Origin of the sequence: Pseudomonas flexibilis (assembly GCF_000806415.1) — a bacterium.
In the GTDB taxonomy this organism is placed as follows: Bacteria; Pseudomonadota; Gammaproteobacteria; order Pseudomonadales; family Pseudomonadaceae; genus Serpens; species Serpens flexibilis.
The window spans coordinates 57,035-167,875 of sequence record NZ_JTAK01000003.1 but is presented as its reverse complement, the minus strand read 5'-3'; the positions used below and the strand labels follow the sequence as shown (position 1 = coordinate 167,875).

Here is a 110,841-nt window from a genome sequence, read left to right as displayed (position 1 = left end):
GAGGACGGCCTGCGGTATGAGGACGAATTCGTCAAGCACAAGATCCTGGATGCCATTGGTGACCTGTACCTGCTGGGCTACAGCCTGATCGGCGAGTTCCATGGCTACAAGTCCGGACACGCGTTGAACAACCGCCTGTTGCGCAGTCTGCTGGCACAGCAGGATGCCTGGGAAATGGTGACCTTCGACGACATCAAGAACGCTCCCATCTCCTACATGCGCCCGGCAGCAGCCGGCTAAGCCTTTTTCGCTCTCCCTCTCATGAAACAGCCACCTTCGGGTGGCTTTTTCATGCCTGCGAATTGTCGCCGGGCGGCAATCGCTTGCCGCTCGAGCCCTGCTTCAGTGCTCCCGATGCGTGATGCCCGCGCCGGTAATGGCTACTTGCCTGTATGGCTCTCTTCTTGCATGATCGCATTGAGCCATTATTCCGGGTTGTGTTTCTTGACGCGGCTGGCCAGGCGCAGGAGTGCTGCGCGCAGGGTTGGGTCGCTGATCGTGTCCGCCGTCTCGCACAAATGGGACGCGGCGGTTTGCGAAAGCTGCAAAGCGTGACCTGGGTCACGTTGCTGGGTGGCGGGAGGTTGCACCTTGAAGAGGATTCTCGATAGGTTCGCGAACTCCTCCAGTCCCCGCAATTGACGCAGCAGGCGGGGTTGCTGATAGCGCAAGCGGGTGGCCCAGTGGCCATCGGTGATGATCAGCAGCAGACAGCCTTCGCGCCATGAGGCGATATGGCAATGCGGGCGGGCGGCGGGTTGCAACTGGCTTTCCAGAAGCGCCTGCAGCCGGGCAAGCCGCTGGGCTTCGCCGAACAGCGCCTTGAGAGGTTTGGCATCGCGCAGCAGCGCGGTGGGAGTCCGGGCCGGCAAGGGACGAAAAGTCATGGCAGGAAAGCCTGTAGTTGGCGGGGTCGCATGGTAGCAAATATGCCCAGCGGTCGCGGCGTTACCCAAGGGGGAGTTATGCAAATCATTCTGCTCGGTCAGCGTAATGGTGCGGCGCGTTCGCTCAGTATCGACGTGCGGCTGTTGTCCATCGGCGCCGGTGTGCTGGCAATGCTGACGCTTGCGGGCGGCATCGCTCTTGGCGGTGCGCTGTACCCGTTCTTCAGCGACGCAGAGGGGCGCATGGCCGCCCACATGGAAGAGCAGCGCGCCAAGTTGGCCGACGCTCGCCTGACGGCACAGCGGCAGCTGGACGCCTTCGGTGTGCACATCGCGGAAATGCAGGCACGCCTGACCCGCCTGGATGCGCTGGGCGAGCGTCTGACCGAGCTGGCCAGGCTGGATACCCGCGAATTCGATTTCTCCCTCAGTGTGGGGCAGGGCGGTCCTGAGGAGCTGCTGGAAAACGCCTTCTTCGCGCCTCCCCCTTTCCTGCAGACGCTCGATGAGCTGATGGAGCGTCTGGACAGCCGGGAGCAGCAGTTGGAAGTGCTGGAGGAAGTGCTTGCCGAGCGCCGTCTGAGCGAGGCTGGCAACGTGTCCGGTCGGCCGGTGACCCAGGGTTACCTGTCCTCGCCGTTCGGCCGCCGCAACGATCCGTTTACTGGCCAGCAGCGCATGCACAAGGGCGTGGACTTTGCCGCCCGCGAGGGCAGCGACGTGGTGGCGGTGGCTGCTGGCGTAGTGACCTGGTCCGGTCGCAAGAGCGGTTACGGCACCATGGTCGAGATCAATCATGGCGATGGCCACGTCACCCTGTACGCCCACAACAAGGAAAACATGGTAAGGGTCGGCGAGCTGGTGCAACGGGGCCAGGTGATCGCCAAGGTCGGTAGCTCGGGGCGCTCGACCGGGCCGCATGTTCACTTCGAGGTGATTAAGGATGGTCGCCAGGTAAACCCCTACAGCTTCATCGCGCGCGCCAAGGCTCAGAACTGAGCAGGCCGCCTGCTGACAACCCGCCTCGGCCGGTTGTCAGCCTGTTATCTGCGTTTGTGTCGGAATTTCACCCGCTTCTCCCGTGATCGCCGGCCTGGCGAACAAGCTGGACAAGGTCGCTTTCCTGATTCCCGATTCCGAGTAGAATGCCCTCTTCGTGCGCAGCCGCAGGTTGCGCGGGCGGCTGCCTGGTCGCCCTCCATTCAAATGCGTGGAAGAACCAGTCGATATGTTTGCGCCTCTCCTGAAAAAACTCTTTGGCAGCAAGAACGAGCGGGAAGTCAAACGCATGCTCAAGACGGTGAAAGCCGTCAATGCGCTCGAAGAGCAGATGCTGGCGCTTACCGACGAGCAGCTGCGCGCCAAGACCGCGGAGTTCCGCGAGCGCCTGGCCAAGGGCGAGACCCTCGATCAGTTGCTGCCTGAAGCCTTTGCCGTGGCCCGCGAGGCCGGCAAGCGCGTCATGGGCATGCGCCATTTTGATGTCCAGCTGATCGGCGGCATGACCCTGCACGAAGGCAAGATCGCCGAAATGCGCACCGGTGAGGGCAAGACCCTGGTGGCGACCCTGGCCGTGTACCTCAATGCGCTGGAAGGCAAGGGCGTGCACGTGGTCACCGTCAACGACTACCTGGCCCGCCGCGACGCCAACTGGATGCGCCCGCTGTACGAATTCCTCGGCCTGAGCGTCGGCGTGGTCACGCCGTTCCAGCCGCCGGAGGAGAAGCGCGCCGCCTACGCCGCCGATATCACCTACGGCACCAACAACGAATTCGGCTTCGACTACCTGCGCGACAACATGGCCTTCAGCCTGGAGGACAAGTTCCAGCGCGAGCTGAATTTCGCGGTCATCGACGAAGTCGACTCCATCCTCATCGACGAGGCGCGCACGCCGCTGATCATCTCCGGCCAGGCCGAGGACAGCTCGCGCCTTTACCAGCAGATCAACCAGCTGATCCCACGCCTCAAGCGCCACATCGAGGAAGAGGAAGGCGTGGTCACCCAGCAGGGCCACTACCGCATCGACGAGAAGACCCGTCAGGTCGAGCTGAACGAGGAAGGCCATCAGTTCGTCGAGGACATGCTCACCGGCGCCGGCCTTCTGGCCGAAGGCGAAAGCCTCTACTCGGCGCACAACCTGTCGCTGCTCACCCACGTGTATGCCGGCCTGCGCGCCCACACGCTGTTCAACCGCAACGTCGAATACATCGTGCAAAACGGCCAGGTGCTGCTGATCGACGAGCACACCGGCCGTACCATGCCCGGCCGCCGCCTCTCCGAGGGTCTGCACCAGGCCATCGAGGCGAAGGAAGGGCTGCAGATTCAGGCCGAAAGCCAGACCCTGGCGTCGACCACCTTCCAGAACTACTTCCGCCTGTACAAGAAGCTGTCCGGCATGACCGGCACTGCGGACACCGAGGCGTTCGAGTTCCAGCAGATCTACGGCCTGTCCGTGGTGGTCATCCCCACCAACAAGGACGTCGCGCGGATCGATTACAACGACCTGGTCTACCTGACCCAGGAAGAGAAGTACCAGGCGATCATCACCGACATCCAGGACTGCCAGGCCAAGGGCCGCCCGGTGCTGGTCGGCACCGCCTCGATCGAAAGCTCCGAGTATGTCTCCCAGCTGCTGAACAAGGCCGGCATTGCCCACAACGTGCTGAACGCCAAGTACCACGACAAGGAAGCCGAGATCATCGCCCAGGCCGGTCGCCCCGGGGCGGTGACCATTGCCACCAACATGGCGGGTCGGGGTACCGACATCCTGCTGGGCGGCAACTGGGAAGTGGAGGTCGCGGCGCTGGAGAACCCCACCGAGGCGCAGATCGCGCAGATCAAGAGCGACTGGCAGAAGCGTCACCAGCAGGTGATCGAGGCCGGCGGCCTGCATGTGATCGCCTCCGAGCGTCACGAGTCCCGCCGCATCGACAACCAGCTGCGCGGCCGCGCCGGTCGCCAGGGCGACCCGGGCTCCAGCCGCTTCTACCTGTCGCTGGAAGACGGTCTGATGCGCATCTTCGCCTCCGACCGGGTGAAGAACTTCATGAAGGCGCTGGGCATGCAGTCCGGCGAGGCCATCGAGCACCGCATGGTCACCAACGCCATCGAAAAGGCACAGCGCAAGGTGGAGGGTCGCAACTTCGACATCCGCAAGCAGCTGCTGGAATTCGACGACGTGGCCAACGAGCAGCGCAAGGTGATCTATCACATGCGCAACAGCCTGCTGGCCGCCCAGGACGTGGGCGAAACCATCGCCGAGTTCCGCGACGAAGTGCTGGCCAACGCCATCAACCAGCACCTGCCGCCGCAGTCGCTGCCCGAACAGTGGGACATCAAGGGCCTGGAGGCTACCCTGCGCAGCGACTTCGGGCTGGACCTGCCGCTGCAGCAGTGGCTTGACGAAGACGATCACCTGCACGAGGAAAGCCTGCGCGAGAAGATCCGCGACGCCCTGCTGGCCGCCTACGCCGAGAAGGAGGCGCTGGCCGGCGCCGAGGCGCTGCGCACTTTCGAGAAGCAGATCCTGCTGCGCGTGCTGGACGACCTGTGGAAGGACCACCTGTCCACCATGGATCACCTGCGCCACGGCATCCACCTGCGCGGCTACGCCCAGAAGAACCCCAAGCAGGAATACAAGCGCGAGTCCTTCAACCTGTTCCAGGAGCTGCTCGAGAGCATCCGTCGCGACACCATTCGCGTGCTGTCCCATGTACAGGTGCGTCGCGAGGATCCGGCAGAGGAAGAGGCGCGTCTGCGTCGCGAGGCCGAGGAAATGGCCAAGCGCATGCAGTTCCAGCATGCCGCCGCACCGGCGCTGGAGCCGGATGCTCCGCAACCCCAAGGCGAAACGGCTGGCGCGACCGCAGCCACAGCGGTGCGCACCGAGCCGAAGATCGGCCGCAACGAGCCGTGCCCCTGCGGTTCCGGCAAGAAATACAAGCATTGCCATGGGCAGGTCCAATAGGGACTGCCCCCGGTCTTGCCAGCGCCGCGACGGGTTCTCCCGCTCGCGGCGTTTTTCCTTACACTGCAACGCCTCAACGGCGTATTTCACTCTGAATCAGGAGCGCTTCCATGGCTGTCGGTCTTGGCCCTCTGCCCACCCTGCACCCGGTCCCCGGTTTCGAACTCGGCATCGCCTCTGCTGGCATCAAGCGCGTCGGGCGCAAGGATGTGGTGGTCATGCGCTGCGCCGAGGGTTCTCGCGTGGCGGGTGTCACCACCACCAATGCCTTCTGTGCCGCGCCGGTGCTGATCACCCGTGAGCGCATGTCGGGTGATGTCCGTTATCTGCTGACCAATACCGGCAACGCCAACGCCGGCACCGGTGCCGATGGCCTGGCGAATGCTCGTCGTACCTGCGCCGCGCTGGCCGCGCTGACCGGCGTGCCGGAAAGCGCCGTGCTGCCGTTCTCCACCGGGGTGATCGGCGAGCCGCTGCCCGTGGCCAAGATCGAGGGCGCCTTGCAGGCTGCCCTGGATGACCTGTCCGAGAACCACTGGGCCGAGGCCGCCACTGGCATCATGACCACCGACACCCTGCCCAAGGGTGCCAGCCGCCAGTTCCAGCACGATGGCGTGACCGTCACCGTGACCGGCATCTCCAAGGGCGCCGGCATGATCCGCCCGAACATGGCCACCATGCTCGGCTACATCGCCACGGATGCCAAGGTGGCGCGGGATGTGCTGCAGGACCTGGTGCGCGACGCGGCGAACATGTCGTTCAACCGCATCACCATCGACGGCGACACCTCCACCAACGACTGCTGCATGCTGATCGCCACCGGTCAGGCCAAGCTGCCTGAGATCACCGCGGCCTCCGGCGAGCTGTTCGCCAAGCTCAAGCAGGCGGTGTGCGAAGTGTTCATGGAAGTCGCCCAGGCCATCGTGCGCGACGGTGAGGGCGCCACCAAGTTTGTCACCGTGCAGGTCAACGGCGGCGCCAACCACCAGGAGTGCCTGGACGTGGCCTACGCCGTGGCCCATTCGCCGCTGATCAAGACTGCGCTGTTCGCCTCGGACCCGAACTGGGGGCGCATCCTCGCCGCCGTCGGTTATGCCGGCGTGCCAAACCTCGACGTAAGCAAGATCGACGTGTTCCTCGGCGAGGTCTGCATCGCCAGCCAGGGCTGCCGCGCGGCGACCTATACCGAGGCCCAGGGCGCGGCGGTGATGGCCCGCGAGGAGATCACCATCCGTATCGAGCTGGGTCGTGGCGCCTGCAGCGAGACCATCTGGACCACCGACCTGTCCCACGAGTACGTGAAGATCAACGCGGAATACCGCACCTGATCTGCACATGAGCAGGGTGGTGAGAGTCACCCTGGCTCGGCCTGAGTCAGTCCGTGCCCATCCAGCGCCGGGATGGGGCGAGCAACCCTCCCGGCGACTGAGAGGTGCTTCATGTCCCTGACCCTGGTGATCGGCAACAAGAACTACTCGTCCTGGTCGCTGCGTGCCGCGCTGGCCCTGGAACTGACCGGCGAGCCCTACGAGGAGCGGCGCATTGCCCTGCGCCAGCCGGATACCGCGCAGCGCATTGGCGAGCACTCGCCCAGTGGCCGGGTGCCGGTGCTGCTCACCGATTTCGGGCCGGTCTGGGATTCGCTGGCCATTGGTGAATACCTGGCCGAGCGCTTCCCGGAAGCCTACCTGTGGCCGCGGGGGGAATATGCCCGGGCAGTGGCCCGCTCCGTGTGCGCCGAGATGCACAGCAGTTTTGCCGCCCTGCGCGCGCATCTGCCCATGGACCTCAAGCGCGAGGCCCGCCTGGAGCACATTCCCGAGGAGGCGCAGGCCGACATCCGCCGCGTCTGCGCGCTCTGGCAGCATTGCCGGCAGCAGTTCGGCGCGGACGGTTCCTTCCTGTTCGGCCATGCCAGTCTCGCCGATGCCTTCTACGCGCCGGTAGCGGCGCGCTTTCACAGTTATCAGGTGGACCTGCCCGCCGAGGCGGCCACCTATGTCGCCACCGTCTATCAGTGGCCGGCCTTCCAGCGCTGGTACCGGGCGGCGCTGCAGGAAACGGAGACGATCTGAACGTGACGCGTATTGAAGTGGCCGCCGCGGTGATCCGTGGCGGCGATGGCCGGGTGCTGATCGCCCGGCGCCCGCTCGACAAGCACCAGGGCGGGTTGTGGGAGTTCCCCGGCGGCAAGATCGAGCCCGGCGAGACGGCCGAGGCCGCGCTCGGCCGAGAGCTGCAGGAGGAGCTGGGCATCCAGGTTCGCGCCGCCCGGCCGCTGATCCGCATCCACCACGATTACCCCGACAAGCAGGTGCTGCTGGATGTCTGGGAAGTGACCGCTTTCGACGGCGAACCCCACGGAGCCGAAGGCCAGCCCCTGGCCTGGGTGCGTCCGCAGGATCTGCCTGAGTACGAATTTCCTGCCGCCAATCGGCCGATCGTGGCGGCGGCCCGTCTGCCCGACCGCTACCTGATCACGCCCGACGGGCTTGCGCCCGACGAGCTGCTGCGCGGGCTGCGCCTGGCGGTGGAGCAGGGCGTACGTCTGGTTCAACTGCGCGCGCCGTCGATGTTCGATCCCGCCTACCGCGATCTGGCCCTGGATGCCCTGGGGCTGTGCGCCGGGCGTGCCCAGCTGATCCTCAAGGGGCCACTTGAGTGGCTGGGCGACTTTCCGGCGGCGGGCTGGCATCTGACCGCGGAGCAGTTGCGCCGCTACGCCCCCAACGGCCGGCCGTTTCCCCGCGAACGCTGGCTGGCCGCCTCCTGCCACAGCGTCGAGGAGTTGGCGCTGGCGGCGCGCATGGGTGTGGATTTTGTCACTTTGTCCCCGATTCTGCCCACGCTCAGCCACCCCGACGCCGAGCCGCTGGGCTGGGGCATGGCAAGTGAACTGACCGAGCGCTGCACCTGCCCGGTGTTCGTATTGGGCGGGCTGTCCCACGAACATCGGGCACAGGCGCGGAACATCGGAGCGCAGGGCGTCGCCGGCATCCGCGGATTCTGGCCGCTGGCCTGATTCTTGTATCCGGCGCAGCGGATGCCCGGTGCCGCCAAGATTCTGCCAAGCCGCCGACCGTTGCGCGTCGCTTCGGTCTGGCCGGTGTGCGTCGAGGCGAGCAGTAGTCTCGATCTATGGACGTGTCATGAACCCACACACTTTCAAAAGACTTGCCCTGACCCTGGGTGGCCTGGGCCTGGCGGCGGTATTCGCCTTCGCCTGGCAGAGCAAGCCGCAACCGCAACTGGCCGGCTTTGCGTTGCCCCAGACGCAGGTTGTTCCTCTGGCAGGAGATCAGCAGCCGGTGTTCGAGTCGCGCTTCGCGTCTTCGAACCTGCAGAATTTTGCGCACGCCTCGGCGATCACTGCGCTGCCCAACGGTGACCTGTTGTCGGTCTGGTTCGCCGGATCGCGCGAAGGCGCCGCCGATGTACAGATCCGCGGTGCACGTTTCGATGTCCGCAGCGGTACCTGGGGTGAGGAAATGATCCTGGCTACCCGGGAATCCACCCAGCGCGGATTGCAGAAGCACATCCGCAAGCTGGGCAACCCGGTGGTGGTGGTCACTCCGGATGAGCGCCTGTGGATGTTCTATGTATCGGTTTCCATCGGTGGCTGGGCTGCCAGCTCGATCAATGCCATGTTCTCCGATGACCTCGGCAACACCTGGTCCACTCCACGGCAATTGGTTACCTCGCCGTTCCTGAATATCAGCACGCTGGTACGTGGCGCGCCGGTCGTCCATGCCGATGGCTCGATTGGTCTGCCGGTCTATCACGAGTTTCTGGGCAAGTTCGCCGAGTACCTGTACCTGGACCGTAACGGCGAAGTGGTGGACAAGTTTCGCATCAGTCATGGCAATCATTCCCTGCAGCCGACCGTTGTGCCGCTGGACGGGCAGCGTGCGGTGGCGATGCTGCGTTACGCCGGTGATGAACTGCATCGCGTACTGGCCAGCCGTACCGAGGACGGTGGCCAGACCTGGAGCGCGCCGGTGCCACTGGCGCCGAACAACCCCAACTCGTCGCTGGCGGCGATCGTCACCCCCCGCCACGGTCTGCTGGTGGCGCTCAACGACCTGACCGAGGGCCGCTTCCGTCTCAGTCTGTACGGGGCCGATGCCGAGCTGCAGCAATGGACGCCGCTGATGGATCTGGACGAGTCCCCCGATCCGGAAGGCGACCCTGTGGACGAGGCGACCTACCAGAGCCTGCTGCGTGCCGAGTACCGACAGGCTCGCGCAGACCTCGGTGATGCTGATCTGGATGCCTTGCTTGAGCGCCACGATCGGCGCGTCTGCAAGCGCGGGCGTTGCAACCTGGAGTACGACTATCCCTACGTGATTCGCGGGGCCGACGGCCGTTACCACCTCGTGTATTCCTGGAACCACTCGTTCATCAAGCACGTGAGCTTCAATGACGCCTGGCTGGAGCAGCAACTGTGACCCTCGACTTCTGGCATATCCACCTCTGCTTCGCCCTGTTGGCGTTTCTGCTGCTGCCGCTGCGCGGCCGCCCCTGGCCACTGCAACTGGCGGTGCTGGCTGGGCTCCTCGTGCTTGGTTTCGTGCCGGTGGGTGAGCTGCCGCTGGCGCTCTACGTGCGTACGCTGATCCCCGAGCCCTCCGTTGTCGGCCTGCTGGCGCTGGTCTGGGCGGCGCTGGTTCGCCTGGAGCTGGTTGCGCCGCTGGCGGCTCGTCAGCGCTTTACGCTGTTGATAGTGTTCGGTGCGCTTGGATTGATCCTCTATCCTGCTGCCCTGGGCATCGGCCCCTTCGATCCCTACCGGTTGGGATTCAGCCCCCAGCCCATGATCCTCGCCGTTGGCGTGCTGGCGTTGGCGCTGCTGGTGAGTGGCAATCTCTTGGGCACCCTGTTGCTGAGCCTGGCCACCCTGGCCTTCGGCCTCGACCTGCTGGCTTCGGAGAACTACTGGGATTACCTGCTCGACCCCTTTGTTGCCCTGTATTGCTGGTTCGCCCTGCTGGGTCATGGGGTGCGGCGATTCAGGCGTGCCGGCCCGCGAGAACTGGCTCGCTGAACGATACCGGCCCCGCCTGCGCGGGGCTTTCGCATGTTTACCGCCGGCTGCTTTGGTCGGCGTTGGTTGGTCTTGAGGTGAAATGATGGATTGGCTGCAGTCCCGCCGCTTGCACTACTGCTTCGGCGTCGTGGCAATACTCTTCCTGTGGTTCGCCGTCCTGCGGATGGTGTTCTTCTTCGGCTTCTCCGGCCTGGACAGCAGTGCGCTGACCGATAACGGCGCGGTGCCCGAAACCCTGGGCATCGGCCTGCGCTTTGACCTGCGTCTGGCCATCCTGCTGACCTTGCCGCTGGCCGTACTGGCCTGGCTGCCGCGCTGGAACCTGACCAGCCTGCCCTGGCTGCGCTGGTTGCCGCGCCTGTACCTGGCGCTGGCACTGGCCGTGCTGATGCTGGTGTACATCATCGATTTCGGCCACTACGCCTATCTGGGCGTGCGGATCAATGCCACGGTGTTCCGCTTCCTGGGTGATATGCAGATCTCCCGCGACATGCTGTGGCAGACCTACCCGGTAGTGTGGATCAGCCTCGGCTGGGTGGTTTCGGTGGTGCTGCTGACCTTCGCCCTGGTACGCCTGGAGCGCGTGACCCTGGCCCGTCCGGCGCGTCCGCTCAAGCGCTGGTCGCGGGTATGGGGCAGCGCCCTGGTGGTCGTGCTGGTGTTCTTCGGCCTGCTGGGCCGGTTTGAGAACCTCAACCTGGAGAACCCGGTACCGCTGCGCTGGAGCGACGCGTTCTTCTCCGGTGACAACCAGGTCGCCTCCCTGGGCCTGAACCCGGTGCTGTTCCTCTATGACACTTCGAGTGTCAGCCTCCAGCCCTACGATAGCGAGGCGGTGCGCGAGCGCTACGAACTGCTGGTGAACTATTTCGGTATCCAGGAGCCGGACGCGGCGGCACTCAATCTTCGTCGCAGCCAGGACGTGCAGCCGCATGCGCTGGCGCTGGGCGAGCGCAAGCCGAACGTGGTGTTCGTGATGCTGGAGTCGCTGGGTGCCAGTGCGGTGGGCCATCACGGCAACCCGCTCAACCCCACGCCGAACATCGACCGCCTGGCCGAGGAAAGCTGGACCTTCAAGCACTTCTACGTGCCGGCGGTGGGCACCGCCAAGACCGTGTGGGCCAGCATCACCGGCATTCCGGATGTGTCCCGCGGGGAGACCTCAACGCGCAATCCGCTCATCGTCAACCAGCGGGTCCTGGTCAATGCGCTGGAGGGCTACGAGAAGTTCTACATGATCGGCGGCAACGCCGGCTGGGCGAACATGAACGCGCTGGTGCGCCAGAGCATCGATGGCGTGCGTCTGTACGAGGAAAGCTACTGGAAGTCGCCGCAGGTGGACGTCTGGGGGATCTCCGACCTGAGCCTGTTCAAGGAAGGTGACGAACTGCTGCGCGCGGTGCCGAAGGACAAACCCTTCTTTGCCTACATCCAGACCGCCGGCAACCATCGTCCCTTCACCATTCCGAAGGACAATGACGGCTTCCAGATCAGCGAGCTCACCGAAGAGCAGGTGCGTGAATACGGCTCGGTGACCAAGGCCCAGTACGAGGCGGTGCGTCTGCTGGACTTCAACATCGGCAGGCTGATGGAAATCGCCAAGGCCGGGGGCTGGTACGAGGACACCATCTTCGTGATGTTCGGTGACCACAACACCCGCATCACCCAGTTGCCGCACATGCCGCCGGCCTTCGAGAAGCTGGGCATCGAAAGCAACCACGTGCCGATGCTCATCCATGCGCCCAAGTACCTGTCTGCGCGTGTGTTCGAGGAAGCGACCGGGCTTTCGGATCTGTGGCCGACGCTGATGGGCCTGCTGGGTATCCCGTATGAAACCGGCACCATGGGCCGCGACATCCTGCAACCGACCCCTGAAGGGGAGCGCGTGGTTCCGCTGATGCTGCACGAAGGCACGTTCCCCGTGTTTGGCGGCATCACCAAGGACTTCCTGCTGCGCATGAACCACGACGGCAGCAATCCGACCCTGCACGATCTGGCGTCCCAGCAGCCGCTGGAAGACGTAGCGCAGGAGCATCCGGACGAGTTCGAGCGCCTGCGCGAGCTGACTCGCGGGCTGTACGAGGCGGCACGACTGATGCTGTATCAGAACGTGCGCGACTGATCGAACGGTGCAAACGAAAAGGCCGACAGCATGTCGGCCTTTCTCGTTTCAGGGCGTTGTCGGCAACGGCGTCATACGCCCGGCTTGGCGGCCGCCTGCCAGAGGATCTCCGCCACGTGCTGGCGCCGGGCGATTAGCCGCGCAGCGACGAACAAGAGGTCGGACAGGCGGTTCAGGTAGGCCAGCAGCTCGTTGCGCAGCGGCTCCTCGCCGTTCAGGGTCTGGCAGCGCCGCTCGGCCGCCCGCGCGGCGCTGCGGCACAGATGGGCCTGGGCAATCAGCCGCGAGCCGCCAGGCAGGATGAAGTTTTCCAGCGGACCGACTTCCTCGTTCCAGCGGTCGATGGCGTCTTCCAGGCGGGCAATTTCGCCAGCATCCAGCGCCTGGTACTCGGGCATCGCCAGCTCGCCGCCCAGGTCGAACAGCCGATGCTGGCACGGCGCGAGCACCTCGCTCAGCTCACCGAGACCGGGATGACGCTCCTGCGCTTCGTCCAGTTCGGCCAGCAGGACACCCAGGAGGCTGTTGAGGCTGTCTACCTCGCCCATCGCCTCGATGCGCGGATGGTCCTTGGGCACCCGGCGACCATCGGCCAGGCCGGTCTCGCCGGCATCGCCGGTGCGGGTGTAGATCTTGGACAAGCGGTATCCCATATGAAATCAAAGTCCCGAGCTGGTGGGCGGTTCGGCCAGCGGCAGGCGCAGGGTGAACTGCGTGCCCTGGCCGGGCATGGAGGCGACCTCCATCTGGCCCTTGTGGTTGTTGGTGATGATGAAGTAGGAAACGGACAGGCCGAGCCCGGTGCCGTCACCTACTTCCTTGGTGGTGAAGAAGGGCTCGAAGATACGCTTGCGCACCGCCTCGGGCATACCCATGCCGTTATCCTCGACCTGGATTTCCGCCCAGGGGGGGCTCAGGCGGGTGCGTATCAGGATGCGGCCGTCGTCGCGCGGGTGAATGGCCTGGGCGGCATTCTTCAGCAGGTTGAGCAGCACCTGCTCCAGTTCGTTGGCAATGCAAGGCACCTTGCCCAGTTCGGGGTCGAAATCGCGCTCGATGCGCAGGCCCTTGAAGTCGAAACCTTCGCTGAGGTCGAAATCGTTGCCGGCGATCTCCACAGCCTGGTCGATCAACTGCGGCAACGAGGCCAGCGCCATTTCGCGATTGCTGCGCCGGCTGAAGCTGAGCATGTGGCTGACGATGCGCGAGGCGCGGGTGCCGGCCCCCTGGATGCCATCCAGCAGTCGAGGGATTTCCCGCGCATCCAGGTAACGGGTGACCGCGTCCAGATCGACCCCGCAGGCCTCCGCTTGCTGACGGTTGCGCTCCAGGTCGGCAGACAGCCGTCGGCGGATGTTCTGCACGTTGTGCAGGATCGCCCCCAGCGGGTTGTTGATCTCGTGCGCCATGCCGGCCGCCAGGCCACCGACCGACAGCATCTTCTCCGATTGCACCATCGCTTCTTCCAGCGCCAGGCGCTGGGTGATGTCGTCGATGCGGATCACCACGCCCCGACCGGCGCCGCCGGCCAGCGGATAGACCGTCAGGGTGTAGTGGCGCAGCTCGTCGCCCAATGGCCAGGCGACCCGCTCGATGCGTGCCACCCGGTGCTGCTCGACCGCTTCCTGCAGTTGTGCCAGGTAGGGCTTGAGCTGCGGGAAGGCCATCAGTACCGGCTGGTTGAGGGCCTGTTCGAGGCTGGTGCCGGAGAGACGCGCGGCTTCCTTGTTCCACTGGGTGACGAACAGGTCCTGGTCCAGGGCGATCAGCGCCGAGGGCATGGAGTCGATGATGCTGTTCAGGTAGTTCTGGAAGCCGGTCAGCTGGCGCTCGATCTTGCCGCGTACCTGCACTTCCAGTTCCAGTTGGCGGTTGGAGTGGCGGGTTTCCTCGGCCAGCGAGTGGGCGCGATCGAACGCCTCGCGAGCCTCGTCGCGCGTACGCTTGAGCTGCTGTTCGCGGGCCTGCATGCGCGACAGCATGGTGTTGAAGGCTTCCGCCAGGCTGCCCAGCTCATCGCGGTTGCCGGGTGCGGCGCGCAGCGCATAGTTCTCCTGCCGGGTCACCTGGCGCGCCAGCTCTTCCAGGTTGCGCAGCGGGCGAGTCACCAGGCGGCGTACCTGGCGGTCGATGAGCAGCCAGAACAGCAGGCTGAGCGCCAGGATCGCCGCGCTGGCGCTTAGTGTGCCGGTCCAGAAGGCGCCGGGAATCTCGCTGGAGGCCACCAGCAGCAAATGGCCGGAAGGTCCCTGGGGTTGCGGCAGCGCGGTCAACTGATGGGTGTGGAACTGGCCGTTGCGCCAGGCCTGCAGCTGGGACAGGTGGGCGGGCAACTGCAGGGCGTCGTCCTCGCCGAACTGCGCCAGCCGGCGCCCCTGGCCGTCGAACAGTGCGGCAGCACGCAATGGACGGTAGCTGTGCAGCTGCCCCAGCAACTCGGCGGCGGCCTGCGGCGAGGCGAGCGCCTGCTGGCTCAAGGCGGGCGTGGCGGCCAACTGGCCGAGCGTATGCATGGCCTGGGGCGTGACGCTCTGCTGGGAAATCCAGTAGGCGGCGCTGATGAAGGTCAGGTTGGCTACCAGCAGCACGGTAGCCAGCAGCACCAGCAGGGCCGCGAGCAGTTTCCGGCCGACCGGCAGGTTGTCCAGGCGCCGTTGCAGGCTCATGGTGATTTCGCGACAGGTTGCGGTTCGGGCAGGGTAGCGGGGCTTCAGGTATCGGGCAATCCGCGCGCGCGCAGATGGGCCTGCAGGCTCTGCAACAGTGCGGTCAGCCGCGGCAGGGGCACGCCCTGCCTGAGGCCCTCGGCGCAGGCATGGCCGAGCAGGTAGCTGATCTCGGTCCGTCGTCCGGCGCCGACATCCTGGCGCATCGAGGAGCTGTTGGCGGCAGTGGCCTGGATGACCCGCTGCACCTCCTCGAACAGCCCCGCGGCTGCCTCGTCCTGGCCGCAGGCGTGCAGCAGGCCGCCCAGCTCCGTGCAGAGCCCGGCGACCTCGTCCTGGTGGGCGTCCAGCTCGCCGTTGCGACAATCGTGCAGCACCGTCAGCGGATTGATCGCGCAATTGATGGCCAGCTTGCGCCACAGACGGCTCTGGATCTGGTCGCTCCACGCGTGGGGGATGCCGGCCTGGGTCAGCTCGGCAAGCCAGGCGGGCGGGGCCGGATGATACGGGTCGCCCAGCCAGGTGGTGCCGCGCCCGGCGAACACCACCCGGAACGGGCCGTCGCGGTAGGCGCCCTCGGTGCTGGAGGCCAGGATGCAGCGCGCGCCCGGCAGCCGCTCGGTCACCTGCTGCTGACTGCCCAGGCCGTTTTGCAGCAGGATCAGTTCGGCATCCGCGGTCAGTCGGTGGGCGATGGCGTCCACGGCGGCCAGCGCGTCATAGGCCTTGCAGGCCAGCAGCAGGCGCCGGATGGGGTCAGAGGCATCGACAGTCTGGGCGGAAATCGCCAGGCGCTGTTCCCTGCCGTTCTCGACCAGGGTCAGGCCGCCCGCGTCATGGTAGGCGGCCAGCCGTTCGGCATCGCGCAGCAACAGCGTCACCGGCAGGCCGACGCGCGCCAGGCGCGTGGCCCAGAGACTGCCGAGGCTGCCGGCGCCGAGAATATGCCAGGTCATGGGAAAAGGGCCTGTGGCGGAAAAGCCCGGACGATAGCCAAATGCAGCCCGTGTGTCAGCCCAGCTGGCGGATGCGCATCTCGCCTTCCGGACTGTTCTGCGCCAGCAGTTCGCTGGCCTGGGCCAGCAACTGGTCGGGCGTTTGTGGCAGGGCGCGGCTGTCCACGCCCAGCAGGGCGATGTCCGCGTGCAGCTCGAAGGCGCCGTCGCGGGTCCGGAAGGCCTGGCGGTTGAGGTTGTCGGCCAGGCGCCGGAAGCTGTTCACCGCGCCTTCCTCCAGACGGTCGAGCAGGGCGATCAGGGCGAAATGGCCATCATCCAGGCGGGCGAGCACATCCAGCGGGCGGACCAGCTGTTGCAGGCGCCGGGCGATACCGGTCAGCAGTTCGCGATACAGCGCCTCGCCATGTCGGTCGCGCAGCCCTGGCAGCTGCGGCACGCCGATCAGCAGGAAACAGAAGGCCCCGCCACGGCTTTCCAGCTCGCGTAGGCAGTCGGCGAGCTTGAGCTGCAGGCAGCGGGTGTTGCCCAGGCCGGTGAGCGGGTCCACCTGATTGCGCTGCTCGAGGTTGGTGAAGCTCTGGGTCAACTGGTGGTTTTCCTGCAGCAGGCGCTGCAGGGTATTGCACAGCCGGTCGCCGGCCAGCACGCGCGGGATCAGTTGTTCATGGATCTTGGCCTTGCTGATGAAATCATCCACACCGCGTGCGAAGGCCTCGCCCAGATCGCTTTCGCCTTCGCGGCCGGTGAGCAGCATGATGTAGGTGTAGTGATCGGACATCTCGTCCTGCTGGCGGACCCGGGCGGTCAGCTCCAGGCCATCGATTTCCGGCATCAGCCAGTCGGCGAGCAGGATGCCCGCCGGGCGTTCCTCCAGCTGGCGCAGGGCTTCACCGGCACTGCTGGCGAAGCGGACGTCGCGGTAGCCGGCCTGGGTCAGGGCGCGGCCGATCAGGGCGCTGGAGAACTTGGTGTCGTCCACCACCAGAATGCTGACTTGAGGATTGGGCATCGGCAGGCTCGTTGGCGGTACGGCACGGGGGCCGGTTTGTGCGGCTATAATGACCGGCCCTTTTCAACCGTCAAGCCAGCCGCGTTTCGTTCCGTGAAGCCGGTCGCGACAACCTTTTGGAGGATTCCCATGCCCTCGTTCGACGTGGTTTCCGAACTGGACAAGCATGAACTGACCAATGCCGTGGACAACGCCGTGAAGGAGATCGACCGACGCTTCGACCTGCGCGGCAAATGCAGCATCGAGAGCAAGGACAAGGAGCTGACGATCACCGCCGAGGCCGAGTTCATGCTCGAGCAGGTGCTGGAGATCGTGCGGAGCAGCCTGGTCAAGCGCAAGATCGACGTGCAGTGCCTGGAAGTGAAGGATGCCTATGCGTCCGGCAAGGTGATGAAGCAGGACGTGGTGTTCCGCGAGGGCATCGACAAGGAGCTGGCCAAGAAGATCGTCGCCCACATCAAGGACGCCAAGCTCAAGGTCCAGGCGGCCATCCAGGGCGAGCAGGTGCGGGTCACCGGCAAGAAGCGCGACGATCTGCAGGAGGTCATCGCCTCGCTGCGCGGGCAGAGCTTCGACATGCCGCTGCAGTTCACCAACTTCCGTGATTGAAGAAAAAGGGCCGGTTCAACCGGCCCTTTTCGTTTATTGGCGCGCCTCGGACTCGGTCGTCGCGACCGCCTGCGCATGGCGCCGGTCCCGGCCCCATTGCAGGCCGATGAGGATCAGCGTGGGAATGCCCAGCAGGGCGGTGATGACGAAGAAGTCCTGGTAGCCGTGGCGCTCGACCAGCGCGCCCGAATAGCCACCCACCAGCCGCGGCAGCAGCAGCATGATGGAGCTCAGCAGGGCGTACTGGGTGGCGGAGAACTTGAGATTGGTCAGGCTCGACAGATAGGCCACGAAGGCTGCGGTGGCCAGGCCGCCGCTGAAGTTGTCGCAACTGATGGTGACCATCAGCATCTTCAGGTCAGGGCCGATGCTGCTGAGCAGGGCGAACATCAGGTTGGTGGCCGCCGACGCCACGCCCCCGACGAACAGGATCGGCAGGATACCGAAACGCACGATCAGCAGGCCGCCAGCCCCGGCGCCGAGCAGGGTCATCACCAGCCCGAACAGCTTGCTGATGCTGGCGATCTGTTCCTTGCTGAAGCCCAGATCGATGTAGAACACATTGGCCATTACGCCCATCACCGTATCGGACATGCGATAGGTGGCGATCAGGCCAAGCATCAGCAGCGCCTGCCAGCGATAGCGCACCACGAAATCACTGACCGGGGTGAGTACTGGCGCCAGGCTGCGCCGTCCGACGGCGGACAGGCAGGCGGCGATCAGCAGGCCGTAGAGCAGGGCGCGCAGGAAGGCGCGATCGTCGGTGAGCAGGCCGAAGGGGTTGCTGGCCAGCAGGGAGAACTCGGTGTCGTACAGCTGGGTGAACAGCGCGGGAACCGAGACCAGCAGCACGATCAGTACCAGGACCGACAGCAGCTGGCGGTGCAGGCCGTACTGGGCCGGTGCCTGATTCTGGCTCAACGGTTGCGGCTCGCGAATGACCAGGCTGGTCAGCAGGCCGGGCAGCATCAGCGCGGCGAACAGCAGGTAGGTGCCACGCCAGGCGCCGAAATGGTATTCGCCGCCTGTGGAGCCGAACCAGCTGGCGAAGTACAGCGCGCCGGCAGTGGCCAGCAGGGCGGCCACCCGGTAGCCGGCCATGTAGCTGGCCGCCAGCGCGGCCTGGCGGCTGTCCTCGGCGACTTCCAGGCGGTAGGCATCGATGGCGATGTCCTGGGTTGCCGAGGCGAAAGCCACCAGCACCGCCAGGGCGATCAACCAGGCCAGGTGCTGCTGCGGATCGAACAACGCCATGCCGACCAGGCCGAGCATCACCAGGCACTGGGACAGCACCAGCCAGGAGCGGCGCCGGCCCAGGCGGCCGAGCAGGGGTAGGCGCCACTGGTCGAGCATCGGCGCCCACACCCATTTGAAGGCGTAGGCCAGGCCGATCAGGCTGGCGAAGCCGATGGCCTGCAGCGACACGCCGGCTTCGCGCAGCCACACCGAGAGGGTGGCGAACACCAGCATGTAGGGCAGGCCGGCGGCAAAGCCGAGCAGCAGCAGGGCCAGGGTGGCCGGGCTGGCATAGGCGGCGAGGGCGTCACGCCAGGTGCGTTTGGTCATGGAAGGGTGAGGCAGGCGTCAGGAAGGCTGCATCTAACCGCAGTTTTCCTCCGGATGCCAGCCGTGCCGACGCAAGTCCACGCGGTTCCCATCCAATAGCAGGCCTTCATCACGCAGGCGGGCACGCTGTTCGTCGCCCGCTGGGCTGCTGGCGGGCAGGCTCAGGCGTCCGCCCGCAGCCAGTACCCGGTGCCAGGGCAGGCGCGTCTCGTCCGGCAGTTGCGCCAGGGTGCGTCCGACCCAGCGCGCAGCGCGTCCCAGACCCGCCAGCTGGGCCAGTTGGCCATAGGTCACTACCTTGCCGGCCGGTACCTGGGCAAGGACGGCATAGAGCGCTTCGCGGCGGGTCTGGGGTGTATCGAATTCAGGTTCGGTCATTCGGGCCTCGTGACAGCGGGCAGGGGGACGAACGGCTACGCCCGTCGGTCGGGGGTGCGTCGTCTCGCTCAAGGCAGGATAATGCCGCGCTTGTGCAGAGATTTTGACGAAGTTTTCCGATGACGTTGTTCCGAAGTGTTGTATGCGTAGTCGCGCTGGGCTGCGCGCTGCCCGCGCTGGGCGATACCGTCTGGCTGAAGAATGGCGATCGCCTGACCGGCATTATCAAGGCGTTCGACGGTGGCAAGTTGGTTCTCCAGACGCCGTACAGTGGCGAGCTGTCGATCAGTTGGTCGAGCGTGGCGACCCTCGAAAGCGACCAGGCGGTGATGGTCAAGCAGAGCCGCTACGAGGGCGAGGTCGCCCGCTCCCTGCAAAGTGCCGAGGAGGGCCATGTGACCCTGGCCAACGGCGAGCGCCCGCGGACCGTGCCGCTGTCCAGCATCCAGCAGATCCTCAGGCCCAAGCCGCTGCTCACCGACCTGAGCTGGAAGGGCTCGGTGGATGTGGCCTTCAACTACAAGGATGGCGCGAGCCAGACGGAAGACCATAACGTCAAGCTCGCCACGTCGGCCCGCCACGGTCGCTGGCGGCACAATGCCGGGGCCGAGTACAACCGCGAGCTGAGCAATGACGTCGAGGTCGAGGACAACTACGATCTGGAGTACGCGCTCGACCATTTCGTCAGCGATCAATGGTTCTGGCAGGGTCGTTTCGACTACCAGCGCGACAACCTCGGCGACATCGAGCGCCAACGCCAGCTGGGTAGCGGCCCCGGTTACCAGTTCTGGGACAACGAGCTGGGCGCCTTCTCGCTGGCCTCGCTGATCAACCGCAGCGATTACGACTATGCCAACGGTGAGAACGACAGCTTTCTGTCGGTGGGGCTGAAATGGCAGTACAACCGCTACCTGCTGGGCAAGCGCTTCGAGTTGTACAGCAAGGGCGAGGTCGGCAAGCCGCTGGACAGCGTGGCCGACTACTCGCTGGACGCCGAGGCGGGGGTTCGCTACCGGGTCACCGACTGGGCGTGGCTGAACTTGCGCGCCGAGAAGGACATGGTCAAGGGCGGCAAGGACAATGCCAGCCTGAACGAGCAGCGCTACCTGTTCGGGGTTGGCGTCGGTTGGTGATGTGCCGGCTCCGCGGGAGCCGGCAGCGGGAGGACGGGATTACAGGCGCAGGCCGCCGTCCAGCTCCAGGATGCGACCGGTGAAGTAGTCGTTCTCCAGGATGTAGGCCACCGAGTGGGCGATTTCCTTCGGCTGGCCGAGGCGCTGCAGCGGAATGCCCGAGGTCATCTTGGCCAGGGCTTCGGGTTTCATGCTGGCGACCATCTCGGTCTCGATGAAGCCCGGCGCAACACCACCCACGCGGATGCCGTAACGCGCCAGCTCCTTGGCCCACACCACGGTATCGGCCGCCACGCCGGCCTTGGCGGCCGAGTAGTTGGCTTGGCCCATGTTGCCGGCCCGGGAGATCGAGGAAATGTTGACGATCGCCCCCTGGCACTTCAGCTCGATCATCTTGGCCGCCACCTCGCGGGTGCACAGGAACACGCCGGTCAGGTTCACGTCGATCACCGACTGCCACTGGGCCAGGCTCATCTTGCTCAGCTCGCCGTCCTTGACCTTGATGGTCAGCCCGTCGCGCAGGATGCCGGCGTTGTTCACCAGGCCGTGCAGGGCGCCAAAGTCGGCAGCCACCCGGGCGACCATGCCGGTGACCTGCTCTTCATTGGCCACGTTGCACAGGTAGGCGCGCGCTTCGCCACCGGCCTTCTGGCAGGCCGCCACGGCCTCGTCCAGCTTCTCCTGGTTGAGGTCGACCAGCGCCAGCCGGGCGCCGCGGGCCGCCAGGTACTCGCCCATGGCGCGCCCCAGGCCCTGACCGCCGCCGGTGATGATGATGACTTTGTCCTTGAGTTCCATGTTGTGCCCCTTGAAGTACTGCGGGTGGTTGCCTCGCGCGGGTGGCCAGCGGCTATGCTGGGCCTCCCCATCCGTTTCCCACGGGTTCAGCGAGGAGTCGAAATGAGTGCCAAGGCCGCGAAGCATGCCCGAGAACTGCTGCTCAAGGAATACCGTGGCATGTTGGCCACCCACTCCAAAAAGATGCCGGGCTTCCCGTTCGGTTCCGTCGTGCCCTATTGCCTGGATGCCGACGGGCGGCCGCTGCTGCTGATCAGCCGCATCGCTCAGCACACCCACAATTTGCAGGCCGATGGGCGCTGTTCGCTGCTGATCGGGGAGCGTGATGCCGAGGATATCCAGGCCGCCGGCCGGCTGACCCTGCTTGCCGAGGCTCGGCAGTTGCATGAAGAAGGGGCCATCGAGGCGGCCGCCGCGCGCTACTACCGCTATTTTCCCCAGTCGCGGGATTACCATCGCATCCATGACTTCGATTTCTGGGTGCTCGAGCCGGTGCGCTGGCGCTTTATCGGCGGCTTCGGGTCGATTCACTGGCTGGAGGCCGTTTCCCAGGCCAATCCCTTTGCTGGCGAGGTGGAGCAGGGCATGCTGGCGCACATGAACCGCGATCACGCCGCAGCGATCGACCATTACCTGTCCCTGGCGGGCATTCCGGGTGAGGCTGCGGAGATGGTCGGCATTGATGCCGAGGGTTTCCACCTGCGCGTCGGGTCGCGGCTGCACTGGCTTCCGTTCCCAACATCCTGTAACAGTCCGTTGGAGGTTCGTCAGGCCCTGGTGCAGCTGGCGCGGGCCGCGCAATGGCCGGAACGGGACGAACGCAGCGGTTGAATTCCCGGCCCCGCACCGTCATCTAATGGGCATTCGGAGCGTTGCTCCCCTTTCAGAGAAGTTGTGATGCGTGTCTTTCTGTTGCTGTTCCTGCTGTTTCCCCTGCTCGAACTGGCCGTGATGATCAAGGTTGGCGGCTCCATCGGGGTGCTGGGCGTGCTTCTGCTGATCATCGGCGCAGGCATTCTCGGCGTCATGTTGATCCGCGTGGCCGGACCGGCCATGGCCCTGCGCGCCCGCGAGCGCCTGGCGCGGGGCGAGATGCCGGAAGCTGCCATGCTCGAAGGCCTTATGCTGGCCGTCGGTGGCCTATTGCTGCTGTTCCCCGGTTTCATTAGCGACGTGCTGGCGGTGGTCTGCTTGCTGCCGATGACCCGCAACCTGCTGCTGCGCAAGCTGCGCCAGAAGGCCGAGGAGCAGGCGCGCCGTCAGCGCGCCTTCGCCGATGACCTGGCAGCGCGCCAGTCGCAGCGCACCAACGTCATCGACGGCGAGTACAAGCGCCACGACCGCTGACGTTCCTCCGGGGTGAAATTTTCTTCATCCCCGCCCTTGAAATGCGCTTGCCTGTCCCTATCTAGCTGTCACCGCAAGGTTTCTGCTTCGGCAGAGCAGTTTTCGCGGCGCGCCAGGGGCGCGCCGCTCCGGCCTCGCCGGAATCACTAACGGGTCGGTGGGTTCACCGGCTGCAAGCAACTACTTGGGAGAAATCGACAATGGCACTTCGTCCCCTGCATGACCGCGTCGTCATCCGTCGCAGCGAAGAAGAAAGCAAAACCGCTGGCGGCATCGTGCTGCCGGGCTCGGCCGCCGAGAAGCCGAACCGCGGTGAAGTCGTTGCCGTAGGCGCTGGTCGCGTTCTGGACAATGGAGACGTTCGCCCGCTGGCCGTGAAGGTCGGTGACAAGGTGGTGTTCGGCCCCTATTCCGGCAGCAACGCCATCAAGGTTGACGGCGAAGAACTGCTGGTGATGAGCGAGAACGAGATCCTCGCCGTCATCGAAGGCTGATACCCGCTTACGCATTCATCCCTGTAACGAATTCGAGGAAAGAACATGGCTGCCAAAGACGTAAAGTTCGGTGATTCCGCCCGCAAGAAGATGCTCACCGGTGTCAACACCCTGGCCGACGCGGTCAAGGCCACCCTCGGCCCGAAGGGCCGCAACGTGGTGCTCGAGCGCAGCTTCGGCGCGCCGCTGATCACCAAGGACGGCGTGTCCGTCGCCAAGGAAATCGAACTCAAGGACAAGATCGAGAACATCGGCGCCCAGTTGGTGAAGGACGTGGCCTCCCGCGCCAACGACCAGGCCGGTGACGGCACCACCACCGCCACCGTGCTGGCCCAGGCCATCGTCACCGAAGGCCTGAAGTCCGTGGCCGCCGGCCTGAACCCGATGGACCTCAAGCGCGGCATCGACAAGGCCACCGCTGCCGTAGTCGCCGAGCTGAAGAACCTGTCCAAGCCCTGCGCCGACAGCAAGGCCATCGCCCAGGTAGGCACCATCTCCGCCAACTCCGACGACTCCATCGGCAACATCATTGCCGAAGCCATGGACAAGGTTGGCAAGGAAGGCGTGATCACCGTTGAAGAAGGCTCGGGCCTGGAGAACGAACTGTCCGTGGTCGAAGGCATGCAGTTCGACCGTGGCTACCTGTCGCCCTACTTCATCAACAAGCCGGACACCATGGTGGCCGAGCTGGACAACCCGCTGCTGCTGCTGGTCGACAAGAAGGTCTCCAACATCCGCGAACTGCTGCCGGTGCTGGAAGCCGTGGCCAAGTCCGGCCGTCCGCTGCTGATCGTTGCCGAAGACGTGGAAGGCGAAGCCCTGGCCACTCTGGTGGTCAACAACATGCGCGGCATCGTCAAGGTTGCTGCCGTGAAGGCGCCGGGCTTCGGCGATCGCCGCAAGGCCATGCTGCAGGACATTGCCATCCTCACCGGCGGTACCGTGATCAGCGAAGAAGTCGGCCTGAGCCTGGAAGGCGCCACCCTGGAGCACCTGGGTAACGCCAAGCGCGTGGTCCTGTCCAAGGAAAACACCACCATCATCGACGGTGCCGGCGCGCAGGCCGACATCGAAGCTCGCGTGGCGCAGATCCGCAAGCAGATCGAAGAAACCACCTCCGACTACGACAAGGAAAAGCTGCAGGAGCGTCTGGCCAAGCTGGCGGGCGGCGTTGCGGTGATCAAGGTTGGCGCAGCCACCGAAGTCGAAATGAAGGAGAAGAAGGCTCGCGTCGAAGACGCCCTGCACGCTACCCGTGCGGCCGTCGAAGAAGGCGTGGTGCCCGGCGGCGGTGTGGCCCTGGTGCGCTGCCTGAGCGCCATCGCTGGCCTCAAGGGTGTCAACGAGGAGCAGGACGCCGGTATCAACATCCTGCGTCGCGCCATCGAAGCGCCGCTGCGCCAGATCGTCACCAACGCCGGTGACGAAGCATCCGTGGTGCTGGACAAGGTCAAGCAGGGCTCCGGCAACTTCGGCTACAACGCCGCGACCGGCGAGTACGGCGACATGATCGAGATGGGTATCCTCGATCCGGCCAAGGTGACCCGCAGCGCGCTGCAGGCTGCAGCGTCCATCGCCGGCCTGATGATCACCACCGAAGCTGTGGTGGCCGACCTGCCGGAAGACAAGCCGGCTCCGGCCATGCCCGACATGGGCGGTATGGGTGGCATGGGCGGCATGATGTAAGCCGACCGGTCCCAAGCGCTGTATTGAAAGCCCCGCCTTGTGCGGGGCTTTTCTTTTTTGCGTGGCAGGCCCGCGAGGAATCCGGGCCGGTGGACTACGTTCAGAAGCGAATGCATCGCCGCGAGCGCCCGCCATGTCCGATACCTTCTCCTTCCTGCTCGGCAGCGACCCGACCGGCCAGCCAGTCGGCCAGCCGCTGCGCCTGACCAACCGCCATGGGCTGATCGCCGGCGCCACCGGCACCGGGAAGACCGTCACCTTGCAGCGCTTGGTGGAAAACTTCAGCGATGCCGGCGTGGCGGTGTTCGCCACCGACATCAAGGGCGACCTGTGCGGCCTGGGTGTGGCCGGCCAGCCGACTGGCAAGGTCGCCGAACGCATTGCCAGCATGCCCTGGCTGGCGCACCAGCCGAAGGCCTATCCGGTAACGCTCTGGGATATCCAGGGTCGCAGCGGTCATCCGCTGCGCACCACCTTGAGCGAAATCGGCCCGTTGCTGCTCGGCAACCTGCTGGAGCTGACCGACAGCCAGCAGGCCGCGCTGTACGCGGCCTATCGGGTCGCCGACCGGGAAGGCCTGCTGCTGCTCGATCTCAAGGATCTCAAGGCCCTGCTGAACTACCTCCAGGTCAATCCGCAGGCGCTGGGCGAGGATGCGGCGCTGTTCACCCGGGCTTCCGCCCAGGCGCTGCTACGCCGCTTGGCCAGCCTGGAGCAGCAGGGCGCCGAGGCGCTGTTCGGCGAGCCGGCCCTGCAACTGGAAGACCTGTTGCGCCCGACCGCCGATGGACGCGGCATGGTTCACCTGCTGGATGCCCGGGGACTGGTGCATGACGCCCCGCGGGTCTATGCGACCTTCCTGCTCTGGCTGCTGGCCGAACTGTTCGAGCAACTACCCGAGCGTGGCGACGCCGAGCGACCGCTGCTGGCGCTGTTCTTCGACGAGGCGCACCTGCTGTTCAACGACACGCCCCGTGCCTTGCAGGAGCGCCTGGAACAGGTGGTGCGGCTGATCCGCTCGCGCGGCGTCGGGGTGTATTTCGTCACCCAGTCGCCCGGTGATCTGCCGGATACCGTGCTCGGCCAGCTGGGCCTGCGTATCCAGCACGCGCTGCGCGCCTACACGGTGCGCGAGCAGAAGGCCCTGCGGGCGGTGGCCCAGGGCTTTCGCCCCAACCCGCACATCGACACCCTGGCGACACTGACCGAGCTGGGCATCGGCGAGGCGCTGGTGGGTACGCTGGACGAGAAGGGCACGCCGGCACCGGTGCAGCGCGTGGCGATCGCGCCGCCGCAATCGCGCATCGGTCCGCTTGGCGAGAATGAACGCGCCCGGCTGCTGAGTGACTCGGCGTTGGCCGGTCGTTACGAACGAACCCTGGATCGCGAGTCGGCCTACGAACTGCTGGCGGAACGGGCAGACGATGCGGCCCGGGTGAAGGAAGCGAGCAGCGCATCCGCGTCGCCGGTGACCGATATGCTGGGTGACTTCCTGCAGCGCACGGTACAAAGTGCCGTACGGCAAACGGCCAGCCAGCTGGGGCGGCAACTGGTGCGCGGCCTGCTGGGTTCGCTGCGTGGCAGTGGCAAACGCTGAATCAGTTGCTGGTTTTGCCAGCCTGCTCCTCGGCGGCCTTGCGCAGGTCCTTTTCCATGCGCTCCAGTTCGCGCTGGAAAACCTGGTCGGAAACGGTGGATTTCTTTCGCCAGGGCTTGCGGCCCGGGTCCGGCTGGGCGGCGTAGGTGATCACTTCTCCGCCGTACACATCCTTATATCGGTTGGCCTGGCGTTCGAGTTCGGCACGCAGCTCTTCTTTGGTCACGAGTTACCTGTTTGCGATAAACATTGATTGGGATGACGGACACAGTGACAACCGGCGGAAAAGTTTCCCCGCCATGAAGTCGGTTAACGGCTGGAAAGTATATCGCTGGCAATTGTTGTTGGCAGGTTGCCGGCATAAAAAAGCCATGGTTGCGCCAGTTTTCAATGCGTGCGTTCCGCAGCATTGCAGAGTGCCGGCAGCAGGGTGTGGGAAATGGCCTGCCGCACTTCCGGGTGCAGTGTGGCGCTTCCGGCCAACAGCTGTTCCACCAGGTGGCGCAGCTCCCTCGCCCGCTGCGCATCAAGGCCCCGTACCGCCTGTTCACAGGCCTCCGCCGGGCTGGTCTGCGAAGGTATTTCGAGGCCGACGGCGTTCAGGTGCTCACGAAAGGCTTCTGCGTCAATATAGGGAGCGGCTGGCATTGTGCAGGATTCCCGGGAACGATTTCGATGCTGAAAAGATAGTTCCGTGTGTACGCCTGCGCGAATCTCCGACAGGCGTTGCGGGTGGCTGTCGGAAGACATCTGTCGAGCCCTCTTTGCCGCTGGCCACCCGCTGCGTATTTCCATTATCGTAGCGGCTCCGTTGATATGCCCCTGGAAGTCATGATGTTGGAAGAAACCCTCGAGCAAATGGAGCAACTCATTGGCGATCTGCTCGCGCAGAACCAGCAGTTGCTGGCCAGTCAGACCGAGTTGACCGAAGCCCTGGCGCAGATCAAGGAAGAAAACGACACCCTGCAGCTGCAGGTGCTGGAAATGGAAGAAAAGCAGGGTGCCGTGGTTGCGCGTCTGCAGACCATGCTGCAGCGGGCCGGCAAGCTGACCAGTGTCGGTCAGGCCACCGGCGTTGGTAGTGTCATCGCCAGCGCATGAACAGCGATAACGCAGTCTCGGTTCTGAGCTTCTTCGGCCGCGACTATGCTCTCAAGGCTCCGAGCGGGAAGCAGAAGCTTCTCGAGGAATCGGCTGCGTTGTTGCGCGCACATATTGCGGACATTCAGCAGAAGCGCCCGGCCATGCGCTCGGACGAGTTGCTGCTGCTGGCGGCGCTAAGCGTCTGCTCCGCTCATCTGGAAATGCAGGAACAGCATCGGCAGCAGCTGGAATCGGTGGAGCAGCGGCTCATGGCCACCCGAGACCGGATCCAGCTGCAACTGGATCTGGCTGCCGGCTGACCGGCGCGCGAAACTGGCAGTCGCGCGATATCGGTCGATAATCGGCTGGGCCCAGCCTTCTTCCCCATGAGGATTCTTTGATGAAGCACCCAGCTCTTGCGAGCCTGGCGATGGTCGTGGCGCTGTCCGGCTGCGCCAACTCCGGCGTGACCATGAACGACGCCGTACAGGTGGCCTCGGCCATCAATACCGCGACACCCAATGCAGGCACCTCCGCCACCCGGACCACCATCACCGAACTGCTCAATGTGTTCGCCGCCACTCCGGTTTCCGGTCAGCAGGCACTGGGCGGCACTGCCGCGCTGCTCGGTCTGGCGCAGAGTCAGCTGGGTGGCAACCAGTATGCCCAGCTTGCCCAGCAGGTGCCGGGCCTACAGCAGATCACCGGCAGTAACGCGGTCAGCCAGCTGAACGCGCTGGGCATGCTGAGCGGCAAGAGCAATCAGCAGTCGTTGCTCAGCACTGCGCTGGGCAACACCGGCAGCCCTGCAGGGGTCAACCAGGCGTTCTCCGCGCTGGGCATGGACACCAGCATGGTGGGGGTCTTTTCCCAGCTGCTGCTGCAGTATTTCGGCAGTGAGGGGGTCAGTACGCCGCTCCTGCAGAGCCTGGCCAGTGTCTGGGGCGTTCAGCGCTGAAGCGTGCGAAAACAAAAAAACCGGCCACTGGACCGGTTTTTTCATTGAAGCTGGAGCGGGCGATGGGAATCGAACCCACGTCATGAGCTTGGGAAGCTCAGGTAATGGCCATTATACGACGCCCGCAAAGGCGGCCTTTTTACCAGAAGGCCGGGCAAAAAAGAAGCCCGCCGGTGCCCGGTTTGCAACCATTCGCTGATCGGACGAGTCCACACAGTGATCTCACCACCACCGCGAGGGATCTGTCATGCGCCTGCCGATCATGCCCCTGCTGGGCTCCACTCTTGTGCTGTCCGCCTGTGCCGGCCAGCCCTCCTCAGCGACTGCGGAGCAGGCGCTCAACCGCTATGGCGCCAAGGCTCAATTCCAGCATTTCCGGCCGCTGCAGCCGGACTTTCGCGACGCGCCGGCCGGTGAATACCATCTGGTCCAGGCCCGCCGTTACGAAGGGCGCGGACAGGTGAGCCACTACCGCTGGCGGCGCGAGCCCCTGGAGTGAGCGGGACTGGCAAGCGCGCCGGTCGGTGCGGGCTATTGGCATTGTGCTGCGTCTGGCTGCCAGCCTGGGGCTGGGACGTGGCCGAGATCGGCCGGCGCGCCGAAGTCCTGTACGGCCCGCAAGCCGAGGGCAGTCAGCGCCTGGGAGCCTGGTGGCGGCTGCTGGCTGAACAGCGTGACCGTGACGTCGAGGAACAGCTGCGCGCCGTCAACGGCTTCTTCAATGACACCCTGCGTTTCGATGACGACCGTCGTATCTGGCAGCGCATCGATTACTGGGCTACGCCGGTCGAGTCGCTGTACCAGGGCGCGGCCGATTGCGAGGACTACGCCCTGGCCAAGTACGTCAGCCTGCGCCAGCTCGGCGTACCCATGGAGCGCCTGCGCCTGACCTATGTGAAAGCCTCCGGGCAGGCACACATGGTGTTGGCCTACTACGCTGAACCCGACGCAGACCCCTGGGTGCTGGACAACCGGGTCACCGCTGTCCTGCCCGCCAGCCAGCGGAGCGACCTGCAACCCGTCTACGCCTTCAACGGCGAAGGGCTGTGGTATGCGGATCGCCTGGTGGGCGATAGCCAGGGTTTGTCGCGCTGGCAGGAGGTGCTGCACCGAATGCGGCGCGAGGGGTTCCCGTCCCTGGTTCAGCGCTAGGGCTCGCATGCCGCGCTGGGCGCACAACGGAATTGGTCCAGGAGAAAGGGATGTCACTCTTCAAGCAACGACTGCTGGCCATCGGCCTGTTCCTGATCGTGGCCTATACGGGCAATTTACTGATCAGCCTGGAAAGTTCGCGCGAGCAGCAGGTGGCCCAGCTGCGTTCCCATGCCCAGAATGCTGCGACGGCGCTTGGCCTGTCGCTGGGCAACCATGTGGACGACCCGCAAATGACCGAGCTGCTGGTCAGCGCCATTTTCGACAGCGGCTACTTCGAGCACATCCGCGTGGTCGATCCCGTCGGCGAGCAGGTGCTGGCGACGCGGGAGGCGATTGGCGAGCAGGCATTGGTCCCTGCCTGGTTCGCACGTCTGATCGATCTGCCGGTAGTCCAGGCCGAGGCGCTGGTCAGCCGGGGCTGGCAACAGGCGGCGCGGGTGCAGGTCGCCAGCACACCGCGCTTCGCGCTGGCCACGCTCTGGCATGCGGCGCTGGGTAGCCTGTTCTGGCTGGCGCTGTGCGGCGTGATCAGCGCATTGCTTGGCGGCTGGCTGCTGCGCTATCAGTTGCGCCCGCTGGACGCCCTGGTCGACCAGGCCGAAGCGCTCGAGCGTCGCGAATTCGTCAGCCAGCCGAAGCTGCCGGCCAGCCCTGAGCTGCGCCGTGTGGTCAGCGCCATGAACCACATGGTCGCGCGGCTGCGTGGGCAGTTCGAAGAGCACGCCCGTAACGTCGAGGCGTTGCGTGACGAGGCCTATGTAGACCCGCTCACCGGTCTGGCCAACCGCCGCAGTTTCGAGATGCGCCTGAGGGCCCGGCTGGCCGACGAAGAGGCGGTACGCCATGGCTTTCTCGCCGTGCTGCGCATCCGCGACCTGGCCGGACTCAACCAGCGCCTTGGTGGCGAGCCGGTGGACCGTCTGATCTGTCATCTGGCCAGCCTGCTGCGCGAACGCTGCGCCGAGCTGCTCCAGCCGGCGTTGCTGGCGCGGATACGCGGTGGCGAGTTCGCCCTGTTGCTGCCGGGGCTGCTGGCCGATGAGGCCGAGACGCTGGCCGAGCGCCTACAGTCCGATCTGGACGACCTGCGTGCCACGACACGCGAAGGGCCGCTGGCGTACCTGGGCCTCGTGCCATTCGGCGCCGGAGATGACATGCAGGCCCTGATGCGCCTGGCCGACGAGGCGCTCGCGGCCATCGACGGATTGGCCAGTGCCCAGTGGCATCGGTTGCAGCGCAGCGATCTGGACGACACCCTGGAGGAGCGACACCTGTGGCAGGCACGTCTGGAGCAAGCGCTGGAACAGCGGCGTTTCCTGCTGCACTTCCAGCCAGTGGTGGAGGCCCGCGATCCGGACAATCTGCTGCATTACAAGGTGGTGGCGCGCCTGCCCGATGCCCAGGGCCGTTGCCTGCCGGCCGGGCGCTTCCTGCCGTGGCTGGAGCGCTTCGGTTGGATGGCGCGCTTCGACCGGGTGATGTTGTTGCTGGTGCTGGAGCAGATGGGCAGTCACCGCCTGCCGCTGTCGCTGAGCCTGTCGGCCGCCAGTCTGGAGTCGGCCCAGGCCCAGGCAGATCTGCTGGCGCTGTTGCGTAGGCACACTGCGCTGAGCTCGCGCCTGACCCTCGAACTGGCCGGCAACCGGCCGTTGCCGGCGGCGCAGCTGGAGTCGCTGGCCCACAGCCTGCGGCGCCTGGGCTTCGCCCTCAGCCTGCAGCATTTCGGTGGACGTTTCGGTGTGCTGGGCAGCCTCTCGCGCCTCGGGCTGGCCTGGCTGAAGGTGGATGGGGGCTACATCCAGCATATCGACCGCGAGGAAGACAAACGCCGCTTCCTCGCCGCGCTGCAGCAGACCGCCCGCAGCATCGACCTGCCGCTCATCGCCGAGTGGGTGGAAACACCGGAGGAGCTGCAGGTGCTGCGCGTGCTGGGCTTCCAGGGGGGCATGGGCCGGTTGTTCGGCGAACCGGCACCCTGGAACGCGTTGCCCACCGGCGTGCCGGTGCCCGATCAGGCGTGATCCACCCGGATTAGCGGATCGGCGCCGGCGATCAGGCTGTCCAGGTTGCGGCCTGCCACGTCCACGCCCTCCAGGCGAATCTGCAGATCAGCCTGGCCCCCGGCGTTTAACTGGCCGGTCGAGCTGACCAGCAACACGGCATCGCCGCCATCGGCGAACAGCTTCAGGTAGTTGTCGAGGTTGCCGGCATGCTCACCTTGCAGCAGGTCGCGCAGGTCCAGGCGATCCCCTTCCTGGGCGTTGAAGTCATGGATGCGGTCCCGGTCGGGCGCTCCGGCACTGCCAGCATCACCTTGGCGCCAGACGAACAGGTCCGCGCCGGTTCCACCGAACAGCTGATCGCTGCCGGCGCCGCCGCGCAGGATGTCGTTGCCACCCTGGCCATACAGCACGTCATTTCCCTCGCCGCCGTCCAGCAGATCGTGCCCGCCCCGCGTATCCCCCGCCAGATGCAGTTCGCCGTGGTGCTGCTTGATGTAGTCGTACAGTTGCGCGGCGGTGGGTGGCGTGCCCTGGCGCAGGCTGAGGAACGCCTCGAGGGCCGCCAGCCCGGAGCCATCCGGCAGGTGGTCCGGCCGCTGTGGATTGCCGTCGACGCCCCAGGGCAGGCGGTCGGTGTTGATGACATCGCCGAACAGGATGTCGTTGCCGGCACCGCCACTGATCCAATCGTTGCCGACCGCCACCGGCTCACTCACCGGCCGACCAGGTTGCAGAGCCGCCTGCAGGTCCTCGGCACGCTCGATAATCGTGGCTTCGCCCGCCGGGCCGCTGACCCAGCGGGGAATACCATCGGAATCGGCCAGCCACATGCCGCGCTCGCCGGTGGCTTGGCTGTTGTCGAAATAGGCGAGTTGCCCAGCGCTGACCCCCTGGCCCATGCCGATGGCATGCACGGTGCTGATGGCCGCCAGCGGCGCGAAGGCATCGATGGTGTGCTGCAGCGTCTCCGCGCTGACCGAGGGCCCGCCGCCCGCCAGGTTGCCGGTGTAGGGGGCGTAGTACTGGGTCGGGTTGCCGTCGGTCAACAGGTAGGTGAAGTTCTCGTGGCCCTGTGTTGGCTGCTGGGCGAACCAGGCCGTGGCAGCCTCGAACCCTGCCTGGTAGTTGGTGCCGGCACTGTAGTCGAAATGTTCGGGCCCGAGGCTTGCCAGATCTGCCAGCCACTGGTCGAGGCTGGCGTCGTCCAGTCCGGCGAGGCTGAGCTGCAGGGTGACATGGGAGGCGAAGCCGATCACTGCGAGGTTGATCACCCCGTCGTGTCCGGTGAGCTGCGGTGCCAGGTTGAACAGGGCTTCGCGGACCAGTTCGATGCGTGATGCGCCGGCGTCGCCGCTGGGGGCAGCCATGCTGCCCGAAGTATCGATGAGCAGGACGATGTTGTAGTTCTGGCCAGGTTGCAAGGTGGTCTGGGTGCCGCCGCTGTCGCCGAGCAGGATGTCGTTGCCGGCGCCGCCGGGTACCTCGTTGTCGCAGTTCGGGTTCTCGGGGATCGTCAGCGTGCCTTGCGTGAGGGTGAAGCGCTGGGTATCGGAGGTGTCGGCATCGGGCAGGCCGCCGTTGTCGCGGACGCGGAAGTCGAAGCTTGCCTGGCCGTCGGCGCCGGGCAGGTAGTGCAGCCGTCCGGCAGCGATGTCGGCGAAATCGATGGCCTGGCCGGCGCTGACCGGCTGGCCGTTCAGCAGCAGGCTGCCGCAGGCGGGCAGGCTGTCGATGATCAGTTGCAGCGGCTCGTGCTGCTGGCCATTGGCTGCGTCTCGCGCGTCGTTGAAGGGGAAATCCTCCGGACTGAACCGGTAGGCCTGGCCGAGATCCAGGCTGACCTGCACGTCGGCCGAGGCCGGCGCGTCGTTGGCGGGCAGGATGTCGATGCGCAGGCTCGATTCGACGATCTGCCCGCCGCTTTCGGCCCGGTAGTGGATCTCCGGGAGGCTGCCATTCCAGTCCGGCGCCGGGATGAAGGTGTAGTGGCCATCGGCATGCAGCACCAGACTGCCCTGGCCGGGCAGCTCGACGCGGCTGCCGGCGGCATGGATCTGGTCGCCGATGCGGAAGTCCAGCAGGCGCAGGGCGGAGCCGGCCTCGAACAGGCTGCCCTGCAGCGCGCGGTCCTCGAGACCCTGCTGGTGCGTCGGGGCCGGCGCGCCTGGCCCCTCGTCAGCGCCTGGGGCCCGGGGCTGACGACTCTCCTCGATGCCGTCCAACCGCCGCGCCAGGGTCAGGTCATCGACGGCAAAGCCACCACTGACCTCCACTTCGCCGCCCACGGTATCGAGGATCACAAAGCTGCGCCGCCCGCCGGCGGCCTTGCCGGGCTCGTCCGGCGTGGCAGGGCCGCCGGCGGGTGGCTCGAACATCAGGGTCGGATCGACGCCCGCCAGCATGGGGTAGTGGATCTCGCGCATCTGCTGCACCGCCTCGCCGACATGGTCGGGGTTGCGCGGGCCGCGCGGCTGGATCCACTGGCTGTCGCGGCCGAGGTCGAGCATCCGGCCATCCGTCAGGGCCAGGGTGATCATGTCCTCGCTGGACAGGCTGATGATCTGCTCCCCTTCGTAGACCCGGGCGCCCTTGCCGAGCAGGCGGCGCAAGCCGTCGGGCGAGCGCGCGTAAACCTGACCGATCACGGTATGGACGATGGCGTAGGTGGGGGCCATGGGAATCTCTCCTTGATTCGGTGACGGACCTGTCGGTAGCGCTACAGGCCTGGGCGTGAACTGCCGCTCCTCACTTATAGTCGAGACCGGTAGGTTGTGTGCCGCTTCCTTGACATTCCGCCGGACCCTTGTCTATGCCTTTGTGCATCTGTGCAGCGCTCTGCCTGTGGCCCGCTTGGGCGCTGGCAGCGCGTCAGGCGAACGGATCGCCGCCGCACGGCATGCAAGGCCTACTCGTGAACAAGGATGTCCCACCATGCGCAAGTCTCTTCTCGTCGTCCTCCCCTGTGCCCTGGGGCTTGCCGCGCCAGCCCAGGCGCAGAGCCTGCCGCAGGCGGTGCAGCAGGCTCTGGAGGTCCATCCGGAAGTACGCGCCGGGGTGAACGGCCGCCTGGCCGCCGACTACGAGCTCAAGGCCGCCCGCGGCGGTTACTGGCCAAGGGTCGACCTGTTCGCGGGCTATGGCCGCGAGGGAACCGACGAACCCGCCACCCGGCGGGGCGATGACGACCACTGGACCAGCCTGACCCGTAGCGAATCCAGCCTGCGCATCCAGCAGTTGCTGTTCGATGGCTTCGCGACCGCCAACGAGGTGCAGCGCCGCAAGGCCGGGGTCGACTCGCAGGCGCATGCCCTGCAGGCGACCGCCGAGCGCACCGCGCTGGAAGTGGTCGAGGCCTATCTGGACGTGCTGCGCCGCGAAGAACTGGTGCGCATCGCCAATGACAACCTGCGCGCCCACCAGCGCGTCTACGACCAGATCCGCCTGCGCAGCGAGCGAGGCGTGGGCAGTGCCTCCGACCGCGACCAGGCCGACGCGCGCCTGGCCCAGGCGCGCAACAACCTGACCACCGAGCGCACCAACCTGGCCGATGCGCAGGTGAATTTTTTCAGTCGGGTCGGCCGTCATCCGGAAGACCTGTCCCTGCCGCCGGGGCTACCCGGCCATCTGCCGGCCAGCCTGGAGCAGGCGCGTCTGCGCATGATCGACAACAACCCGCTGCTACGCGCGGCCGATGCGGACATCCGCGCCGCCGAAAGCCAGTACGAGGCGGCCCGCGCCGGCTTCTATCCACGCATGGACGTCGAGCTGTCGCACAGCGCCGACAACAACCTGGATGGCCAGCGGGGTCACGTGAACGAATGGCAGGCCATGTTGCGCATGCGCTACAACCTGCTGGCCGGTGGCAGTGACCGGGCTCAGCTGGAGGCGCGCTCCTACCAGGTCGCCCAGGCCTGGGACGTGCGCATCAACACCCTGCGTCTGTTGAGCGAGGACCTGGGCCTGGCCTGGAACGCCCTGCGCAATGCCCGCGAGCAGAAGGCCGTGGCCTTCGATTACGTGCAGTACAGCGAGCGGGTCAAGGAGGCCTACCAGAAGCAGTTCAGCCTCGGTGACCGCACGCTGCTCGATCTGCTCGACAACGAGAACGAACTGTTCGCCGCCCAGCGTCGATTGGTGGACCTCACCTATACGGAGCTGTACAGCCATTACCGCATCAAGGCGGCCGAAGGTGAACTGCTGCAGAGCCTCGGGGTGGTGCCACCCATGGAGGCTGTGGCGCTCAGCTCGCCCGCACCGCGGCGGGACGACCTGCTGCCCAGCCTGAACTGACGGCGCGGCGCCGGTGGGCATACAGGTCGCGCACGCGGGCGTAGGTGCGCCGCTGCACGAAACGGACGATCCGCTGCTCGATGGCCTGCTGCTGCTTTGCCAGCTGTGGGACCGGGCGATCAGTCGAGGCCAGCTGCTCAGCGGGTTGCCGTTGCCGGCGCAACGGTTGACCGCCGAATTGCTACCCCGTGCGGCGGCCCGCGCAGGGTTGCAGGGGCGCTGGCTGAACCGCTCGCTGGGCGGCATCTCGGACGTGGCGCTGCCGGCGCTGCTGTTGCTGGACAATGGCGGTACTGCGGTGCTGCTGGAGCTGGGTGAGTGCCGGGCGCGAATCCTGGCCAGCGAAAGCGCCGGGGGCGAGGTCAGTATCGATCGTGCCGAACTGGAGGTCCGGTACAGTGGTCGGGTGTTCTTTGCCCAGCCCCGGCACGCCTTCGACTTGCGCCCGGAATCACTGATTCCGCGCACCCATGCCTGGTTCCGCGATACCTTGCTGCACTCGCGCTGGCTATACGCCGACGCCGTGGTCGCCAGCCTGCTGATCAACCTGATCGGCCTGTTCGCGCCCCTGTTCGTGATGAATGTCTACGACCGGGTGGTGCCCAACCAGGCGCTGTCTACGCTCTGGGTGCTGGCCATCGGCATCGTCGGTGCCTATGGCTTCGAATTGCTGCTCAGGAGTCTGCGCGGCCTGAGTCTGGACCTGGCGGGCAAGAAGACCGATCTGATCGTTTCGGCCACCCTGTTCGAACGCATTCTCGGCATGCCGTTGAGCCTGCGTCCGGCGCGGGTCGGCAGTTTCGCGCAGAACATCCATGACTTTCAGGGCCTGCGCGACTTTCTCTCCTCGCTGACCCTCACCAGCCTGATCGACCTGCCGTTCTGCCTGCTGGTGCTGCTGGCCATCGCCTGGCTGGGCGGTCCGCTGGTCTGGGTGCCGCTGCTGGCCTTCCCGCTGGCACTGGGTCTGGGCTGGCTGCTGCAGGCGCCACTCAGGAAGAGCCTCGAGCGCAGCATGGCACTGGCCGCCGAGCGCCAGTCGACGCTGATCGAGACCCTTGGCGGGCTGGATGCCCTGAAGGTCAACAACGCTCAGGGCGAGCGTCAGCATCATTGGGAACAGACCATCGGCACCCTGGGGCGTCTGGAATTGCGCACCCGCCAGCTCTCCAGCCTGGTGCTGCACCTGGGGCAGGCGGTGCAGCAGTTGAGCGGCGTGGTGCTGATTGTCTGGGGCGTACACCTGATCATCGGCGGTAGCTTGAGCATGGGCAGCCTGATCGCCTGCTACATGCTCAATGGCCGTGCGCTGGCGCCGCTTGGGCAGTTGTCCGGATTGCTGACCCGCTACCAGCAGGCGCGGCTGACCAAACGCAACGTCGACCAGATGATGGCGCTGCCCCAGGAGCGCCCGGGCGGCGAGCGTGCGCTGGAGCCGCACCGGCTCAAGGGCGAGATCGAGTGTCGACAGCTGAGTTTTCGCTATCCGGGTCAGCCGGAAGCGGCGCTGCGCGATCTCAACCTGCGCATCGCCCCCGGTGAGCGCGTCGCGGTTCTCGGGCGCAGTGGATCGGGAAAGAGTTCGCTGGCCCGCCTGCTGGTCGGCCTGTATGAGGCCGAAAGCGGCGGTTTGCTGCTCGACGGCCTGGACATCCGCCAGTTGGACATCGCCGAGGTGCGCCGGCAGATCGGCTATGTGCCCCAGGATATCCAGCTGTTCAGCGGCACGCTGCGCGACAACCTGGTGGCCGGCGCCCGCCAGGTCAGCGACGAGCGCATCCTGCAGGTGGCCGAGCTGGCCGGTGTACAGGCCTTCGCCCAGTTGCACCCGCAGGGCTACGGGATGCCGGTGGGCGAGCGCGGACAGCAGCTGTCCGGCGGCCAGCGCCAGCAGGTGGCGCTGGCGCGGGCTCTGCTGCTGGACCCGGCGCTGCTGGTGCTCGACGAGCCGACCAGTGCCATGGATGCCGGCGGCGAGGAGCGCCTGATCCAGCGCCTGCGTCCGGCTTTGGTGGGCAAGACGCTGCTGCTGGTCACCCACCGGACCTCGCTGCTGGCCCTGGTGGACCGGGTGCTGGTGCTGGAACGCGGCCGTCTGCTGGCCGATGGGCCGCGCGAGGCGGTGCTCGCCGCGTTGCGCGAGGGACGCCTGTATGGCGGCTGATGCCTACGGGCTGATGCCCGACGTGCGCCAGGCGCAGGACGAGGATCTGCCTCGCATGGTGCGGCTGACCCTCTGGTCCCTGCTGGGCTTCTTCGTGTTTGCCGGGCTCTGGGCGCACTTCGCGGTGGTGGATGAGGTCACGCGCGCCGATGGCAAGGCAATTCCCTCGTCGCGCCTGCAGAAGATCCAGAACCTGGAGGGTGGCATCGTCGCCGAGCTGTTCGTGCGGGAAGGGCAACTGGTGGAGGCGGGGGCGCCCCTGGTGCGGCTCGACGACACCCGTTTTGCCTCCAGCATGGGCGAGACCGAGGCGGACCGGCATGCCCTGCTGCTGCGCATCGAGCGTCTGGAGGCGGAAGTGCAGGACCGTGAGCCGGTGTTTCCCGCCGCACTCGAACAGGCGGTGCCGATCCTGGCGCGCAGCGAACTGGCGTTGCACGCCGGGCGCCGGCGCCAACTGCGCGAGGAGATCGCGGGTCTGGAAGCCCAGCTGGAGCAGCGCCAGCAGGAACTGCGCGACTACATGGCCCGCCGCGGGCAATACAGCGCCAGCCTGGCGCTGCAGGCCGAGGAGATCCGCATGTCCGAGCCCCTGGTAGCCGAGGGGGCGATTTCGCAGGTGGAAGTCCTGCGGCTACGCCGGGCCGAACTGGAGACCCGTGGACAGCTGGAGGCCACCCGTCTGGCCATCCCGCGCGCCGAGGCGGCGATCCGCGAGGTGGAGCGCAAGGTCGACGAGACCCGGGCACGCTTTCGCAACGAGGCGCTGGGCCGCCTCAACGAGGCACGCGCCGAACTCAACAAGCTCGCCGCCACCGGCCGGGGTCTGGAAGACCGCTTGCGGCGCACGCTGGTCACCTCGCCGGTACGCGGCATCGTCAAGCGCCTGCAGGTCAACACCATCGGCGGCGTCATCCAGCCGGGCAGCGACCTGGTGGAAATCGTGCCGCTGGACGACCACCTGTTGATCGAGGCGCGCATCCGCCCGCAGGACATCGCCTTCCTGCATCCCGGCCAGGCGGCGATGGTGCGCTTTACCGCCTACGACTACACCCTGTACGGCGGACTGCCGGCGCACCTGGTGCAGATTGGCGCGGACACCGTCAGCGACGAGGAGGGCAACAGCTTCTACCTGGTGCAGCTGCGTACCGAACGCAGCCACCTGGGCAGCGAGGAGGAACCTCTGCTGATCATCCCGGGCATGATCGCCTCGGTGGATATCGTCACCGGGCGCAAGAGCATTCTCAGCTACCTGCTCAAGCCGATCATCCGTGCGCGCAGCGAGGCGTTTCGCGAGCGTTGATGAGCATTCCCGGGGCACGTCGTTCTCGGTCACCGCCGCGCCTGGACCCGCCCTCCACCGGACTCATGCCTGATCGATGAACAGCTTCTGCACCGCCGAGAAATCCTGCCCGCCCAGGCCCTGCTGCAACAGCAGGCGGTAGAGGTTCAACGCCAGGCTGCCCATGGGAATCGCGGAACCGGCCTGCAGGGCGGTTTCCTGGGCGAGGCCCAGGTCCTTGGCCATCAGGCCGGCCATGAAGCCCGGCTGGTAGCCGTGCGAGGCGGGGCTGTTGGCGTGAACGCCGGGCCAGGGGTTGTAGCGTTCCAGCACCCAGTTGCCGCCCGAGCTCTGGCGCATGATCTCCGCCAGCACGCTCGCGTCCAGGCCGCAGCGGGTGCCCAGCGCCATGGCTTCGGCGGTGCCGATCATCTGCACTGCGAGCAGCAGGTTGTTGCACAGCTTGGCCAGTTGCCCGGCACCGTCAGCGCCGGCGTGAAACAGGTGGTGGCCCATGGCTAGGAACAGCGGCCGAGCCCTTTCCAGGGTCTGCGCGGCCCCGCCGATCATGAAGGTCAGGCTGCCGGCAGCAGCCCCGGCGGTGCCGCCGGACACTGGTGCGTCGAGCATGGCCACGCCGTGGGCGGCGGCGGCCCGGTGAACGCGGCGGGCCGCCGACGGGGCAATGGTCGAACATTCCAGCACCAGGCAGTCGGCGGGCAGCGCGGCCAGCAGGCCTTCTTCGCCCAGGTACAGCTCCTCCACCTGGCGCCCGGCTGGCAGCATGCTGATCACCGCATCCACACTGCTGGCGGCATCGCGGGCCGAGGTAGCTGCCCGCGCGCCTTCGCTGGCCAGTTGAGCCACCGTTGCCTGTACCAGGTCGAATCCGCTCAGGGTGTGACCGGCCTTGAGCAGGTTGCGGGCCATGGGCAGGCCCATGTTGCCGAGTCCGATAAAGGCGATACGGGCCATGGCGGCTCCTCCGTACGGGGGCTGTTGAGGTTTCGGCACCTATAGATCGGCCAACGGATGCGCGCCCTCCCATGTCGGCTGGAAATGCGCCGCGACCACGCTGGCCGGCACCTGGTCCACCTCCGGCCAGTGCCACTGCGGATGGTTGTCGCGGTCGATCAGGCGGGCGCGCACCCCTTCGGCAAATTCGGGGTGGCGGCAGCAGTTCAGGCTCAGCGTGTATTCCAGGCGGAACACCTCGGCCAGCGACAGGTGGCGGGCACGGTGCAGCTGCTCCCAGATCAGGTGCGCGGTCAGCGGGCAGCCGCCGCTGAGGGTCTGGCCGGCGCGGCTGAGCAACGGATCGGCATCGTCGCGCAGGCTGCTCAGCGCCTGCCAGGCGGCGGGCAGGTCGGCGACGTCGAGCAGTGCATCAAGGCGCGCGCGCAACGGTAGCCATTGGGGTTCGGGCAGCCGGGGAATAGCCTCCAGCTCCAGTGCCTTGAGCAGGCTGAGCAACTGGCGCTCCGGCTGGCGTTGCCAGTTCAGCTGCATCAGGCCGGCCAGCAGGGCATCCTGCTGACTGTCCAGGAGCACACGGTCGGCCAGGCCCAGTTGCAGCGCGTCATGGGCGTTGAGCTGGGCGCCGCTGAGCGCCAGGAACAGTCCGAAGCGCCCCGGCAGCCGGGGCAGGAACCAGCCGGCGCCGACGTCCGGGTACAGGCCGATGGAAATTTCCGGCATCGACAGCCGCGAGCCGGGTGTGACGATGCGCACCGCCGCGCCTTGCAGCAGGCCCATGCCGCCACCCATCACGTAGCCGTGGCCCCAGCACAGCAATGGCTTGGGGTAGGTGTGCAGCCGATAGTCGAGGCGGTATTCGTCGGCGAAGAAGCGCGCCGCCAACGGCGGTACCTCTCCCGGGTGCTGGCGACAGGCCTCCACCAGCTGGCGCACGTCGCCGCCAGCGCAGAAGGCCTTTTCGCCCGCGCCGCGCAGCACCACGCAGGCGATCTCCGGGTCGTCGGCCCAGGTGCCCAGGCGCGCGTGCAGGACTTCGATCATCGGCAGGCTGAGCGCGTTGAGGCTCTGCTCCGCGGCGAGGGTCGCCACGCCGATACGCTGGCCGTGCAGGCCGGAGTGCTCGGCGAATTGCACGTTCATGTGTTGCGCCAGCGCGGGTCGCGCTTTTCCAGGAAGGCGTTGACGCCTTCGCGGGTGTCGTCGGCGTCGAACAGGTCGACGAAGCGTTCGCGCTCGGCACTCAGCCAGCTGTTCGGCGCCCGCTCGCGGGCGCCCTGGATCAGCGGCTTGATGGTGCGCACCGCCACCGGGCTCTGGCGCGCCACCCGTGCGGCCAGCATCAGTGCGGTGCCGCGTGCCTCGCCACTGTCCACCAGTTCCTCGATCAGGCCGATGCGCAGCGCGGTCTGCGCATCGATGCGTTCGCCGCACAGGATCATGCGCTTGGCCCAGCCTTCGCCGACCAGCCAGGGCAGCGCCTGGGTGCCCCCGGCGCAGGGCAGCAGGCCCACCGTGGCTTCCGGCAGGGCCAGCTGCGCCTGGCGCTCGGCGATGCGGATGTCGCAGGCCAGCGCGCACTCCAGGCCGCCGCCCATGGCGTAGCCGTTGATGGCGGCGATGGACACGCCGCGGAAATCGCGCAGCGCCTCGAAGGCCTCGCCGAACAGCCGGGCCATGTCCCGCGCTCGGGCCTTGTCGCCGTCGGCGAACAGCTTGAGGTCGGCGCCGGCGCTGAAGAAGCGCTCGCCCTGGCCGGTGATCACCAGCGCATAGATGTCATCGTCGCGGTTCAGGTGCTCGATCAGCAGCTTTAGGCCGATCAGCGAGTCGCGGTCCCAGGTGTTGGCGGGCGGGTGGCTGATGGTGATCAGCGCGGTGTGGCCGATCTTTTCCACGGTGAGCTTGTGGGTCAGCTCCAGGGGGATGGACTGGTAGGGTTCGACGGCGTGGGTCATGCAGGTCCTCCGGTCGGGCCGGTCTACAGCGGGTTCGAATGGCCCCTCGCAGGGCAGCCGGTGCGCCCGGCGCCCGGGGGCGTAGTCGTTGAGATAACCATAGTCGCCGTGCGGCCCGGAGAGTCGATCGGCAGCGGTTGCCCGCCAGCCGGCGGGAGCATCCCGGCGAGCTACAGGAGCTTGTCCGGCTGGCCGGCCGCGCGGCGCTCGGCCTGCCACTCGCTCAGGCTGGGCGCGCCCTGTTCGCCGTCCAGATGGTGGACGACCTCGAAGAAGTCCTGGTGCAGCGGATCCTTGAGCACCTCGGCGCGCGGTTTGACCTTGACCACATAGGTGCGTTGCACGTTCTGGTGGTCGAAGGCCCGCCATTCCTGCTCACCCTTGAGCAGCCGGTAGCGGTGGCCCTCCAGGGCCTTGATCACCGCCTCGCTCTTCAGGCTGCGGGCGCGCTCCACGGCGTCGCTCCACTGGTGGACGATGCCATAGGCGTGGGCGGCGGAGCTGGTCGGGTAGACCTGGTAGCGCTCGACATAGGCCTTCACGAAGGCGCGGCCACGCTCGCTGTCCTCCATGTCCGGTACCCGCCAGGTCCAGGGCGTGGTGCCGAGCACGCCTTCCATGATGGAGGGACCGGCCTGTTCGACCATATGCCCGGTGATGTTCGGCACCACCACCTGCATGCGCGAGGTCAGGCCTGTCTCGTGAGCGATGCGCATGGCGCGCACCAGGTCCTCGCCGAAAAGCACCAGGGCCAGTACCTGGGCATCGCTCTTGCCGGCCAGGGTCAGGGCATCGCGGTATTGGCTCAGGCGTGCGCCGGGAAAGGGTAGGCGCACGCTGGGATGGCGGGCCTGGTCTTCGCTGCCGGTCGCCGTGCGCAGCGACGCCTCGCTGGTCAGCCCCCAGGTGTAATCGGAAGTCACGTAGAAGTAGCGCTTGTTCGGCAGATGCTGGGCCAGGTACTGGCCCAGGGCACGGGCGCTCATGGTGGCGTTGTTGCTCTCCCGGAACAGGTAGCGATGGCCGTCCTTGCCGGTAGTGTCGTTGGAGTAGCCGAGGGTGCCGAAGTAGATCAGGCCGTGCTCGCGGGCGCGCTTGCCGGCGGCGATCGCCACGGCACTGGACGCCCCGCCGAACAGCATGGCGGCGCCTTCCGCGGCCAACTGGTCGACGTTACCCACGGCCTTGTCGACCTGCGAGGCGCTGTCCAGGGTGGACAGCCGCAACGGCCGGCCCAGCACGCCGCCGCGGGCATTGATCTCATCCAGGGCCAGCAGGGCGCCGCGCATCTGCGACAGACCTTCTTCCTTGTAACTGCCGCTGCGCGGGTAGTTGAGGCCAAGGGTGATGGGATCGGCGGCCTGCACGCCGGTGGCGAGACCAACCCAGAGCGCCAGCGTGGCAGTCAGGCGTTTCATGCGTAACCTCTCGATCTGTATGGAAATTGGAACGTTTGTACGCAAACCTGCCGATGGACGGCATCGGCTTTTGGTCTATAAGGGTGCGCGTTTTGTGTGACAGCTCTCACGTGTCGCGAGCAAGGTCGCGGGCTGGCGTGGCCAGAGTGGGGCCGATTGCCGCGGGTGCGCCTTGACTTGCCGGGGGGGCTTCTCTAGCGTGCCGGCCGGACGAACGAGGGGGGTATTCATGAGCGACAACCAGCGCATCAGGCTGGAGCCCGGCTGGAAGGCGGCGCTGAACGAGGAGTTCGCGCAGCCCTACATGCGCGAGCTGGGCGAGTTTCTGCGTAGCGAGAAGGCCAACGGCAAGGAGATCTACCCGCCCGGGCCGCTGATCTTCAATGCCCTGGATTCCACGCCGCTGGACCAGGTGAAGGTGGTGATCATTGGCCAGGACCCCTATCACGGCCCCGGACAGGCCCACGGGTTGTGCTTCTCGGTGCAGCCCGGGGTGCCGGCGCCGCCGTCGCTGCAGAACATCTTCAAGGAACTCAAGCGCGACCTGAACCTGCCGATTCCCGGCCACGGCTGCCTGCAGCACTGGGCCGAGCAGGGCGTGTTGCTGCTCAACACCTCGCTGACCGTCGAGCGCGGCCAGGCGGGTTCCCATGCCAACGCCGGCTGGCAGCGCTTCACCGATCGCATCATCCAGGTGGTCAGCGAGCGCCGCCCGCACCTGGTGTTCCTGCTCTGGGGCGCCCACGCGCAGAGCAAGGAACGGCTGATCGATCCGACCAAGCACCTGATCCTGCGCTCGCCGCACCCGTCGCCGCTGTCGGCCCATCGCGGCTTCATCGGCAACGGGCACTTCAGCCGCGCCAACCGCTACCTGGAACAGCATGACATGGCGCCGATCGACTGGCGGCTGCCGGAATTGGCCGAGGGGTAGGGCAGCGGGAAGCGTAGGGTGGTCAATGCCTGGCATTGGCCACCGTCCCGCCGGCACGGCGGGCAGCGACTGTCGGATACTCACGCGAGCACCGAACGCATCGCCAGGCGCGCCGTACCGGCGCGCTGGTGGCCAAGAAAACACCTTGACCACCCCACGTCTACGTCACGATTCGGCGGCGATCAGCCGCGCGCTGCGCGGATCAGCTGCTTCATCTCCTTCACCGCGTCCTTGAAGCCGACGAACAGCGCGTGGGCGACGATGGCGTGGCCGATGTTCAGTTCGTGGATGCCGTCGATGGCGGCCACCGCCTCGACGTTGTGGTAGTGCAGGCCGTGCCCGGCGTTGACGATCAGCCCCTCGGCGCGGCCCAGGCGCACGCCTTCCCGGATGCGTTCAAGCTCCCGGGCCTGGGTCGCGGCATCGGGGGCATCGGCGTAACGACCGGTGTGCAGTTCGACGGTCGGGGCACCGACGCGGCGTGCGGCGCGGATCTGACTTTCCTCGGCGTCGATGAACAGCGACACCTCGCAGCCCAGCGCGCTCAGGCGCTGTACGGCGGCGCGGATGCGTTCTTCCTGGCCGGCCACGTCCAGGCCGCCCTCGGTGGTCAGCTCCTGGCGGGTCTCCGGCACCAGGCAGACATGCTCCGGGCGCACCCGCTCGGCGAAGGCCAGCATCGCCTCGGTGACGCCCATCTCGAAGTTCATGCGCGTCTGCAGGCACTCCTTGAGCAGCAGCACGTCGCGCTCCTGGATATGCCGGCGGTCTTCGCGCAGGTGCACGGTGATGCCGTCGGCGCCGGCTTCCTCGGCATCCAGTGCGGCCTTCACCGGGTCGGGATAGCGGGTGCCGCGCGCCTGGCGCAGGGTGGCGACGTGGTCGATGTTGACGCCCAGCAGAATGGGATCAGGCACGGGGTGGCTCCTTGAGATTCATGAACAGCTCGCGGCTGACCAGGGGTCGGCCGCCCAGGTGGGGGGCCAGCGCCTGACGCATCAGGCGCTTGGCGGTGGCAAGGGTAGTGGGCTGTTCCCAGTCGGCGTCGGCCAGGGCGCGCAGATCGCGGCCCAGGAACAGCCCGGGTTGCAGGTGATCGACCGCTTCCAGGCCGGACTCGGGCAACAGGCGGTACCAGACTTCCGCCACCAGCGGCTGGCCCTGGACATCATGGTCAAGGGCGAAGCCGTAGCCCAGCTCGTCGAGCAGTCGCCATTCAAAGGTGCGCAGCAAGGGCTGCAGCGGGCGCCCGGTGGCCAGCGCCTGCAGGGTCAGCGCGTAGTGCTCGAACAGCGCCGGATGCGGGTCGTGGGCCGGCAGCAGGCGGATCAGCAGTTCGTTGAGGTACAGGCCGCTGAACAGCACGTCGCCATGCAGCAGATTCGGGATGCCGTTGGGCTCCAGGCGGGCGACGGTCTTCAGCTCGCCCTTGCCGCGCAGCTCTATCTCCAGCGGCAGGAACGGCCGGGCCTGGCTGCCGGACTTGCCGCGCGCGCTGCGCAGCACCGCGCGCAGGCGCCCCTCGGGGGTGAACAGGTCCACCAGCGCGCTGGTTTCCTTGTAGGGGCGGCTGTGCAGCACGAACGCCGACTGCGGCGCGCCGGCCTGGCTCATGGGGATCTACAGGTCGAGGTAGCCGAGCGAGCGCAGGGCGCGTTCGTCGTCGGACCAGCCGCCCTTCACCTTGACCCACAGGTTGAGCATCACCTTGGAGTCGAACAGGGTTTCCATGTCGCGGCGGGCGTCTTGGCCGATGCGCTTGATGCGCTCGCCCTTGTCGCCGATGAGGATCTTCTTCTGGCCTTCGCGCTCCACCAGGATCAGTGCGTGGATATGCAGGATGCGACCCTCCTGCTTGAACTCCTCGACCTCCACGGTGATCTGGTAGGGCAGTTCGGCACCCAGCTGGCGCATGATCTTCTCGCGCACCAGTTCGGCGGCCAGGAAGCGACTGGAGCGGTCGGTGATCTGGTCTTCCGGGAAGAAGTGCTCGTTCTCCGGCAGGCGCTCGTTGACCAGGTTTTCCAGGGTGTCGAGGTTCTGGGCATGCAGCGCGGAGATCGGCACGATCTCGGCGTTGGGCAACTGCTCGGCCAGCCACTGCAGGTGCGGCAGCAGCTCGGCCTTGTCTTCCAGCTGGTCGGCCTTGTTGACCGCGACGATCAGCGGGCACTTCACGCCGCGGATCTTCTCCAGTACCAGCTCGTCCTCGTCGGTCCAGCGGGTCCGGTCGACCACGAACACCACCACGTCGACATCGCGCAGGGCGCTGCTGGCGCTGCGGTTCATGTAGCGGTTGAGGGCCTTCTCGTTGTTCTTGTGCAGGCCGGGGGTGTCCACGTAGATGGCCTGCACCGCGCCTTCGGTCTTGATGCCCAGCATGTTGTGCCGGGTGGTCTGCGGCTTGCGCGAGGTGATGGCCAGCTTCTGGCCGAGGATATGGTTGAGCAGCGTGGACTTGCCCACGTTCGGGCGGCCGACGATGGCCACGTAGCCGCAGCGGCTGATGTCATTCATGTGTGTTCTCCACGCCCAGGGCCACCAGGGCGGCCGCGGCGGATACCTGTTCGGCGATGCGGCGGCTGGCGCCCTGGCCGCAGGTCTTTTCATTGAGCAGGCTGACCCGGCATTCCACGTAGAAGGTGCGGCAATGCGGATCGCCCTGGATGTCCACCACCTCGTACTGCGGCAGCTCGCAGCCACGGGATTGCAGGAATTCCTGCAGGCGGGTCTTGGGATCCTTGTTGGTGTCCACCAGGGTCAGGCTTTCCAGCTCGTTGGCCAGCCACGCCAGCACACGCTCGCGGGCCTGCTCCATGCCGCTGTCCAGGTAGATGGCGCCGATCAGGGCTTCCAGCGCGTCGGCAAGGATCGACTCGCGGCGGTAGCCGCCGCTCTTCAGTTCCCCCGAACCCAGGCGCAGGTAATCGCCCAGGCTGAAGCCGCGGGCCAGCACGGCCAGCGTCTCGCCCTTGACCAGGCGGGCGCGCAAACGCGACAGCTGGCCTTCGCGGGCCTGCGGGAAGCGCTCGAACAGCGCTTCGCCGGCCACGAAGTTGAGGATGGCATCGCCGAGGAATTCCAGGCGTTCGTTGTTGCGCCCGGCAAAGCTGCGATGGGTGAGGGCCAGGAGCATCAGCTCCTGGTTCTGGAAGGTGTATCCGAGCTGGCGCTCAAGGCGGTTGAGTGGGGGGTTCACTGGACTCTTACGCGGAATTCTTTATCGAAACGAACCACCAGATCGAGATTCTTGATCAGGGGTTCACGCTTTTCGTACTGCAGTCGTGCGTGGAAATACTGGTTTTCCACTTTCACCGTCAAGGCCTTGCGCAGGTCCAGGTCACGAATGCTGTTGACCTGCATGCCCTTGCCGACATGGGTGTAGAAATCGCCAACGCTGCGGATATCGGCCGCCTTGTCGGTTTCGACCGAGGCGATGATCTTCTCCAGCGACAGGTAGTCGAGGTAGTGGGGGATGACCCTGAAGGCGGTGCTGGCGAAGAAGGCCACCACCGCCAATGCCATCAGCCAGCCCAGCAACGACAGGCCTTTCTGGGTGTGCGGGAACGTCATGATCAACCTCGGATGCGGATTCAGAGGCTGCCAAGCCTATAAAAGCCGCCGCCGGCATATTGCCTGACGCCGCACAAATCAGTGGATCAGACCTACCCGGGTAAAGTTCGGCAGGTTGCTGCCCTTGGGTTCCGGCCAGCTCATCCACACCGCGAACGCCTTGCCGACGATATTGCGGTCGGCCACCATGCCGCGCAGCTCGGGATCGATCGCCGGATCGTCCCAGTAACGGCTGTCGTTCGAGTTGTCGCGGTTGTCGCCAACCATGAAGTAGTAGCCTTCCGGTACCACCCACTCGCGGCTGGGCTCGATGCGGTAGCGGCGCATCTCCTTGCGGATCAGGTGTTCCACCGCGCCGAGCTTTTCCTCATACAGTGCAGCGCTGCCCAGCGAGCCGGGCTCCTGCCGCAGGAAGGATTCCGCCACAGGCTGACCATTGATCACCAGGCGCTTGTCGCTGGTGTAGCGCACCGTGTCGCCGGGCAGGCCGACCACGCGCTTGATGTAGTTGATGTTCGGATCGCTGGGGTAGCGGAACACCATGACATCGCCGCGCTGCGGATCACCCACCTCGACGATCTTGGTATCGAGTACCGGCAGGCGAATGCCGTAGGCGAACTTGTTGACCAGGATGAAATCGCCCACTTCCAGGGTCGGCTTCATCGACCCGGAGGGGATCTGGAAGGGTTCGACCAGGAAGGAGCGCAGCACCAGCACGATGGCCAGCACCGGGAAGAAGGACTTGCCGTACTCGACGAGCAGGGGTTCCTTGTTCAGCTTCTCCAGCACCTTGTCATCGGCTGCGCCGTTAACCTGGCCCTGGTAGGCGGCAATCGCCGCCCGCCGCCGCGGGGCCAGGACCAGCAGGTCGAACAGGGCCAATGCGCCGCAGATCAGGACGGCGAGAACCAGCAACAGCGGGAAATTGATCGACATAGAACTCAGCTATCCACCTTGAGCACAGCAAGGAAGGCTTCCTGCGGGATTTCCACGCTGCCGACCTGCTTCATCCGTTTTTTACCGGCCTTCTGCTTTTCCAGCAGTTTGCGCTTGCGGCTCACGTCGCCGCCGTAGCACTTGGCAAGTACGTTCTTGCGCAGCGCCTTGACCGTGGTACGCGCCACGATCTGCCCGCCGATGGCTGCCTGGATCGCCACGTCGAACATCTGGCGCGGGATCAGTTCCTTCATCTTTTCGGTCAGCGAGCGGCCCTTCTGATGGGAGCGGTCGCGGTGAACGATCAGCGCCAGGGCATCGACCTTCTCGCCGTTGATCAGCACGTCGAGGCGCACCAGGTTGGCGGCCTGGAAGCGGTCGAAACTATAGTCCAGCGAGGCGTAGCCGCGGCTCACCGATTTCAGGCGGTCGAAGAAATCCAGCACCACTTCGTTCATCGGCAGGTCATAAACCACCTGCACCTGGCTGCTGAGGAACTGCATGTCGCGCTGCACGCCGCGCTTCTCGATGCACAGGGTGATGACGTTGCCCAGGTGTTCCTGCGGCACCAGGATGGTGGCGCGCACGATGGGCTCGCGCATTTCCTGGATGTTGGCCAGGTCCGGCAGCTTGGACGGGTTGTCCACGTAGACGGTGTCGCCGTTCTTGAGCACGACCTCGTAGACCACGGTCGGCGCGGTGGTGATCAGGTCCAGGTCGTATTCGCGCTCCAGGCGCTCCTGGATGATCTCCATGTGCAGCATGCCGAGGAAGCCGATACGGAAGCCGAAGCCCAGGGCGTCGGAGCTTTCCGGTTCGTACTGCAGGGCGGCGTCGTTCAGGGTCAGCTTCTCCAGCGCGTCGCGGAAATCCTCGAAGTCATCGGAGCTGACGGGGAACAGGCCGGCGTACACCTGCGGCTTGATGCGCTGGAAGCCCGGCAGCATCTCCACATCCGGCGTGGTGGAGAGGGTCAGGGTGTCGCCCACCGGCGCGCCCTGGATGTCCTTGATGCCGGCGATCACGAAGCCCACTTCGCCGGCCTTGAGGTCCGCGGTTTCGGTGTGCTTGGGGTTGAACACGCCGACGCTGTCCACCTGGTGCAGCTTGCCGGTGGACTTGACCAGGATCTTGTCGCCTTTCTTCACGCGGCCGTGCTTGACGCGCACCAGCGAGACCACGCCCAGGTAGTTGTCGAACCAGGAGTCGATGATCAGCGCCTGCAGCGGGGCTTCGATCTCGCCTACCGGCGGCGGCACCACGGTGATCAGGCGCTCCAGCACATCCTCCACGCCCATGCCGCTCTTGGCGCTGCAGGGCACGGCGTCGGTGGCATCGATGCCGATGATCTGCTCGATCTCTTCCTTCACCTTGTCCGGGTCGGCCTGGGGCAGGTCCATCTTGTTCAGCACCGGCATCACTTCCAGGCCCTGCTCGATGGCGGTGTAGCAGTTGGCCACGGATTGGGCTTCGACGCCCTGGCCGGCATCCACCACCAGGATGGCGCCTTCGCAGGCCGCCAGCGAGCGGCTGACTTCGTAGGTGAAGTCCACGTGGCCGGGGGTGTCGATGAAGTTCAGCTGGTAGGTTTGCCCGCTGCGTGCCTTGTAGTACAGGGTCACGCTGTGGGCCTTGATGGTGATGCCCCGCTCGCGCTCCAGGTCCATGGAGTCCAGTACCTGGGCTTCCATTTCCCGGTCGCTCAGGCCGCCACAGATCTGGATGAAGCGGTCAGCGAGGGTGGACTTGCCGTGGTCGATGTGGGCAATGATGGAGAAATTGCGGATATGGCTCAGGTCGCTCACGGGACGTTACTCGATGGGCCGCGGGAACCTCCCGCCGAAAAATAGTCGGAGATTCTACCTGAAGCCCGCAAAGGGCGTCACGTCCGCTGGGGGGGGAGAGGAAGGGCGCGGGCCCTTCCTCCCGAGGGGGTCATTCGGCCAGCTTGAAGGTAATGAAGCTGGCGCGGCCCTGGCGTAGCACACGCATCGACACCGAGCGGTTCTTCGGCAGGTCCTTGGCGACCTGCGCGAAGTGCTGGGACGACTTGATGGCCTGGTTGTTCAGGTGGGTGATGACATCGCCGGGGCGCAGGCCGATGGCCACTGCCGGGCCACCCTGCACTTCCTTGATGACCACGCCGCCCTGCAGGTCGAGGCTCTTGCGTTGTTCCTCGGTGAGCTCGATGACCGTCACGCCCAGTCGGTTGCTGCTGCGTTCCGCACCGTTGTTGCCGCGCGGCATGGCCAGGGGCTCGCCCTCTTCGGGCAGGGCGCCGATGGTCACGTTCAGGGTGCGGCGCTGACCTTCACGCATCACCTCCAGGCGCGTCTTGCTGCCGGGCTTGAGAATGCCGACCCGGTGCGGGAGGTCGCTGGACATCACGATGGGATGGCCGTCGAGGCTGAGGATCACATCGCCGACGCGCAGGCCGCCCTTGGCCGCTGGGCCATCTTCCAGCACCTGAGCTACCAGGGCACCGGCGGGACGGTCGAGTCCGAATGATTCGGCCAGGTCCTTGTTCACTTCCTGGATCACCACGCCCAGCCAGCCGCGGCTGACCTTGCCGGTTTCCTTGAGCTGGTTGGCCACGTCGAGGGCCACGGTGATCGGGATCGCGAACGACAGCCCCATGAAGCCGCCGGAGCGGGTGAAGATCTGCGAGTTGATGCCCACCACTTCGCCATCCAGGTTGAACAGCGGGCCGCCGGAGTTGCCGGGGTTGATGGCCACGTCAGTCTGGATGAACGGCACATAGCTTTCGTTGGGCAGGCTGCGGCCCTTGGCGCTGACGATGCCGGCGGTCACCGAGTAGTCGAAGCCGAACGGCGAGCCGATGGCCAGAACCCATTCACCCACCTTGAGGTTTTCGGACTTGCCGAGCTTCACGGTGGGCAGGTTCTTGCCTTCGATCTTCAGCAGCGCCACGTCGCTGCGCGGATCGGCGCCCACCAGCTTGGCTTCCAGTTCGCTGCGGTCGGACATGCGCACGAGAATCTCGTCCGCGTCGGCGACCACATGGTTGTTGGTCAGCACGTAGCCGTCGTCGGAAATGATGAAGCCTGAGCCCAGCGACTGGGCCTCGGGCTGCCTGCCGTTGCGCGGCACCTGCGGCAGGTTGCGCTCGAAGAACTCGCGAAACAGCGGCGGCAGGCCTTCCAGGTCGGGAATCATCAGTTGCGACTGGCCGCGCGCCGGCATTTTCTGACGGGTGCTGATATTGACCACGGCCGGCGACGCTTCCTCCACCAGTTCGGTGAAGTCCGGCAGTTGGGCCTGGGCCGCCAGGGCGTGACTGCCCAGTAGCACGACCAGCAGGGTGCTCACATAAGTCCGTAGATGTGCTTTCAAGATTTACTCCCCTTTGCCAAGAGCTACAAAGTCCGGCCGGTGAGTGGTCGGACAGGCGCGCAGCACGACCGGCTGCAGCGCCGGATCATCCGCCGTGCGCAGGCTGCGCCGGCGAATGTAGATCCAGGTGCCAAACAGGCCCGCCAGTCCGGAGAGGATCACCCAGGGCTCTGCAGCCCCCAGGCGATCGGCCAGCAGCGCCATGGCAAACAGCCCCAGCAGGGGCAGTAGATAAACCTGAATGGAGCCGCTGAGCAGCACTTCTTCCTGCACGCCAATGGCGACCGTGTCGCCGACGCGCAGATGAAGGTCGGTCAGTGCCCGAACATGGCCGCGCCGCTCGCCGACCCCAAGGCTGTTCATCAGGCCCTGGCCGCATCCGGCGCGCGCCGAACAGCTGGCACAGGTGCCTCGACGCAGGGTTTCCACCCAGACGGCGTCGGCTTCCACAGCGACGACGCGACCTTCCTGTTCGATCACTGCAACATGACTCCCGAGCCAGAACGAATCGACAGGGCGACCCGCTCGGCCGTGCCCAGCGGAATTTCGCCGATCACGGTGACCAGCAGATCGCCCTGGTCAGTGGCCAGGCGCCGCGATACGGCGGCGGTGGGCCCCAGCTGGCTGCGCTGGTCGATGCTCAACCCTTCGCGCCAGGGCTCGAGGAATACGGAGAAGCGCGCCAGGCCGTCACCATACACCAGCCAGGCCACCGGAGCGTCTTCGCGCACGGTGCGTTGCTCGACGATGCGCGTGAGGGAAAAACCGGCCGGCAGCCATTCCGAGCGCCAGGCCTGCTCTTCCAGCGAGCGCACCTCGCGGTTCGTGACCGGCCGGCAGGCCTGTCCGGCCTGCAGCTTCGGCTGCTCGACAGGTTCGAAAACGACGTATTGGAAACGCTCCAGCGGCTGGCCATGCTCGTTGAGCAGCAGGGACTTCAGGGGTAGGGCGGTTTCCCGGTCCAGGTACAGCTCGAAGCCATAGCGGTGCTGGTCGCGCGGTCGCAGCGACAGCACCACGGTCTCGCGGCCGGCAACCCGCGACTGGCCGGCCGTGCGGATGTCGTACCACTGGGCCAAGGTGCGCGGTTGCACGCGGCGCAGCCCATCGGCCTGGTTTTCCATGATCTGCTCGTAGCGCGGGCCGGTCATGCATTCCAGCTGACCATTGGTACGCAGACTCTCATGGAACACGCCATCCAGCTGCTGGATGTGCTCGCGCACCTGGCCCTCACGCACCTGACGGTGGATTTCATGGCTGGAGAAGCTGCCATTGCGTTCGTAGACGAAGACGCCCTGGAACTCCTGGCGCTGTTCGGCCTCCTGCAGGCGCAGCAGCCAGTTCTGGCTCTCCGCACCCTGGGCCAGCGGGCTCAGCAGCGCACCGGCCAACAAGCATGGAATAAAGCGCATGCGACTCCCTGTCAGCGATTTTCCAGACTGGCGGCCCGTGCATGGGGCAGGGTGCTTTCAGCGCCACTGCCGGCCTGGCGGGCATGCTGGCGTACATAGTCCAGCAGGCGCTGGTCTTCGGCGGTCAGCTGGGCTTCATGGTCAACCGGCACGGCGAGGGTAGCCTCCCCGGAGGGGTTGTAGCTGGCGAGTACCGCAGGTCCCTGCGCCATGGGGGCTGCACTGCTGGCCGTCGCAGCGGGCTGGGCGCTTTGCTGGGCCATCTGAGCGCCATCCAGGGCGTCCTGGTTGTAGAAGCGCACCCCGGCGAGCACGGCCACGGTGACGGAGGCGGCGATTGCCACACGACCGATGCCGCGCCACAGCGGTGCGCCCACGCCGGAGCGGGACGGCGCCGGTTCCTCGGCCAATGCGGCGCTAACGCCTGCGGCGATGTTCAGGCCGGGCGCGAAGTACTCGCCGTGCATGGCTGCCCGGGCGATCTGGTAGCGCGACCAGGTGGCCTGCAACTCCGGCTCGCCGCCTGCGGCGAGCACGCGGCGCAACTCCAGTTCGTCCGCCTCGTTATCCATCACCGCGGACAGCGTTTCCCGCAGGGATTCACGATTCATGTCTTTCCTCTCTTGGCTCATCGCCCACCGTCTCAGGTTTGCTCGTGCAACAGGGGTTGCAACGCCTTGTCTATGACCTCACGCGCCCGGAAGATGCGTGAGCGCACGGTTCCCACCGGACACTGCATGACGCTGGCAATGTCCTCATAACTCAGCCCGTCGAACTCGCGCAAGGTCAGGGCCGTGCGCAGATCCTCCGGCAACTGCTGGATGGTGCGATGCACCGTTGCCTCGATTTCGTCCCGCAACATCGCGCGTTCGGGTGACTCGATGTCCTTGAGGGCATGGTCGCCATCGTAGAACTCGGCATCCTCGGCGCTGACATCGTTGTCCGGCGGGCGCCGGCCTCTGGCGACCAGATGGTTCTTGGCCGTGTTGATGGCAATGCGGTACAGCCAGGTGTAGAAGGCGCTTTCACCCCGGAAGTTGCCCAAGGCGCGATAGGCCTTGATGAATGCTTCCTGGGCCACGTCCTGAGCTTCATGCGTGTCATGAACAAAGCGCACGATCAGCCCGAGGATCTTGTGCTGATACTTCATCACCAGAAGGTCGAAGGCCCGGCGATCTCCCCGCTGGACGCGCTCGACCAGTTGCTGGTCCTGTTCCTGGGTCAGCATGCGAATTCCTCTCCGCATCTTTCCCGCCGCACTGGCTGCCGGTCTGGCTTACCTCGATAGACCCAGGCGTTATGCAAAAAGTTCTCCCCCGTACAGGCAAGCAGAATGCCGAGGCGGTGCTTGCCATACATCAGGCGCACTGCCTGTCGTTGTTGATGTTCAGGCATCCGGTTGCAGGTGCCATGGCACGCCTTGCCTGAGCAGGGCATGCGAAGCAATCCTGCTATGGAAAACCGATCCTGAAAAAAGTTCCGCACGCTGTTCATCCTCCCCTCTCGCGGTCGCTATTGTGTCGACCGAGCCCCCGATATACTAGACGCGGTTATTTCGCGGGATTCACTTCATGAGCCAGCATTTCGGGCACGACGTACTGATCATCGGCAGCGGCGCCGCCGGCCTCACCCTGGCCCTTACCCTGCCGGGCAACCTGCGCATCGCGGTGCTCAGCAAGGGGCAGCTGGACAATGGCTCTACGCCCCATGCCCAGGGCGGCGTGGCTGCCGTGCTGGACGATACCGACACCGTGGAATCACATGTCGAGGACACCCTGATTGCCGGCGCCGGGCTGTGCCGCGCGGACGCGGTGCGCTTTACCGTCGAGCAAAGCCGGGCCGCCATCGAATGGCTGATCGCCCAGGGTGTGCCCTTCACGCGGGAAGACACCGGCGACGACGAAGGCGGCTTCGCCTACCACCTGACCCGCGAGGGTGGGCACAGCCACCGGCGTATCATCCATGCCGCCGATGCCACGGGCGCCGCCATCTTCAATACCCTGCTGGACAAGGCCCGCCAGCGGCCGAACATCGAGCTGCTGGACGAGCGTGTGGCGGTCGACCTGATCACCGAACACAAGCTGGGCCGTCCGGGCCGGCGTTGCCTGGGTGCCTACGTGCTGAACCGGGCGACCGGCGAGGTGGACACCTTCGCGGCGCGTTTCGTGGTGCTGGCCTGCGGCGGTGCCGCCAAGGTCTACCTGTACACCAGTAACCCGGACGGCAACACCGGCGATGGCATCGCCATGGCCTGGCGCGCCGGTTGCCGGGTGGGCAACCTGGAGTTCAACCAGTTCCATCCAACCTGCCTGTATCACCCGCAGGCCAAGAACTTCCTGATCACCGAGGCGCTGCGTGGCGAGGGCGCGCTGCTCAAGCTGCCCAGTGGCGAGCGCTTCATGCCGCGTTTCGATGCGCGCGCCGAGCTGGCGCCGCGCGATGTGGTTGCCCGGGCCATCGACCACGAGATGAAGCGCCTGGGCATCGATTGCGTGTACCTGGACATCAGCCATAAGCCGGCGGCGTTCATCAAGGAGCACTTCCCCACCGTCTACGAGCGCTGCCTGGACTTCGGCATCGACATTACCCGCCAGCCCATCCCGGTGGTGCCGGCGGCGCACTACACCTGCGGCGGCGTGCTGGTGGACCAGCATGGCCTGACCGACGTGCCGGACCTCTACGCCATCGGCGAGTCCAGCTTCACGGGTTTGCACGGCGCCAACCGCATGGCCAGCAACTCGCTGCTGGAGTGCTTCGTGTATGCCCGCTCGGCGGCGCAGGACATGCTTGCCAAGCTGGACGACACCGAGCTGCCGCAGGCGCTGCCCAGCTGGGACGCCAGCCAGGTCACCGACTCCGACGAGGATGTGATCATCGCCCACAACTGGGACGAGCTGCGGCGCTTCATGTGGGACTACGTGGGCATCGTGCGCACCACCAAGCGCCTGCTGCGTGCCCAGCACCGGGTCCGGCTGCTGCTCGCCGAGATCGACGAGTTCTACTCGAACTACAAGGTCACCCGCGACCTGATCGAGCTGCGCAACCTGGCGCTGGTGGCCGACCTGATGATCCGCTCGGCGCTGGAGCGCAAGGAGTCGCGCGGCCTGCACTACACGCTGGACTACCCGAACCTGCTGCCCGAGGCGGTCGATACCATCCTGACGCCCTGATGCGATTGCGCCCGGCTGGGCCGGGCGCAATCCGCCGTTGCCGGCATCTAGGGCAGCAGGATCACCTTGCGGCATTCGTCCTGATGTTTGTCGAACAGCTCGTATCCCTTGGCGGCCTCTGCCAGGGGCAGGCGGTGGCTGATGATGATCTCGGGCGATAGTCGACCCTGTTCGATATGTTCCAGCAGCTGCGGCAGCAGCGCCTGGACGTGGGTCTGTCCCATCTTGAACGTCAGCCCCTTGTCGAAGGCATCGCCGAACAGGAAGCCGTGCAGGAAGCCGGCATAGACCCCCGGCACGCTGACCACGCCACCCCGGCGTACGGCGGCGATGCACTGGCGCAGCACCTTGCCGACGCTGGTTTCCAGCTTGAGGGTGGCCAGCACGGTTTCCGTGGTGCTGCCCTTGGCCTCGAAGCCGACGGCGTCGATAGCGGCATCCACGCCGCGATGTCCGGCAGTCTGCTCGATGATGGTTGCCGCGGGGTCGTCGTCCTGGGTGAAATCGATGGGAATGACGCCATAGGCCTCCTGGGCGAACTGCAGCCGGTGGGCGAATTGGTCGACCATGAAGATCTGCTCGGCGCCGAGCAGGCGCGCGCAGGCCGCAGTCATCAGCCCCACCGGCCCGGCCCCGTAGATAGCCACGCTGGAGCCGGCCTTCAGGCCGGCGTTCACCGCCGCCTGGTAGCCGGTGGGCAGGATATCGGTGAGAAAGAGTACGCGCTCGTCGGGTAGCGAGGTGGGCACCTTGAACGGCCCTGTGTTGGCCTGGGGCACCCGCACGAACTCTGCCTGGCCGCCGGGAATACCCCCATACAGATGGCTGTAGCCGAACAGCGCCGCGCCCGGGGGGATTTGCTTTTTGTTGAGAAGCGCACCCCGCCCCGGGTTGGTGGTTTCGCAGGCGGCGAACAGGTCCTGGCGGCAGAAGAAGCAGTCGCCGCAGGCGATCACGAAGGGCACGATGACCCGGTCGCCGGGCTTGAGCGCCGTCACTCCGGTTCCGACTTCCTCGACGATGCCCATGAACTCGTGTCCAAAGATGTCGCCGTCGCGGGTCTCGGGAATCTTGCCGTGGTAGAGGTGCAGGTCGGAGCCGCAGATTGCCGTGGCCGTGACACGCAGCAGGATATCGTCGGGCTGCAGCAGCTGCGGGTCGGGAACAGTGTCGACTCTGACGTCGTGAGCGCCGTGGTAGGTCAGTGCACGCATGGGGTTCTCCGCTTCCGGGTGAAGGAAATCCCTGGTGAGAGCTTCCAGACCTTGGTGGGCAGCGGCAGGGGCTGCCGGTTCCTTCTTCGGGATCGGCGTGACTGGGAGGAGGGGGGGCGGCTAGCTCGGGTCGGCCCAGCGGTTGCGGCTGAATTTCAGCCGCACGCGCAGACGTCGGTGCTGGTCGGACGGCAGGGCGTCACGGGGAATGCACAGGCCCTGGCTGAACCCGCGGCCGGGGCGGCGGTAGCGCAGCACGATCAGCCAGGGCAGTGCCAGGCTGTCGGGCAGCAGGCGCACCGCCTGCCAGCCGTGGGCGGTGCTGAACAGATGCCAGCCGCTGGCGTCGCGACGCAGGGCGGTAACCGCGGTCGGTGAGCGCAGCAGCAGATGGCGCGGCAGGGTCCACAGGGCGTGCAGGCCGCACAGGAACACGCCGGTGAGCTGCGCCCAGGCCGGCAGCGCGGCGAGCAGCAGGGCGGCCAGGGCCAGCGCCAGGCTCAGCAGGTAGGTCGCCAGCAGCAGTCGCGAGGGCCGCCAATGGCACTCGAAGGACTCACTTGGGCTGGACACGGTCCAGGATCATCTTGACGATGCGGCGCAGGTCAGCGTCCTCGGGCTCGCCGCGCTGCATGAACCAGCCGAACATGTCCTGGTCCTCGCATTCCAGCAGTTGGCGGTAGCGCGCCTGGTCTTCCGGGTCCAGGTTCGGGTAGACCTCCTGAACGAAGGGCACCAGCAGCACGTCCAGCTCGAGCATGCCGCGACGGCTGTGCCAGAAAAGACGCTTGAGTTCGATATCGTCGGCCATGCGAGGCTCCTTAGCAGAGAGGCCGGCATTATAGGGTCTGGCCGTGTCTCGTCGCGAGCCGGGTCGCCAGGTCCGCAGGCGGCCCATGCGGCGAGAAGATGGCAACCGCTGACAAGCACCACTCAGCCCCTCTATGATCTGCCTTTTCCACACTGAGCCCAGGCATCCTCATGGCCGAATCCGCATTCTTCAGCCCCTTGACCCACGAAGGGGTGTTCGCCGTGCGCGGAACGGACGCCGGCACGTTCCTGCAGGGCCAGCTGACCTGCAATATCAAGTACCTCACCGGGCGCGCCAGTCTGGGCGCGCGCTGCACCCCCAAGGGTCGCATGCAGTCGAGCTTTCGCATCGTGCCGCAGGGCGATGGCTTCCTGCTGGCCCTGGCCGGCGAGCTGCTCGAAGCGCAACTGGCCGATCTGAAAAAGTACGCCGTGTTCTCGCGGGGCACCCGTCTGGCGGACGAGAGCGCCCAGTGGGTGCGTTTCGGCCTCTACAATGGCGATGCCGCGTTGGGTTCGCTCGGTCTTGACGTGCCCGCCGAGGCCAACGCCCTGGTCGAGTCCGATGGACTGTTGGGTATTCGCCTGTCCGCTGGGCGCCTCGAGGTGTGGGCGCCGGCCGAACGTGCGGCCGCCGTGCGGGCCAGCCTGGCGCAGCAGATGCCGGAGGCGCCGCTCAACGACTGGCTGCTGACCCAGGTACGGGCCGGCGTTGGCCAGGTATTTGGTGCCACCCGCGAGCTGTTCATTCCGCAGATGATCAATCTGCAGGCGCTGGATGGCGTCAGTTTTCGCAAGGGCTGCTACACCGGCCAGGAAATCGTCGCCCGCATGCAGTACCTGGGACGCCTGAAGCGACGCATGTACCGTCTGGCGGTGCAGGCCGAAGCCCCGCCGGTGCCTGGCGTCGAGTTGTTCTCGCCGGTGCATGGCAGCAGTGTCGGGGAAGTGGTACTGGCTGCGCGGTCCGCCGAGGAGGTCGAGTTGCTGGCCGTTCTGCAGGAGGATGCCGTGCAGGATGGTCGCCTTCACCTGGGGAATCCGCAGGGACCGAGTCTGCGGGTGCTGGACTTGCCCTATGGCCTGGACAGCGAACGGGAAATTCAACGCTGACATGGAGTAAGTAGTAGATGAGCCAGCTGGTCGATCGGATTCAGGAAGAACTTCTCCAGGCCATCGAAGATGATGCGCTGATTCTGCCCACCTTGCCGGAGGTGGCCATCCGCGTGCGCGAAGCCGCCGAGAATCCCAACATCGGCACCCATGCGTTGAGCCGGGTGATCAGCAACGATGCCGCACTGAGCGCGCGGCTGATCAAGGTGGTGAACAGCCCGCTGCTGCGCGGCAACCGGGAGATAAACGACCTGCAGTCGGCCGTTGACCGGCTGGGCATCAACTACACCTGCAGCCTGGCGATTGGTCTGGCAATGGAGCAGATGTTCCAGGCCACCCATGAGCTGGTGGATGCCAAGCTGCGGGAGGTATGGGTCAAGAGCACCGAAATCGCCGCGATCAGCCAGGTGCTGTGCCGCCACTTCACCCGCCTGCAACCGGACCAGGCCACGTTGGCCGGCCTCGTTCACCAGATCGGCGTCCTGCCGATCCTCACCTACGCCGAGGAGCATGAGCTGCTGCTGGCCGATACGGCCAGCCTCGATCATGTGATCGAGCGCATTCACCCGCAGCTGGGCGAGCGCATTCTGCGCGCCTGGGAGTTTCCCGAGGCTCTCGCCGTGGTGCCGGGACAGATGCAGGACTTCACCCGCAATTCCCCGGCGGTGGACTACGTGGACATCGTGCAGGTGGCCATCCTGCAAAGCCACCTGGGCACGCGCCATCCGCTCACCCAGCTGGACTGGGGCAGCATTCCCGCCTTCGCCAAACTGGGCCTCAACCCCAAGGCCGACATCCAGTCCGATCAGGACCTGCATGGCGCCCTGCGCTCGGCCATGAGCATGCTGCAGCAGTAATGGCCATCAGGCGTGCGGCGCAGCGGCCACGCTGTCTGTGCCCGTCGGCTCGCAGTCGAGGATGATGCAGTCGCGGCCGCTGCCCTTGGCCTGGTAGAGGCACTTATCGGCCCGCTGCAGCCAGCTGTTCCAGTGTTCGTCGGTGCGCAGCAGCGCGCCGCCGATGGAGACCGTCACCGTGCCACCCGGGCCGACCAGTTGCTGGCGGACGCGGCGTTGCAGATTCTGGGCGGCCTGCTGCAATCCCTGCTGGTCGGTGTCGGGCAGCAGCAGCAGGAATTCCTCTCCGCCGAAGCGGTAAAGCATGTCGCTACTGCGCGTGCAGCGCTTGACCAGGCTCACGAAGTCCACCAGCACCTGATCACCGGCCGGGTGGCCGAAGCGGTCGTTGATCTGCTTGAAGTGATCCAGATCCATGACCATCAGTGCCTGCGGCTGCTTCTGACGCTTCTGGCGGGCGCTGGCCAGCTGCAGGTCCTGGTTCATGGCCCGGCGATTACGCGCCCCGGTCAGCGGGTCCTGGATGGCCAGCGTCTCCAGCTGCTCGCGCTGCGTTCGGGAGCGCGACGCGAAGATGTACGTCAGGGCGCCGGCCATCAGGCTGGTCACCAGGAAGGACGCCAGCTGCCGCGGGTTCTCGAACAGCAGTCCCGGCTCCAGCAGGGAGTAGCCTGTCAGGGTCATCAGCAGGGCCAGCGTGGCGACCAGGGCGACGCGAGGTTCGGCGAGGAAGAAGTTGGCGAGGATCAGCGGGTAGATCCAGAACACCGCGTCGAGGCCGATGGTAATCGCCACCAGCAGCGCGACCAGGGTGAAGATGCACAGCAGGAAGATGCCGGCCTTGGCCGTGTCGTGGGTCACCCAGGCGTAGACAATGGCGCTGACGGTCGCCAGCACCATGAGGGTGTCGGCGATGGCGATCAGGTAATTGCCTTCCAGGGCGCGGTAGATGATGAAGGGCGAGACCCCCAGAATGCCGAACAACCCCATCAGGCTGAGGGTGGCGAACGGGAAGTCGGTGCGCAGGCGCCGCCAAAAACGCGAAAGAATCCTGTCCATGGCCGTCTTTTCTTGTCGTTGTTCTGCAGGGACATGCCGGGGCAGTATGTCCCAAATCCCGATATCAGTCTGCCATCGTTTCGGCCAAAAGGGCGACGAATCAGGTCATAAATTTCACTGCAGGGGCAGGCGGATCAGGGTTTGCGAGCCAGCAGCACGGCGCGCCGGGGCGCCGGCAGGCCTTCCACGGTGAGGGACGGGTCCTGCGGGTCGAGGAAGTCGGCCAGCGACTGGAAGCGCATCCAGTCGGTGCGGCGCTGTTCCTGGACCGAAGTCAGGCTGACATCCACGCAGCGCACGTCGCTGAAACCGGCGCGGCGCAGCCAGCGTGCCAGGGCCGGCACCGAAGGCAGGAACCAGACGTTGCGCATCTGCGCGTAGCGGTCTTCCGGGACCAGAACGGCGTTCTCATCCCCCTCGATCACCAGCGTTTCCAGCACCAGTTCCCCGCCAGGCGCCAGACAGTCCTTCAGGGCCAGCAGGTGGTCGATGGGCGAGCGGCGATGGTAGAGCACGCCCATGGAGAACACGCTGTCGAAGCCCTGCAGGCTGGGCGGCAGCTCTTCGAGGGCAAAGGGCAGATGCCAGGCGGGCCGCTCCGGCAGGTAGCGGGCCATCGCCTGGAACTGGCAGAAGAACAGCCAGTTGGGGTCAATACCGATGACGGAATCGGCACCGGCGCCCAGCATGCGCCACATGTAGTAGCCGTTGCCGCAGCCGACATCCAGTACGCGTTTGCCGCGCAGGTCCAGGTGCGGGGCGACGCGCGCCCACTTCCAGTCCGAACGCCACTCGGTGTCCAGCTCGATGCCGAACAGCGAGAAGGGACCCTTGCGCCAGGGCGACAGGCCCATCAGTGCGCCGCGCAGGTGCTCGCGTTGCTCGTCCGAACAGGGGCCGTCCAGCCGGAACTGCTCCAGCAGCTCGATGGCTTCCGCGTGCAGCGACGGCAGGGCGTACAGCGCCTGGCGCCAGCGCGCCAGGTCGCCGTGGCCGCACGCCAGCTTGTCGGCGAACTGTTGCGGCAGCGTGTCTGCCCAGGCTGCCAGCGGAGTGCCAGCCAGGCGGCGGATCAGCGGGTTGAAATCGATCATGGCAGGGCAATCAGCGAGGCGAAGTTGAGGCACTGGAACCAGGGCACCACCCGGGAAAAGCCGGCATCCAGCAAGCGTTCGCGATGCTGCTGCAAGCTGTCGGGCTTCATGACGTGTTCGATGGCGCTGCGTTTCTGGGCGATTTCCAGCTCGCTGTAGCCATTGGCGCGCTTGAAGTCCAGGTGCAGGTCGGTGAGCAGCGCCTGCTCGGCGGCATCCTCGAAGCGCAGCTTCTCGGAGAGGATCAGCGCGCCCCCCGGCAGCAGCGCGCGGCGAATGCGCGCCAGCAGTTCCGGGCGTTGTTCGGTGGCGACGAACTGCAGGGTGAAATTCATCGCCACCAGCGAGCAGGGCTGGTAGTCGAGCTGCAGGATGTCGGCTTCCACCACGTCAACCGGCAGCAGCTCCTGGAACATGGCGTCCTGGGCCTGCAGGTATTCGCGACAGCGCGCCACCATGGCCGCCGAATTGTCCACCGCGATCACCTGGCAGCGTTCGGCCTTCACATGGCGACGCAGGGCTTGCGTGACGGCACCCAGTGAGCAGCCCAGGTCGTACAGGACGCTGTCCGGCCGGGCGAAGTGGCCGGCCAGCACGCCGATGTTCTCGACAATGGTGGGGTAGCCCGGCACGGAACGCTTGATCATGTCCGGGAAGACCCGGGCCACGTCCTCGTTGAACACGAAATCGGGCACTTGGCCCAGCGGCTGGGCGAAGAGACGGTCGGCTTCCTGGGACATCGGCGCTAACGGTTTTGGCTGGAAAGGCGCGCATTTTAGGGCTTGTGCAGGCTGCTTTGCGAGACCGCCGAGCCGTCAGCCGCTGGCTTCGGAGGCGTTGCCGGCCTGTGCGGTGCCCGAGCGAGGCGCCAGCAGACGCTGGCCGAGGGCCATGCCGGGCCGTTCGATGTAGCGATGGAGCAGTGCCGACAGGGCGATCGCCACCAGTACCGCAGCGGTTGCCTGCAGCGGGTCGCGCCACGGCACGTCTGGCTGCGGCAGTAGCGGCAGGAGTTCGGCGAGCGCCATGAACAGCACCAGATGACTCAGGTAGAGGGCGAAGGCCCAGCGGCCGAGTGTGAGCGGCAGACGATGGCGCAGCAGGCGCGACAGCAGCCCGCCTTCGAAGGTGAAGATCAGCAGCAGGAGCGCAAATACCAGCGTGGCGTACAGCTCCCGATACAGGTAGCTGCTGTCCAGAATCAGCCCGAGCAGCGCGAGCACGGTGACTTCCAGAATGGTGAAGGCACGCTGGCTGAGCGGCAGCAGACGCAGGCTCTGCTGCAACGGATATAACATGGCCCCCAGGAAGAACCCGACGGCGCCCAGGAGCAGACTGGCATGCAGGTCGTCAAACCCACTCAACAGGCCCCCCAGGGCGAGAGCCGCCAGCAGAAGGAACGCAGCGCTGCGGCCTCGTGGCAGGGCCAGCAATGCCAGGCCGAAGAACAGGCTGAAATAGAAGCCAAGGCTGAGGGTCCAGGCTGCGGGGTTGAGCGACAGGTCATCGGCCGTGGGCAGCCAGGCCTGCAACAGCAGGAGGTTGGCCAGCAGCGCCGATGCGCTTTCTGCGTCCGGTCGGGTGTCACCGAGCAGCAGGATCAGGCCCAGCAAGCACAGGTGCACTGGCAGGATGCGAAAGCCCCGCGCGGTCAGGAAGCGGCCGAAGGCGGCCGGTGTACCCAGGCGCGCTCCATTGGCATGGAAGAGCACGAAGCCGCTGAGAACGAAGAAGAACTGCACATACACGGCGCTATCAACAAACTGCCCGGGTTCGCCGTCGGCCAGTAGCAGCGGCAGGTGGCAGACGACGATGGCCAGGGCCGCCAGGCCGCGAAAGCTGTCCAGGGCACTGAAACGTTGGGTGCTAGGCATCGGTAAGTCCTTTTACGTACGGGGCCCGTGATGCCTGACTGCGGAGCGGAACCGTTGGGGTTTCTGGCTCGCGCATCCAGGCGAGCCAGCACAGCCGGTAAACGGCTGAACACCTCAACAGTAGTTGCTGTGCACCAAAGTGCTAACCGTTCGACATGTGCCGTGCGTGCTGCCGCTCAGAACAGCACCCGGGCGACGTCCGCGTACTGACGGGCGAAGTGCACGGTCAGTCCCTCGCGCAGGTAATCCGGCAGTTCCTCGAATTCGCCGCGGTTGGCCTCCGGCAGGATGAGTTCGAAGATCTTCTGCCGGCGCGCGGCGATGACCTTCTCGCGCACGCCGCCGATGGCCAGCACCTGGCCGGTCAGGGTCAGTTCGCCGGTCATCGCCACGCCCTTCTTCGGCGCCTGATTGCGCGCCAGGGACAGCAGCGCGCTGGCCATGCTGATGCCGGCGCTGGGGCCGTCCTTGGGCGTCGCGCCCTCCGGTACGTGCAGGTGCACGAAGGCCTGGTCGAAGAAGGTCGGGTCGCCACCGTACTGCTTCAAATGCGAGCTGATGTAGCTGTAGGCGATTTCCGCCGACTCCTTCATCACCTCGCCCAGCTTGCCGGTGAGCTTGAAGCCGCGGTTGAGGGTATGGATGCGCGTGGCCTCGATGGGCAGCGTGGCGCCGCCCATGCTCGTCCAGGCCAGCCCGGTGATGATGCCGATGCCTTGCAGGCGCTGCTCGCGGCGGAACACCGGGGTGCCGAGCGAGTCCTCCAGATCCTTGGGGCTGATGCGGATGGTCAGCTCGGGATCCTCCAGCAGGCGCACCACCGCCTTGCGCACCAGCTTGCCCAGCTGTTTCTCCAGCTGGCGCACGCCGGCTTCGCGGGCATAACCCTCGATCACCGCGCGCAGCGCGGCATCGCTGATCGCCAGACGATGCTTGGGCACGCCGGTTTTTTCCAGCAGGCGCGGCCACAGGTGGCGCTTGGCGATGGCGAGCTTTTCCTCGGTGATGTAGCCGGACAGGCGGATGATCTCCATGCGGTCCAGCAGCGGCCCGGGGATCGAATCCAGGGTATTGGCCGTGCACACGAACAGCACCTTGGACAGGTCCAGGCGCAGGTCCAGGTAGTGATCGAGGAATTCGACGTTCTGCTCCGGATCGAGGGTTTCCAGCAGCGCCGAGGCCGGGTCGCCGTGATGGCTGGCGCCCAGCTTGTCGATCTCGTCGAGCATGATCACCGGGTTCATCACCTCGACCTCCTTGAGCGCCTGCACCAGCTTGCCGGGCAGGGCGCCGATGTAGGTGCGCCGATGGCCCTTGATCTCCGCCTCGTCGCGCATGCCGCCGACGCTGAAGCGGTAGAACGGCCGGCCGAGGGTTTCGGCGATGGACTTGCCGATGCTGGTCTTGCCCACCCCCGGCGGGCCGACCAGCAGCACGATGGAACCGGCGATCTGGCCCTTGAAGGCGCCGACGGCCAGGAATTCGATGATGCGCTGCTTGATGTCGTCCATGCCCGCATGGTGCTTGTCGAGCACCTTGCGGGCGCGCTTGAGGTCCAGCTTGTCGGTGCCGTAGACGCCCCATGGCATGCTGGTGGCCCAGTCCAGGTAGTTGCGGGTTACCGCATACTCCGGCGAGCCGGTTTCCAGGATCGACAGCTTGTTCAGTTCCTCGTCGATGCGCTTCTGTGCCGCCGGCGGCACCGTCTTGCCCTGCAGGCGCGCGCGGAAGTCGTCGGCGTCGGCGCTTTTGTCGTCCTTGGTCATGCCCAGCTCGCGCTGGATGATCTTCAGCTGTTCCTTGAGGAAGAATTCGCGCTGGCGCTCGCCGATCTGCCGGTTCACCTCGGCGGACAGCTCCTTCTGCAGGCGCGCCACCTCGACCTCCTTGCGCAGCAGCGGCAGCACCTTCTCCATGCGCTTGAGCACCGGCACGCAGTCGAGCACCTCCTGCAGCTCCTTGCCGGGGGCGGTGGTCAGTGCGGCGGCGAAATCGGTGAGCGGCGAGGGATCGTTGGGACTGAAGCGGTTCAGGTAGTTCTTCAGCTCCTCGCTGTACAGCGGATTGAGCGGCAGCAGTTCCTTGATGGCGTTGATCAGCGCCATGCCGTAGGCCTTGACCTCGTCGCGCGGGTCGCTGGCGCTCTGCGGGTATTCCACCTCGACCAGATAGGGCGGCCGCCGGCGCAGCCAGCCGCGGATGCGCACGCGGGTCAGTCCCTGGGCGACGAACTGCAGCTTGCCGCCTTCCTGGCTGGCGTGGTGCACGCGCACCACGGTGCCGTGCTCGGGCAAGTCGTTCAGGTCGAACTCGCTGCCGTCGCCTTCCCCGAAGAACAGCGCCAGACAGTGATGCTCGGTGTTGGCGACCCGTTGCAGCGTCTCGCTCCAGGGGTCTTCGTTGACGATCACCGGCAGCACCTGGGCCGGAAAGAATGGCCGTCCGTGGATGGGAATCACGTACAGCGTATCCGGCAGGTTCTGGCCGGGCAGCGCCAGCTGGCCGCTGACGGTTTCGACGTTTTCCGGGGCGTTGTCCTGATCGTTCATGGCACACCTGAGCAGCAATCTTTCACGTTAGATGGGCATCGGTGCACGCATTTCAAGCCGGCGGACGATTCGATGGGATTGCAAATGTTACGATATAACATGTTTAATTCCGCGCCTCTTCCTCGACCTGCGGGTCGAGCAATCGACGTACTGCGAGAGAAAACCAACATGCACAGCAGGCTTCATCCCTTGACCCTGGCTATCGGTCTGACCCTGGCGCCCGCCGCCTGGAGCGCGACGATCGAACTCGACAGCAGCCTGATCCGCGCCAGCGCGCTGGACACACCGGCACAGCAGATGACCACGCCGGCCGCCGTGCTCGACGGCGATGCCCTGGTGCTGCGCCGCGAGGCGACCCTGGGCGACACCCTGGACAGCCTGCCTGGCGTGCGCGCCAGCGGCTTCGGCGCCGGCGCCTCGCGGCCGCAGATTCGTGGCCTGGATGGTGCGCGGGTAAGGGTCATGAGCGATGGCGTGGATGTGCTGGATGCCTCGACCCTCAGCCAGGACCACGCCGTCAGTGTCGAACCGCTTCTCACCGAGCGCATCGAGGTGCTCAGGGGACCCGCAACGCTGCTCTACGGCGGCGGCGCGATTGGCGGGGTGGTCAACCTGATCGACAAGAAGGTCCCCACCTACGTGCCGGCCAACGGTTATGAAGGGGAGGTGGAGCTGCGCGCCAACAGCGTGGCCAACGAGGGCGCCGGCCTGCTCGGCCTGACGGTTGGCCAGGGCAACGTCGCCTTGCGCGTCGAGGGCGTCAAGCGCCAGGCGGATGATTACGAGCTGCCCGACTCCAGCGACAAGCAGCTGGGCGCCTACAACGACACCGAGAGCTACAGCCTGGGCGGCAGCTTCATTGGCGCACGTGGCTATCTGGGCCTGGCATACAGCCGTCAGGAAAACCGCTATGGCCTGCTGGCCCACGAGCATGTTGAGTGCGACCCGCATGGCGACCACTGGCACTGCGGCGACCACGGTCATGGCCATGACCATGACCATGACGATCATGAGCACGAAGACGAAGCGGTGCCCTATATCACCCTCCGCCAGAACCGCTGGGACCTGCGCGGCGAGCTGAACGATCCGCTGCCCGGCTTCGAGCTGGCGCGCCTGCGCGTCGGCCACAGCGACTACCGGCACGCGGAAATGGAAGCGGGCGAAGCCGCCGCGATCTTCGACAACCAGGCCAGCGAGGCACGCGTGGAGCTGACTCATCGTCCGCTGTTCGGCTGGCACGGCGTGCTCGGCGGGCAGACCACGCGCCGGGATTTCCAGCGCTGGACCGCGGAGAATCCGATGCCGCAGACCCTGACCCGCAACCACGCGCTGTTCCTCCTGGAGGAATACACCGCCGGTGCCTGGCGCTACGAACTGGGCAGCCGCTATGAATGGCAGGACATCGACGCCGACGCGGGCGCGCCGGACACCGAGCACAGCGGTGTGTCGCTGTCTGCCGGCGTGGTATGGACCTTCGCGCCCGAGTACTCGCTGGGTGTCTCGCTGTCGCGTTCGCAACGCCTGCCCAGTGCCGAGGAGTTGTACGCCTACGGCCCGCATGCCGCCAGCCGCACCATCGAGAAAGGCAACCCGCAGCTGGAAGAGGAAACCGCGCGCAACGCCGAAATCACCCTGCGCAAGTTCGCCGGAGCCACCACCTTCAGCCTCGGCCTGTTCCACAACCAGGTGGCTGACTTCATCTATGCCGCCGACCTGGGGCGCAATCCGGGTGGCGGCTACCGTGAGGTGGAATATCGCCAGGCGGATGCGCTGTTGACCGGCTTCGAAGGCGAGATTCGCCACCAGTTCACCGAGGCCACGGCCCTGACCCTGTTCGGCGATCGGGTGCGTGGCCGACTCAAGGACGGCGGTGATCTGCCGCGTATTCCGGCCGACCGGCTGGGGCTGCGCCTGGAGCAGGCACTGGGTAACGGTGTGAGCGGCGACCTGTCCTTCCAGCGCGTGCAGCGGCAGGATCGCCTGGCTGAATTCGAAACGGAAACTGCCGGCTACAACCTGCTGGCCGCCGGGCTGTCCTGGCAGGGCGCGCTCAGCGAGGGTGACTGGCTGGTCTACCTGAAGGCGGACAACCTGTTGGATGTGGAGGCGCGTCAGCACAGCTCGCTGATCAAGGACGAAGTGGTGCTGCCGGGACGCAACCTGACCCTGGGCACGCGTTTCACCTTCTGACCCACACCTGGGGTGTAAAAGGGCGGTTGGCGGGCGGAAGTGCTTTACCGGGAGGTCTACTCTCTGTTTGGATGGCGGCTTTTTTCGGAAAGCCGACGAACGGATGCCCCTGGTTCGCAGCTTTTCGCCCGCACAACTAAAGGAACACGCCCATGTCCTGGAACAACCCCACCTGGATAACCTTCGTGCTGTACATCCTGGCGATGGTGCTGATCGGCTTCATCGCCTACCGCGCCACGAAGAACTTCAACGACTACATCCTCGGTGGTCGCAGCCTGGGCAGTTTCGTGACTGCCCTGTCCGCCGGGGCCTCGGACATGAGCGGCTGGCTGCTGATGGGCCTGCCGGGAGCCATCTTCGTCGCCGGCCTGTCGGAAAGCTGGATCGCCATCGGCCTGATCATCGGTGCCTGGCTCAACTGGCTGTTCGTTGCCGGGCGCCTGCGGGTGCACACCGAGCACAACCACAACGCCCTGACCCTGCCGGACTACTTCACCCACCGCTTCGAGGACACCAGCCGCCTGCTGCGCATCTTCTCGGCGCTGGTCATCCTGGTGTTCTTCACCATCTACTGCGCCTCCGGCGTGGTGGCCGGTGCGCGGCTGTTCGAAACCACCTTCGGCGTGCCTTACCACTACGCCATCTGGCTCGGCGCCGCGGCCACCATCCTCTATGTGTTCGTCGGCGGCTTCCTGGCGGTGAGCTGGACCGACACCGTGCAGGCGTCGCTGATGATCCTGGCGCTGCTGATCACGCCGCTGTTCGTCATTCTCGCCCTCGGTGATCTGGGCACGGCCATGGACACCATCGCCGCCCAGGACCCGTCCAACTTCGACATGTTCCGCGGCCTGTCCTTCATTGCCATCATTTCGCTGATGGGCTGGGGGCTCGGGTATTTCGGCCAGCCGCACATCCTGGTGCGCTTCATGGCCGCCAGCTCGGTGAAGGCCATTCCCCGCGCCCGGCGCATCGGCATGACCTGGATGATCCTCTGCCTGGCCGGCGCCGTGGCGGTCGGCTTCCTTGGCATCGCCTATTTCGCCGGTCATCCCGAACAGGCCGGTCCGGTAACCGAGAACGGCGAGCGGGTGTTCATGGAGCTGGTGAAGATCCTCTTCAACCCCTGGGTGGCCGGGGTGATCCTGTCCGGCGTGCTGGCGGCGGTGATGAGTACCCTCAGCGCCCAGTTGCTGGTGTCCTCCAGTGCGCTGACCCAGGACTTCTACAAGTCCTTCCTGCGCAAGCATGCTTCGGAACGCGAGCTGGTCTGGGTCGGCCGCGGCATGGTGCTGCTGATTGCGCTCATCGCCATCGGTATCGCTTCCAACCCGGACAGCAAGGTGCTCGGCCTGGTGGCCTACGCCTGGGCTGGCTTCGGCGCTGCTTTTGGTCCGGTGGTGCTGATCTCGGTGCTGTGGAAGCGCATGACCCGTAATGGTGCGCTGGCCGGCATGATCGTGGGTGCCGTCACCGTGGTGGTGTGGAAGAACTTCATCGGCCTGGGACTGTACGAAATCATTCCGGGCTTCATCCTCGCCAGCCTGACCATCTGGGTGGTCAGCTTGATGGGCAAGGAGCCGGCAGCGGACATCCAGCGGCGCTTCGAAGTCGCCGAGAAGGAATACCAGGACGCGCATATCTGAGCGGCGCTGGCGCGGCGTGACAGGGCTGGCTGGCGCCGGCCCTTGGCCGGGGTAAACCCGGCCGTCCCAAGCCAGGCAGCGCCAGCCGCGACCCTCGTCAGTTCAGCACGTAACCCTTCGGCTGCAGGGCCTCCGGCACGGGCTCGCCCAGCACGTCCAGCACGTCCCGCTCGATGACCCGCACCAGCGCATCGAGGGGCAAGTCGTTGTCGGCGAAGCCGAACGGGTCTTCCAGTTCGTCGCCCAGCGCGTCCAGGCCGAAGAAGGTGTAGGCAATGATCGCCACCACCAGCGGGGTCATCAGCTCCAGCGAGCTGACCAGGCCGAACGGCAGCAGCAGGCAGAACAACCAGGCCGTGCGGTGCAACAGCAGGGAATAGGCGAACGGGGTCGGCGTGCTCTTGATGCGTTCGCAGCTGGCCTGCGCCGAGCTCATGCCATCCAGTCGGCGTGCCAGTGTCTGGTACAGCACATCGCTCAGCACGCCGCGCCGCAGGCAGTCAGCCAGGTCATCGGCGATGCGGTTCAGCAGCGCATCCGGAATCTGGTGATGGGCCTTGAGCAGCTCTGCTTCCCGCGGGTCGATCCAGTGCCGTATCGGCGTGAGCGGGTCCTGCCCGCGCAGCGAGGCCGCCAAGGCGTGGGCAAAGGCAATGCAGCGGCGCAGGGTGCGCTCACGCAAGGCGGCGTGGGCCTCGTCGCCGAGCAGTGCCTGAGTATCGCGGGCCAGGCCGCGGCTCTGGATGACCAGCTCGCCCCAGAGCTTGCGGGCTTCCCACCAGCGGTCGTAGCAGGTGCTGTTGCGAAAGCCGAGGAACACCGAGAGGGCCACGCCCAGCAGCGAGAAGGCCGGGGCGCTCAGGGAGCGCAGGGATTCCAGGTCGCCATGTTCGTAGAACCAGACGGTGACGCAGGCCAGCAGGCTGATGAAGAGGATCTTGGCGGCAATCTTGGGCAGGATGGAACCGCGCAGGATGAAGAACAGCTGCAACGCACCGGGGCGCGGGCGAACGATCATTCAGGGGGGATATCCAGGGGGTAAAACGGAGGAGGGGCGGGGCGCGGCATTATGCGCCGCACCCCGTAGCCCAGCCAGCACCTGACCCCGTGCCCGACCTGCGACATCTTGGCGCAGGGCTTAGACGGTGAACTGCTCGGTCAGCTGCTGCTGTTGGTTGGCCAGCCGGTCCAGTGTCTGGCTGACCCGTGCGGACTCTGCGGCCTGCGCGGCGAGCGATTCGGTGACGCTGCGGATGCCGGTCACGTTGCGGTTGAGCTCCTCGGCCACCGAACTCTGCTGCCCGGAGGCACTGGCGATCTGCAGGTTCATGTCGTTAATCACCGCCACGGCATCGCGGATGTGTTGCAGCGCCTGCACGGCGTGCTGTACCTGATCGGCACCCGCGGCGGCCTGGCCATGGCCCTGGCGCATCGAGCCGACCACTTCCTGGGTGATGCCCTGAAGGCTGGCGATCACCTCGCTGATCTCTCCCACCGACTCCTGCGTTCGTTTGGCCAGCCCGCGTACCTCATCGGCCACCACGGCGAATCCTCGCCCGGCGTCGCCGGCACGCGCCGCCTCGATGGCCGCGTTCAGGGCCAGCAGATTGGTCTGTTCGGCGATGCTGCGAATCACTTCGAGCACCATACCGATGCGTCCGCTGCTGCTGGCTAGCCCTTCGATCTGATTCCTGGCGTCGTCCAGCTCGTGGGTCAGTTGGTCGATGGTTCGGGTGGTGTCGCGGATGACCAGCAGTCCCTGCTGGGTGGCCTGCTCAGCGCGCTGTGCGGCCTGCGCCGCCTGGGCAGCGTTGTCCGCTACCGCATGGGACGTCGCGCTCATTTCCTGGGCAGCGGTAGCCACCTGGTCGATTTCGCGATACTGCTGCTGCATCCCGGCACTGGCCTGGCTGGCTATGCCTGCCGACTGCCTGGCCGTGTCGCGGGTTTCCTGCGCCGCGCGCTGGATCTCGGCGATGACCGGCTGCAGTTTGTCCAGGAAGCGGTCGAAGCCACTGGCCAGTTGCCCCAGCTCGTCGCGGCGCCGGTAGCTCAGGCGTTGGGTCAGGTCGCCGTTGCCGCTGGCAATGTTCTGCAGCGCGCCGGCCACGGTGAGAATCGGGCGGGTCACGCTGCGGGCCGTCAGCCAGATCAGCAGGCTGCCCGCCAGCATCGCCAGTACACCCAGCAGCAGGGACACCAGGCTGGAGCGTGTGCCCTGTTCATCCAGTCGCGCCTTCAGCAGCAGGGCCGGGGCCAGCAGCGAGGCTTCTGGCAGTGCCTGGATCACCGACCAGGGCTGCGCGTCGGGAATGGGCTGGAACGGATGGACCCGTTGCAGGTGGTTGCCTTCGCTCCGGCTGACCAGGCGCAGGTGCGGCTTGGCGTCGCCGGCCACGCGCAGCAGCTCGGCGGCCTGCTCGGCGAACACACCGGCCATTGGCTGACCGATCGCGCCGGCATCGGCGCTATGGGCCGCCAGCAGCCCGCTGGGGCTGACGATGCTGACCTGCCCCTGGCCGCCAGGTAGTTGCTGGCTGGCGGCCAGGCTCAGGGCCTGCAGTTTCTCCAGGGTGATATCGAGGCCCATGACCGCCACGACCTTGCCGTCCCGCAAGAGCGGATAGGCGATGGAGGTCATCAGGGTCTCGACTCCATTCGCTTTGTCCAGGTAGGGGTTCAGCAGGCAGATGGCGGCGCGGTCCCGCGGGCAGGTGTACCAGCTGTTGTAGGGCTGGCCATCCTCGCCGGGGGTGGCGTCGCGCATCACCTTCTCGCCCATGACTTCCAGGACCGGCTTGCCGGGTTCGCCCTGGCTCCAGTAGAAGGCGATTCGGCCTGTTTCATTGCTGCCCAGATCGGGTCGGTCATGGAACGCACCGTCCCGGCCGTCCAGGGTGTCGGGTTCGAACACCACGTAAAGGCCCAGCAGGTCAGGGAAGGCGACCAGTGCATCGCGCGTCAGATCGAGCAGGGTCAGGCGCAGGTGTTCGGGCGGAAGGCCGGTTGCCTGCCCGCCCAATTCGTGCAGCAGGTTGAGCTCGCGAGCGATGCCCTGGCCGTGGCGGTAAGCATCGGCGAACAGGCGCTGGACGTTCAGCACCTGGGATTCCCCCAGGGCGGACAGGGCCTGGCGGGCCGACGCGTTGAGCATCTGATTGCTGCCAACCCAGACACCTTCACTGCTGCGCTGCATCTGATAGAGCGAGGTGCCCATCAGCAAGGTGACCACGGCCAGCAGGCAGCAGCCGGCGAGCAGGGTGATTCTTCGGGTGATGGAAAGCGGAATGAACATGCGGGTTCCTTGGTCAGCAATGGTCCGCGGTGGTGCGGATGGCTCGCGGCTGGCACCGAAAGAGGGCGCTCTTCGGGGCCAGCAGGGCAGCGAGCGGTTGTGCTGCCAGGGAGGGGCAAAGTTTGTGCCGCTAAATTGACATCAATCGGTTGGCGGGGCGTCAGCGCACCCGCGTCGCCGCGCTGACGCCCTCCAGGGTGGCGAAGGAGGTGTCCTTGGCGGTGAGCAGGAAGTCGCGCATGAAGGGCGCATCCAGCATGTCGGCGCGGATCGCCGCGTACAGGGTGGCGAACAGGCCTTTTTCGCCGAGCCGCTTGGCGGTCACGTAGCCGCGCGAGCTGTATTCGTGCAGCGCCCAGTTGGGCAGGCAGCACACGCCGCGTCCGCTGGCCACCAGTTGCATCATCATCACCGTGAGTTCCGCGGTGCGCACCTGCGCAGGCTCGATGTCGGCCGGCTCCAGGAAGCGGGTGAAGATGTCCAGCCGGTCGCGCTCCACCGGGTAGGTGATCAGGGTTTCCCGCTGCAGGTCTTCCGGCACCACGTAGGGACGGCTGGCCAGCGGGTGCTGGTTGGCCACCGCCAACAGCGCCTCGTAGGTGAATAGCGGCACATAGGTGATGCCGGACAGCTCCAGCGGGTCGGAGGTCACCACCAGGTCCAGGTCGCCCCGGGCCAGCGCCGGCAGCGGTGCGAAAGAGAAGCCCGAGGCCAGGTCCAGCTCCACTTCCGGCCAGGCATCGCGGAACTGGTCGATGGTCGGCATCAGCCACTGGAAGCAGCTGTGGCATTCGATGGCCATGTGCAGGCGGCCGGCGGTGCCGCCGGCCAGGCGGGCCAGGTCGCGCTCTGTGCCGCGCAGCTGCGGGAGCACGGCGTCGGCCAGTTGCAGGATGCGCAGGCCGGCGCTGGTGAAGCGCACCGGCTTGGTCTTGCGCATGAACAGCGGCATGCCCAGGCGTTCCTCCAGCTCCTTGAACTGGTGGGACAGCGCCGACTGGGTCAGGTGCAGGCGCTCGGCCGCCTCCACCAGGCTGTCCGCCTCGCGCAGTGCATGAAGGGTTTTCAGGTGGCGTATTTCCAGCATTGCACAACTCTCCCGGAGCGACGGCACGCCCATGAGCCTTGTTCATGAATGGCGCAGAGTGTGGCGCAGAGCCTGCACCCAAGTCGAGCGCGGCCGCCGCAGACGGGTTGAACTATGCTGTTACGGCACATTCCACCGAGGGTCACCGTCATGAAAAGCCATGAAGCCCGTAAACAGGGGAAGAAAAAACCGCAGCGCACCTTGCAGGAGAAGCGCCAGGCCAAGCGGGCCAGAAAGTCCGGTGTCACGCTGCTGGGCAGTCATGCCCCAACCTGAGTTGCGTTCAGGCCCGCGCCGGCAGGCGGGCGCCGTACAGATTGACCAGCAGGCCGGCCAGCACCAACCCCACCCCGGCTCCCTGCTGGATGTCCAGGCGCTCGCCCAGCAGCAGGGCCGAGGCACTCAGCCCCACAACCGGTACCAGCAACGAGAAAGGCGCGACCTGGCTGGCCGGGTAGCGACTCAGCAACCGGCCCCATAGACCGTAACCGAGCATGGTGGCGGCAAAGGCCAGGTAGACGATGGCCAGCAGCGATTGCAGATCCAGGCCGAGCATCGCCCGTTCCAGGGTGGCCGGTCCTTCCAGCCACAAGGAGAGCGCCAGGAACGGCAGTGGAGGCACCAGCGCGCCCCAGACCACCAGTCCCAGGATGTCCACCTTGCCGATCCGGCGCGTGACGATGTTGCCCAGTGCCCACATGGACGCGGCGCACAGCGTCAGGGCGAAACCCGCCAGCGTCATGCCCGGGCCGCTGCGCAGGCCGATCAGCGTCAGCCCCGCCGTCGCGACCAGCAAGCCGAGCAACTGGCCGGCGCGCACCCGCTCGCCCAGCAGCGGCACGGCGAACAACAGGGTGAAGAAGGCCTGTGCCTGCAGCACCAGCGAGGCCAGCCCGGCCGGCATGCCGGCCGCCATGGCGTAGAACAGGAAGGCGAACTGGCCGAGCGAGATCGTCATGCCGTAGGCGAGCAGCCAGCGCCACGGGAGCCTTGGGCGAGGAATGAAGAAGATTGCCGGGAATAACACCAGCAAAAAGCGCAGCGCGCCGAGCAGCAGCGGCGGCACGCCCTGCAGCCCGATCTTGATGACCACGAAGTTCAGCCCCCAGACGGCGATCACCACCAGGGCCAGCAGCACATCCTTGAGCGGCACGCGGCACCTCCGGCCGGCGAGTCAGGAGCAGGGTGAGCGGCGCAAGGCCGCCGCAGGGCGGGGCGCGTCAGTGCTGCGGGTGCAGGCGCACGTTCAGTTCATCGACCACCACCGCCCAGTCGGCGTCCTCGAGGATTTCTTCCTTGAGCAAGGCGGCCTGGGCGGGTGTCCAGAAGGGGGCTTCGCTGATCTTCATGCCTTCCGGTAACGGCGAGTGCTGCGCGATGAACGCGTCGATGCTGGCATCGTCGGCATCAAGGCCCAACTGTTTGAACAGGCTGGCCAGGCTGTGGATCGGCTGTTCCATGGTCTTTCCCCGTACTGAACGTGCAGTAACCATAGTTCATGCGCAGCCAGCCACGGATCAGAAGCCGGCGAAGCGCAGGTAGCTGGCGGTGATCGCATCGCCCCAGAGCAGCGCGATCCAGCCGGCGATGGCCAGGTAAGGGCCGAACGGTATGGGCGAGCCTTGCGTCGCGCCGCGCGCCTTCAGAATGATCAGGCCGAGAATCGCCCCGACCAGCGAGGACAGCAGGATGGTCAGCGGCAGGATCTGCCAGCCGCCCCAGGCGCCAAGCATGGCCAGCAGCTTGAAATCGCCATAGCCCATGCCTTCCTTGCCGGTGAGCAGCTTGAACAGCCAGTACACCGACCACAGGCTCACATAGCCGGCCACCGCGCCCCACAACGCATCTTCCAGCGAGGTGAACAGGCCGAAGGCGTTGACGATCAGCCCCAGCCATAGCAGCGGTAGCACCAGCGCATCGGGCAGCAACTGATGATCGGCATCGATCAGGCTCATGGCCAGCAGGCCCCAGGTCAGCAGCAGCATGGCGGCGCAGGCCCAGCCGAAGCCGAAGTGCCAGGCCACGAATGCCGAGAGCAACCCGCAGGCCAGCTCCACCAGCGGATAGCGCGGGCTGATGGCCGCCTGGCAACTTGAGCACCGGCCGCGCAAGGCCAGCCAGCTCAGCAGTGGAATGTTCTCCCAGGGGCGAATGGCATGTCCGCAGTGGGGGCAGCGCGAGTTCGGCGTCAGCAGGTTGAAGGCCGGACCGACTGGCTCGGCGGGCAGCGCTAGGATGTCACGGGCCTGCTGCTGCCAGTCGCGCTGCAGCATCAGCGGCAGGCGATAGACCAGCACATTGAGGAAACTACCGACCAGCAGGCCCAGCAGCAGGGTGCACAAAACAAAGGCCAGCGGGTGGCTGGCCAGGTAATCGGCAAGGGACATCGTCAACCCTCTTAAAACGCCAGATGATGGCATTGCCTCCTCGAGGGAGCGAACGGGTTCGCGAGCTCTTGGGCAGAGTGCCTACAGTCGAAAAGCTCGCGGACAGGTCCGCTCCCACAGAGAAGCGCCAGCCCGCCTTACACCACCGCGCCCAGCTGGAAGATCGGCAGGTACATGGCAATGATCAGGCCGCCGACCAGCACGCCCAGCACCGCCATGATCAGCGGCTCCATCAGCGCGGTCAGGCCGTCGACCATGTTATCGACTTCGCTCTCATAGAAGGTCGCCACCTTGTCGAGCATGCCATCCAGCGAACCGGACTCCTCGCCGATGGCGGTCATCTGCAGCGCCATGGCCGGGAAAACCCCGGTGGTGCGCATGGAGAAGTTCAGCTGCATGCCGGTGGACACATCCTGCTTGACCTTCAGCACCGCGTTCTTGAACACGATGTTGCCGGTGGCGCCGGCCACCGAGTCCAGCGCATCGACCAGCGGCACACCGGCGGCGAAGGTGGTCGCCAGGGTGCGGGCGTAGCGGGCGATGGACGACTTGTAGAGGATGTCGCCGACGATCGGCAGCTTGAGCACCGAGCGGTCGACGAAGTCGCGGAATTTCTGCGAGCGCTTGTGGGCCTCCTTGAACAGGAAGCCGGCGGCGAAGAAGCCGGCCAGCAGGATCAGCCAGTACTCCTGCAACGCCTCGGACAGGCCGATGACCATCAACGTGAAGGCCGGCAGCTCGGCGCCGAAGTTGGCGAACACCGACTGGAACTGCGGCACCACCTTGATCAGCAGGATCGCCGACACGATGATCGCCACCAGCACCACCGCGATCGGGTAGTTCATCGCCTTCTTGATCTTGGCCTTGAGCGCCTCGGTCTTTTCCTTGTAGGTGGCCACCCGGTCGAGCAGGGTTTCCAGCGCGCCGGACTGCTCGCCGGCATCCACCAGGTTGCAGTACAGCTCGTCGAAGTACTGGGGGCGCTTGCGCAGCGAACTGGCCAGGCTATTGCCCGCCGCCACGTCCTGCTTCACGTCGTCCACCAGCTTGCGCATGTTGGCGTTCTCGAAGCCCTCGCCAATGATGTCGAAGGCCGACAGCAACGGTACGCCAGCCTTCATCATGGTGGCCATCTGGCGAGTGAACAGCGCGATGTCCAGCGGCTTGATCTTCTTGCCGGCGCCGAAGAGCGAAACCGCCTTCTTGCGCACCTTGGTCGGGTTGATGCCCTGCTTGCGCAACTGGGCCTTCACCAGCGCCGGGTTGATGCCGCTCAGTTCGCCTTTCAGCCGGGCGCCGCGCCGGTCGATACCTTCCCATGTGAACAGGGTGGTCTTCACTGCTTTCTCGGCCATGGTTAGTCCTTGGTCACCCGGTTGACTTCTTCGAGGCTGGTCACGCCCTGCATCACCTTCAGCAGGCCGGAGGTGCGCAGATCGTTGAAGCCTTCTTCGCGCATCTGCGCCGCGATTTCGATGGAATTGCCGTCGGCCATGATAAGGCGCTGCAGGGCAGGGGTATTTTTAACCACTTCATAAATACCGACGCGGCCCTTGTAGCCATCCTTGCAGTGTTCACAGCCGACCGGGCCGTAGAGCTTGAACTTGCCGATGCGGTTTTCCGGAAACCCCTCCTTGAGCAGGGTTTCGCGCGGCACCTCCACCGGCTTCTTGCAGCTAGGGCACAACTTGCGGGCCAGGCGCTGGGCGATGATCAGGTTCACCGAAGTGGCGATGTTGAACGCTGCCACGCCCATGTTGCGCAGTCGGGTCAGGGTTTCCGCAGCGCTGTTGGTGTGCAGGGTGGACATCACCATGTGGCCGGTCTGCGCGGCCTTGATGGCGATTTCGGCGGTCTCCAGGTCGCGGATTTCGCCGACCATGATCACGTCCGGGTCCTGACGCAGGAAGGCACGCAGCGCCTGGGCGAAGTCCATGCCCTGGCGCGGATTGACGTTCACCTGGTTGATGCCTTCCAGGTTGATTTCCACCGGGTCTTCCGCGGTGGAAATGTTGATATCCGCCGTGTTGAGAATGTTGATGCCGGTGTACAGCGACACGGTTTTACCCGAACCGGTCGGACCGGTGACCAGGATCATCCCCTGGGGCTGCTGTAGCGCCTGCAGATACAGCTCCTTCTGGCTTTCCTCGTATCCCAGGGCATCGATGCCCAGCTGTGCACTGGACGGGTCGAGGATACGCATCACGATCTTCTCGCCCCACAGCGTCGGCAGGGTGTTGACCCGGAAGTCGATGGCCTTGGTCTTGGAAATCTTCATCTTGATGCGGCCGTCCTGTGGCTTGCGCCGCTCGGAGATGTCCAGCCCGGCCATCACCTTCAGGCGCGCGGCGATGCGCGTGGCCAGCTGGATCGGCGGGCGCGCCGCCTCGTGCAACACGCCGTCGGTGCGGAAACGCACCCTGTAGGCTTTTTCGTAAGGTTCGAAGTGCAGGTCCGAGGAGCCGCCCTTGATGGCGTCTAGCAGCATCTTGTTGACGAAGCGCACCACCGGCGCGTCGTCGGCCGCTTCGCCTTCATCGCGGGCAGCCTTGTCGTCATTGCCGTTCTCGATGTCCAGGCCGTCCAGATCGACATCGTCCAGGTCGCTGAGCGACGAGGTGGCGCTCTCGTAGAACTTGTCGAGGGCCGCCCCCAGCTTGTCGTCCTCGACCAGGATGCCCTCGGTGGTCAGCCCGGTACTGAACTGCACATCGTTGATGGCCTGCTGGTTGGAAGGGTCGGAGACCGCCACGAACAGCTTGTTGCCGCGCTTCCACAGCGGTAGCAGGCGATGCTGGCGGGCCAGTTTCTCGCTGACCAGCTCCCGGGGTTGCTGCTCCTTGTCGATGGCGCCGAGGTCCAGCAGCGCCACGCCGAACTGCTCGGCGGCCAGCTCGGCCACCGCCCGGCCCTTGGCCAGCTTGTTCTGCACCACATAACTGATCAGCGACTGGCCGCCGCGCTGCGCCTGGATCTGCGCCTGCTGTGCGGTCTTTTCATCGAGCAGTCCGGCCAGCACCAATTGGCGGGCCAGACCGGAGAGGGAAATGGCGGTATTCATCGGCTCACTCCGTGGCAATGGCCGCCTTATAACGCAGCCGCACCGTGAGTTCTGAAACCTGGCGCACACAGTGACGCGGGGCGTCACTTTGTGGCTGAGCCGTGTTCGTGGCGGAGTTTTTTTTGGTCGTTTCGATGCGTATCGCTGCAAAGTGATGTCAGATGGCCATTTTTTATGGTGATCTGCGTCTCTAGGAGTTTTTATCGCGCGTCACAAAACTGACAGATCGTGGGCGGTCGTATTTGTCCGTAAAAAGCTTTTAGAACAACGGCTTGGAACGTTTCTGTGCGTATTTTGAGCGATGGATGAGTCAGGGATTGCCGGCTTTCTGGCACGCCGGCTGCTGCCTCCTGGGCAGGTCATCGGACCTTGAACAATCCCAAGGGAGATACAGCATGAAAGCTCAAATGCAGAAAGGTTTTACCCTCATCGAACTGATGATCGTTGTGGCGATCATCGGCATCCTGGCGGCAATTGCTATTCCTGCCTATCAAGATTACGTAGCTAAATCTAAAGCCACAGCTGCGCTTGCGGATATTGCGTCTGGCAAGACGCAGTATGAACTGCTCGCGACGGAAGGAACGGCCCAGACAGTTGCGCTTGTTGGACTGTCGGCCGCAACTGGCAATTGCTCAACGATTTCCGTTACGCAAACGGCTGCGGCTGGTACTGCAACGGCAGCTGCACTTCAGTGCACCATTGCAAATCCTGGCCGGCTGGGCGCAGGTGCCATCATTCAGTTTGATCGAACTGCTGATGGCTTGTATGAGTGTAAAACTACTAACTTTGCCGATGCGAAGTTTAAGCCGGCTGGCTGCGCCTAATATCTTCGAGAAAAGGGGGGGATTTCTTTCTTCCCCCCTGCTCTTCGAAGAAAGGGGGCAGATTTATTTCCGCCTCTGCTCTCCCAAAGCCCCGCCTTTTTGGCGGGGCTTTGCCGTTTAAGCTTGCCATTTCATGGGGTCCGCTGCTGTGGATGTCAGCCAGCCAGGAGCAGCCGTAGGGTGGATAACTCGCGCAGCGATTATCCACCGCAAGGGCATCCTGGTAGACAAGGCTTCGCCGTTGTCTACCCAAGGGCGAGGCGGAACCTGCCCAGCCTGTGGGAGCGAATTTATTCGCGAGCTGTTGGAGCGCCTCGGGGCGGTCAAGCCAGGCTGTAGCGAGCATTAAAAGCTCGCGGACAAGTCCGCTCCTACAGGGGGTGTGCGAACACTTGCTGCTCGGCCTTCTCCAGGCGCTTCTGCCGCGCCGTGCCGGCGATCCTCAGCAGTCCGCTGTCGCGCCGCCAGAGCACGGCCCATTCACCGGCACTTTCCAGGGCAACGTCCAGTTCGGCCTGCAGGGATTCGAACTGCGCAAACACCCCGCCCAGCAGCAGATGCGTTGCTGCCTCACGCGGATCGAGGCGAGCGACTTCGCTCCCCGCCGCCAGCACGCCGGCCAGTTTCAGGCGCAACGCCTGCGGCCACCGGCATTCCAGACCGACCCCATACAGCCAGGCGCTCAGCGCCAGCAGCACGTGAACATCCTCAAGGGTGCGAAACGGCTTGGCGTAGTCGTCCCAGCCGTCACCCGGCAATGGCTGGGCCACGGCGCCGTCGAGCAATAGGCGGGCATGGGGAATATCCGTGGCGATGGGCAGCGGCGGTAGCGCTTCCACGGTCACGCCGGAAGTGTCGCTGGCAACGCTGCACAGGGTGATACGCACCGACTCGCCCTCCGGCTCGCTGCGCGCGGCGACCAGAAACCAGTCGGCTTCGCCGCCGCCGGTGACGAAGTCCTTGCAACCGCTGAGTCGTCCTTCGTGAAAGCGGGTAGTCAGGTCCGCCGGGCGTACGCTGCGTCGCTCCGTTACGCAGAAGGCGCCTAGGCTGGCGGGTGCTTCTGGCCACAGCGCGCGCAGCGCCGCCTGGTAGCCGGCCAGGAAGGCCAGCCCCGGGGTGGCGGCCAGACGGCCGCCGAGGATGGCCAGCTGGGCGGTCGATAGCCCGTTTGCCTGGTCCTGCAGGTGGGCGTACCACGCAGGCAGGGCGCCGGTTGGCAGGCGGTCGAGGGGGCAGAGCAGGCGGTTCCAGGGCATGGTTCTTCCTTGAAAAAAGGCGTCAGGTCAGTTCGATCCGCTCATCGTGAATGTGGATCAAGCCCTGCTTGTACAGCCCGCCGATGGCCTTCTTGAAGTTGCCCTTGCTGACGCCGAAGCGCTGGGCAATCAGCTGCGGATCGCTCTTGTCGCCCAGCGGCAGGCTGCCGCCGTTGGCGCGCAGCTGGTCGAGAATCTGCTCGCCGAGGCTGTCGCGCACCTGTTCCGGCGGCGGCTGCAGGCTCAAGCTGATCTTGCCGTCCTCGCGCACCTCGCGGATGTAGCCGGTCTCGCGCATGCCGGGGCGCAGGAATTTGAACACCTCGTTCTTGTGGATCAGGCCCCAGTGGCTGTTAATGATGATGGCCTTGAAGCCCAGGTCGGTTTTCTCGGCCACGAGCAGGTCGACCGCCTGGCCACGGCTGTAACGCGGCGGCGTCTGGTCGAGGTAGCGATCCAGGCGGGCGGTGGCGGTGATACGGCGGGTGCGCGGGTCGAGGTAGACATACACCACGCAATAATCCCCCACCTGCAGCGGGCGCTTTTCTTCCGAGTGCGGCAGCAGCAGGTCCTTGGGCAGTCCCCAGTCGAGGAACAGGCCGATGCGGTTGATCTCCACCACCTTGAGGCTGGCGAAACCGCCGACTTCCACCTTGGGCTTGAGCGTGGTGGCGATGGGGCGGTCCTCGCTGTCGAGATACACGAAGACGTTCAGCCAGTCCCCTTCCTCGCTGGGCTCGTCCTTGGGGATGTAGCGCTTGGGCAGCAGGATTTCGTCGCCGGCACCGTCGTCCAGGTACAGGCCGAAGTCGGTGTGCTTGGTGACCTGCAGTGAATTGAATCGACCGATCAGTGCCATGTTGGGGTGTGCCTCGTTACGTCAGGGCGCGCATTCTACCGTTGTTCCCGGGGCTTCAGGCCGACACGCAACAGTTTGCCGTTCGGTTCGTCGGTCAGCAGGTAGAGGTAGCCATCCGGCCCCTGGCGCACGTCGCGGATGCGTTTGCCCAGTTGGCCGAGCAGGCGTTCCTCGTGGACGACGCGCTCGCCGTCCAGTTGCAGCCTGATCAGCTCGCCCTTGAGCGCGCCGATGAACAGGTTGTCGCGCCAGGCGGGGAAGCGGCTGTGGTTGTAGAAGGCCATGCCGCTGATCGCCGGGGACTTTTCCCAGACGTAATGTGGCGGCTCGGTGCCCTCGACCTGCTTGCCCTTGGCCTCCGGGATCGCTGTGAAGCTGTAGTTGATGCCGTGGGTGGCCAGCGGCCAGCCGTAGTTGCGGCCGGGGCGCGGGAGGTTGATCTCGTCGCCACCGCGCGGGCCATGCTCGTGCAGCCACAGCGTGCCGCTGCGCGGATCCAGGGCCATGCCCTGCGGATTGCGATGGCCGTAGGACCAGATTTCCGGGCGCGCGCCCGGGCGGTTCACGAAGGGGTTGTCCGCCGGCACGCGGCCATCGGCGTGCAGGCGCACCAGCTTGCCCTGCAGCTTGTCCAGGTCCTGGGCGGTGGGGCGCTGATTGTTTTCGCCCAGGGCGATGAACAGGTAGCCGTCGCGATCGAACACCAGGCGCGCGCCGAAATGAATGCCGGTGGAGAGCTTTGGCTGTTGCTGGAAGAAGCGTTGGAAGTCCTCCAGCCGCGCGCCATCGTCACTGAGGCGTCCGCGCCCGACGGCCGTGCCGGCCTTGCCATCGCCGGCCTCGGCGTAGGCGAGGTAGACCTGCCGGTCCTGTTTGAAATCCGGCGACAGCGCGACATCCAGCAGGCCGCCCTGGCCGCGCGCATACACGGCCGGCACGCCGTCGATGGGTGGCGAAAGCCTACCGCTGGCGTCCAGCCGGCGCAGGCGGCCGGGACGCTCGGTGATCAGCAGGCCCTGGTCATCAGGCAGGAAGGTCAGCGACCAGGGATGCTCCAGGCCGCCGATCATTTCATCGACCTGCAGAATGCCTTGCTCACTGGGATAGTCGGCGGCCCGCACGACCGTGCCCAGCGTGGCCAGCAGAAGGATGCCGATCCATTTGCCCATGGCGATGCTCCGTGGAATGAATGGTCGACACACTATAGGTGCTGAGCATCCTGGGCTATACCGGTGGAGAACCTGTCGGAGGATGGAACCATGCCGAGTCGCCTGAGCAGCGAAGATCAGCAGCGCGTCAACGAGTACCTCAACGCCCCGCAGCACCGGGTCGAGCGCAAGCCGTTCCGGCCCTTGTTCCTGCTGTTGATGACGGTGGGAGTAGTGGTGTTGCTGGGCGGGTTGAGCCGCTGGTTGGCGGCGCTGGTGGTGTAGCAGGCGGGCCTTTGGCGCGGAGGCTTTGGTGGACAAGGAAGACGTTGTCCACCCTGCGGTGGCGCCCGCCTTGGTAGGCGGGCAGGGCGGTCAGCGTTTTTCTGGCCGCCGTACGGTGGGTAGCCGGCCGTCCGGAGCGGGGATCTCAGCCCGGAAACTGCTGCTTGAGCTGTTCCAGCTCCGCGTCCTTCTCCTGCCACAGCTGGTTGACCCACTGCTGGAAGGCCTGGCGGTACTCGGCATCGCTGTCGTAGCTGCGGCCAAGGAACTGGGTGGGGATCTCGCGCTTGCGCACGCGCATGACCACCTGCGGCACGCGGCCGCTCAGCAGGTCCCAGAAGGTGGGCCGGCCGGCCGGGTAGTGGATGGTCACGTCGACCATCGACTCCAGCTGCTCGCCCATGGCGTCCAGCACGAAGGCGATGCCGCCGGCCTTGGGCTTGAGCAGGTGGCGGAACGGCGACTGCTGCTGGTCGTGCTTGGCCGGGGTGAAGCGGGTGCCTTCCAGGAAGTTGAACACCGACACCGGGTTGGTCTTGTAGCGCTCGCAGGCCTTGCGGGTGGTGGCCAGGTCCTGGCCCTGCTTGTGCGGATACTTGCGCAGGTATTCCTTGCTGTAGCGCTTCATGAACGGGAACTCGAGCGCCCACCAGCACAGGCCGATCACCGGCACCCAGATCAGTTCCTGCTTGAGGAAGAACTTGAGGATCGGCATGCGGCGGTTGAACTGGTACTGCAGCACCAGGATGTCCGCCCAGCTCTGGTGGTTGCTGCTCACCAGATAGGAGTGGCGCATGTCCACCAGGTCGCGGCCCTGAACATCCCAGCGGGTACGCCCCACCAGGTCCATCCAGAAGCTGTTGATGGCCATCCAGGTTTCCGCGATCCAGTGCATGCCGGAACGCAGCGCGCGCTGCACGGCCGGAATCGGCAGCAGCAGTTTGAGCAGGGACAGTGCGAACAGCGGCCAGCACCAGAACAGCGTGTTCAGCGCCAGGATCAGGCTGGCGATGATGCCGCGCAGGGTGGCAGGGAGAAAACTCAGCATTGGCCGATTCTCGTCAGGGAAAATTGGCCGCAAGGTTAACGATTGTGCACTCAACTGCAAGCGTCGAGAGTGACCGAATGGTCACGATAACCGCCGTTCAGAGCCGTTCGTGCGTCAATCGAGAAGGGCCAGGGTATCCAGCGCGATCTGCTTCTCCTCGTTGGTGGGTACCACCAGGATGCGCGGTGTCCCCGGGCGATGGATGGCGCCGGTTACGCCGCCGACGCAGAGGGCGTTGGCCTGCGGGTCGATGGCCAGGCCGAACAGCGGCAACCAGGCCACGGTGCGCGCGCGCACCAGCACTGAGTTCTCGCCTATGCCGCCAGTGAACACCAGCCCGTCCAGGCGTGGCAGGGCGCAGCTCATCGCTGCCAGCGACTTGGCGAGCCGGTAGCAGAACACCTCGATGGCCAGGGTGGCGGCGCGATGCCCCTCGCCGCGTGCCTGTTCCAGGGTGCGCATGTCGTTGGACAGCCCCGAGAGGCCAAGCAGGCCGCTCTGATGATTGAGCAGGCGCTCCACATCCTCCAGGCTCCAGCCCAGGGCGCGGGCCAGGTGGCCATGCAGGTTCGGGTCCACGTCGCCGCTGCGGGTGCCCATCACCACGCCTTCCAGGGGCGTCAGGCCCATGCTGGTGTCGCGGCTCTGGCCATCGACGACGGCACAGGTGGAGCTGCCGTTGCCCAGGTGCGCAACCAGCCAGCAACTGTCGCCGACCGCCAGGTTGCACAGTTGCGCCGCGCGGCGGCTGACATAGCGGTGACTGGTGCCATGGAAGCCATAGCGGCGCACGCCCTGTTCCCGGTACAGCTGGTCGGGCAGGGCATAGCGGAAGGCGTGCTCCGGCAGGCTCTGGTGGAAGGCGGTGTCGAATACGGCGATGTGCGGCAGGTCGGGATAGACCTGCAGGGCCGTTTCGATGCCCAGCAGGTTGGCCGGATTGTGCAGCGGCGCCAGCGGCACCGTGGCGCGAATCGCCGTGATCACCTCGGCGTCGATGCGGCAGGACTGGGTGAACTGCTCGCCGCCGTGCACCACCCGGTGGCCGACGCCGTGCAGGCGTCCGCCGCACGCCTCGTTGACCATGGGCAGCAGTTGCCGCAGCAGCGCGCCGTGGTCCGCGCCGGGCAGTGCCCGCTGCTGGCGGATGGCTTCGCCGCGCCACCAGCGCAGGCTGGCCTCGGCGCTGCCCAGCCGCTCGCCTAGCCCGCTGAGCAAAGCCCGGGAATGGGCCTCGCATTGCAGCGAGAACTTCAGCGACGAACTACCGCAGTTGATCACCAGAACGTTGCGCGCGCTCATCGGGCACCCTCTCGGCAGGGCCGGCCTGCCGGCACCAGCCGCAATCGAATGGCTGGCCGATGCGACGGGCGCGGCTGTCGGCATCCAGCACCCAGGCGCGCGACTGCCAGGGCGGCGAATGACGCAGGTGCTGGGTATGTCCACAAGACAGTAGCGCAACCCAATGGCCTTCATCGTCCTGACGGAAACCGAGCAGCGCTGGCGCGACCCGCCTGTCCGCACATGGTTCGCTTTCGACCGCCCGCGCGGGTAAACTTCCGCGTTCCAAACTCTCTACCAAAAGGTCTTCCCCATGCAGATCGCCGCCAACAAGGCTGTCTCCATCGACTATACCCTCACCAACGATGCCGGCGAGGTGATCGACAGCTCCGCTGGCGGCGCGCCGCTGGTCTACCTGCACGGCTGCGGCAACATCATTGTCGGCCTGGAGAAGGCACTGGAAGGCAAGCAGGCTGGCGATCAGCTGACCGTCACCATCGAACCGGAAGACGCCTACGGCGAATACAGCGCCGAACTGGTCGCCGTGCTGGACCGCGCCATGTTCGAAGGCGTCGACGAGCTGGAAGTCGGCATGCAGTTCCACGCCTCCGCGCCGGATGGCGGCATGCAGGTCGTGACCATCCGCGACATCGAAGGCAACGACGTGACCGTCGACGGCAACCACCCGCTGGCCGGTCAGCGCCTGAGCTTCGACGTCAAGGTCGTGCAGGTGCGTGAAGCCAGCCCCGAAGAAATCGCCCATGGCCACATCCATGGCGAAGGTGGTCACCACCACTGATTGCAGCCCGGGCTGGACTGCTCAAGAAGGCGCCCAGCGGGGCGCCTTTTTTATTTGCGTGCGAGAAAGGAGTTGTTTTTCCATGAGTGCCCTGCACGACCTTACCTTGACGAGCCTCACGGGCGAGGAGCTACCCCTCAAACCCTACGAGGGCAAGGTGCTGTTGATCGTGAACGTCGCTTCGGAGTGCGGGCTGACCCCGCAGTACGCCGGGCTGGAGAAGCTGCAGCGCAGCTACGCCACGCGCGGCTTCAGCGTGCTGGGCGTGCCCTGCAACCAGTTCGGTGCCCAGGAGCCCTGCAGCGAGGCGCAGATCGCACGCTTCTGCGAGAAGCACTATGGGGTGAGCTTTCCCATGAGCCGCAAGCTCGAAGTCAACGGGCCGGGCCGCCATCCGCTGTACCGCCTGCTGGCCGGCGAGGGCGCGGAGTTTCCCGGCGACATCACCTGGAACTTCGAGAAGTTCCTGGTGGCTCCGGACGGTCGCGTGCTGGCCCGCTTCGCGCCGCGCACCGCGCCGGATGATCCGCTGCTCGTGCAGGCCATCGAAGATGCGCTGGGCTGAGGGGCAGGGAGCGGGCGCAATGCCCGCTCCGTCTTCAACCCGCCATGCGCCGCAGGGTGTCGTCCTTCACCACGAAATGGTGAAACAGCGCCGCGGCAACGTGGCCGAGGACCAGCAACAGGAACAACCAGGCCAGCGGCGAGTGCAGGCTGCCCAGGCTGGCCAGCCAGGGAATTTCCTCGCCGCCGCGGGCCACCAGTTGCACGCCGAACACCTTCAGGCCGTAACCGTTGCCGAGCATCACGGCCAGGCCAAGCAGCGGCATCGCCAGCATGCACAGATACAGCAAGCCGTGGCCGATGCGTGCCAGCCCGCCCAGCGGCCCCGCCGGCTGCGGTCGCCGACCCCGCTGCACCACCGCCCAGGTCAGGCGCAGCAGCACCAGTACCAGCAGCAAGACACCAATGCTCACATGAGTGGGCACCAGGGTCTGGCCGATCCAGTGATCGCCTTCGTCGATGCGGTCCCCCAGCTTGAGGAATTGCAGGGTCAGCAGCAGGACCATGCCCCAGTGCAGGATGCGGCTCACGCTGCCATAGCGGTGGGCTGAGTCGTTCATGGGTTGCTCCTTGTCGAATCGGGGTGACTTGGGTTCCAGATGAACTCGGGCAAAGGTTCGGTCGCCATGCGTTGCAAATGATTGGCCACCACCGTCTCGAGTTGCCGTAGCGCGTCTTCCTCGCCTTTCAGTCGCACCCGCAGTGTGGTTCCGTGCGCCTCGAGCTGGCACAGGCCAAGGCTCAGCGATATTTCGCTGCTTCCTTCCCCGCGCGTGACGGGGAACTTGTGCGCCCAGTGATTGCTCAGGCGGGTGATCAGGCGCTGTGGATTGTCCGTGGCGATCTGGGTGTTGGATTCCGGCATTGTTAAAGACCCTCAGCCGAAGTGGAATGCGGAAAGGGTGACGTCAAGCACCTGATCGGTGAAGGCGCGCCGGCCAGGGTCTTCGTCCGCGGCACCCGCCACCACCAGCAAGGGGATCAGATGCTCCTCGGCGCGCGGCGGATGGCACAGCCGCGCGGCGGGTGCCTGCGCCCAGTCGACCAGGCGCTGGTAGCGCTCGGCGGGCTCGGCTTCCACGGTTTCCGTCAGCCAGCGGTCGAACTGTTCGGACGGCGCCCCGAAACGGGCGTCGCCATAGGCGCGCATATTGTGAAAACTCATGCCGCTGCCGATGATCAGCACGCCTTGGTCGCGCAGTGGCGTCAGCGCGCGGCCGGCGTCCAGGTGGGCCTGCGGGTCCAGGTCATGGCGCAGGGACAGCTGGATGACCGGGATGTCCGCATCCGGGAACATCAGCTTCAGCGGAATGAACATGCCATGGTCGAAGCCGCGTTGCGGATCCACCCGGGCGGGCTGGCCGCCCTGATTGAGCAGCGTGGCCACCCGTTCGGCCAGCGCCGGTTCGCCGGGCGCGGGGTAACGCAGTTCGTAGGTGTGCGGCGGAAAACCGTAATAGTCGTAGATCAGCTCGGGGCGGGGCGTACCTGTCACGCCGAACGCCGGCTCCAGCCAGTGCGCCGAGACCATGACGATGGCGCGCGGCCGCTCGGGTAGCGTGTCGCCCACGCTGCGCAGGTAGTCGGCCATGCGGTTCCATGCGGTCGGCGGGTTCCAGTCCATGAAGAAGCAGGGGCCAGCGCCATGGGGGATAAACAGCGTCGGTTGGCGAAGGGGGGCGGCGGTGGCCATGGGCGTGCTCCGGTAAATAGTTCTGTAGGCAGTATCTCTTGCTGTCGAAGAAGTGATAATCGGCCGATCTGAGGGTTCACCTTTAACCAAGGGTTGGAAATCATGCTGGATCGGGTCACTGGAATGCGGGTATTCGTGCGGGCGGTTGCCGCCGGCAGTCTGTCAGCGGCGGCGCGCCAGCTGGACATGTCCGCCGCCATGGCCACCAAGCACATCGATGCGCTGGAGTCGCGCCTGGGCGTCAAGCTGCTGCACCGCACCACGCGTCGCTTGAGCCTCACCGAAGCGGGCAGCGACTACCTGGAGGCCTGCCAGCGAATCCTGCCGGAGATCGATGAGGCCGAGGCCGTGGCCGCCTCGCAGCGCATCGAGGCGCGCGGCCTGTTGCGCCTCAACGCGCCGCTGTCGTTCGGCAGTCGTTTCATCGCGCCCTTGCTGCCGGCATTCAGTCGCCGCCATCCCGCCGTGCGCATCGAGCTGGGACTGACCGACAGCCAGGTCGACATGCTCGAAGGCGGCTGGGATCTCATCGTCCGCATCGGCCACCTGGCCGATAGCCAGATGCAAGCGCGCAAGCTGGGTGATTGTCCGATGTGCGTGTGTGCCGCTCCGGCTTATCTGGAGCAACGTGGCATCCCTCGGCGCGTGGCCGAACTCGTGCAGCACAACTGCCTGGGCTACAGCCTGTCGTCCTGGGCGGGCGGCAAGGAATGGGCGTTCGGCCACGATGGCGGCGTGCGGGTGCCGGTCACCGGCGACCTGGCCGCCAACAATGGCGACGCGCTGACGGCGGCGGCCATCGGCGGCCAGGGGCTGATCTACCAGCCGCTGTTCATCGTCACCGATGCCCTCGAGCGGGGTGAGCTGCTGGAAGTGACGCTGGACCAGCCCACCTGCACCCTGGGCGGCATCCATGTGCTGTATCCGCCGGATCGCCGCCCGCCGGCCAAGGTGCGGGTGATGATCGACTACTTGGTGGAGGCGTTTGCGCAGTCGCCGATGTTTGCGTCGGAGCGCTGAACGTCACGGAGCATGGCGGTTGCCCCGCACAGTTTCCAGCAGCGCGAACTTCTCCCGGTCGATCTCGCCCCGGGTGCGCACGCCCAAGCGGCGCAGGATCGGCAGCGGCGGACACCAGCCCTGCAGGCCATGCTGCAGCAGGAAGGGCAGCACCACGCCGGGCAGCATGAACCATCTGCGGTTCACGGTGAGCCCCAGCACCAGGCCGGTCAGCGCGAGGGTCGAGGCATTGACCTCCAGGACGCGCTCGATATCCCATTCCCGCTCCAGCGCGTCGATGCGCCGCAGGATGTCCTGGCGGTCCAGGCCGCTGAAGTGGCGAATGTTCTGCTGGGTCCGGCGATCGATCTCGTCGTTGACCGCAGGCGATGTGGCGCGTCGGACGCGATCCGCCTCGTCACCCGTCGCGCTGAGATGATGACTTGCAAGCATGACCGACCCCCCTGCTGTTAGGCCTCCCGGCGCCTGGAACGAGAACGCATCCTGCAGGGTTACGAAGCCGGTGCGAGTGGGGAGTTCCCGGGATTGGCGGGGCGGTGTTGCAGTCGACGGCTCGACGCTTCTTCGACACTTTAGGATGTGCAAAAGAAAAGCCCCTGAAATTCTCTAGGAATCAGGGGCTTAGCTTGCTTGATTTGGTGGAGCCGGGGGGATTTGAACCCCCGTCCGCCAGGACTCCGCTATCGGTTCTACATGCTTAGCCATCTCTATTGAGTTAACTCCGCGCCGCCCGAGTGGCAGGGTGCTTGGAGCGAGCTGCATAAGTTTTAGCCGTTACACCTGCAGCGAGCTTGGCGGCGATCCTGTTCTATCTGACAGACCTAATCTTCGGGTTTACAGGCATCCCCTAGGGTCTGCTGGCGCCCTTAGGCGGCCAGAGCGTAGTTGTCGTCGTTGGCAACTATGAATTGTGGCAGCGAATTTACGAGAACTGTCACCTACTCGGCATGCCCCTCAAGTTTCATTACCGGCGTCGAATCCTAATCGGCCCCAGGTGTCGCTAGAAAGGTCCGGCGCAGTGTACGTCAATTGCATCGCTGCGTCGAACCTCTTGTCGGCTTAAGGCTGGGTGCCTTCAACCGTCCTGACACCTAGATGGAGACGGTCAGGCGGCTTTCAAGGGGCAGCCGTTCAATTAGCGTTGCCTGAGCCTGAGCCTGAGCCTGCTCCTGGACCCGACCCTGAGCCGTTTCCTTGTCGATAGGATTGGTCGAGAGTCTTCAGCGCGCGTTCGCTGGCGGTCACGCAGGCGTTGGTATCGCCACGCGCCTGGGCCTCGCGCGCCTGTTCGATGAACATTTTCGCTTCATTGGCCGACGTGTGATCGGTGGGGTTGCCGGTCTCTGTCTCGAGTTTCTGCAGGTTCTCGTTGCAGCGGTCCGCGTCCGCGAAGGCGGGCGCCGCGACCAGACACGTAGCCAGTAGCAAAAGGGTCGGTTTCATGGATATCTCCGGACGGATCGGCCACGACGGCGACTCCCTGCGCCAGGCCGATCCGGGTTCATTCCTTCATGGGGGCGCTGTTGAGCATCTGCATGGCCTGGTCGACTGTGCTGAGGCATTCCGACATGCGGTCGGCATCCTTGTACTCCTCGGCCTCGTCACGCAGCTTGTCGATCTGGTCTTCCTCGGCATCGGTCAGCTCGCGCTGGTCCATGGCCTCGTCCAACTGGTCGAGGCGGGCTTCGCATTGGTTGTCGGCGGCGAAGGCGGCGGGCGCGAACAGCAGGGCGGCGGAGATGAACAGAGCGGGACTTTTCATGGAGGTTCCTCGCGTGTGGGGTCCGCAAGGGTTGACGCGTCGGACGGCCAGGGGTTCCGCCGGGAGGACAATCGCAAGGGTCGCCGCCCGGCCTTCCCTGGCCGGACGCGCTTCAGCAGGCTTTGGACCGAGTGACCCGGTCGACCAGATAGACCAGACCGTGGTAGTCGATGCCCGAATGGCTGGACAGGCCGATCTCGCAGGTGCGGCTGGTGGAGATCCCTTCCTGGCACTGCTGCACGGCGTCCTGCAGCGTACGCAGCGCGTGGGCGTTGAGTTCCGGCTGGTTGAAGCCCTTGTCGCCGGCGAAGCCGCAGCAATGGATGCCTTCCGGGATGACCACCTGCTCGGTGCAGCGCCGCACGATGTCGATCAGGCCCTGCGCCTCGCCCAGGTGCTGGGTGCTGCAGGTCACATGCACGGCCACCGGCTCGCGCTGCGGCACGAACTCCAGGCGTTCGAACAGCTGCTCGCGGATGAAACGCACCGGGTCGTGGATGTCCAGCCGGGTGTCGGCCAGGTCCTGCACCAGGCGCAGCGTGCAGGGGCTGGTGTCGCAGTAGATCGGATCGAGGCCGCCGCGACTGGCCTTGAGCAGCGCATCCAGGGTTTCCCGCTTCTTGCGCTCGCCCTGTTCGGCGTACCCCTTGGAGGCGAACGGCTGGCCACAGCACAGGTTGTCCAGCGCCTCGGGGAACACCACCTGGAAGCCGGCCTTCTCCAGCAGGGCGCGGGTGCGCTCGATCAGCGGGGTCTGCTCGGCATCGCCGAACGCCGGGCCCATGGCTCGCGACACGCAGGCCGCCAGGTACACCGCGCGTGGCCGGCTGTCGTCGCTGGCGGGCGTGATGGCGATCGGCTTGACCGGCTGCGGCATGGCCGGCGTCCACGCGGGCAGGCGATTGCCGGACAGTCGGCGCAAGCCGGCGCTGGTGCGCGCCAGCAGCGGCGCGCCGAGCAGGCGGCGCGTGCCGTTGGCGGCGGCCAGGGTCAGGCGCGTGCCCTTGAGGGCGGCGGCGAAGTGTTCGGCCAGCCAGTCGGCGGTGCCGCGATGGTCCGCCGTGGCGGCGCGCAGCTTGCGCACCAGATCGCCGGTGTTGATGCCGACCGGGCAGCGCTGCGCGCACAGCCCGGTGGCGGCGCAGGTGTCGATGCCGTGGTAGCGGTAGGCGCGCTCCAGTTCCGTGGTGTCGACGCCGGCGCGCTTCTTCGCCTGGATGTCGCGCCAGATGACGATGCGCTGGCGCGGGGTCAGGGTCAGCCCGTTGGACGGGCACACCGGTTCGCAGAAGCCGCATTCGATGCACTTGTCGACGATCTCGTCGGCGGCCGGCAGCGGCTTGAGGTGCTTCAGGTGGATCTGCGGATCCTCGCTGAGCACCACGTCGGGGTTGAGGATGCCGCGCGGGTCGAGCAGGCGCTTGATGGCCCACATCAGCTGGTAGGCGTCGCGCCCCCATTCCAGCTCGACGAACGGCGCCATGTTGCGCCCGGTGCCGTGTTCGGCCTTCAGCGCGCCGCCGAACTCTACCGCCACCAGTTGCGTCACGTCCTCCATGAAGGCCGCGTAGCGGGCCTTTTCCGCCTCGCTGTCGAAGCCCTGGGTGAACACGAAGTGCAGGTTGCCCTCCAGGGCATGGCCGAAGATGATCGCCTCGTCGTAATGGTGACGGTCGAACAGCTCGAGCAGGCGGTTGACGCCCTCGGCCAGCTGTTCGACCGGGAAGGTGACGTCCTCGATGATCACCGTGGTGCCGGTGCGGCGCACCGCGCCGACCGCCGGGAAGGTGTCCTTGCGGATCTTCCACAGCTGGTTGTAGACCGCCGGGTCCTCGCTGAAGGCGACCTGGCGCTCCACCGGGAAGCCGCCGAGGGTGGCCATGATCTGTGCGATCTGCTCGTGCAGCAGCGACTGGCTGGCGGCGCGCGATTCGATCAGCAGCGCGCAGGCGCCGGCGGACAGAGCACTGACCCAGTCCGGCATGCCGGGCTTGTCCTGCACCGAGCGCAGGCTGCGGCGGTCGAGCAGTTCCACTGCGGAAACCGGCTGTTGGCGCAGCACCGGCACGGCGCGGCAGCAGCTCTCCACGTCCGGGAAGACGATCAGCGCGCTGGCCTTGTGCGGATGTTCGGGCACGGTGTGGTAGGTCACGGCGCTGATGAAGCCCAGCGTGCCCTCCGAGCCGACCATCAGGTGGGCGAGGATGTCGAGCGGGTCGTCGTAGTCGACCAGGGCGTTGAGCGAGTAGCCGGTGGTGTTCTTCAGCCGGTACTTGTGGCGGATGCGCTCGGCCAGCGCGCTGTTGGCGCGCGTTTCCCTGCCCAGTCGGGCCAACTGTTCGAGCAGCGCCGCGTGGCTGTGCCGGAAGGCGGCGACGCTGGCCGGGTCCTCCGTGTCCAGCAGGGTGCCATCGGCCAGCACCAGGCGCAGGCCGGCGAGGGTCTTGTAGCTGTTCTGGGCGGTGCCGCAGCACATACCGCTGGAGTTGTTGGCAACGATGCCGCCAATCTTCGCCGCGTTGATGGAGGCCGGATCGGGGCCGATCTTGCGGCCCAGCGGGGCCAGCACGGCGTTGGCGCTGGCGCCGATCACGCCGGGCTGCAGGCGGATCTGCGCCCCGCCGTTGCGAATCTCGCGACCGTTCCAGCGCTCGCCCAGCACGATAAGCACCGAGTCGGAAATCGCCTGGCCGGACAGGCTGGTGCCGGCGGCGCGGAAGGTCACCGGCACCTGCTCGGCCGTGGCCAGCCTGAGCAGTTCGATCACTTCGGCTTCGGATTCGACGCGCACCACCAGCTTGGGGATCAGCCGGTAGAAGCTGGCGTCGGTGCCGAAGGCCAGGGTGGACAGCGGGTCGTCGAACAGCCGCTCGCGGGGAATCAGCGCCTCGACGGCCTGGCGAAAGGCGGCGGGCAGGCTCATGCGTCCTCCAGGATCAGCACGATCAGATCCTTCGGGCCGTGGGCGCCGTAGGCCAGCACCTGCTCGATGTCGGCGGTCTTCGAGGGGCCGGAGACCAGCAGGGCGTTGGTCGGCATGCCGCCGGCCCACTGTTGTTGCTGCTGCACCTCGTAGAAGTTGTCGTACACCTCGCTGGCCTTGAGGATGGCGAAGTGCACCGGCGGCACCAGGCTCATCAGCCGCGGTTCTTCGCGGGTCGGCCAGAGGATCAGGCTGCCGGTGGCGGCGATGGCGCCCAGGGTGCCGGTCAGGCTGGCCGGGGTGTCGTTGAACAGCTCGGCTTTCCATTCCTCGACGGGGCGGTCATAGGCTTTCAGGTGCGGCGCATCGCTGCGGCCGGCGAAGTGCTCGGCAAGCTGCGCGCCCCACGGCGTGCTCGGGGCGATCAGCAGACTGCCCAGCTGTTTTTCGGTCAGCAGCCGTTCCAGCAGCGCCGGCCAGTCGGCCAGGGTGGTCAGGTGCGTTTCGGTGTGCACCGCCTCCATCAGCTGGCGCAGGCGCGGCACGCGCTGCTCCGGCGGGTAGCGCCAGGGCTCGGACACCAGGGCCTCGTCGAAATCGTCGACCAGCGGCTGGGTGCCGGCCAGGCTGTTGCGCAGCTTGGCGAGGATGTTGGCTTTGGCAGACATGTCACTTGCCCTCCAGGTGCTGTTTCGCCAGTTCGTGCAGCGAACGGGCCGCCGGTTTCGGGGCGGCGTGGTTCTGCGCCCAGGGGCCGATGTTCGGCGTCAGGCCCCGGAAACGGGTGGCGAAGAAGCCGAACAGCCGATAGAGCAGCGGGGAGGTGTTGAGCAGGCGCCAGCCCTGCCAGATCAGGCGTTCGGTCGCCGAGTACTTGCTGCCCTGGCCACGCATGACGCGGTGCGGGTCGTCGGGCTTCTTGATGTTCTCCTCACGCAGGCGGCGCAGCAGCGCGGGGATCGGAATCTTCACCGGGCAGACCTCGCCGCAGGCGCCGCACAGCGACGACGCGGAGGGGTGGTCCGGGGTGTTTTCCAGGCCCATCAGGTGCGGCGAGATGATCTTGCCGATCGGTCCCGGATAGACAGTGCCGTACGCCTGGCCGCCGATGCGCGTGTACACCGGGCAGTGGTTCATGCAGGCGCCGCAGCGGATGCAGTTCAGCGTCTGGCGTAGCTCGCCGTCGGCGAAGGCCTGGCTGCGGCCGTTGTCCAGCAGCACCAGGTGCACTTCCCGCGGGCCGTCCAGCTCGTCGGCCTGGCGCGGTCCGGAGATCATGTTGACGTAGGTGGTGATGCCCTGGCCCAGCGCCGAGCGGGTCAGCAGCGAGAGCAGCGGCACCACGTCGCGCAGGTTTTCCACCACCTTCTCGATGCCGGTGACGGCGATGTGCACCGGCGGCACTCCGGTGGACATGCGGCCGTTGCCTTCGTTTTCCACCAGCAGCAGGGTGCCGGTCTCGGCGACCGCGAAGTTGACCCCGGACACGCCGATGTCGGCCGCGAAGAACTTCTCGCGCAGCACGCGGCGGCCGGTCTGGATCAGCGTGTCGACGTCCTCGGTGTAGTCGATGCCGAGTTTGTCGCGAAACAGCGAGCCCACCTGGCGGGCGTTCTTGTGGATCGCCGGCATGATGATGTGGGTGGGCTTTTCATGGTCGAGCTGGATGATGTACTCGCCCATGTCGGATTCCAGGGCCTCGATGCCGTGGCCTTCGAGGAAATGGTTCATCTCCATTTCCTCGCTGACCATCGACTTGCCCTTGATCACCTGCCGGGCCTGGTGGGCCTGGGCGATCGCCAGGACGATGGCGTTGGCCTCGTCCACGGTCTCGGCCCAGTGCACCTTCACGCCGTTGCGCGTCAGGTTGGCTTCCAGGCGCTCCAGTAGCTCGGGCAGCTTGGACAGCGCGCGGGCGCGCACATGGTTGCCCATCTCGCGCAGGTGCTCGCGCTCGTACTCGTCGGGCATCGAGGCCAGGCGCTTGGCCATCAGCGAGTCCATGGCCGAGCGCATGTTGCCGCGCAGCTGGGTGTCGCCCAGCGCCTGGCGGGCGTTGCGCTTCAGGTCACGGCTGCTCAGTTCGACGACGGGGATGCGTTGGCTCATGGACGGCCTCCGGTGCGCTGCCAGAGGAAACTGGCCAGGTGCTGGCCGCGCAGCGGGCTGTCCTGCAGTTCCAGCGAGCCGTTGATGTTCATCAGACAGCCGCAGTCGGCGCTGATCACCTGCGCGGCGCCGGAATCCTGCAGGGCGCGGGTCTTGTCGCGCACCATGGCGCCGGAGATGTCCGGCATGCGCACGCTGAAGGTGCCGCCGAAGCCGCAGCATTCGCTTTCGTGGTCGTGCTCGACGCGCTCGACCCGCTGCAGCTGGGCGAGCAGGGCGCGGCCGTGCAGGTGGGTGTTCATCTCGCGGCGTGCCGAGCAGGAGGTGTGCAGGGCGACCTGGACCGGTTCGCCCTGGTCCTGCAGCTCGACCTGGCAGACATGCAGGAGGAATTCGGCCAGCTCGAAGGTGCGCTCGGCCAGCGCCTTCACCTGCGCCAGGGTCTCGGGCTCGTCCTTGAACAGTTCCGGGTAGTGATGGCGCAACATGCCGGCGCAGGAGCCGGACGGCACTACCACCGGCCAGTCGTTGGCGAACAGCGCCAGTTGCGCGCGCGCCACCTTGCGCGCTTCCTCGGTGTAGCCGCTGGTGTAGGCCGGCTGGCCGCAGCAGGTCTGCTCCTGGGGGAAGTGCACACGCAGGCCTTCGCGTTCGAGCAGGCGGATGGCGTCCAGGCCGGCCTCGGGAAAGAACAGGTCGACCACGCAGGTGCCGAACAGGTACACCTGCTGAGGCTTGGCCGGATACTGGCGTGGAGTGGGCAGCGGCGGCGCCACGCGGGTGGCGTTGGGGGCTGCGTCGTAGAAGAGGTCGCTCATCGGCTTGGCCCGGTTGAGTGTTGCGGGGGACCTGTCCGCCTTGGGCGGAACAGGTCCGGTTATGCCTTACACGCCGACCAACGGGTCGGTGATGCCCAGCACGTAGATCGCGATCAGGGTCAGCAGGCCCGAGATCAGCAGGTAGTACAGGGTCGGCCAGATGGTACGGCGCAGGGTGGTGCCCTCGCGACCCAGCAGGCCCACCGTGGCGGAGGCGGCCACCACGTTGTGGATCGCCACCATGTTACCCGCGGCGGCGCCGACTGCCTGGGCGGCGACGATCATCGCACTGGAAACGCCCAGGCTGGTGGCGACGCCGAACTGGAACTGGCTGAGCATCATGTTGCTCACCGTGTTGGAGCCGGCGATGAAGGCGCCCAGCGCACCGATGGTCGGCGCCAGCAGCGGGTAGATGCCGCCCACGCTGTCGGCCACGAAGCGCGCCATGGTGATCGGCATGCTGGCCAGCTCGGCGCCGTTGACGCCGGAGTTGATCAGAATGCGCACCATCGGCACGGTGAACAGCAGCACGAAGCCGGCGCCGAGCAGCACCTTGCTGGATTCGCCCAGGGCCGCGCCCAGCTCGCGGACCTTCATGCCGTGCAGGAAGAAGGTGGCCAGCACCACCAGCACCAGGATGCCGCCGGGCAGATACAGCGGCATGAAGTCGGCGTTCACGCCGGTTTCGCCGAGTATGTTGGGGAACAGCAGCACCACGGATTTCATGAAGGCGCCGATTTCCGGCACGGTGCGGCTGAGGACCAGCAGGGCGCCGACCAGCACGTAGGGCAGCCAGGCGCGCAGGGTGCTCATCGGTTTGGCGGTCAGCTCGTCAAGCTTCATTTCCACGCTGCCGAGCCATTCGCTGGGCCACTCGCGGGCGTCGGCGAAATCCCAGGTCTTCTTCGGCACCAGGAAGCCCATGCGCGCGGCGAAGGTGACAATGGCCAGGCCGATCAGCCCGCCGAGCAGCGAGGGAAATTCCGGGCCGAGGAAAATGCCGGTGAAGGCGTAGGGCACAGTGAAGGCCAGGCCGGCGAACAGCGCGAACGGCAGCGCCTCGAAGCCGGCTTTCCAGCTTTTTTCCTTGCCGAAAAAACGTGTCAGCATCAGCACCATGATCACCGGCATCAGGGTGCCGGTCAGCGCGTGCAGGATCGCCACTTCATTGGTGATCAGCTGCAGGAAGGCGTCCCAGCTGGATTGCTGGGCGACCAGCTGGGCGCTGATGGTGGCGGTGTCCAGGCCGCCGTTGATGCCGATGATGATCGGCGTGCCGACCGCGCCGAAGGACACCGGTGTGCTCTGCACCATCATGCCGAGCATGACGGCGGCCAGCGCCGGGAAGCCGATGGCCACCAGCAGCGGAGCGGCAATCGCGGCCGGAGTGCCGAAGCCGGAGGCGCCTTCGATGAAGCAGCCGAACAGCCAGGCGATGATGATGGCCTGGATGCGGCGGTCAGGGCTGATGGTGGCGAAACCCGCGCGAATCGCGGTAATACCCCCGGAATGCTTGAGGGCGTTGAGCAACAGGATGGCGCCGAAGATGATCCACAGCACACCGGCGGTGATCACCAGGCCCTGCAGGGTAGAAGCCAGCACGCGGTTGAAGCTCATGTCCCAGACGAACAGTGCGATGCCTGCGGTGAGCAGGAACACCACTGGCATGGCGCGGCGTGCGGGCCAGCGCAGGCCGATCAGCAGGATGGCGGCGAGCAGGATGGGCGAGAAGGCGCACAGGGCGAGCAATCCGTTCGACATGGTCAGGCTCCTCGCGCGAGGTGCAGGCGCAGGGCCGCAGGCATGGAAGCGGTGTGCTGATGCATAGCAGAGTCCTCGTTGTTGTTTTTGTAAATTGGTAATACCAATTACGCGTTGCGAGTGGTCAGGCTACGCAGTGACGGTTTGCCGCGTCAATCCTGTGCAGATAGACGTAGGTCGTAGAAAGGGCCCTTGCTGGGGAGCTTTGCGAGTGGTTAGGCTTTGATCCGACGAAAAGTGGTCAGGCCAATTTTGCGGAGAGCAAGTGTGGAGCTAAACAAGGTGCGCCAGCGTCGGCTGGCGGACGACATCGTGGCCCAGCTGGAGGCGATGATCCTCGAGGGAACCTTCAAGGTCGGGGAGCGGCTACCGGCGGAGCGGGCGCTGGCGGAGCAGTTCGGCGTGTCCCGGCCTTCATTGCGCGAGGCGATCCAGAAGCTGGTCGCCAAGGGTTTGCTAACCAGTCGGCACGGCGGCGGCAACTATGTGGCGCAGACCCTGGGCAGCACCTTCAGCGACCCGCTGCTGCAGCTGCTGGAGAACAACGAGGATGCCCAGCGCGATCTGCTGGAGTTCCGCCATACCCTGGAGGGCAGCTGCGCCTATTACGCGGCTCAGCGGGCCACTGAGGTGGATCGCCAGCGGCTGACGGAGGCCTTCGAAACGCTGCAGGCGTGCTATGACCGTGATGTTGTCTGCCGTACCGAGGAGGGCGCCGCCGATGCCGGGTTCCATCTGGCAATTGCCGAAGCCAGCCACAATGCAGTGCTGCTGCACACCATGCGCGGGCTGTTCGATCTGCTCAAGCGCAACGTGGTGACCAACATCGGCGGCATGTATGCGTTGCGCGACGAGACCCGCCAGATGCTGATGAGCCAGCACCGCGAGCTTTATGAAAGGATCATGGCGCGCCAGGCCGAGCAGGCGCGCGAGGTGATTCACCGGCACATCGACTATGTGCAGGAAGTCCTGGCGGAGGGGCGGGAAGAGGCGCAGCGGCTGGCACGTGTGCAGCGCAGGCACTGGGAGCGGACCCTGCTTACCTGAGGCGGGAGTGGATCAGGCGTCCTTGCCCTTGCTGCGCATGGCGCGTTGGATATCACGATCGGCGTCACGTTCCTTCTCGGTGTGGCGCTTGTCGTATTCCTTCTTGCCCTTGGCCAGGGCGATCTCGCACTTGACCAGGTGCTGCTTCCAGTACAGCGACAGGGCGACGCAGGTGTAGCCCTTCTGCTGGACGCCGCCGGTGATCTTCTCCAGCTCGCGCGCATGCAGCAGCAGCTTGCGCGTGCGCGTCGGATCGGCGATCACGTGGGTGCTGGCGGTCTTCAGCGGCGTGATGTGGCAACCCATCAGCCAGGCCTCGCCATCCTTGAGCAGGATGTAGCTGTCGACCAGCTGGGCCTTGCCGGCACGCAGGCTTTTAACTTCCCAACCGGCCAGGGCCAGGCCGGCCTCGAACTTCTGTTCGATGAAATAATCGTGCAGCGCCTTTTTGTTCTGCGCGATGCTGCCCTGCTGTTGTTTCTTTTGCTTAGCCATAGGGCGCGCATTATAGGGACTGGCGGCTGCGCTGGCGACTGTCCACGCAGCTTTTCAGGCGTGCTCCTGCGTGTGACCGGGCGCATAGAACTTGAGGGGGCAAAACGAATCCCCGACAATGCGGCCTGTTACGCGCACCCTCCGGGTGCCGGTCCGCAATGAAGGCTCTGCATGACGACGCATATTCAACGCTCGGCGCTGCTGCCGTATCCGGCGCAGGCGCTGTACGATCTGGTCAACGATGTTGCGAGCTATCCGCAGTTCCTGCCCTGGTGTTCGGCCAGCGAAGTGCTGGAGAGCGACGCCGGTCAGATGCGCGCCAGCCTGACGGTGGCCAAGGGCGGCGTCAGCCAGCGCTTCATCACGCGCAATCAGCTCACGCCCGGCGAGTCCATCGTCATGGATCTGGAACAGGGGCCGTTCAAGCAGCTGCACGGTGTCTGGCACTTCAAGGCGCTGACCGACAAGGCCTGCAAGATCAGTCTGGATCTGGCCTTCGACTATGACGGGCCGTTGATCAAGGCCACGCTGGGGCCACTGTTCAACCAGGCGGCCAACACGCTGGTCGATGCCTTCTGCCAAAGGGCCAAGCAACTCCATGGATAAGTCGAATCAGATTGCCGTCGAGGTCGTCTATGCACTTGCCGAGCGCCAGAAGCTGCTGCGCCTGAGCGTGCCGGTCGGCACCACGGTGCGCGACGTGGCCCTGCGCTCCGGCATGGAAGTGTTCTTCCCGGAGCTGGATCTGCACACCTGTCCGCTGGGTATCTTCGGCAAGGCCGTCGCCAAGCCGGAGGAGCGGGCCGTGGAGGAGGGAGAGCGTGTGGAAATCTACCGCCCGCTGATCGCCGACCCCAAGGAAGTGCGCAAGCAGCGCGCCGCGAAGGCGGCGCAGGCGAAGGCCGAACGGCCTTAATTGCGCGGGCTGCTGCCCAGGATGGCTTCGTCCCGGCTTTGGCCGGGGCGGAAGTCGCCGGAAATGGTGGTCAGGCGATCCTGAGCGTCGAATTCCAGGCTGACACGTTCCTGGCGTCGCTCGCCGCCGCCGGGCTGGATGCTGTACAGATAGTCCCAGCGATTGGGGTGGAAGGTATCGGTAATCATGGGGTTGCCCATGATAAACCGCACCTGGCGCCGGGTCATTCCGGGACGCAACTGATCTATCATGTCCTGCGTCACGACATTGCCCTGCTGGATGTCGATCTTGTAAACGCCAGGGAAGGAACAGCCGGCAACTGCCAAGAATGCCGTCAGGCTGAAACTGGAAAGCAGGAGCTTGGTGTTTTGCATCGGGGGCTGACTTCCACTATCTTGGCCGGGAATTCGAGGCTCCGGATCATACCCGCATGACGGATGCTGCGAAACAGAGCATGAGAAACTGACATGGTAGAAAACAACGAATTGCGCAAGGTTGGCCTCAAGGTCACCCTGCCGCGCGTCAAGATCCTGCAGATGCTGGATACGACCGATCAGCGCCACATGAGTGCCGAAGATGTGTACAAGGCACTGATGGAAGCGGGCGAGGATGTCGGCCTGGCCACCGTCTACCGGGTCTTGACCCAGTTCGAATCGGCCGGCCTGGTAACTCGTCACAATTTCGATGGCGGCCATGCGGTCTTCGAACTTTCGGATGGTGAGCACCATGACCACATGGTCTGTGTGGAAACCGGTGAAGTGATCGAATTCATGGACCATGAGATCGAAAAGCGCCAGCGCGAAATCGTCGCCGAGCACGGCTACGAGCTGGTGGACCACAACCTGGTGCTGTACGTACGCAAGAAAGCCTGACCGGCGCGCAACGGTTCCGATAAAAGGCGACCCCAGGGTCGCCTTTTTCATTGGTGCGTTGGCACGGCGCCCTGCGGGAGCGAATTGATTGGCGAGCGAACAAGTCCGCTCCCGCGGCGCAGCCGGGCCTTATTCCTGCGCGTTGGCCAGCAGCTTCGCGGCGTGGGCCAGGGATTCGTCGGTGAGGTCGACCCCGCCGAGCATGCGCGCGACTTCCTCGATACGCTGCTGGCGCTCCAGGTGCGCGACGGCGGTGCTGGTGTCCGAGCGGCCGCGCTGCTTGTGCACGAACAGGTGCTGATGCCCCTGTGCGGCGACCTGCGGCAGGTGGGTCACGCACAACACCTGGCCGCGTTCGCCCAGGCGGCGCAGCAGCTGGCCGACCACTTCAGCGGTCGGGCCGCCGATGCCGACGTCCACTTCGTCGAACACCAGAGTCGGTACGCGCGAGGTCTGCGCGGTGATGACCTGGATGGCCAGGCTGATGCGTGACAGTTCGCCACCGGAAGCCACCTTGGCCAGGGCGCGCAGCGGCTGGCCGGGGTTGGCGCTGACTAGGAATTCCACCTGCTCCAGCCCGGCCGGATGCGGTTCGTCCGTGGCGTTGGCACGCAGCTCGATCTGAAAGCGTCCGCCGGGCATGCCCAGGCGCTGCATTTCCACTTCCACGGCCTTGCTCAGTTCGCTGGCGGCGCGATGACGCAGCGCGCTGAGTTCCTCGGCCTTCTCCTGATAGTGACGGGCATAGGCAGCCAGCTCTTCGGTCAGGCGCTCCTGGGCCTGGTCATCGGCGTTCAGGCTTTCCAGCTCCTCCAGCAGTCGCTGCTGCAGCTCGCCCAGTTCGCCGGGCTGCACGCGATGCTTGCGGGCCAGGGTATAGATGCTGTCCAGGCGCTCCTCCAGCTGTTGCTGGCGCTCGGGGTCGGCATCGAAGTGGTCGATGAAGCGGTTCAGCTCGCCGATGGCTTCCTCGACCTGGATCTGTGCGCTGGCCAGCAACTCGACCGCGCTGGCCATGGCGCCGGCGTTCGGGCTGAAGGCGGTCAGCCGGTTCAGGCTGGCGTTCAGCGCAGACAGTACGTTGCCGGCGTCGCTTTCACTGCACAGGTCCAGCACCTGGCGGCAGGCGCCGAGCAGATGCTCGGCGTTGCTCAGGGTCTTGTGTTCTTCTTCCAGCTGCTCCAGTTCCTGCTCGCCCAGCGCCAGCGCTTCGAGCTCCTCGAGCTGGTAGCTGAGCAACTGGTGGCGGGCGCGCTGTTCGTCGCCGCTGCTGGACACCCGTTCCAGCTCCTGGCGGGTTTGCCGCCAGCGCTGCGCGGCGAGCAATACCTGACGGGCCAGCTCGCCGGCGCCGGCATAGGCATCCAGCAGGCGGCGGTGGGTATCGGTCTTGAGCAGCGACTGGTGTTCGTGCTGGCTGTGGATGTCGATCAGCAGTTCGCCGAGCGCCTTGAGGTCGCCCTGCGGACACGGCGTGCCATTGATGTAGGCGCGCGAGCGGCCTTCAGCGGTGATGACCCGGCGCAGGATGCACGGGCCGTCCTGCTCCAGGTCGCGCTCGCGCAGCCAGGCCTGGGCTTCGGGAATCTGCGAGACGTCGAAGCTGGCGAGGATGTCCGCCTTGTCGGTACCCGGGCGTACCACGCTGCTGTCGGCGCGATCGCCCAGCGCCAGGCCGAGCGCGTCGAGCATGATCGACTTGCCGGCACCGGTTTCGCCGGTGATGACGCTCATGCCGCTGCGCAGTTCCAGATCCAGTTGATCGACGATGGCGTAGTTGCGAATGGACAGATGGACCAGCATGGAAGGCTCCCCAGGTTCGCCAGGCTGGCTATTTATACAGTGGTCGGTGAGTCGCCTTCAAGCATTTCTCCGCGCCCCCTTGAAGAAGGTTTCACCGTCCCCATATAGGGCTGCATTCGGCGCCGGCCCGGCCGGCATCCCTTCGTCTAGAGGAGACTCCCAATGGTGGATGAACAGAACCTGGAAAACCCCAACGCCGAACCGTCCGCCGGCGAGCAGGACACCGAGGCGTTGCAGGCGCGCGTGCTGGAGCTGGAAGAGCAGCTGGCCGCCGCCCAGGATCAGGTGCTGCGCAGCGCCGCCGATATGCAGAACGTGCGCCGTCGCGCCGAACAGGACGTGGAAAAGGCCCACAAGTTCGCCCTGGAAAAGTTTGCCGGCGATCTGCTCGCCGTGGTCGACAGCCTGGAGCGTGGCCTGGAGCTGACCCGTCCGGACGACGAGGCCAGCAAGGCGGTGCGTGAAGGCATGGAGCTGACCCACAAGCTGCTGCTCGACAGCCTCAAGCGCCACCAGCTGGAGCAGCTCGATCCGCAGGGCGAGCCCTTCAACCCCGAGCATCACCAGGCCATGGCGATGGAAGAAAGCGCCACGCTGGAGCCGGGCAGCGTGCTCAAGGTGTTCCAGAAGGGCTACCTGCTCAACGGTCGCCTGCTGCGCCCGGCGATGGTCGTGGTCAGCAAGGCACCGGCCGACACGCCGTCTTCGATCAACGAAAAGGCTTGAAATCCATCGGGCCGACCCCATCTGTTTCACCAAGCACATTTGAGCCGCGGCGGCCCTGGCGGGGACGCAGGCACCACCCGATTCTGGAGAATTGAAAATGGGAAAAATCATCGGTATTGACCTGGGGACCACCAACTCCTGCGTCTCCATCCTGGAAAACGGCACCGCCAAGGTCATCGAGAACGCCGAAGGTGGCCGTACCACCCCGTCGATCATCGCCTACACCAACGATGGCGAAATCCTGGTCGGCCAGTCCGCCAAGCGCCAGGCGGTCACCAACCCGCACAACACCCTGTTCGCCGTGAAGCGCCTGATCGGTCGGCGCTTCGACGAGGACGTGGTGCAGAAGGACATCAAGCTGGTCCCCTACAAGATCATCAAGGCCGACAACGGTGACGCCTGGGTGGACGTGAAGGGCCAGAAGATGGCGCCGCCGCAGATCAGCGCCGAAGTGCTGAAGAAGATGAAGAAGACCGCCGAAGACTACCTCGGCGAGCCGGTCACCGAAGCGGTGATCACCGTGCCGGCCTACTTCAATGACAGCCAGCGTCAGGCTACCAAGGACGCCGGTCGCATCGCCGGTCTGGACGTCAAGCGCATCATCAACGAACCGACCGCCGCGGCCCTTGCCTACGGCATGGACAAGTCGCGCGGTGACCACACCGTGATCGTCTATGACCTGGGTGGCGGTACCTTCGACGTGTCGGTGATCGAGATCGCCGAAGTCGACGGCGAGCACCAGTTCGAAGTGCTGGCCACCAACGGCGACACCTTCCTGGGTGGCGAAGACTTCGACATGCGCCTGATCGACTACCTCGTCGACGAGTTCAAGAAGGAGTCGGGTATGGACATCAAGGGCGACGCCCTGGCCATGCAGCGCCTGAAGGAAGCCGCCGAGAAGGCCAAGATCGAGCTGTCCTCCGCGCAGCAGACCGACGTCAACCTGCCGTACATCACCGCAGACCAGACCGGTCCGAAGCACCTGAACGTGAAGATCTCCCGCGCCAAGCTGGAGTCGCTGGTCGAGGATCTGGTGCAGCGCACCATCGAGCCGTGCCGCACCGCGCTGAAGGACGCCGGCATCGATGTGGGCAAGATCGACGAGGTGATCCTGGTCGGCGGCCAGACCCGCATGCCGCTGGTGCAGAAGACCGTTGCCGAGTTCTTCGGCAAGGAACCGCGCAAGGACGTCAATCCGGACGAAGCCGTGGCCATGGGTGCCGCCATTCAGGGCGCCGTGCTGGCTGGTGACGTTAAGGACGTGCTGCTGCTGGACGTCACCCCGCTGACCCTGGGCATTGAAACCCTGGGTGGCGTGATGACCCCGCTGATCGACAAGAACACCACCATCCCGACCAAGAAGTCGCAGGTGTTCTCCACCGCCGACGACAACCAGGGCGCGGTGACCATCCACGTGCTGCAGGGCGAGCGCAAGCAGGCCGCGCAGAACAAGTCGCTGGGCAAGTTCGACCTGGCCGACATTCCGCCGGCGCCGCGCGGCGTGCCGCAGATCGAGGTCACCTTCGACATCGACGCCAACGGCATCCTGCACGTGTCCGCCAAGGACAAGGCCACCGGCAAGCAGCAGTCCATTGTCATCAAGGCCAGCTCCGGTCTGTCCGATGACGAGATCGAGAAGATGGTGCGCGACGCTGAAGCCAACGCCGAGGAAGACCGCAAGTTCGAAGAGCTGGTGACCGCGCGCAACCAAGGTGATCAGTTGGCCCACGCCAGCCGCAAGATGATCACCGAGGCCGGCGACAAGGCCACCGCCGAGGAGAAGTCCGCCATCGAAGCCGCCATCGCCGCCCTGGAAGTCGCCATCAAGGGCGACGACAAGGCCGAGATCGAGGCCAAGATGAACGCGCTGTCCCAGGCCACCGCGCCGCTGGCGCAGAAGATGTACGCCGAGCAGGCACAGGCCGAACAGGCTCAGCCGGCCGACGGCAAGGCCAAGGACGCGGGTGACGACGTAGTCGACGCCGAGTTCGAAGAGGTCAAGGACAACAAGTAAACGTCACGTTTGCTTCCGCCTCATGCGCGTGACCGTGGTCGCGCGCCCCTGACTCGCCACGCGGGAGCCCTCTCCCGCGTTGGCGTGTCTGGAGGGTGTGTCAGAGGAATTCGAGAGAAATGGCGAAACGAGACTATTACGAAGTGCTGGGTGTCGAGCGGGGCGCCGACGACGCCGAGCTGAAGAAGGCCTATCGACGCCTGGCGATGAAGTACCATCCGGATCGCAATCCGGACGACAAGGCGGCGGAAGAGAAATTCAAGGAGGCCAACGAGGCCTACGAGGTGCTCTCCGATGCCAACAAGCGCGCGGCCTACGATCAGTACGGCCATGCCGGTGTCGATCCGCAGATGGGTGGCGCTGGCGCGGGCTTTGCCGGCGGCGCCAGCTTCTCCGACATCTTCGGTGACGTGTTCAGCGACTTCTTCGGGGGTGCCCGTGGGGGCCAGCGTGGCGGCCCGCAACGGGGCAGCGACCTGCGCTACACCCTGGAGCTGAGCCTGGAAGAGGCGGTGCGCGGCACCACGGTGACCATTCGCGTGCCGACCCTGGCCAACTGCAAGACCTGTGGCGGCTCCGGCGCCAAGAAGGGCAGTAGCCCGACCACCTGCAGCACCTGCGGCGGCATCGGTCAGGTGCGTATGCAGCAGGGTTTCTTCTCGGTGCAGCAGACCTGTCCGCGCTGCCATGGCAGCGGCAAGATGATCACCGACCCCTGTGGCGACTGCCATGGCCAGGGCCGAGTCGAGGAGCACAAGACCCTGTCGGTCAAGGTGCCGGCCGGTGTCGATACCGGCGACCGCATCCGCCTGGCGGGCGAAGGCGAGGCGGGCGCCCAGGGCGGTCCGAGCGGAGACCTGTACGTGGTGGTCAACGTGCGCGAGCACGACATTTTCCAGCGCGACGGTCGCGACCTGTACTGCGAGGTGCCGATCAGCTTCGCGGACGCGGCGCTGGGTGGCGAGCTCGAAGTGCCGACCCTGGATGGCCGGGTCAAGCTGAAAATTCCGGAAGGCACCCAGACCGGCAAGCTGTTCCGCCTGCGCGGTAAGGGCGTGACCCCGGTGCGTGGCGGCAGTGCGGGCGACCTGATGTGCCGGGTGGTGGTGGAAACACCCGTCAAGCTCGACAAGCATCAGCGCGAGCTGCTCGAAGAGTTCCGCCGCAGCCTGCAGAGCGACAGCTCCCATTCCCCTCGTGCCAGTGGCTGGTTCGAGGGCATGAAGCGGTTCTTCGACGATCTTTGAATCCTGCGCCGGCAGCGGGCACTCGCCTGCTGCGACGGCCGGCAGTGTGGAGCTTGGGTATATGCGAATTGCAGTGATGGGCGCCGCCGGGCGCATGGGCAAGAACCTGATCGAGGCGGTCCGCCAGGCTGAGGGCGCCGAGCTGGCTGCGGCCATCGACCGGCCGGACAGCAGCCTGATCGGTGCGGATGCCGGCGAACTGGTGGGGCTGGGGCGCCTGGGGGTTGCCCTGAGCGGTGATCTCGCAGCCGTGGTGGACCGCTTCGATGTGCTGATCGACTTCACCCATCCGAGCGTGACCCTGAAGAACCTGGAGATCTGCCGTCAGGCCGGCAAGGCCATGGTCATTGGCACCACCGGTTTTTCGGTTGAAGAAAGGCAGCGGCTGGCCGAGGCGGGCAAGCAGAT

Annotated in this window: 106 protein-coding genes, 1 tRNA gene, 1 other RNA gene and 3 pseudogenes (2 of these 111 only partly in view); 45 read left to right on the top strand and 66 right to left on the bottom strand. The window is 65.8% G+C overall.

What is annotated here, in order from left to right; all coding sequences use genetic code 11:
* Positions 1-240, top strand: the final stretch of a protein-coding gene (lpxC, locus tag PT85_RS08780; protein ID WP_027590755.1) for a UDP-3-O-acyl-N-acetylglucosamine deacetylase. 672 nt of this gene lie to the left of the window's left edge; 240 of the gene's 912 nt are visible here — the last part of the coding sequence; the start codon falls outside the window, past its left edge; the stop codon is at positions 238-240.
* Positions 241-425: 185 nt separating this feature from the next.
* Here lpxC and PT85_RS08775 read toward each other — a convergent pair whose 3' ends face one another.
* Complete coding sequence (locus PT85_RS08775) at positions 426-887, bottom strand: DUF721 domain-containing protein (protein WP_039606464.1); 462 nt, start codon at positions 885-887, stop codon at positions 426-428.
* Positions 888-965: 78 nt separating this feature from the next.
* Between PT85_RS08775 and PT85_RS08770 the strand changes: the two genes are divergently transcribed.
* The 8 genes from PT85_RS08770 to PT85_RS08735 all read left to right on the top strand — a co-directional run bounded on the left by PT85_RS08770 (position 966) and on the right by PT85_RS08735 (position 12,023).
* Positions 966-1,886 carry a M23 family metallopeptidase gene (locus tag PT85_RS08770; RefSeq protein ID WP_039560745.1) on the top strand — a complete coding sequence of 307 codons (921 nt, stop codon included), beginning with the start codon at positions 966-968 and terminating at the stop codon, positions 1,884-1,886.
* A gap of 229 nt (positions 1,887-2,115) precedes the next feature.
* Positions 2,116-4,854 carry a preprotein translocase subunit SecA gene (gene secA / locus PT85_RS08765; protein ID WP_039606463.1) on the top strand — a complete coding sequence of 913 codons (2,739 nt, stop codon included), beginning with the start codon at positions 2,116-2,118 and terminating at the stop codon, positions 4,852-4,854.
* A 110-nt stretch (positions 4,855-4,964) separates the two neighbouring features.
* Positions 4,965-6,182, top strand: coding sequence for a bifunctional glutamate N-acetyltransferase/amino-acid acetyltransferase ArgJ (gene argJ, locus PT85_RS08760; RefSeq protein WP_039606462.1), 1,218 nt, complete (start codon positions 4,965-4,967; stop codon positions 6,180-6,182).
* A 111-nt stretch (positions 6,183-6,293) separates the two neighbouring features.
* Complete coding sequence (locus tag PT85_RS08755) at positions 6,294-6,929, top strand: glutathione S-transferase family protein (protein ID WP_039606461.1); 636 nt, start codon at positions 6,294-6,296, stop codon at positions 6,927-6,929.
* Positions 6,930-6,931: 2 nt separating this feature from the next.
* Positions 6,932-7,876, top strand: a complete 945-nt coding sequence (locus PT85_RS08750; protein ID WP_039606460.1) for a Nudix family hydrolase — start codon at positions 6,932-6,934, stop codon at positions 7,874-7,876.
* Positions 7,877-8,003: 127 nt separating this feature from the next.
* Positions 8,004-9,302, top strand: coding sequence for a sialidase family protein (locus tag PT85_RS08745; RefSeq protein ID WP_051587454.1), 1,299 nt, complete (start codon positions 8,004-8,006; stop codon positions 9,300-9,302).
* Complete coding sequence (locus PT85_RS08740; protein WP_027590763.1) at positions 9,299-9,898, top strand: hypothetical protein; 600 nt, start codon at positions 9,299-9,301, stop codon at positions 9,896-9,898. The genes PT85_RS08745 and PT85_RS08740 overlap by 4 nt, the downstream gene beginning before the upstream one ends.
* Before the next feature lie 85 nt (positions 9,899-9,983).
* Complete coding sequence (locus PT85_RS08735) at positions 9,984-12,023, top strand: LTA synthase family protein (protein WP_039606496.1); 2,040 nt, start codon at positions 9,984-9,986, stop codon at positions 12,021-12,023.
* 71 nt (positions 12,024-12,094) lie between these two features.
* Here PT85_RS08735 and PT85_RS08730 read toward each other — a convergent pair whose 3' ends face one another.
* From PT85_RS08730 to PT85_RS08715, 4 genes are read right to left on the bottom strand one after another with little or no spacing between them, the layout of a single operon-like run.
* On the bottom strand, positions 12,095-12,676 hold the full coding sequence (locus PT85_RS08730; RefSeq protein WP_027590765.1) for a cob(I)yrinic acid a,c-diamide adenosyltransferase: 582 nt from the start codon (positions 12,674-12,676) through the stop codon (positions 12,095-12,097).
* A gap of 6 nt (positions 12,677-12,682) precedes the next feature.
* Entirely contained in the window at positions 12,683-14,689 is a 2,007-nt protein-coding gene (locus PT85_RS08725; protein ID WP_039606459.1) for an ATP-binding protein, read from the bottom strand.
* Between the two features lie 44 nt (positions 14,690-14,733).
* The gene (locus tag PT85_RS08720; RefSeq protein WP_027590767.1) at positions 14,734-15,645 is read right to left on the bottom strand and encodes a putative 2-dehydropantoate 2-reductase; all 912 of its coding nucleotides are present in this window, start codon (positions 15,643-15,645) and stop codon (positions 14,734-14,736) included.
* Positions 15,646-15,700: 55 nt separating this feature from the next.
* The gene (locus PT85_RS08715; protein WP_051587455.1) at positions 15,701-16,657 is read right to left on the bottom strand and encodes a GGDEF domain-containing response regulator; all 957 of its coding nucleotides are present in this window, start codon (positions 16,655-16,657) and stop codon (positions 15,701-15,703) included.
* 129 nt (positions 16,658-16,786) lie between these two features.
* Here PT85_RS08715 and PT85_RS08710 point away from each other — a divergent pair, with 129 nt between their 5' ends.
* A complete protein-coding gene (locus PT85_RS08710) occupies positions 16,787-17,266 on the top strand; it encodes a YajQ family cyclic di-GMP-binding protein (protein WP_027590768.1) in 480 nt (159 codons plus the stop codon).
* 33 nt (positions 17,267-17,299) lie between these two features.
* On the opposite strand, the gene PT85_RS08705 is transcribed toward PT85_RS08710, so the two are convergent.
* Together PT85_RS08705 and PT85_RS08700 are read right to left on the bottom strand one after the other, a co-directional pair.
* A complete protein-coding gene (locus PT85_RS08705) occupies positions 17,300-18,832 on the bottom strand; it encodes an AmpG family muropeptide MFS transporter (protein ID WP_027590769.1) in 1,533 nt (510 codons plus the stop codon).
* 33 nt (positions 18,833-18,865) lie between these two features.
* Positions 18,866-19,210, bottom strand: coding sequence for an MGMT family protein (locus tag PT85_RS08700; protein WP_039606458.1), 345 nt, complete (start codon positions 19,208-19,210; stop codon positions 18,866-18,868).
* Between the two features lie 119 nt (positions 19,211-19,329).
* On the opposite strand from PT85_RS08700, the gene PT85_RS08695 reads away from it, so the two are divergent.
* The gene (locus PT85_RS08695) at positions 19,330-20,343 is read left to right on the top strand and encodes a DUF481 domain-containing protein (RefSeq protein WP_039606457.1); all 1,014 of its coding nucleotides are present in this window, start codon (positions 19,330-19,332) and stop codon (positions 20,341-20,343) included.
* 39 nt (positions 20,344-20,382) lie between these two features.
* Here the strand turns inward: PT85_RS08695 and PT85_RS08690 are convergent, their stop codons facing one another.
* Complete coding sequence (locus PT85_RS08690) at positions 20,383-21,141, bottom strand: SDR family oxidoreductase (protein ID WP_027590772.1); 759 nt, start codon at positions 21,139-21,141, stop codon at positions 20,383-20,385.
* A 102-nt stretch (positions 21,142-21,243) separates the two neighbouring features.
* Here PT85_RS08690 and PT85_RS08685 point away from each other — a divergent pair, with 102 nt between their 5' ends.
* The 5 genes from PT85_RS08685 to PT85_RS08665 all read left to right on the top strand — a co-directional run bounded on the left by PT85_RS08685 (position 21,244) and on the right by PT85_RS08665 (position 26,265).
* Entirely contained in the window at positions 21,244-21,972 is a 729-nt protein-coding gene (locus PT85_RS08685; RefSeq protein WP_039606456.1) for a HugZ family pyridoxamine 5'-phosphate oxidase, read from the top strand.
* 66 nt (positions 21,973-22,038) lie between these two features.
* On the top strand, positions 22,039-22,488 hold the full coding sequence (locus PT85_RS08680; RefSeq protein WP_027590774.1) for an FxsA family protein: 450 nt from the start codon (positions 22,039-22,041) through the stop codon (positions 22,486-22,488).
* A 200-nt stretch (positions 22,489-22,688) separates the two neighbouring features.
* Complete coding sequence (locus PT85_RS08675) at positions 22,689-22,982, top strand: co-chaperone GroES (protein WP_039560726.1); 294 nt, start codon at positions 22,689-22,691, stop codon at positions 22,980-22,982.
* A 45-nt stretch (positions 22,983-23,027) separates the two neighbouring features.
* Positions 23,028-24,668 carry a chaperonin GroEL gene (gene groL / locus PT85_RS08670; RefSeq protein ID WP_027590776.1) on the top strand — a complete coding sequence of 547 codons (1,641 nt, stop codon included), beginning with the start codon at positions 23,028-23,030 and terminating at the stop codon, positions 24,666-24,668.
* 133 nt (positions 24,669-24,801) lie between these two features.
* Positions 24,802-26,265, top strand: a complete 1,464-nt coding sequence (locus PT85_RS08665) for a helicase HerA-like domain-containing protein (RefSeq protein WP_039606455.1) — start codon at positions 24,802-24,804, stop codon at positions 26,263-26,265.
* A 1-nt stretch (position 26,266) separates the two neighbouring features.
* On the opposite strand, the gene PT85_RS08660 is transcribed toward PT85_RS08665, so the two are convergent.
* The gene (locus tag PT85_RS08660; RefSeq protein ID WP_027590778.1) at positions 26,267-26,491 is read right to left on the bottom strand and encodes a hypothetical protein; all 225 of its coding nucleotides are present in this window, start codon (positions 26,489-26,491) and stop codon (positions 26,267-26,269) included.
* Between the two features lie 161 nt (positions 26,492-26,652).
* A complete protein-coding gene (locus PT85_RS08655; RefSeq protein WP_407681083.1) occupies positions 26,653-27,015 on the bottom strand; it encodes a hypothetical protein in 363 nt (120 codons plus the stop codon).
* Positions 27,016-27,081: 66 nt separating this feature from the next.
* On the opposite strand from PT85_RS08655, the gene PT85_RS08650 reads away from it, so the two are divergent.
* The 3 genes from PT85_RS08650 to PT85_RS08640 all read left to right on the top strand — a co-directional run bounded on the left by PT85_RS08650 (position 27,082) and on the right by PT85_RS08640 (position 28,306).
* Positions 27,082-27,366, top strand: coding sequence for a hypothetical protein (locus PT85_RS08650; protein WP_234702686.1), 285 nt, complete (start codon positions 27,082-27,084; stop codon positions 27,364-27,366).
* Entirely contained in the window at positions 27,363-27,668 is a 306-nt protein-coding gene (locus PT85_RS08645; protein ID WP_027590780.1) for a cell division protein ZapA, read from the top strand. The genes PT85_RS08650 and PT85_RS08645 overlap by 4 nt, the downstream gene beginning before the upstream one ends.
* A gap of 80 nt (positions 27,669-27,748) precedes the next feature.
* Positions 27,749-28,306 (top strand): DUF2780 domain-containing protein, encoded by a 558-nt coding sequence (locus tag PT85_RS08640; RefSeq protein ID WP_027590781.1) that lies wholly within the window; start codon positions 27,749-27,751, stop codon positions 28,304-28,306.
* A 51-nt stretch (positions 28,307-28,357) separates the two neighbouring features.
* Here PT85_RS08640 and PT85_RS08635 read toward each other — a convergent pair.
* Positions 28,358-28,432 (bottom strand) — tRNA-Gly (locus PT85_RS08635).
* 121 nt (positions 28,433-28,553) lie between these two features.
* Here PT85_RS08635 and PT85_RS08630 point away from each other — a divergent pair.
* Genes PT85_RS08630 through PT85_RS08620 form a run of 3 tightly spaced genes read left to right on the top strand, consistent with a single transcriptional unit; the run spans position 28,554 to position 31,482 of the window.
* Positions 28,554-28,805: a hypothetical protein gene (locus tag PT85_RS08630; RefSeq protein WP_039606453.1), complete on the top strand. Its 252-nt coding sequence runs from the start codon at positions 28,554-28,556 to the stop codon at positions 28,803-28,805.
* 35 nt (positions 28,806-28,840) lie between these two features.
* Positions 28,841-29,458 (top strand): transglutaminase-like cysteine peptidase, encoded by a 618-nt coding sequence (locus tag PT85_RS08625; protein ID WP_052237644.1) that lies wholly within the window; start codon positions 28,841-28,843, stop codon positions 29,456-29,458.
* 50 nt (positions 29,459-29,508) lie between these two features.
* Complete coding sequence (locus tag PT85_RS08620; protein WP_039606451.1) at positions 29,509-31,482, top strand: bifunctional diguanylate cyclase/phosphodiesterase; 1,974 nt, start codon at positions 29,509-29,511, stop codon at positions 31,480-31,482.
* Here PT85_RS08620 and PT85_RS08615 read toward each other — a convergent pair.
* A complete protein-coding gene (locus tag PT85_RS08615) occupies positions 31,473-34,139 on the bottom strand; it encodes a retention module-containing protein (RefSeq protein ID WP_039606450.1) in 2,667 nt (888 codons plus the stop codon). The two genes, PT85_RS08620 and PT85_RS08615, sit on opposite strands and share 10 nt — an antisense overlap.
* Positions 34,140-34,395: 256 nt before the next feature.
* Between PT85_RS08615 and PT85_RS08610 the strand changes: the two genes are divergently transcribed.
* The 3 genes from PT85_RS08610 to PT85_RS08600 are packed head-to-tail and all read left to right on the top strand — an operon-like array spanning position 34,396 to position 39,221.
* Entirely contained in the window at positions 34,396-35,754 is a 1,359-nt protein-coding gene (locus tag PT85_RS08610) for a TolC family outer membrane protein (protein ID WP_039606449.1), read from the top strand.
* Positions 35,755-35,767: 13 nt separating this feature from the next.
* Entirely contained in the window at positions 35,768-37,918 is a 2,151-nt protein-coding gene (locus tag PT85_RS08605; protein ID WP_052237643.1) for a type I secretion system permease/ATPase, read from the top strand.
* Complete coding sequence (locus PT85_RS08600; RefSeq protein ID WP_039606448.1) at positions 37,908-39,221, top strand: HlyD family type I secretion periplasmic adaptor subunit; 1,314 nt, start codon at positions 37,908-37,910, stop codon at positions 39,219-39,221. Before PT85_RS08605 ends, PT85_RS08600 begins: the two co-directional genes overlap by 11 nt.
* Positions 39,222-39,284: 63 nt before the next feature.
* Here PT85_RS08600 and mmsB read toward each other — a convergent pair whose 3' ends face one another.
* The 4 genes from mmsB to PT85_RS08580 all read right to left on the bottom strand — a co-directional run bounded on the left by mmsB (position 39,285) and on the right by PT85_RS08580 (position 43,551).
* A complete protein-coding gene (gene mmsB / locus PT85_RS08595; protein WP_039606447.1) occupies positions 39,285-40,175 on the bottom strand; it encodes a 3-hydroxyisobutyrate dehydrogenase in 891 nt (296 codons plus the stop codon).
* A 39-nt stretch (positions 40,176-40,214) separates the two neighbouring features.
* Entirely contained in the window at positions 40,215-41,318 is a 1,104-nt protein-coding gene (locus PT85_RS08590; protein ID WP_039606446.1) for an enoyl-CoA hydratase/isomerase family protein, read from the bottom strand.
* The gene (locus PT85_RS08585; protein WP_027589460.1) at positions 41,315-42,133 is read right to left on the bottom strand and encodes an enoyl-CoA hydratase; all 819 of its coding nucleotides are present in this window, start codon (positions 42,131-42,133) and stop codon (positions 41,315-41,317) included. Before PT85_RS08585 ends, PT85_RS08590 begins: the two co-directional genes overlap by 4 nt.
* A 170-nt stretch (positions 42,134-42,303) precedes the next feature.
* On the bottom strand, positions 42,304-43,551 hold the full coding sequence (locus PT85_RS08580; RefSeq protein WP_039606445.1) for an ABC transporter substrate-binding protein: 1,248 nt from the start codon (positions 43,549-43,551) through the stop codon (positions 42,304-42,306).
* Between the two features lie 229 nt (positions 43,552-43,780).
* On the opposite strand from PT85_RS08580, the gene ung reads away from it, so the two are divergent.
* Positions 43,781-44,482 (top strand): uracil-DNA glycosylase, encoded by a 702-nt coding sequence (gene ung, locus PT85_RS08575; RefSeq protein WP_039606444.1) that lies wholly within the window; start codon positions 43,781-43,783, stop codon positions 44,480-44,482.
* Between the two features lie 182 nt (positions 44,483-44,664).
* On the opposite strand, the gene pdxJ is transcribed toward ung, so the two are convergent.
* The 12 genes from pdxJ to rpoE form a co-directional block, all read right to left on the bottom strand.
* Positions 44,665-45,399, bottom strand: coding sequence for a pyridoxine 5'-phosphate synthase (pdxJ, locus tag PT85_RS08570; RefSeq protein WP_037008499.1), 735 nt, complete (start codon positions 45,397-45,399; stop codon positions 44,665-44,667).
* Positions 45,392-46,096: a DNA repair protein RecO gene (gene recO / locus PT85_RS08565; protein ID WP_039606443.1), complete on the bottom strand. Its 705-nt coding sequence runs from the start codon at positions 46,094-46,096 to the stop codon at positions 45,392-45,394. The genes pdxJ and recO overlap by 8 nt, the downstream gene beginning before the upstream one ends.
* A gap of 6 nt (positions 46,097-46,102) precedes the next feature.
* Complete coding sequence (era, locus tag PT85_RS08560) at positions 46,103-46,999, bottom strand: GTPase Era (protein ID WP_039560698.1); 897 nt, start codon at positions 46,997-46,999, stop codon at positions 46,103-46,105.
* Complete coding sequence (gene rnc, locus PT85_RS08555) at positions 46,992-47,681, bottom strand: ribonuclease III (RefSeq protein ID WP_027589466.1); 690 nt, start codon at positions 47,679-47,681, stop codon at positions 46,992-46,994. The genes era and rnc overlap by 8 nt, the downstream gene beginning before the upstream one ends.
* On the bottom strand, positions 47,678-48,055 hold the full coding sequence (locus PT85_RS08550) for a DUF4845 domain-containing protein (protein ID WP_027589467.1): 378 nt from the start codon (positions 48,053-48,055) through the stop codon (positions 47,678-47,680). Before PT85_RS08550 ends, rnc begins: the two co-directional genes overlap by 4 nt.
* A gap of 78 nt (positions 48,056-48,133) precedes the next feature.
* The gene (gene lepB / locus PT85_RS08545) at positions 48,134-48,991 is read right to left on the bottom strand and encodes a signal peptidase I (RefSeq protein ID WP_039606442.1); all 858 of its coding nucleotides are present in this window, start codon (positions 48,989-48,991) and stop codon (positions 48,134-48,136) included.
* Positions 48,992-48,996: 5 nt separating this feature from the next.
* Entirely contained in the window at positions 48,997-50,796 is a 1,800-nt protein-coding gene (lepA, locus tag PT85_RS08540) for a translation elongation factor 4 (RefSeq protein WP_027589469.1), read from the bottom strand.
* 130 nt (positions 50,797-50,926) lie between these two features.
* Positions 50,927-52,321, bottom strand: a complete 1,395-nt coding sequence (locus PT85_RS08535) for a DegQ family serine endoprotease (protein ID WP_027589470.1) — start codon at positions 52,319-52,321, stop codon at positions 50,927-50,929.
* 27 nt (positions 52,322-52,348) lie between these two features.
* A complete protein-coding gene (locus PT85_RS08530; RefSeq protein ID WP_051587332.1) occupies positions 52,349-52,825 on the bottom strand; it encodes a SoxR reducing system RseC family protein in 477 nt (158 codons plus the stop codon).
* Positions 52,822-53,757, bottom strand: a complete 936-nt coding sequence (locus PT85_RS08525) for a MucB/RseB C-terminal domain-containing protein (RefSeq protein WP_037008502.1) — start codon at positions 53,755-53,757, stop codon at positions 52,822-52,824. Before PT85_RS08525 ends, PT85_RS08530 begins: the two co-directional genes overlap by 4 nt.
* 11 nt (positions 53,758-53,768) lie before the next feature.
* Positions 53,769-54,368, bottom strand: coding sequence for a sigma-E factor negative regulatory protein (locus PT85_RS08520; RefSeq protein ID WP_027589472.1), 600 nt, complete (start codon positions 54,366-54,368; stop codon positions 53,769-53,771).
* A 32-nt stretch (positions 54,369-54,400) separates the two neighbouring features.
* Positions 54,401-54,985 carry an RNA polymerase sigma factor RpoE gene (rpoE, locus tag PT85_RS08515; RefSeq protein ID WP_027589473.1) on the bottom strand — a complete coding sequence of 195 codons (585 nt, stop codon included), beginning with the start codon at positions 54,983-54,985 and terminating at the stop codon, positions 54,401-54,403.
* A 343-nt stretch (positions 54,986-55,328) separates the two neighbouring features.
* Here rpoE and nadB point away from each other — a divergent pair, with 343 nt between their 5' ends.
* Positions 55,329-56,927 carry an L-aspartate oxidase gene (gene nadB, locus PT85_RS08510; protein ID WP_027589474.1) on the top strand — a complete coding sequence of 533 codons (1,599 nt, stop codon included), beginning with the start codon at positions 55,329-55,331 and terminating at the stop codon, positions 56,925-56,927.
* A 47-nt stretch (positions 56,928-56,974) separates the two neighbouring features.
* On the opposite strand, the gene PT85_RS08505 is transcribed toward nadB, so the two are convergent.
* The 3 genes from PT85_RS08505 to PT85_RS08495 all read right to left on the bottom strand — a co-directional run bounded on the left by PT85_RS08505 (position 56,975) and on the right by PT85_RS08495 (position 58,952).
* Positions 56,975-58,141 carry a zinc-dependent alcohol dehydrogenase gene (locus tag PT85_RS08505; protein ID WP_039606441.1) on the bottom strand — a complete coding sequence of 389 codons (1,167 nt, stop codon included), beginning with the start codon at positions 58,139-58,141 and terminating at the stop codon, positions 56,975-56,977.
* A gap of 120 nt (positions 58,142-58,261) precedes the next feature.
* Positions 58,262-58,714, bottom strand: a complete 453-nt coding sequence (locus PT85_RS08500) for a protein YgfX (RefSeq protein ID WP_039606440.1) — start codon at positions 58,712-58,714, stop codon at positions 58,262-58,264.
* Complete coding sequence (locus tag PT85_RS08495; protein WP_027589477.1) at positions 58,698-58,952, bottom strand: FAD assembly factor SdhE; 255 nt, start codon at positions 58,950-58,952, stop codon at positions 58,698-58,700. Before PT85_RS08495 ends, PT85_RS08500 begins: the two co-directional genes overlap by 17 nt.
* A gap of 170 nt (positions 58,953-59,122) precedes the next feature.
* Between PT85_RS08495 and ygfZ the strand changes: the two genes are divergently transcribed.
* Both ygfZ and PT85_RS08485 read left to right on the top strand, forming a co-directional pair.
* Positions 59,123-60,064 carry a CAF17-like 4Fe-4S cluster assembly/insertion protein YgfZ gene (ygfZ, locus tag PT85_RS08490; RefSeq protein ID WP_039606439.1) on the top strand — a complete coding sequence of 314 codons (942 nt, stop codon included), beginning with the start codon at positions 59,123-59,125 and terminating at the stop codon, positions 60,062-60,064.
* 17 nt (positions 60,065-60,081) lie between these two features.
* The gene (locus PT85_RS08485; RefSeq protein ID WP_027589479.1) at positions 60,082-60,921 is read left to right on the top strand and encodes an HDOD domain-containing protein; all 840 of its coding nucleotides are present in this window, start codon (positions 60,082-60,084) and stop codon (positions 60,919-60,921) included.
* A 6-nt stretch (positions 60,922-60,927) separates the two neighbouring features.
* On the opposite strand, the gene PT85_RS08480 is transcribed toward PT85_RS08485, so the two are convergent.
* The 5 genes from PT85_RS08480 to lon all read right to left on the bottom strand — a co-directional run bounded on the left by PT85_RS08480 (position 60,928) and on the right by lon (position 67,497).
* Positions 60,928-61,980, bottom strand: a complete 1,053-nt coding sequence (locus tag PT85_RS08480; protein WP_027589480.1) for a GGDEF domain-containing protein — start codon at positions 61,978-61,980, stop codon at positions 60,928-60,930.
* A gap of 134 nt (positions 61,981-62,114) precedes the next feature.
* Entirely contained in the window at positions 62,115-63,074 is a 960-nt protein-coding gene (cmoB, locus tag PT85_RS08475; protein ID WP_039606438.1) for a tRNA 5-methoxyuridine(34)/uridine 5-oxyacetic acid(34) synthase CmoB, read from the bottom strand.
* Positions 63,071-63,814, bottom strand: a complete 744-nt coding sequence (cmoA, locus tag PT85_RS08470; protein ID WP_027589482.1) for a carboxy-S-adenosyl-L-methionine synthase CmoA — start codon at positions 63,812-63,814, stop codon at positions 63,071-63,073. The genes cmoB and cmoA overlap by 4 nt, the downstream gene beginning before the upstream one ends.
* 75 nt (positions 63,815-63,889) lie before the next feature.
* Entirely contained in the window at positions 63,890-64,948 is a 1,059-nt protein-coding gene (locus tag PT85_RS08465) for an acyltransferase family protein (protein WP_039606437.1), read from the bottom strand.
* 176 nt (positions 64,949-65,124) lie between these two features.
* Entirely contained in the window at positions 65,125-67,497 is a 2,373-nt protein-coding gene (gene lon / locus PT85_RS08460) for an endopeptidase La (RefSeq protein ID WP_039606436.1), read from the bottom strand.
* 168 nt (positions 67,498-67,665) lie between these two features.
* On the opposite strand from lon, the gene PT85_RS08455 reads away from it, so the two are divergent.
* The gene (locus PT85_RS08455; protein ID WP_039606435.1) at positions 67,666-69,687 is read left to right on the top strand and encodes a TonB-dependent receptor; all 2,022 of its coding nucleotides are present in this window, start codon (positions 67,666-67,668) and stop codon (positions 69,685-69,687) included.
* Between the two features lie 152 nt (positions 69,688-69,839).
* A complete protein-coding gene (gene putP / locus PT85_RS08450) occupies positions 69,840-71,330 on the top strand; it encodes a sodium/proline symporter PutP (RefSeq protein WP_027589486.1) in 1,491 nt (496 codons plus the stop codon).
* Positions 71,331-71,427: 97 nt separating this feature from the next.
* Here the strand turns inward: putP and PT85_RS08445 are convergent, their stop codons facing one another.
* From PT85_RS08445 to metR, 4 genes and pseudogenes are all read right to left on the bottom strand, one after another.
* Entirely contained in the window at positions 71,428-72,348 is a 921-nt protein-coding gene (locus tag PT85_RS08445) for a bestrophin family protein (protein ID WP_027589487.1), read from the bottom strand.
* Positions 72,349-72,468: 120 nt separating this feature from the next.
* A pseudogene (locus tag PT85_RS18540) lies at positions 72,469-73,005 on the bottom strand (methyl-accepting chemotaxis protein); the annotation flags it as partial.
* A 321-nt stretch (positions 73,006-73,326) separates the two neighbouring features.
* Positions 73,327-74,484, bottom strand: a pseudogene (locus tag PT85_RS18535) (HAMP domain-containing protein); the annotation flags it as partial.
* A 301-nt stretch (positions 74,485-74,785) separates the two neighbouring features.
* Positions 74,786-75,712, bottom strand: coding sequence for a transcriptional regulator MetR (gene metR, locus PT85_RS08435; protein WP_027589489.1), 927 nt, complete (start codon positions 75,710-75,712; stop codon positions 74,786-74,788).
* Between the two features lie 150 nt (positions 75,713-75,862).
* Here metR and PT85_RS18370 point away from each other — a divergent pair, with 150 nt between their 5' ends.
* Positions 75,863-75,988, top strand: coding sequence for a hypothetical protein (locus PT85_RS18370; protein WP_256214691.1), 126 nt, complete (start codon positions 75,863-75,865; stop codon positions 75,986-75,988).
* Between the two features lie 7 nt (positions 75,989-75,995).
* On the opposite strand, the gene PT85_RS08430 is transcribed toward PT85_RS18370, so the two are convergent.
* From PT85_RS08430 to pilB, 5 genes are all read right to left on the bottom strand, one after another.
* Complete coding sequence (locus PT85_RS08430) at positions 75,996-76,865, bottom strand: EamA family transporter (RefSeq protein ID WP_039606433.1); 870 nt, start codon at positions 76,863-76,865, stop codon at positions 75,996-75,998.
* Between the two features lie 67 nt (positions 76,866-76,932).
* On the bottom strand, positions 76,933-77,172 hold the full coding sequence (locus PT85_RS08425; protein ID WP_027589491.1) for a DUF2789 domain-containing protein: 240 nt from the start codon (positions 77,170-77,172) through the stop codon (positions 76,933-76,935).
* A 57-nt stretch (positions 77,173-77,229) separates the two neighbouring features.
* A complete protein-coding gene (locus tag PT85_RS08420; protein WP_039606432.1) occupies positions 77,230-78,099 on the bottom strand; it encodes a prepilin peptidase in 870 nt (289 codons plus the stop codon).
* Positions 78,100-78,236: 137 nt separating this feature from the next.
* Positions 78,237-79,454, bottom strand: coding sequence for a type II secretion system F family protein (locus PT85_RS08415; RefSeq protein WP_027589493.1), 1,218 nt, complete (start codon positions 79,452-79,454; stop codon positions 78,237-78,239).
* 2 nt (positions 79,455-79,456) lie between these two features.
* Positions 79,457-81,160, bottom strand: a complete 1,704-nt coding sequence (gene pilB, locus PT85_RS08410; RefSeq protein WP_027589494.1) for a type IV-A pilus assembly ATPase PilB — start codon at positions 81,158-81,160, stop codon at positions 79,457-79,459.
* A gap of 395 nt (positions 81,161-81,555) precedes the next feature.
* Between pilB and PT85_RS17770 the strand changes: the two genes are divergently transcribed.
* Positions 81,556-81,984, top strand: a complete 429-nt coding sequence (locus PT85_RS17770) for a pilin (RefSeq protein ID WP_039606431.1) — start codon at positions 81,556-81,558, stop codon at positions 81,982-81,984.
* Between the two features lie 371 nt (positions 81,985-82,355).
* Here the strand turns inward: PT85_RS17770 and PT85_RS08400 are convergent, their stop codons facing one another.
* Genes PT85_RS08400 through PT85_RS08390 form a run of 3 tightly spaced genes read right to left on the bottom strand, consistent with a single transcriptional unit; the run spans position 82,356 to position 85,271 of the window.
* Entirely contained in the window at positions 82,356-83,243 is an 888-nt protein-coding gene (locus tag PT85_RS08400) for an acyl-CoA dehydrogenase middle domain-containing protein (protein WP_039606430.1), read from the bottom strand.
* Between the two features lie 22 nt (positions 83,244-83,265).
* A complete protein-coding gene (locus PT85_RS08395; RefSeq protein WP_039606429.1) occupies positions 83,266-84,102 on the bottom strand; it encodes a CvfB family protein in 837 nt (278 codons plus the stop codon).
* A 35-nt stretch (positions 84,103-84,137) separates the two neighbouring features.
* Positions 84,138-85,271, bottom strand: a complete 1,134-nt coding sequence (locus PT85_RS08390; protein ID WP_039606428.1) for a PQQ-dependent sugar dehydrogenase — start codon at positions 85,269-85,271, stop codon at positions 84,138-84,140.
* 90 nt (positions 85,272-85,361) lie between these two features.
* Here PT85_RS08390 and PT85_RS08385 point away from each other — a divergent pair, with 90 nt between their 5' ends.
* A complete protein-coding gene (locus tag PT85_RS08385; protein WP_037008507.1) occupies positions 85,362-85,535 on the top strand; it encodes a DUF3094 family protein in 174 nt (57 codons plus the stop codon).
* Between the two features lie 145 nt (positions 85,536-85,680).
* Here the strand turns inward: PT85_RS08385 and PT85_RS08380 are convergent, their stop codons facing one another.
* The 3 genes from PT85_RS08380 to PT85_RS17765 form a co-directional block, all read right to left on the bottom strand.
* A complete protein-coding gene (locus PT85_RS08380) occupies positions 85,681-86,583 on the bottom strand; it encodes an acyltransferase (protein ID WP_039560855.1) in 903 nt (300 codons plus the stop codon).
* 114 nt (positions 86,584-86,697) lie between these two features.
* Positions 86,698-87,885, bottom strand: a complete 1,188-nt coding sequence (locus tag PT85_RS08375; RefSeq protein ID WP_039606427.1) for an acetate kinase — start codon at positions 87,883-87,885, stop codon at positions 86,698-86,700.
* Positions 87,848-88,285 (bottom strand): DUF3565 domain-containing protein, encoded by a 438-nt coding sequence (locus PT85_RS17765; protein WP_234702685.1) that lies wholly within the window; start codon positions 88,283-88,285, stop codon positions 87,848-87,850. The genes PT85_RS08375 and PT85_RS17765 overlap by 38 nt, the downstream gene beginning before the upstream one ends.
* On the opposite strand from PT85_RS17765, the gene PT85_RS08370 reads away from it, so the two are divergent.
* Both PT85_RS08370 and PT85_RS08365 read left to right on the top strand, forming a co-directional pair.
* A complete protein-coding gene (locus PT85_RS08370) occupies positions 88,178-88,663 on the top strand; it encodes an FKBP-type peptidyl-prolyl cis-trans isomerase (RefSeq protein ID WP_027591497.1) in 486 nt (161 codons plus the stop codon). The genes PT85_RS17765 and PT85_RS08370 overlap by 108 nt on opposite strands.
* A gap of 82 nt (positions 88,664-88,745) precedes the next feature.
* Positions 88,746-89,228 (top strand): glutathione peroxidase, encoded by a 483-nt coding sequence (locus tag PT85_RS08365; protein WP_027591496.1) that lies wholly within the window; start codon positions 88,746-88,748, stop codon positions 89,226-89,228.
* A 34-nt stretch (positions 89,229-89,262) separates the two neighbouring features.
* Here PT85_RS08365 and PT85_RS18295 read toward each other — a convergent pair whose 3' ends face one another.
* The 3 genes from PT85_RS18295 to PT85_RS08350 are packed head-to-tail and all read right to left on the bottom strand — an operon-like array spanning position 89,263 to position 90,920.
* Entirely contained in the window at positions 89,263-89,787 is a 525-nt protein-coding gene (locus PT85_RS18295; RefSeq protein WP_039606426.1) for a cytochrome b, read from the bottom strand.
* Complete coding sequence (locus tag PT85_RS18290) at positions 89,784-90,092, bottom strand: DUF2218 domain-containing protein (RefSeq protein WP_065365787.1); 309 nt, start codon at positions 90,090-90,092, stop codon at positions 89,784-89,786. The genes PT85_RS18295 and PT85_RS18290 overlap by 4 nt, the downstream gene beginning before the upstream one ends.
* 12 nt (positions 90,093-90,104) lie before the next feature.
* Positions 90,105-90,920 (bottom strand): DODA-type extradiol aromatic ring-opening family dioxygenase, encoded by an 816-nt coding sequence (locus PT85_RS08350; protein WP_039606425.1) that lies wholly within the window; start codon positions 90,918-90,920, stop codon positions 90,105-90,107.
* A 102-nt stretch (positions 90,921-91,022) separates the two neighbouring features.
* Between PT85_RS08350 and PT85_RS08345 the strand changes: the two genes are divergently transcribed.
* Positions 91,023-91,940, top strand: coding sequence for a LysR family transcriptional regulator (locus PT85_RS08345; protein WP_039606424.1), 918 nt, complete (start codon positions 91,023-91,025; stop codon positions 91,938-91,940).
* Positions 91,941-91,943: 3 nt separating this feature from the next.
* Here PT85_RS08345 and PT85_RS08340 read toward each other — a convergent pair whose 3' ends face one another.
* The 9 genes from PT85_RS08340 to PT85_RS08305 form a co-directional block, all read right to left on the bottom strand.
* A complete protein-coding gene (locus PT85_RS08340) occupies positions 91,944-92,372 on the bottom strand; it encodes a hypothetical protein (RefSeq protein WP_039606423.1) in 429 nt (142 codons plus the stop codon).
* Between the two features lie 204 nt (positions 92,373-92,576).
* Positions 92,577-92,932: a transfer-messenger RNA gene (gene ssrA, locus PT85_RS17555) on the bottom strand.
* A gap of 139 nt (positions 92,933-93,071) precedes the next feature.
* Complete coding sequence (locus PT85_RS08335; protein ID WP_039606422.1) at positions 93,072-93,383, bottom strand: hypothetical protein; 312 nt, start codon at positions 93,381-93,383, stop codon at positions 93,072-93,074.
* A 58-nt stretch (positions 93,384-93,441) separates the two neighbouring features.
* A complete protein-coding gene (locus tag PT85_RS08330) occupies positions 93,442-93,702 on the bottom strand; it encodes a hypothetical protein (RefSeq protein WP_027591490.1) in 261 nt (86 codons plus the stop codon).
* 112 nt (positions 93,703-93,814) lie between these two features.
* Entirely contained in the window at positions 93,815-96,625 is a 2,811-nt protein-coding gene (locus PT85_RS08325) for an FAD-binding and (Fe-S)-binding domain-containing protein (RefSeq protein ID WP_039606421.1), read from the bottom strand.
* Positions 96,622-97,293, bottom strand: a complete 672-nt coding sequence (locus tag PT85_RS08320; RefSeq protein ID WP_039606420.1) for a LutC/YkgG family protein — start codon at positions 97,291-97,293, stop codon at positions 96,622-96,624. The genes PT85_RS08325 and PT85_RS08320 overlap by 4 nt, the downstream gene beginning before the upstream one ends.
* Before the next feature lies 1 nt (position 97,294).
* The gene (locus PT85_RS08315; RefSeq protein ID WP_039606419.1) at positions 97,295-98,734 is read right to left on the bottom strand and encodes a LutB/LldF family L-lactate oxidation iron-sulfur protein; all 1,440 of its coding nucleotides are present in this window, start codon (positions 98,732-98,734) and stop codon (positions 97,295-97,297) included.
* Positions 98,731-99,552 carry a (Fe-S)-binding protein gene (locus PT85_RS08310; protein WP_039560867.1) on the bottom strand — a complete coding sequence of 274 codons (822 nt, stop codon included), beginning with the start codon at positions 99,550-99,552 and terminating at the stop codon, positions 98,731-98,733. Before PT85_RS08310 ends, PT85_RS08315 begins: the two co-directional genes overlap by 4 nt.
* 66 nt (positions 99,553-99,618) lie before the next feature.
* A complete protein-coding gene (locus tag PT85_RS08305) occupies positions 99,619-101,313 on the bottom strand; it encodes an L-lactate permease (protein ID WP_039606418.1) in 1,695 nt (564 codons plus the stop codon).
* Positions 101,314-101,580: 267 nt separating this feature from the next.
* Between PT85_RS08305 and PT85_RS08300 the strand changes: the two genes are divergently transcribed.
* Positions 101,581-102,360 (top strand): GntR family transcriptional regulator, encoded by a 780-nt coding sequence (locus PT85_RS08300; protein ID WP_039606417.1) that lies wholly within the window; start codon positions 101,581-101,583, stop codon positions 102,358-102,360.
* Positions 102,361-102,372: 12 nt separating this feature from the next.
* Here the strand turns inward: PT85_RS08300 and smpB are convergent, their stop codons facing one another.
* Positions 102,373-102,855: an SsrA-binding protein SmpB gene (gene smpB / locus PT85_RS08295; protein WP_027589005.1), complete on the bottom strand. Its 483-nt coding sequence runs from the start codon at positions 102,853-102,855 to the stop codon at positions 102,373-102,375.
* Between the two features lie 171 nt (positions 102,856-103,026).
* Between smpB and PT85_RS08290 the strand changes: the two genes are divergently transcribed.
* Both PT85_RS08290 and PT85_RS08285 read left to right on the top strand, forming a co-directional pair.
* Positions 103,027-103,461: a type II toxin-antitoxin system RatA family toxin gene (locus PT85_RS08290; protein ID WP_027589004.1), complete on the top strand. Its 435-nt coding sequence runs from the start codon at positions 103,027-103,029 to the stop codon at positions 103,459-103,461.
* The gene (locus PT85_RS08285; protein ID WP_039560870.1) at positions 103,454-103,771 is read left to right on the top strand and encodes an RnfH family protein; all 318 of its coding nucleotides are present in this window, start codon (positions 103,454-103,456) and stop codon (positions 103,769-103,771) included. The genes PT85_RS08290 and PT85_RS08285 overlap by 8 nt, the downstream gene beginning before the upstream one ends.
* 14 nt (positions 103,772-103,785) lie before the next feature.
* Here PT85_RS08285 and PT85_RS08280 read toward each other — a convergent pair.
* Positions 103,786-104,145 (bottom strand): annotated as a pseudogene (locus PT85_RS08280) (outer membrane protein assembly factor BamE); the annotation flags it as partial.
* 93 nt (positions 104,146-104,238) lie between these two features.
* On the opposite strand from PT85_RS08280, the gene fur reads away from it, so the two are divergent.
* Complete coding sequence (gene fur / locus PT85_RS08275) at positions 104,239-104,643, top strand: ferric iron uptake transcriptional regulator (RefSeq protein ID WP_027589002.1); 405 nt, start codon at positions 104,239-104,241, stop codon at positions 104,641-104,643.
* 129 nt (positions 104,644-104,772) lie between these two features.
* Here the strand turns inward: fur and recN are convergent, their stop codons facing one another.
* Positions 104,773-106,446 carry a DNA repair protein RecN gene (gene recN, locus PT85_RS08270; protein ID WP_039606416.1) on the bottom strand — a complete coding sequence of 558 codons (1,674 nt, stop codon included), beginning with the start codon at positions 106,444-106,446 and terminating at the stop codon, positions 104,773-104,775.
* A 162-nt stretch (positions 106,447-106,608) separates the two neighbouring features.
* On the opposite strand from recN, the gene grpE reads away from it, so the two are divergent.
* From grpE to dapB, 4 genes are all read left to right on the top strand, one after another.
* The gene (grpE, locus tag PT85_RS08265; RefSeq protein ID WP_039606415.1) at positions 106,609-107,172 is read left to right on the top strand and encodes a nucleotide exchange factor GrpE; all 564 of its coding nucleotides are present in this window, start codon (positions 106,609-106,611) and stop codon (positions 107,170-107,172) included.
* 97 nt (positions 107,173-107,269) lie between these two features.
* Positions 107,270-109,186, top strand: coding sequence for a molecular chaperone DnaK (gene dnaK / locus PT85_RS08260; RefSeq protein ID WP_027588999.1), 1,917 nt, complete (start codon positions 107,270-107,272; stop codon positions 109,184-109,186).
* 119 nt (positions 109,187-109,305) lie between these two features.
* Complete coding sequence (dnaJ, locus tag PT85_RS08255; RefSeq protein WP_027588998.1) at positions 109,306-110,433, top strand: molecular chaperone DnaJ; 1,128 nt, start codon at positions 109,306-109,308, stop codon at positions 110,431-110,433.
* Positions 110,434-110,494: 61 nt separating this feature from the next.
* Positions 110,495-110,841 carry the 5' end (the start) of a 4-hydroxy-tetrahydrodipicolinate reductase gene (gene dapB, locus PT85_RS08250; RefSeq protein WP_039560875.1) on the top strand. The gene runs 454 nt beyond the window's last position, so the window shows 347 of its 801 coding nt (coding positions 1-347); it begins with the start codon at positions 110,495-110,497; its stop codon lies off the right edge, out of view.

What these genes read in the sequence shown, in the direction of transcription:
- PT85_RS08775 (WP_039606464.1), bottom strand. Translation starts at nt 887, where the DNA reads ATGACTTTTCGTCCCTTGCCGGCCCGGACTCCCACCGCGCTGCTGCGC.
- PT85_RS08770 (WP_039560745.1), top strand. Translation starts at nt 966, where the DNA reads ATGCAAATCATTCTGCTCGGTCAGCGTAATGGTGCGGCGCGTTCGCTC.
- secA (WP_039606463.1), top strand. Translation starts at nt 2,116, where the DNA reads ATGTTTGCGCCTCTCCTGAAAAAACTCTTTGGCAGCAAGAACGAGCGG.
- argJ (WP_039606462.1), top strand. Translation starts at nt 4,965, where the DNA reads ATGGCTGTCGGTCTTGGCCCTCTGCCCACCCTGCACCCGGTCCCCGGT.
- PT85_RS08755 (WP_039606461.1), top strand. Translation starts at nt 6,294, where the DNA reads ATGTCCCTGACCCTGGTGATCGGCAACAAGAACTACTCGTCCTGGTCG.
- PT85_RS08745 (WP_051587454.1), top strand. Translation starts at nt 8,004, where the DNA reads ATGAACCCACACACTTTCAAAAGACTTGCCCTGACCCTGGGTGGCCTG.
- PT85_RS08735 (WP_039606496.1), top strand. Translation starts at nt 9,984, where the DNA reads ATGGATTGGCTGCAGTCCCGCCGCTTGCACTACTGCTTCGGCGTCGTG.
- PT85_RS08730 (WP_027590765.1), bottom strand. Translation starts at nt 12,676, where the DNA reads ATGGGATACCGCTTGTCCAAGATCTACACCCGCACCGGCGATGCCGGC.
- PT85_RS08725 (WP_039606459.1), bottom strand. Translation starts at nt 14,689, where the DNA reads ATGAGCCTGCAACGGCGCCTGGACAACCTGCCGGTCGGCCGGAAACTG.
- PT85_RS08720 (WP_027590767.1), bottom strand. Translation starts at nt 15,645, where the DNA reads ATGACCTGGCATATTCTCGGCGCCGGCAGCCTCGGCAGTCTCTGGGCC.
- PT85_RS08715 (WP_051587455.1), bottom strand. Translation starts at nt 16,657, where the DNA reads ATGCCCAATCCTCAAGTCAGCATTCTGGTGGTGGACGACACCAAGTTC.
- PT85_RS08710 (WP_027590768.1), top strand. Translation starts at nt 16,787, where the DNA reads ATGCCCTCGTTCGACGTGGTTTCCGAACTGGACAAGCATGAACTGACC.
- PT85_RS08705 (WP_027590769.1), bottom strand. Translation starts at nt 18,832, where the DNA reads ATGACCAAACGCACCTGGCGTGACGCCCTCGCCGCCTATGCCAGCCCG.
- PT85_RS08700 (WP_039606458.1), bottom strand. Translation starts at nt 19,210, where the DNA reads ATGACCGAACCTGAATTCGATACACCCCAGACCCGCCGCGAAGCGCTC.
- PT85_RS08695 (WP_039606457.1), top strand. Translation starts at nt 19,330, where the DNA reads ATGACGTTGTTCCGAAGTGTTGTATGCGTAGTCGCGCTGGGCTGCGCG.
- PT85_RS08690 (WP_027590772.1), bottom strand. Translation starts at nt 21,141, where the DNA reads ATGGAACTCAAGGACAAAGTCATCATCATCACCGGCGGCGGTCAGGGC.
- PT85_RS08685 (WP_039606456.1), top strand. Translation starts at nt 21,244, where the DNA reads ATGAGTGCCAAGGCCGCGAAGCATGCCCGAGAACTGCTGCTCAAGGAA.
- PT85_RS08680 (WP_027590774.1), top strand. Translation starts at nt 22,039, where the DNA reads ATGCGTGTCTTTCTGTTGCTGTTCCTGCTGTTTCCCCTGCTCGAACTG.
- PT85_RS08675 (WP_039560726.1), top strand. Translation starts at nt 22,689, where the DNA reads ATGGCACTTCGTCCCCTGCATGACCGCGTCGTCATCCGTCGCAGCGAA.
- groL (WP_027590776.1), top strand. Translation starts at nt 23,028, where the DNA reads ATGGCTGCCAAAGACGTAAAGTTCGGTGATTCCGCCCGCAAGAAGATG.
- PT85_RS08665 (WP_039606455.1), top strand. Translation starts at nt 24,802, where the DNA reads ATGTCCGATACCTTCTCCTTCCTGCTCGGCAGCGACCCGACCGGCCAG.
- PT85_RS08655 (WP_407681083.1), bottom strand. Translation starts at nt 27,015, where the DNA reads ATGTCTTCCGACAGCCACCCGCAACGCCTGTCGGAGATTCGCGCAGGC.
- PT85_RS08650 (WP_234702686.1), top strand. Translation starts at nt 27,082, where the DNA reads ATGCCCCTGGAAGTCATGATGTTGGAAGAAACCCTCGAGCAAATGGAG.
- PT85_RS08645 (WP_027590780.1), top strand. Translation starts at nt 27,363, where the DNA reads ATGAACAGCGATAACGCAGTCTCGGTTCTGAGCTTCTTCGGCCGCGAC.
- PT85_RS08640 (WP_027590781.1), top strand. Translation starts at nt 27,749, where the DNA reads ATGAAGCACCCAGCTCTTGCGAGCCTGGCGATGGTCGTGGCGCTGTCC.
- PT85_RS08630 (WP_039606453.1), top strand. Translation starts at nt 28,554, where the DNA reads ATGCGCCTGCCGATCATGCCCCTGCTGGGCTCCACTCTTGTGCTGTCC.
- PT85_RS08620 (WP_039606451.1), top strand. Translation starts at nt 29,509, where the DNA reads ATGTCACTCTTCAAGCAACGACTGCTGGCCATCGGCCTGTTCCTGATC.
- PT85_RS08615 (WP_039606450.1), bottom strand. Translation starts at nt 34,139, where the DNA reads ATGGCCCCCACCTACGCCATCGTCCATACCGTGATCGGTCAGGTTTAC.
- PT85_RS08610 (WP_039606449.1), top strand. Translation starts at nt 34,396, where the DNA reads ATGCGCAAGTCTCTTCTCGTCGTCCTCCCCTGTGCCCTGGGGCTTGCC.
- PT85_RS08600 (WP_039606448.1), top strand. Translation starts at nt 37,908, where the DNA reads ATGGCGGCTGATGCCTACGGGCTGATGCCCGACGTGCGCCAGGCGCAG.
- mmsB (WP_039606447.1), bottom strand. Translation starts at nt 40,175, where the DNA reads ATGGCCCGTATCGCCTTTATCGGACTCGGCAACATGGGCCTGCCCATG.
- PT85_RS08590 (WP_039606446.1), bottom strand. Translation starts at nt 41,318, where the DNA reads ATGAACGTGCAATTCGCCGAGCACTCCGGCCTGCACGGCCAGCGTATC.
- PT85_RS08585 (WP_027589460.1), bottom strand. Translation starts at nt 42,133, where the DNA reads ATGACCCACGCCGTCGAACCCTACCAGTCCATCCCCCTGGAGCTGACC.
- PT85_RS08580 (WP_039606445.1), bottom strand. Translation starts at nt 43,551, where the DNA reads ATGAAACGCCTGACTGCCACGCTGGCGCTCTGGGTTGGTCTCGCCACC.
- ung (WP_039606444.1), top strand. Translation starts at nt 43,781, where the DNA reads ATGAGCGACAACCAGCGCATCAGGCTGGAGCCCGGCTGGAAGGCGGCG.
- recO (WP_039606443.1), bottom strand. Translation starts at nt 46,096, where the DNA reads ATGAGCCAGGCCGGCGCGCCGCAGTCGGCGTTCGTGCTGCACAGCCGC.
- era (WP_039560698.1), bottom strand. Translation starts at nt 46,999, where the DNA reads ATGAATGACATCAGCCGCTGCGGCTACGTGGCCATCGTCGGCCGCCCG.
- PT85_RS08550 (WP_027589467.1), bottom strand. Translation starts at nt 48,055, where the DNA reads ATGACGTTCCCGCACACCCAGAAAGGCCTGTCGTTGCTGGGCTGGCTG.
- lepB (WP_039606442.1), bottom strand. Translation starts at nt 48,991, where the DNA reads ATGTCGATCAATTTCCCGCTGTTGCTGGTTCTCGCCGTCCTGATCTGC.
- PT85_RS08525 (WP_037008502.1), bottom strand. Translation starts at nt 53,757, where the DNA reads ATGCGCTTTATTCCATGCTTGTTGGCCGGTGCGCTGCTGAGCCCGCTG.
- PT85_RS08520 (WP_027589472.1), bottom strand. Translation starts at nt 54,368, where the DNA reads ATGAATCGTGAATCCCTGCGGGAAACGCTGTCCGCGGTGATGGATAAC.
- rpoE (WP_027589473.1), bottom strand. Translation starts at nt 54,985, where the DNA reads ATGCTGACCCAGGAACAGGACCAGCAACTGGTCGAGCGCGTCCAGCGG.
- nadB (WP_027589474.1), top strand. Translation starts at nt 55,329, where the DNA reads ATGAGCCAGCATTTCGGGCACGACGTACTGATCATCGGCAGCGGCGCC.
- PT85_RS08505 (WP_039606441.1), bottom strand. Translation starts at nt 58,141, where the DNA reads ATGCGTGCACTGACCTACCACGGCGCTCACGACGTCAGAGTCGACACT.
- PT85_RS08495 (WP_027589477.1), bottom strand. Translation starts at nt 58,952, where the DNA reads ATGGCCGACGATATCGAACTCAAGCGTCTTTTCTGGCACAGCCGTCGC.
- ygfZ (WP_039606439.1), top strand. Translation starts at nt 59,123, where the DNA reads ATGGCCGAATCCGCATTCTTCAGCCCCTTGACCCACGAAGGGGTGTTC.
- PT85_RS08485 (WP_027589479.1), top strand. Translation starts at nt 60,082, where the DNA reads ATGAGCCAGCTGGTCGATCGGATTCAGGAAGAACTTCTCCAGGCCATC.
- PT85_RS08480 (WP_027589480.1), bottom strand. Translation starts at nt 61,980, where the DNA reads ATGGACAGGATTCTTTCGCGTTTTTGGCGGCGCCTGCGCACCGACTTC.
- cmoB (WP_039606438.1), bottom strand. Translation starts at nt 63,074, where the DNA reads ATGATCGATTTCAACCCGCTGATCCGCCGCCTGGCTGGCACTCCGCTG.
- cmoA (WP_027589482.1), bottom strand. Translation starts at nt 63,814, where the DNA reads ATGTCCCAGGAAGCCGACCGTCTCTTCGCCCAGCCGCTGGGCCAAGTG.
- PT85_RS08465 (WP_039606437.1), bottom strand. Translation starts at nt 64,948, where the DNA reads ATGCCTAGCACCCAACGTTTCAGTGCCCTGGACAGCTTTCGCGGCCTG.
- lon (WP_039606436.1), bottom strand. Translation starts at nt 67,497, where the DNA reads ATGAACGATCAGGACAACGCCCCGGAAAACGTCGAAACCGTCAGCGGC.
- PT85_RS08455 (WP_039606435.1), top strand. Translation starts at nt 67,666, where the DNA reads ATGCACAGCAGGCTTCATCCCTTGACCCTGGCTATCGGTCTGACCCTG.
- putP (WP_027589486.1), top strand. Translation starts at nt 69,840, where the DNA reads ATGTCCTGGAACAACCCCACCTGGATAACCTTCGTGCTGTACATCCTG.
- PT85_RS08445 (WP_027589487.1), bottom strand. Translation starts at nt 72,348, where the DNA reads ATGATCGTTCGCCCGCGCCCCGGTGCGTTGCAGCTGTTCTTCATCCTG.
- metR (WP_027589489.1), bottom strand. Translation starts at nt 75,712, where the DNA reads ATGCTGGAAATACGCCACCTGAAAACCCTTCATGCACTGCGCGAGGCG.
- PT85_RS18370 (WP_256214691.1), top strand. Translation starts at nt 75,863, where the DNA reads ATGAAAAGCCATGAAGCCCGTAAACAGGGGAAGAAAAAACCGCAGCGC.
- PT85_RS08425 (WP_027589491.1), bottom strand. Translation starts at nt 77,172, where the DNA reads ATGGAACAGCCGATCCACAGCCTGGCCAGCCTGTTCAAACAGTTGGGC.
- PT85_RS08420 (WP_039606432.1), bottom strand. Translation starts at nt 78,099, where the DNA reads ATGTCCCTTGCCGATTACCTGGCCAGCCACCCGCTGGCCTTTGTTTTG.
- PT85_RS08415 (WP_027589493.1), bottom strand. Translation starts at nt 79,454, where the DNA reads ATGGCCGAGAAAGCAGTGAAGACCACCCTGTTCACATGGGAAGGTATC.
- pilB (WP_027589494.1), bottom strand. Translation starts at nt 81,160, where the DNA reads ATGAATACCGCCATTTCCCTCTCCGGTCTGGCCCGCCAATTGGTGCTG.
- PT85_RS17770 (WP_039606431.1), top strand. Translation starts at nt 81,556, where the DNA reads ATGAAAGCTCAAATGCAGAAAGGTTTTACCCTCATCGAACTGATGATC.
- PT85_RS08400 (WP_039606430.1), bottom strand. Translation starts at nt 83,243, where the DNA reads ATGCCCTGGAACCGCCTGCTCTGCCCCCTCGACCGCCTGCCAACCGGC.
- PT85_RS08395 (WP_039606429.1), bottom strand. Translation starts at nt 84,102, where the DNA reads ATGGCACTGATCGGTCGATTCAATTCACTGCAGGTCACCAAGCACACC.
- PT85_RS08390 (WP_039606428.1), bottom strand. Translation starts at nt 85,271, where the DNA reads ATGGGCAAATGGATCGGCATCCTTCTGCTGGCCACGCTGGGCACGGTC.
- PT85_RS08385 (WP_037008507.1), top strand. Translation starts at nt 85,362, where the DNA reads ATGCCGAGTCGCCTGAGCAGCGAAGATCAGCAGCGCGTCAACGAGTAC.
- PT85_RS08380 (WP_039560855.1), bottom strand. Translation starts at nt 86,583, where the DNA reads ATGCTGAGTTTTCTCCCTGCCACCCTGCGCGGCATCATCGCCAGCCTG.
- PT85_RS08375 (WP_039606427.1), bottom strand. Translation starts at nt 87,885, where the DNA reads ATGAGCGCGCGCAACGTTCTGGTGATCAACTGCGGTAGTTCGTCGCTG.
- PT85_RS08370 (WP_027591497.1), top strand. Translation starts at nt 88,178, where the DNA reads ATGCAGATCGCCGCCAACAAGGCTGTCTCCATCGACTATACCCTCACC.
- PT85_RS08365 (WP_027591496.1), top strand. Translation starts at nt 88,746, where the DNA reads ATGAGTGCCCTGCACGACCTTACCTTGACGAGCCTCACGGGCGAGGAG.
- PT85_RS18295 (WP_039606426.1), bottom strand. Translation starts at nt 89,787, where the DNA reads ATGAACGACTCAGCCCACCGCTATGGCAGCGTGAGCCGCATCCTGCAC.
- PT85_RS18290 (WP_065365787.1), bottom strand. Translation starts at nt 90,092, where the DNA reads ATGCCGGAATCCAACACCCAGATCGCCACGGACAATCCACAGCGCCTG.
- PT85_RS08350 (WP_039606425.1), bottom strand. Translation starts at nt 90,920, where the DNA reads ATGGCCACCGCCGCCCCCCTTCGCCAACCGACGCTGTTTATCCCCCAT.
- PT85_RS08345 (WP_039606424.1), top strand. Translation starts at nt 91,023, where the DNA reads ATGCTGGATCGGGTCACTGGAATGCGGGTATTCGTGCGGGCGGTTGCC.
- PT85_RS08340 (WP_039606423.1), bottom strand. Translation starts at nt 92,372, where the DNA reads ATGCTTGCAAGTCATCATCTCAGCGCGACGGGTGACGAGGCGGATCGC.
- PT85_RS08335 (WP_039606422.1), bottom strand. Translation starts at nt 93,383, where the DNA reads ATGAAACCGACCCTTTTGCTACTGGCTACGTGTCTGGTCGCGGCGCCC.
- PT85_RS08330 (WP_027591490.1), bottom strand. Translation starts at nt 93,702, where the DNA reads ATGAAAAGTCCCGCTCTGTTCATCTCCGCCGCCCTGCTGTTCGCGCCC.
- PT85_RS08325 (WP_039606421.1), bottom strand. Translation starts at nt 96,625, where the DNA reads ATGAGCCTGCCCGCCGCCTTTCGCCAGGCCGTCGAGGCGCTGATTCCC.
- PT85_RS08320 (WP_039606420.1), bottom strand. Translation starts at nt 97,293, where the DNA reads ATGTCTGCCAAAGCCAACATCCTCGCCAAGCTGCGCAACAGCCTGGCC.
- PT85_RS08315 (WP_039606419.1), bottom strand. Translation starts at nt 98,734, where the DNA reads ATGAGCCAACGCATCCCCGTCGTCGAACTGAGCAGCCGTGACCTGAAG.
- PT85_RS08310 (WP_039560867.1), bottom strand. Translation starts at nt 99,552, where the DNA reads ATGAGCGACCTCTTCTACGACGCAGCCCCCAACGCCACCCGCGTGGCG.
- PT85_RS08305 (WP_039606418.1), bottom strand. Translation starts at nt 101,313, where the DNA reads ATGTCGAACGGATTGCTCGCCCTGTGCGCCTTCTCGCCCATCCTGCTC.
- smpB (WP_027589005.1), bottom strand. Translation starts at nt 102,855, where the DNA reads ATGGCTAAGCAAAAGAAACAACAGCAGGGCAGCATCGCGCAGAACAAA.
- PT85_RS08290 (WP_027589004.1), top strand. Translation starts at nt 103,027, where the DNA reads ATGACGACGCATATTCAACGCTCGGCGCTGCTGCCGTATCCGGCGCAG.
- PT85_RS08285 (WP_039560870.1), top strand. Translation starts at nt 103,454, where the DNA reads ATGGATAAGTCGAATCAGATTGCCGTCGAGGTCGTCTATGCACTTGCC.
- fur (WP_027589002.1), top strand. Translation starts at nt 104,239, where the DNA reads ATGGTAGAAAACAACGAATTGCGCAAGGTTGGCCTCAAGGTCACCCTG.
- recN (WP_039606416.1), bottom strand. Translation starts at nt 106,446, where the DNA reads ATGCTGGTCCATCTGTCCATTCGCAACTACGCCATCGTCGATCAACTG.
- grpE (WP_039606415.1), top strand. Translation starts at nt 106,609, where the DNA reads ATGGTGGATGAACAGAACCTGGAAAACCCCAACGCCGAACCGTCCGCC.
- dnaK (WP_027588999.1), top strand. Translation starts at nt 107,270, where the DNA reads ATGGGAAAAATCATCGGTATTGACCTGGGGACCACCAACTCCTGCGTC.
- dnaJ (WP_027588998.1), top strand. Translation starts at nt 109,306, where the DNA reads ATGGCGAAACGAGACTATTACGAAGTGCTGGGTGTCGAGCGGGGCGCC.